Annotated in this window: 110 protein-coding genes (2 of these 110 only partly in view); 36 read left to right on the top strand and 74 right to left on the bottom strand. The window is 69.6% G+C overall.

Going from position 1 to position 111,682, the window contains the following annotated elements; all coding sequences use genetic code 11:
* Positions 1–1,042: the 5' portion of an acyl-CoA carboxylase subunit beta gene (locus P5G59_RS14585; RefSeq protein ID WP_301220144.1), read on the bottom strand. Its footprint begins 581 nt before the window's first position; the window shows 1,042 of its 1,623 coding nt (coding positions 1–1,042); the start codon lies at positions 1,040–1,042; the stop codon falls past the left edge of the window.
* A gap of 94 nt (positions 1,043–1,136) precedes the next feature.
* Between P5G59_RS14585 and P5G59_RS14590 the strand changes: the two genes are divergently transcribed.
* Both P5G59_RS14590 and P5G59_RS14595 read left to right on the top strand, forming a co-directional pair.
* The gene (locus tag P5G59_RS14590) at positions 1,137–1,898 is read left to right on the top strand and encodes a biotin--[acetyl-CoA-carboxylase] ligase (protein ID WP_301219722.1); all 762 of its coding nucleotides are present in this window, start codon (positions 1,137–1,139) and stop codon (positions 1,896–1,898) included.
* Between the two features lie 6 nt (positions 1,899–1,904).
* Positions 1,905–2,462 (top strand): PH domain-containing protein, encoded by a 558-nt coding sequence (locus tag P5G59_RS14595; RefSeq protein WP_301219723.1) that lies wholly within the window; start codon positions 1,905–1,907, stop codon positions 2,460–2,462.
* Here the strand turns inward: P5G59_RS14595 and P5G59_RS14600 are convergent.
* Entirely contained in the window at positions 2,424–2,990 is a 567-nt protein-coding gene (locus P5G59_RS14600) for a GtrA family protein (protein ID WP_301219724.1), read from the bottom strand. The two genes, P5G59_RS14595 and P5G59_RS14600, sit on opposite strands and share 39 nt — an antisense overlap.
* A 120-nt stretch (positions 2,991–3,110) precedes the next feature.
* On the opposite strand from P5G59_RS14600, the gene P5G59_RS14605 reads away from it, so the two are divergent.
* Positions 3,111–4,253, top strand: a complete 1,143-nt coding sequence (locus P5G59_RS14605) for a 5-(carboxyamino)imidazole ribonucleotide synthase (RefSeq protein WP_301219725.1) — start codon at positions 3,111–3,113, stop codon at positions 4,251–4,253.
* A 1-nt stretch (position 4,254) separates the two neighbouring features.
* Here P5G59_RS14605 and P5G59_RS14610 read toward each other — a convergent pair whose 3' ends face one another.
* Positions 4,255–5,613 carry an LCP family protein gene (locus tag P5G59_RS14610; RefSeq protein ID WP_301219726.1) on the bottom strand — a complete coding sequence of 453 codons (1,359 nt, stop codon included), beginning with the start codon at positions 5,611–5,613 and terminating at the stop codon, positions 4,255–4,257.
* Positions 5,614–5,623: 10 nt separating this feature from the next.
* The gene (gene purE / locus P5G59_RS14615) at positions 5,624–6,127 is read right to left on the bottom strand and encodes a 5-(carboxyamino)imidazole ribonucleotide mutase (RefSeq protein WP_301219727.1); all 504 of its coding nucleotides are present in this window, start codon (positions 6,125–6,127) and stop codon (positions 5,624–5,626) included.
* A gap of 138 nt (positions 6,128–6,265) precedes the next feature.
* Here purE and P5G59_RS14620 point away from each other — a divergent pair, with 138 nt between their 5' ends.
* Entirely contained in the window at positions 6,266–7,504 is a 1,239-nt protein-coding gene (locus P5G59_RS14620; RefSeq protein WP_301219728.1) for an acyltransferase family protein, read from the top strand.
* On the opposite strand, the gene P5G59_RS14625 is transcribed toward P5G59_RS14620, so the two are convergent.
* Genes P5G59_RS14625 through rfbB form a run of 3 tightly spaced genes read right to left on the bottom strand, consistent with a single transcriptional unit; the run spans position 7,489 to position 10,471 of the window.
* A complete protein-coding gene (locus tag P5G59_RS14625; protein ID WP_301219729.1) occupies positions 7,489–8,634 on the bottom strand; it encodes a glycosyltransferase family 4 protein in 1,146 nt (381 codons plus the stop codon). The genes P5G59_RS14620 and P5G59_RS14625 overlap by 16 nt on opposite strands.
* Entirely contained in the window at positions 8,631–9,482 is an 852-nt protein-coding gene (rfbD, locus tag P5G59_RS14630; protein WP_301219730.1) for a dTDP-4-dehydrorhamnose reductase, read from the bottom strand. The genes P5G59_RS14625 and rfbD overlap by 4 nt, the downstream gene beginning before the upstream one ends.
* Entirely contained in the window at positions 9,482–10,471 is a 990-nt protein-coding gene (gene rfbB, locus P5G59_RS14635; protein ID WP_301219731.1) for a dTDP-glucose 4,6-dehydratase, read from the bottom strand. The genes rfbD and rfbB overlap by 1 nt, the downstream gene beginning before the upstream one ends.
* A gap of 72 nt (positions 10,472–10,543) precedes the next feature.
* On the opposite strand from rfbB, the gene P5G59_RS14640 reads away from it, so the two are divergent.
* Together P5G59_RS14640 and rfbA are read left to right on the top strand one after the other, a co-directional pair.
* The gene (locus P5G59_RS14640; protein ID WP_301219732.1) at positions 10,544–11,149 is read left to right on the top strand and encodes a dTDP-4-dehydrorhamnose 3,5-epimerase family protein; all 606 of its coding nucleotides are present in this window, start codon (positions 10,544–10,546) and stop codon (positions 11,147–11,149) included.
* A 15-nt stretch (positions 11,150–11,164) separates the two neighbouring features.
* Complete coding sequence (gene rfbA, locus P5G59_RS14645; RefSeq protein ID WP_301219733.1) at positions 11,165–12,028, top strand: glucose-1-phosphate thymidylyltransferase RfbA; 864 nt, start codon at positions 11,165–11,167, stop codon at positions 12,026–12,028.
* On the opposite strand, the gene P5G59_RS14650 is transcribed toward rfbA, so the two are convergent.
* Both P5G59_RS14650 and P5G59_RS14655 read right to left on the bottom strand, forming a co-directional pair.
* The gene (locus tag P5G59_RS14650) at positions 12,001–12,891 is read right to left on the bottom strand and encodes a glycosyltransferase family 2 protein (protein ID WP_301219734.1); all 891 of its coding nucleotides are present in this window, start codon (positions 12,889–12,891) and stop codon (positions 12,001–12,003) included. The genes rfbA and P5G59_RS14650 overlap by 28 nt on opposite strands.
* Before the next feature lie 24 nt (positions 12,892–12,915).
* The gene (locus tag P5G59_RS14655; protein WP_301219735.1) at positions 12,916–13,770 is read right to left on the bottom strand and encodes a hypothetical protein; all 855 of its coding nucleotides are present in this window, start codon (positions 13,768–13,770) and stop codon (positions 12,916–12,918) included.
* Between the two features lie 107 nt (positions 13,771–13,877).
* Between P5G59_RS14655 and P5G59_RS14660 the strand changes: the two genes are divergently transcribed.
* Together P5G59_RS14660 and P5G59_RS14665 are read left to right on the top strand one after the other, a co-directional pair.
* A complete protein-coding gene (locus P5G59_RS14660; RefSeq protein WP_301219736.1) occupies positions 13,878–14,837 on the top strand; it encodes a glycosyltransferase domain-containing protein in 960 nt (319 codons plus the stop codon).
* Between the two features lie 4 nt (positions 14,838–14,841).
* Positions 14,842–15,771: an NAD-dependent epimerase/dehydratase family protein gene (locus P5G59_RS14665; protein ID WP_301220145.1), complete on the top strand. Its 930-nt coding sequence runs from the start codon at positions 14,842–14,844 to the stop codon at positions 15,769–15,771.
* A gap of 18 nt (positions 15,772–15,789) precedes the next feature.
* Here the strand turns inward: P5G59_RS14665 and P5G59_RS14670 are convergent, their stop codons facing one another.
* Both P5G59_RS14670 and P5G59_RS14675 read right to left on the bottom strand, forming a co-directional pair.
* Positions 15,790–17,034: an ABC transporter ATP-binding protein gene (locus tag P5G59_RS14670; protein WP_301219737.1), complete on the bottom strand. Its 1,245-nt coding sequence runs from the start codon at positions 17,032–17,034 to the stop codon at positions 15,790–15,792.
* 2 nt (positions 17,035–17,036) lie between these two features.
* Positions 17,037–17,963 (bottom strand): ABC transporter permease, encoded by a 927-nt coding sequence (locus P5G59_RS14675; protein ID WP_301219738.1) that lies wholly within the window; start codon positions 17,961–17,963, stop codon positions 17,037–17,039.
* A 178-nt stretch (positions 17,964–18,141) separates the two neighbouring features.
* Between P5G59_RS14675 and P5G59_RS14680 the strand changes: the two genes are divergently transcribed.
* On the top strand, positions 18,142–20,034 hold the full coding sequence (locus P5G59_RS14680; RefSeq protein WP_301219739.1) for a glycosyltransferase family 4 protein: 1,893 nt from the start codon (positions 18,142–18,144) through the stop codon (positions 20,032–20,034).
* On the opposite strand, the gene P5G59_RS14685 is transcribed toward P5G59_RS14680, so the two are convergent.
* Positions 20,016–21,431 carry a glycosyltransferase family protein gene (locus tag P5G59_RS14685; protein ID WP_301219740.1) on the bottom strand — a complete coding sequence of 472 codons (1,416 nt, stop codon included), beginning with the start codon at positions 21,429–21,431 and terminating at the stop codon, positions 20,016–20,018. The two genes, P5G59_RS14680 and P5G59_RS14685, sit on opposite strands and share 19 nt — an antisense overlap.
* A 41-nt stretch (positions 21,432–21,472) precedes the next feature.
* Between P5G59_RS14685 and P5G59_RS14690 the strand changes: the two genes are divergently transcribed.
* From P5G59_RS14690 to P5G59_RS14710, 5 genes are all read left to right on the top strand, one after another.
* The gene (locus P5G59_RS14690; RefSeq protein WP_301219741.1) at positions 21,473–23,302 is read left to right on the top strand and encodes a glycosyltransferase; all 1,830 of its coding nucleotides are present in this window, start codon (positions 21,473–21,475) and stop codon (positions 23,300–23,302) included.
* A 65-nt stretch (positions 23,303–23,367) separates the two neighbouring features.
* A complete protein-coding gene (locus P5G59_RS14695) occupies positions 23,368–25,857 on the top strand; it encodes a glycosyltransferase (RefSeq protein WP_301219742.1) in 2,490 nt (829 codons plus the stop codon).
* Positions 25,858–25,947: 90 nt separating this feature from the next.
* Complete coding sequence (locus tag P5G59_RS14700; RefSeq protein ID WP_301219743.1) at positions 25,948–28,386, top strand: hypothetical protein; 2,439 nt, start codon at positions 25,948–25,950, stop codon at positions 28,384–28,386.
* A 24-nt stretch (positions 28,387–28,410) separates the two neighbouring features.
* The gene (locus tag P5G59_RS14705) at positions 28,411–29,964 is read left to right on the top strand and encodes a DUF2142 domain-containing protein (protein WP_301219744.1); all 1,554 of its coding nucleotides are present in this window, start codon (positions 28,411–28,413) and stop codon (positions 29,962–29,964) included.
* Positions 29,965–29,975: 11 nt separating this feature from the next.
* Positions 29,976–30,944, top strand: a complete 969-nt coding sequence (locus tag P5G59_RS14710) for a glycosyltransferase family 2 protein (protein WP_301219745.1) — start codon at positions 29,976–29,978, stop codon at positions 30,942–30,944.
* A gap of 22 nt (positions 30,945–30,966) precedes the next feature.
* Here P5G59_RS14710 and P5G59_RS14715 read toward each other — a convergent pair whose 3' ends face one another.
* Genes P5G59_RS14715 through P5G59_RS14735 form a run of 5 tightly spaced genes read right to left on the bottom strand, consistent with a single transcriptional unit; the run spans position 30,967 to position 35,756 of the window.
* Entirely contained in the window at positions 30,967–32,190 is a 1,224-nt protein-coding gene (locus P5G59_RS14715; protein ID WP_301219746.1) for a hypothetical protein, read from the bottom strand.
* 60 nt (positions 32,191–32,250) lie between these two features.
* Positions 32,251–33,210 carry a glycosyltransferase family 2 protein gene (locus tag P5G59_RS14720; RefSeq protein WP_301219747.1) on the bottom strand — a complete coding sequence of 320 codons (960 nt, stop codon included), beginning with the start codon at positions 33,208–33,210 and terminating at the stop codon, positions 32,251–32,253.
* Between the two features lies 1 nt (position 33,211).
* A complete protein-coding gene (locus tag P5G59_RS14725) occupies positions 33,212–33,691 on the bottom strand; it encodes a GtrA family protein (protein ID WP_301219748.1) in 480 nt (159 codons plus the stop codon).
* The gene (locus tag P5G59_RS14730) at positions 33,688–34,659 is read right to left on the bottom strand and encodes a Gfo/Idh/MocA family protein (protein WP_301219749.1); all 972 of its coding nucleotides are present in this window, start codon (positions 34,657–34,659) and stop codon (positions 33,688–33,690) included. Before P5G59_RS14730 ends, P5G59_RS14725 begins: the two co-directional genes overlap by 4 nt.
* Positions 34,656–35,756 carry a DegT/DnrJ/EryC1/StrS family aminotransferase gene (locus P5G59_RS14735; RefSeq protein WP_301219750.1) on the bottom strand — a complete coding sequence of 367 codons (1,101 nt, stop codon included), beginning with the start codon at positions 35,754–35,756 and terminating at the stop codon, positions 34,656–34,658. The genes P5G59_RS14730 and P5G59_RS14735 overlap by 4 nt, the downstream gene beginning before the upstream one ends.
* Positions 35,757–35,843: 87 nt before the next feature.
* On the opposite strand from P5G59_RS14735, the gene P5G59_RS14740 reads away from it, so the two are divergent.
* Complete coding sequence (locus tag P5G59_RS14740; protein ID WP_301219751.1) at positions 35,844–36,551, top strand: LbetaH domain-containing protein; 708 nt, start codon at positions 35,844–35,846, stop codon at positions 36,549–36,551.
* Between the two features lie 17 nt (positions 36,552–36,568).
* Here P5G59_RS14740 and P5G59_RS14745 read toward each other — a convergent pair whose 3' ends face one another.
* Positions 36,569–38,941: a GH25 family lysozyme gene (locus P5G59_RS14745; RefSeq protein ID WP_301219752.1), complete on the bottom strand. Its 2,373-nt coding sequence runs from the start codon at positions 38,939–38,941 to the stop codon at positions 36,569–36,571.
* 976 nt (positions 38,942–39,917) lie between these two features.
* Between P5G59_RS14745 and P5G59_RS14750 the strand changes: the two genes are divergently transcribed.
* Positions 39,918–41,426 carry an FG-GAP-like repeat-containing protein gene (locus tag P5G59_RS14750; RefSeq protein ID WP_301219753.1) on the top strand — a complete coding sequence of 503 codons (1,509 nt, stop codon included), beginning with the start codon at positions 39,918–39,920 and terminating at the stop codon, positions 41,424–41,426.
* 1 nt (position 41,427) lies between these two features.
* On the opposite strand, the gene P5G59_RS14755 is transcribed toward P5G59_RS14750, so the two are convergent.
* The 3 genes from P5G59_RS14755 to manA are packed head-to-tail and all read right to left on the bottom strand — an operon-like array spanning position 41,428 to position 45,250.
* Positions 41,428–42,717, bottom strand: a complete 1,290-nt coding sequence (locus tag P5G59_RS14755; RefSeq protein ID WP_301219754.1) for an O-antigen ligase family protein — start codon at positions 42,715–42,717, stop codon at positions 41,428–41,430.
* A 20-nt stretch (positions 42,718–42,737) separates the two neighbouring features.
* A complete protein-coding gene (locus tag P5G59_RS14760) occupies positions 42,738–44,069 on the bottom strand; it encodes an O-antigen ligase family protein (RefSeq protein ID WP_301219755.1) in 1,332 nt (443 codons plus the stop codon).
* Positions 44,070–44,083: 14 nt separating this feature from the next.
* Positions 44,084–45,250, bottom strand: coding sequence for a mannose-6-phosphate isomerase, class I (gene manA, locus P5G59_RS14765; RefSeq protein ID WP_301219756.1), 1,167 nt, complete (start codon positions 45,248–45,250; stop codon positions 44,084–44,086).
* A 114-nt stretch (positions 45,251–45,364) separates the two neighbouring features.
* On the opposite strand from manA, the gene P5G59_RS14770 reads away from it, so the two are divergent.
* The 5 genes from P5G59_RS14770 (at position 45,365) to P5G59_RS14790 (ending at position 52,860) form a co-directional block, all read left to right on the top strand.
* Positions 45,365–46,543: an acyl-CoA dehydrogenase family protein gene (locus tag P5G59_RS14770; protein ID WP_301219757.1), complete on the top strand. Its 1,179-nt coding sequence runs from the start codon at positions 45,365–45,367 to the stop codon at positions 46,541–46,543.
* A gap of 56 nt (positions 46,544–46,599) precedes the next feature.
* Complete coding sequence (gene galE / locus P5G59_RS14775) at positions 46,600–47,562, top strand: UDP-glucose 4-epimerase GalE (RefSeq protein ID WP_301219758.1); 963 nt, start codon at positions 46,600–46,602, stop codon at positions 47,560–47,562.
* Between the two features lie 186 nt (positions 47,563–47,748).
* A complete protein-coding gene (locus P5G59_RS14780) occupies positions 47,749–48,072 on the top strand; it encodes a WhiB family transcriptional regulator (protein ID WP_301219759.1) in 324 nt (107 codons plus the stop codon).
* Between the two features lie 95 nt (positions 48,073–48,167).
* A complete protein-coding gene (locus tag P5G59_RS14785) occupies positions 48,168–51,434 on the top strand; it encodes a glycosyltransferase (RefSeq protein WP_301219760.1) in 3,267 nt (1,088 codons plus the stop codon).
* Positions 51,427–52,860, top strand: coding sequence for a DUF5719 family protein (locus tag P5G59_RS14790; protein ID WP_301219761.1), 1,434 nt, complete (start codon positions 51,427–51,429; stop codon positions 52,858–52,860). Before P5G59_RS14785 ends, P5G59_RS14790 begins: the two co-directional genes overlap by 8 nt.
* Before the next feature lie 33 nt (positions 52,861–52,893).
* On the opposite strand, the gene P5G59_RS14795 is transcribed toward P5G59_RS14790, so the two are convergent.
* Positions 52,894–53,337, bottom strand: coding sequence for a metallopeptidase family protein (locus P5G59_RS14795; RefSeq protein ID WP_301219762.1), 444 nt, complete (start codon positions 53,335–53,337; stop codon positions 52,894–52,896).
* A 42-nt stretch (positions 53,338–53,379) separates the two neighbouring features.
* Between P5G59_RS14795 and P5G59_RS14800 the strand changes: the two genes are divergently transcribed.
* The 4 genes from P5G59_RS14800 (at position 53,380) to P5G59_RS14815 (ending at position 57,187) form a co-directional block, all read left to right on the top strand.
* The gene (locus P5G59_RS14800) at positions 53,380–53,589 is read left to right on the top strand and encodes a DUF3499 family protein (RefSeq protein WP_301219763.1); all 210 of its coding nucleotides are present in this window, start codon (positions 53,380–53,382) and stop codon (positions 53,587–53,589) included.
* A 44-nt stretch (positions 53,590–53,633) separates the two neighbouring features.
* Entirely contained in the window at positions 53,634–55,055 is a 1,422-nt protein-coding gene (locus P5G59_RS14805; protein ID WP_301219764.1) for a phosphomannomutase/phosphoglucomutase, read from the top strand.
* Positions 55,056–55,157: 102 nt separating this feature from the next.
* Positions 55,158–56,636 carry an adenosylhomocysteinase gene (ahcY, locus tag P5G59_RS14810; protein ID WP_301219765.1) on the top strand — a complete coding sequence of 493 codons (1,479 nt, stop codon included), beginning with the start codon at positions 55,158–55,160 and terminating at the stop codon, positions 56,634–56,636.
* Positions 56,636–57,187: a GNAT family N-acetyltransferase gene (locus P5G59_RS14815; protein ID WP_175335481.1), complete on the top strand. Its 552-nt coding sequence runs from the start codon at positions 56,636–56,638 to the stop codon at positions 57,185–57,187. The genes ahcY and P5G59_RS14815 overlap by 1 nt, the downstream gene beginning before the upstream one ends.
* 3 nt (positions 57,188–57,190) lie before the next feature.
* On the opposite strand, the gene P5G59_RS14820 is transcribed toward P5G59_RS14815, so the two are convergent.
* On the bottom strand, positions 57,191–57,871 hold the full coding sequence (locus P5G59_RS14820; protein WP_301219766.1) for a cyclase family protein: 681 nt from the start codon (positions 57,869–57,871) through the stop codon (positions 57,191–57,193).
* 49 nt (positions 57,872–57,920) lie between these two features.
* Positions 57,921–58,760, bottom strand: a complete 840-nt coding sequence (locus P5G59_RS14825) for an RDD family protein (RefSeq protein WP_301219767.1) — start codon at positions 58,758–58,760, stop codon at positions 57,921–57,923.
* Positions 58,761–58,777: 17 nt separating this feature from the next.
* Between P5G59_RS14825 and P5G59_RS14830 the strand changes: the two genes are divergently transcribed.
* A complete protein-coding gene (locus tag P5G59_RS14830) occupies positions 58,778–59,773 on the top strand; it encodes a stage II sporulation protein M (protein ID WP_301219768.1) in 996 nt (331 codons plus the stop codon).
* A 4-nt stretch (positions 59,774–59,777) separates the two neighbouring features.
* Here the strand turns inward: P5G59_RS14830 and P5G59_RS14835 are convergent, their stop codons facing one another.
* The 5 genes from P5G59_RS14835 to P5G59_RS14855 are packed head-to-tail and all read right to left on the bottom strand — an operon-like array spanning position 59,778 to position 65,287.
* Positions 59,778–61,109, bottom strand: coding sequence for a DUF58 domain-containing protein (locus tag P5G59_RS14835; protein ID WP_301219769.1), 1,332 nt, complete (start codon positions 61,107–61,109; stop codon positions 59,778–59,780).
* Positions 61,110–61,117: 8 nt separating this feature from the next.
* On the bottom strand, positions 61,118–62,125 hold the full coding sequence (locus P5G59_RS14840) for an AAA family ATPase (RefSeq protein ID WP_301219770.1): 1,008 nt from the start codon (positions 62,123–62,125) through the stop codon (positions 61,118–61,120).
* Positions 62,122–63,387, bottom strand: coding sequence for a DUF4350 domain-containing protein (locus P5G59_RS14845; protein WP_301219771.1), 1,266 nt, complete (start codon positions 63,385–63,387; stop codon positions 62,122–62,124). The genes P5G59_RS14840 and P5G59_RS14845 overlap by 4 nt, the downstream gene beginning before the upstream one ends.
* Positions 63,384–64,022 (bottom strand): DUF4129 domain-containing protein, encoded by a 639-nt coding sequence (locus P5G59_RS14850; protein WP_301219772.1) that lies wholly within the window; start codon positions 64,020–64,022, stop codon positions 63,384–63,386. The genes P5G59_RS14845 and P5G59_RS14850 overlap by 4 nt, the downstream gene beginning before the upstream one ends.
* A 2-nt stretch (positions 64,023–64,024) precedes the next feature.
* Positions 64,025–65,287 carry a DUF7847 domain-containing protein gene (locus P5G59_RS14855; RefSeq protein ID WP_301219773.1) on the bottom strand — a complete coding sequence of 421 codons (1,263 nt, stop codon included), beginning with the start codon at positions 65,285–65,287 and terminating at the stop codon, positions 64,025–64,027.
* Positions 65,288–65,465: 178 nt separating this feature from the next.
* Here P5G59_RS14855 and mtrA point away from each other — a divergent pair, with 178 nt between their 5' ends.
* From mtrA to hpf, 5 genes are all read left to right on the top strand, one after another.
* On the top strand, positions 65,466–66,149 hold the full coding sequence (mtrA, locus tag P5G59_RS14860; RefSeq protein WP_301219774.1) for an MtrAB system response regulator MtrA: 684 nt from the start codon (positions 65,466–65,468) through the stop codon (positions 66,147–66,149).
* Positions 66,150–66,164: 15 nt separating this feature from the next.
* Complete coding sequence (gene mtrB, locus P5G59_RS14865) at positions 66,165–67,793, top strand: MtrAB system histidine kinase MtrB (protein WP_301219775.1); 1,629 nt, start codon at positions 66,165–66,167, stop codon at positions 67,791–67,793.
* Positions 67,790–69,499 carry an LpqB family beta-propeller domain-containing protein gene (locus tag P5G59_RS14870; RefSeq protein WP_301219776.1) on the top strand — a complete coding sequence of 570 codons (1,710 nt, stop codon included), beginning with the start codon at positions 67,790–67,792 and terminating at the stop codon, positions 69,497–69,499. The genes mtrB and P5G59_RS14870 overlap by 4 nt, the downstream gene beginning before the upstream one ends.
* Before the next feature lie 88 nt (positions 69,500–69,587).
* On the top strand, positions 69,588–70,283 hold the full coding sequence (locus tag P5G59_RS14875) for a ComF family protein (protein WP_301219777.1): 696 nt from the start codon (positions 69,588–69,590) through the stop codon (positions 70,281–70,283).
* Between the two features lie 128 nt (positions 70,284–70,411).
* Entirely contained in the window at positions 70,412–71,113 is a 702-nt protein-coding gene (gene hpf / locus P5G59_RS14880; RefSeq protein ID WP_301219778.1) for a ribosome hibernation-promoting factor, HPF/YfiA family, read from the top strand.
* Positions 71,114–71,233: 120 nt separating this feature from the next.
* Here hpf and bla read toward each other — a convergent pair whose 3' ends face one another.
* Positions 71,234–72,160, bottom strand: coding sequence for a class A beta-lactamase (bla, locus tag P5G59_RS14885; protein WP_301219779.1), 927 nt, complete (start codon positions 72,158–72,160; stop codon positions 71,234–71,236).
* A 269-nt stretch (positions 72,161–72,429) separates the two neighbouring features.
* On the opposite strand from bla, the gene secA reads away from it, so the two are divergent.
* Positions 72,430–75,237, top strand: a complete 2,808-nt coding sequence (gene secA, locus P5G59_RS14890) for a preprotein translocase subunit SecA (protein WP_301219780.1) — start codon at positions 72,430–72,432, stop codon at positions 75,235–75,237.
* A gap of 541 nt (positions 75,238–75,778) precedes the next feature.
* On the opposite strand, the gene P5G59_RS14895 is transcribed toward secA, so the two are convergent.
* A complete protein-coding gene (locus P5G59_RS14895) occupies positions 75,779–76,030 on the bottom strand; it encodes an Rv3235 family protein (RefSeq protein WP_301219781.1) in 252 nt (83 codons plus the stop codon).
* Between the two features lie 87 nt (positions 76,031–76,117).
* Between P5G59_RS14895 and P5G59_RS14900 the strand changes: the two genes are divergently transcribed.
* Positions 76,118–76,519 (top strand): hypothetical protein, encoded by a 402-nt coding sequence (locus tag P5G59_RS14900; protein ID WP_301219782.1) that lies wholly within the window; start codon positions 76,118–76,120, stop codon positions 76,517–76,519.
* Positions 76,520–76,525: 6 nt separating this feature from the next.
* On the opposite strand, the gene P5G59_RS14905 is transcribed toward P5G59_RS14900, so the two are convergent.
* Positions 76,526–76,771 (bottom strand): DUF3263 domain-containing protein, encoded by a 246-nt coding sequence (locus P5G59_RS14905; RefSeq protein WP_301219783.1) that lies wholly within the window; start codon positions 76,769–76,771, stop codon positions 76,526–76,528.
* Between the two features lie 182 nt (positions 76,772–76,953).
* On the opposite strand from P5G59_RS14905, the gene P5G59_RS14910 reads away from it, so the two are divergent.
* A complete protein-coding gene (locus P5G59_RS14910; protein WP_301219784.1) occupies positions 76,954–77,247 on the top strand; it encodes a hypothetical protein in 294 nt (97 codons plus the stop codon).
* A 24-nt stretch (positions 77,248–77,271) separates the two neighbouring features.
* Here the strand turns inward: P5G59_RS14910 and P5G59_RS14915 are convergent, their stop codons facing one another.
* Genes P5G59_RS14915 through P5G59_RS14930 form a run of 4 tightly spaced genes read right to left on the bottom strand, consistent with a single transcriptional unit; the run spans position 77,272 to position 80,961 of the window.
* The gene (locus P5G59_RS14915; RefSeq protein WP_301219785.1) at positions 77,272–79,089 is read right to left on the bottom strand and encodes a PKD domain-containing protein; all 1,818 of its coding nucleotides are present in this window, start codon (positions 79,087–79,089) and stop codon (positions 77,272–77,274) included.
* Positions 79,086–80,006, bottom strand: coding sequence for a collagen-like domain-containing protein (locus tag P5G59_RS14920; RefSeq protein ID WP_301219786.1), 921 nt, complete (start codon positions 80,004–80,006; stop codon positions 79,086–79,088). The genes P5G59_RS14915 and P5G59_RS14920 overlap by 4 nt, the downstream gene beginning before the upstream one ends.
* Positions 80,003–80,632 (bottom strand): collagen-like domain-containing protein, encoded by a 630-nt coding sequence (locus P5G59_RS14925; protein WP_301219787.1) that lies wholly within the window; start codon positions 80,630–80,632, stop codon positions 80,003–80,005. The genes P5G59_RS14920 and P5G59_RS14925 overlap by 4 nt, the downstream gene beginning before the upstream one ends.
* Positions 80,632–80,961 carry a hypothetical protein gene (locus P5G59_RS14930; protein ID WP_301219788.1) on the bottom strand — a complete coding sequence of 110 codons (330 nt, stop codon included), beginning with the start codon at positions 80,959–80,961 and terminating at the stop codon, positions 80,632–80,634. The genes P5G59_RS14925 and P5G59_RS14930 overlap by 1 nt, the downstream gene beginning before the upstream one ends.
* A 57-nt stretch (positions 80,962–81,018) precedes the next feature.
* Between P5G59_RS14930 and P5G59_RS14935 the strand changes: the two genes are divergently transcribed.
* Positions 81,019–81,561: a hypothetical protein gene (locus tag P5G59_RS14935; protein ID WP_301219789.1), complete on the top strand. Its 543-nt coding sequence runs from the start codon at positions 81,019–81,021 to the stop codon at positions 81,559–81,561.
* Here the strand turns inward: P5G59_RS14935 and P5G59_RS14940 are convergent.
* The 23 genes from P5G59_RS14940 to P5G59_RS15050 all read right to left on the bottom strand — a co-directional run bounded on the left by P5G59_RS14940 (position 81,558) and on the right by P5G59_RS15050 (position 100,908).
* Entirely contained in the window at positions 81,558–82,289 is a 732-nt protein-coding gene (locus P5G59_RS14940) for a tail fiber domain-containing protein (RefSeq protein WP_301219790.1), read from the bottom strand. The two genes, P5G59_RS14935 and P5G59_RS14940, sit on opposite strands and share 4 nt — an antisense overlap.
* Positions 82,289–83,488, bottom strand: coding sequence for a hypothetical protein (locus tag P5G59_RS14945; protein WP_301219791.1), 1,200 nt, complete (start codon positions 83,486–83,488; stop codon positions 82,289–82,291). Before P5G59_RS14945 ends, P5G59_RS14940 begins: the two co-directional genes overlap by 1 nt.
* Before the next feature lie 6 nt (positions 83,489–83,494).
* Complete coding sequence (locus P5G59_RS14950; RefSeq protein ID WP_301219792.1) at positions 83,495–84,019, bottom strand: hypothetical protein; 525 nt, start codon at positions 84,017–84,019, stop codon at positions 83,495–83,497.
* Positions 84,020–84,033: 14 nt separating this feature from the next.
* Entirely contained in the window at positions 84,034–84,882 is an 849-nt protein-coding gene (locus P5G59_RS14955) for a M15 family metallopeptidase (RefSeq protein ID WP_301219793.1), read from the bottom strand.
* Complete coding sequence (locus P5G59_RS14960) at positions 84,883–85,893, bottom strand: type 2 periplasmic-binding domain-containing protein (RefSeq protein ID WP_301219794.1); 1,011 nt, start codon at positions 85,891–85,893, stop codon at positions 84,883–84,885.
* 11 nt (positions 85,894–85,904) lie between these two features.
* On the bottom strand, positions 85,905–86,762 hold the full coding sequence (locus P5G59_RS14965; RefSeq protein WP_301219795.1) for a hypothetical protein: 858 nt from the start codon (positions 86,760–86,762) through the stop codon (positions 85,905–85,907).
* On the bottom strand, positions 86,759–89,692 hold the full coding sequence (locus P5G59_RS14970; RefSeq protein WP_301219796.1) for a phage tail tape measure protein: 2,934 nt from the start codon (positions 89,690–89,692) through the stop codon (positions 86,759–86,761). Before P5G59_RS14970 ends, P5G59_RS14965 begins: the two co-directional genes overlap by 4 nt.
* A 186-nt stretch (positions 89,693–89,878) precedes the next feature.
* Entirely contained in the window at positions 89,879–90,460 is a 582-nt protein-coding gene (locus P5G59_RS14975) for a hypothetical protein (RefSeq protein WP_301219797.1), read from the bottom strand.
* Positions 90,461–90,482: 22 nt separating this feature from the next.
* Positions 90,483–91,226, bottom strand: coding sequence for an IPT/TIG domain-containing protein (locus P5G59_RS14980; RefSeq protein ID WP_301219798.1), 744 nt, complete (start codon positions 91,224–91,226; stop codon positions 90,483–90,485).
* A gap of 60 nt (positions 91,227–91,286) precedes the next feature.
* The gene (locus P5G59_RS14985; protein ID WP_301219799.1) at positions 91,287–91,730 is read right to left on the bottom strand and encodes a hypothetical protein; all 444 of its coding nucleotides are present in this window, start codon (positions 91,728–91,730) and stop codon (positions 91,287–91,289) included.
* Positions 91,723–92,118: a hypothetical protein gene (locus tag P5G59_RS14990; RefSeq protein ID WP_301219800.1), complete on the bottom strand. Its 396-nt coding sequence runs from the start codon at positions 92,116–92,118 to the stop codon at positions 91,723–91,725. The genes P5G59_RS14985 and P5G59_RS14990 overlap by 8 nt, the downstream gene beginning before the upstream one ends.
* Positions 92,119–92,121: 3 nt before the next feature.
* On the bottom strand, positions 92,122–92,463 hold the full coding sequence (locus tag P5G59_RS14995; protein ID WP_301219801.1) for a hypothetical protein: 342 nt from the start codon (positions 92,461–92,463) through the stop codon (positions 92,122–92,124).
* On the bottom strand, positions 92,460–92,879 hold the full coding sequence (locus tag P5G59_RS15000) for a head-tail connector protein (protein WP_301219802.1): 420 nt from the start codon (positions 92,877–92,879) through the stop codon (positions 92,460–92,462). The genes P5G59_RS14995 and P5G59_RS15000 overlap by 4 nt, the downstream gene beginning before the upstream one ends.
* A gap of 2 nt (positions 92,880–92,881) precedes the next feature.
* Positions 92,882–93,256 (bottom strand): hypothetical protein, encoded by a 375-nt coding sequence (locus tag P5G59_RS15005; protein ID WP_301219803.1) that lies wholly within the window; start codon positions 93,254–93,256, stop codon positions 92,882–92,884.
* Between the two features lie 72 nt (positions 93,257–93,328).
* On the bottom strand, positions 93,329–93,736 hold the full coding sequence (locus tag P5G59_RS15010; RefSeq protein WP_301219804.1) for a hypothetical protein: 408 nt from the start codon (positions 93,734–93,736) through the stop codon (positions 93,329–93,331).
* A gap of 11 nt (positions 93,737–93,747) precedes the next feature.
* Complete coding sequence (locus tag P5G59_RS15015; protein ID WP_301219805.1) at positions 93,748–94,752, bottom strand: major capsid protein; 1,005 nt, start codon at positions 94,750–94,752, stop codon at positions 93,748–93,750.
* 19 nt (positions 94,753–94,771) lie between these two features.
* Positions 94,772–95,470, bottom strand: a complete 699-nt coding sequence (locus P5G59_RS15020; protein WP_301219806.1) for a hypothetical protein — start codon at positions 95,468–95,470, stop codon at positions 94,772–94,774.
* A gap of 115 nt (positions 95,471–95,585) precedes the next feature.
* Positions 95,586–95,897, bottom strand: coding sequence for a hypothetical protein (locus tag P5G59_RS15025; RefSeq protein ID WP_301219807.1), 312 nt, complete (start codon positions 95,895–95,897; stop codon positions 95,586–95,588).
* A 209-nt stretch (positions 95,898–96,106) separates the two neighbouring features.
* On the bottom strand, positions 96,107–97,294 hold the full coding sequence (locus tag P5G59_RS15030) for a phage minor capsid protein (protein ID WP_301219808.1): 1,188 nt from the start codon (positions 97,292–97,294) through the stop codon (positions 96,107–96,109).
* A gap of 16 nt (positions 97,295–97,310) precedes the next feature.
* Entirely contained in the window at positions 97,311–97,511 is a 201-nt protein-coding gene (locus P5G59_RS15035; protein ID WP_301219809.1) for a hypothetical protein, read from the bottom strand.
* Positions 97,498–99,093 (bottom strand): hypothetical protein, encoded by a 1,596-nt coding sequence (locus P5G59_RS15040; RefSeq protein WP_301219810.1) that lies wholly within the window; start codon positions 99,091–99,093, stop codon positions 97,498–97,500. Before P5G59_RS15040 ends, P5G59_RS15035 begins: the two co-directional genes overlap by 14 nt.
* Positions 99,094–99,104: 11 nt before the next feature.
* Complete coding sequence (locus tag P5G59_RS15045) at positions 99,105–100,385, bottom strand: PBSX family phage terminase large subunit (RefSeq protein ID WP_301219811.1); 1,281 nt, start codon at positions 100,383–100,385, stop codon at positions 99,105–99,107.
* Complete coding sequence (locus tag P5G59_RS15050) at positions 100,375–100,908, bottom strand: helix-turn-helix domain-containing protein (protein WP_301219812.1); 534 nt, start codon at positions 100,906–100,908, stop codon at positions 100,375–100,377. The genes P5G59_RS15045 and P5G59_RS15050 overlap by 11 nt, the downstream gene beginning before the upstream one ends.
* Before the next feature lie 113 nt (positions 100,909–101,021).
* Here P5G59_RS15050 and P5G59_RS20805 point away from each other — a divergent pair, with 113 nt between their 5' ends.
* A complete protein-coding gene (locus P5G59_RS20805; RefSeq protein WP_435871270.1) occupies positions 101,022–101,375 on the top strand; it encodes a 4-fold beta flower protein in 354 nt (117 codons plus the stop codon).
* 635 nt (positions 101,376–102,010) lie between these two features.
* Here P5G59_RS20805 and P5G59_RS15055 read toward each other — a convergent pair.
* The 15 genes from P5G59_RS15055 to P5G59_RS15125 form a co-directional block, all read right to left on the bottom strand.
* Positions 102,011–102,430 carry an HNH endonuclease signature motif containing protein gene (locus tag P5G59_RS15055; RefSeq protein ID WP_301219813.1) on the bottom strand — a complete coding sequence of 140 codons (420 nt, stop codon included), beginning with the start codon at positions 102,428–102,430 and terminating at the stop codon, positions 102,011–102,013.
* On the bottom strand, positions 102,427–103,194 hold the full coding sequence (locus tag P5G59_RS15060; RefSeq protein ID WP_301219814.1) for a hypothetical protein: 768 nt from the start codon (positions 103,192–103,194) through the stop codon (positions 102,427–102,429). The genes P5G59_RS15055 and P5G59_RS15060 overlap by 4 nt, the downstream gene beginning before the upstream one ends.
* Positions 103,195–103,494: 300 nt before the next feature.
* Positions 103,495–103,824, bottom strand: coding sequence for a hypothetical protein (locus P5G59_RS15065; RefSeq protein ID WP_301219815.1), 330 nt, complete (start codon positions 103,822–103,824; stop codon positions 103,495–103,497).
* Positions 103,821–104,171: a hypothetical protein gene (locus P5G59_RS15070; RefSeq protein WP_301219816.1), complete on the bottom strand. Its 351-nt coding sequence runs from the start codon at positions 104,169–104,171 to the stop codon at positions 103,821–103,823. The genes P5G59_RS15065 and P5G59_RS15070 overlap by 4 nt, the downstream gene beginning before the upstream one ends.
* 152 nt (positions 104,172–104,323) lie before the next feature.
* The gene (locus tag P5G59_RS15075) at positions 104,324–104,686 is read right to left on the bottom strand and encodes a hypothetical protein (RefSeq protein ID WP_301219817.1); all 363 of its coding nucleotides are present in this window, start codon (positions 104,684–104,686) and stop codon (positions 104,324–104,326) included.
* The gene (locus P5G59_RS15080) at positions 104,686–105,111 is read right to left on the bottom strand and encodes an HNH endonuclease (protein ID WP_301219818.1); all 426 of its coding nucleotides are present in this window, start codon (positions 105,109–105,111) and stop codon (positions 104,686–104,688) included. The genes P5G59_RS15075 and P5G59_RS15080 overlap by 1 nt, the downstream gene beginning before the upstream one ends.
* Positions 105,108–107,639: a DNA methyltransferase gene (locus P5G59_RS15085; protein WP_301219819.1), complete on the bottom strand. Its 2,532-nt coding sequence runs from the start codon at positions 107,637–107,639 to the stop codon at positions 105,108–105,110. The genes P5G59_RS15080 and P5G59_RS15085 overlap by 4 nt, the downstream gene beginning before the upstream one ends.
* A complete protein-coding gene (locus tag P5G59_RS15090) occupies positions 107,636–108,067 on the bottom strand; it encodes a hypothetical protein (protein WP_301219820.1) in 432 nt (143 codons plus the stop codon). The genes P5G59_RS15085 and P5G59_RS15090 overlap by 4 nt, the downstream gene beginning before the upstream one ends.
* Positions 108,068–108,144: 77 nt before the next feature.
* The gene (locus P5G59_RS15095) at positions 108,145–109,053 is read right to left on the bottom strand and encodes a DUF2303 family protein (RefSeq protein ID WP_301219821.1); all 909 of its coding nucleotides are present in this window, start codon (positions 109,051–109,053) and stop codon (positions 108,145–108,147) included.
* Positions 109,050–109,439, bottom strand: a complete 390-nt coding sequence (locus P5G59_RS15100; protein ID WP_301219822.1) for a hypothetical protein — start codon at positions 109,437–109,439, stop codon at positions 109,050–109,052. Before P5G59_RS15100 ends, P5G59_RS15095 begins: the two co-directional genes overlap by 4 nt.
* A 25-nt stretch (positions 109,440–109,464) precedes the next feature.
* Complete coding sequence (locus P5G59_RS15105) at positions 109,465–109,860, bottom strand: hypothetical protein (RefSeq protein WP_301219823.1); 396 nt, start codon at positions 109,858–109,860, stop codon at positions 109,465–109,467.
* Positions 109,857–110,912, bottom strand: coding sequence for a recombinase RecT (locus P5G59_RS15110; RefSeq protein WP_301219824.1), 1,056 nt, complete (start codon positions 110,910–110,912; stop codon positions 109,857–109,859). Before P5G59_RS15110 ends, P5G59_RS15105 begins: the two co-directional genes overlap by 4 nt.
* Positions 110,909–111,490, bottom strand: a complete 582-nt coding sequence (locus tag P5G59_RS15115; protein WP_301219825.1) for a recombinase — start codon at positions 111,488–111,490, stop codon at positions 110,909–110,911. Before P5G59_RS15115 ends, P5G59_RS15110 begins: the two co-directional genes overlap by 4 nt.
* Positions 111,487–111,621 (bottom strand): hypothetical protein, encoded by a 135-nt coding sequence (locus P5G59_RS15120; protein WP_301219826.1) that lies wholly within the window; start codon positions 111,619–111,621, stop codon positions 111,487–111,489. The genes P5G59_RS15115 and P5G59_RS15120 overlap by 4 nt, the downstream gene beginning before the upstream one ends.
* A protein-coding gene (locus P5G59_RS15125) for an AAA family ATPase (protein WP_301219827.1) crosses the window boundary here: on the bottom strand, positions 111,618–111,682 show its final stretch. The gene runs 1,174 nt beyond the window's last position; the window shows 65 of its 1,239 coding nt (coding positions 1,175–1,239); its start codon lies off the right edge, out of view — the gene reads right to left on this strand; its stop codon occupies positions 111,618–111,620. The genes P5G59_RS15120 and P5G59_RS15125 overlap by 4 nt, the downstream gene beginning before the upstream one ends.

Genomic DNA, 111,682 nt, shown 5'->3' on the forward strand with positions numbered 1-111,682 from the left:
GCTGGTTGGCGACGATACCGACCGAGCGGCCCTCGACGCGCGCGAAGCCGATGACGATGTTCGGCGCGAACAGCGGCTGGACCTCCAGGAACTCACCGTCATCGACGATGCCCTCGATGATCGTCTTCACGTCGTACGGCTGGTTCGGCGAGTCCGGGATGACCGTGTTGAGGCGTCGGTCGGCGTCCGTGATCTCCAGCTCCGGCTCCGCCTGGAAGGTGGGGAGCTCGGCCAGATTGTTCTGCGGCAGGTAGCTGAGCAGGGTGCGCGCGTAGTCGAGCGCGTCCTCCTCGTCGCTCGCCAGGTAGTGCGAGACGCCGGACACCTTGTTGTGGGTGAGCGCGCCGCCGAGCTCCTCGAAGCCGACGTCCTCGCCGGTGACGGTCTTGATCACGTCGGGGCCGGTGACGAACATGTGGCTCGACTTGTCGACCATGATCACGAAGTCGGTGAGGGCGGGGGAGTACACCGCGCCGCCGGCCGCCGGGCCCATGACGATGGATATCTGCGGGATGACGCCCGAGGCGGCGGTGTTGCGGCGGAAAATCTCGCCGTACTTGCCGAGCGCGACGACGCCCTCCTGGATGCGCGCGCCGCCGGAGTCGAGGATGCCGATCATCGGGACCCCGGTCTTGAGCGCGTGGTCCATCACCTTGATGATCTTCTCGCCGGCGACCTCGCCGAGCGAGCCGCCGAAGATCGTGAAGTCCTGGCTGAACACCGCGACGTTGCGGCCGTGGATGGTGCCGACGCCGGTGACGACCGCGTCGCCGTACGGACGCTTCGCCTCCATGCCGAAGGCGTGCGTGCGGTGGCGCACGAACTCGTCGAATTCGACGAAGGAGCCCTGGTCGAGGAGGAGGTCGATGCGCTCGCGCGCGGTCAGCTTGCCCTTGGCGTGCTGCTTCTCGATGGCCGCCTGCCCGCTCGCGGTCACGGCCTCGTGGAACCGTTCCTTCAGGTCGGCGAGCTTGCCGGCGGTGGTGGTCAGGTCGGGGAGCTGTTCGGTCTGACGGGGTTCGGTGTCGGTCACGCCGTTCACTCTACCGGCCAGTCGAATGGGCATGCCTTTGAGGAATTCCTACAAATCCACGCGCCTGCACTGGCGGAGAGGCCCAGTGCGGGAGACTGTGCGTGTGGAGTTCCGACGCAGCCGTGCCATCGTCCCCGTGCTCGAGGTCCTGCCCGAGGCGGGCTCGACCAACGACGTGCTGCGCGCGCGCGCGGGCGACCTGCCCGACCTGGCCGTGCTCGTCACGGGCAACCAGACCGGGGGCCGCGGCCGGCTGGGACGGGACTGGGTGACCCCGCCGGGGACGGCCCTCGCGATCTCCGTGCTGCTGAAGCCCGTGGGCCTCCCGCCGACGTCGTTCGGCTGGTTCCCGCTGCTGGCGGGGCTGGCCATGAGCCGCGCGCTCGGGCCGCTGGTGCCGGGCGGTGTCCAGGTGAAGTGGCCGAACGATGTGTTGATCGAGGGGGACAAGGTCTGCGGCATCCTGGCGGAGTTGCTGCCCGGGATGTCCGGCCTCGTCATCGGCGCGGGCGTGAACCTGGTGCAGACCCGGGAGCAGCTGCCGACGGCGACCTCGACCTCCCTCGCGCTCGCGGGCGCCGAGGTGGTCGACCCCGATGCGGTGCTGTCGGCCTACCTCATCCAGCTGTCGACGCTCTACCGCGACTTCCTGTCCGCGAGCGGCGACCCGAACCGCAGCGCGCTGCGCGACGAGGTGGTGGAGGCATGCCACACCATCGGGCGCCCGGTGCGCGTCCAGCTGCCGTCGGGGGACGACCTGCTCGGCACGGCGGTGGGCATCGACGACGACGGCCGGCTGATCGTGGAGTCGGATGCGGGCCGCACCGCGGTCGCAGCGGGCGACGTGACGCACCTGCGGTATTAATTGAGCATGACCAGCAGCATGGACGGGACCGCCGCGCAGCCCGCCCAGCCGCCCGAGCGCGTGATCGCCCGGCTGCGTTCGAACGCCCGCCGGCTGTTCTGGCCGAGCCTGGTGCTGATCGCGGCCGCCGGAGCCGTGGGCTACTTCGCGGGCCAGGTCGAGCAGGTCTGGGAGATCGTGCTGCTGTGGTCGGCCGCCGCCGCCGTCGTGCTGCTGTTGTTCCTGCTCCCGCTGGCCGCGTGGCTGAGCCGTCGCTACACGATCACCACGCGCCGGCTCATCATCCGGCATGGCTTCTTCGTGCGCGTGCGGCAGGAGCTGCTGCACAGCCGCGGCTACGACGTGCGCGTCCGCCGCACCTGGCTGCAGAGCGCGTTCCGCTCCGGCGACGTGCTCATCAACTCCGGTCTCGAGCACCCGGTGGTGCTGAAGGACGTGCCGAAGGCCGATCAGGTGCAGCGCGCGCTGAGCGAGCTGATGGACCACTCCCAGACCGTCGTCGCGGTCCGGCGGCAGCAGTCCGAGTCAGTCTCCGACGAGACGACCGTCTGGGGTGCGCGCTAGCGTCGACCCGGTCACGACGGGAACCTCGGCGCGAGCCGGACGAGCCGTGGTCGCCTTCGCCGGAGCTTTGCGGGCCGCGCGGTCGGGCGAGAACACCCACCAGCGGTAGAGCGCGAACCGCGCCAGCATCCCGATGGCGAGCCCCACGATGTTCGCCGAGATGTTGTCGGCGACAGGGTTCTGCATGCCGAGGAGGTAGTGCGACACCCACACGCAGACCAGCGGGATGCCCGTTCCGGTCGCGAGGCTGACCGCGAAGAACTCGATGCCCTCGCGTGCCGCGCTGTGCTGGCGCTGGCCGGAGAACGCCCAGTACCGGTTGCCGATCCAGTTGGTGAGGATGGCGATGACCGTCGCGATGATGGTCGAGTAGATCGTCGCGTGCGGGACACCCCGCAGCACGATCAGGAGCATCACGTTGAAGACGACGAGGTTCACGACGAAACCGACCGCCCCGACCGCGCCGAACTTGATCAGCTGCGGGAGGAGCCGCGCCTTTCGCGCCCCCGTCGGAGTTTCTCTCGTCATGCCCCCGCCTGAAGATAAGGAAAGATGGTCAGTGCGTTCGTCACAGTACGCGGAGCAGGTTTCGCATTCCTGTGAATCACCCCCGGCCAGCATGAAAAGTATCAGAGGAGCGAGTGGTCCATGGCTAGTCACAAGATCGGCGTGATCGGTGGAGGTCAGCTGGCCAGGATGATGATCCCCCCGGCGATCGAGCTGGGCGTGGAGATCCGCGTGCTCGAGGAGGCCGAGGGCATGAGCGCCGACATCGCGGCGACCGGCGTGGGCGACTACCGCGACCTGGACACCGTGCTGGCGTTCGCCGAGACGGTCGACGTGATCACGTTCGACCACGAGCACGTGCCCCAGGCGGTCCTGCGGGAGCTGGTCTCGCGCGGCGTCCCGGTGCACCCGGGGCCGGATGCCCTCCTCTATGCGCAGGACAAGCTGCAGATGCGCGCCAAGCTGACCGAGCTGGGACTCCCGGTGCCCGACTGGGCGCGGGTGGAGTCGGCCGACGAGCTGGGCGCCTTCCTCGCCGACCACGGCGGCCGCGCCGTCGTGAAGACCGCCCGGGGCGGCTACGACGGCAAAGGCGTCCGCGTGGTGTCCGACGCGAGCGGCGCGGACGACTGGTTCCTCGCGCTCGCCGAGGACGGCCGCGGCGGCGCGCTCCTGGTCGAGGAGCTGGTGCCGTTCCGGCGCGAGCTGGCGCAGCTCGTCGCCCGCCGGCCCTCCGGCGAGATCGCCGCGTGGCCGGTGGTGGAGACGGTGCAGCGCGACGGCGTCTGCGCCGAGGTGCTCGCGCCGGCGCCCGGTTCGGCCGGCCGCGTGGCCGAGGCCGCCGCGGACATCGCGCACCGCGTCGCCGAGGGGCTCGGCGTCACCGGCGTGCTCGCGGTCGAGCTGTTCGAGACCACCGACGGACGGGTCCTCATCAACGAGCTCGCCATGCGCCCGCACAACAGCGGCCACTGGTCGATCGAGGGCGCGGTGACGAGCCAGTTCGAGCAGCACCTGCGCGCCGTGCTCGACCTGCCGCTCGGCTCGACCGAGCCGCGGGCCGACTGGTCGGTGATGGTGAACATCCTGGGCGGCCCGAGCGAGGGGACGCTGCAGGACCGCTACCCGGCCGCGCTCGCCGCGCATCCCGAGGCGAAGTTCCACGGCTACGGCAAGGCGCCGCGCCCCGGCCGCAAGGTCGGTCACGTGACCGTCGTCGGCGGCGAGGACCTCGACGACGTCGTGTACCGCGCCCGCGCGGCCGCGGCCTACTTCGAGGGCTGAACTAGGAGCCCTTCGGCTTCGCGGTCGCCGGGGTGAGCGCCTGGCGCACGAGCTGGCGGATCTGCGTGTAGTCCGGGTTCTCCGGGTCGATCGTCGGCGGCACGAGCTCCAGCTGCTGCACGGGGAGCTTGCGGGTCTTCATCCCGAGGTCGACGAAGTAGCCGAGCATCGACTGCGGGATGTCGGTCTTCATCACCTGAGCGCCGGCGTGGGCGATGTCCTGGAACTTCGACACCACGTTGACCGGGTTCACCTGCTTGAGGATCGCGTCCTGCAGCTCGCGCTGGCGCGCCATGCGGTCGTAGTCGCTGGAACCGTGCCGGGCGCGGGCGTACCACTGGGCGTGGTAGCCGTCGAGGTGGCGCTTGCCGGGCTCGATCCACTCCACGACCCCGTTCAGGTTCTCGTCGCCGCCGATCGGGATGCGGTCCTTGACCGTGATGTCGACGCCGCCGAGGGCGTCCACCAGGTCCGCGAAGCCCTGCATGTCGATCAGCACGTAGTACTGGATGGTCAGGCCGGTCGCGCCCTCCAGCGCGTCTCGCATCGCCTCGATGCCGGGCTCGCTGCCGTTCTTCTTGGCGTTCGGGTACAGGTCGGGCTTGTAGAGCTCCACCTCGGTGTAGATCGAGTTCAGTTGGCAGACGTCGACGTCGCAGCGGTCGTTGTAGCCGTAGCCGTCCGGGTACAGCGCGTGAAGTGGGGACTTCGCCGGGAACGGGACGGGGTCGAGGTCGCGGGGGAGGCCGACGGTGACGGCCTGGCCGGTGTTCGCGTCGATGCTGACGATCGACATGCTGTCGGGGCGGAGGCCGTCGCGGTCGGGGCCGGCGTCGCCGCCGAGCAGCATGATGTTGTAGCGGCCGTTGACTGGAGGCTGCGACGGCCCGGCCGAGAAGATGTCGCCGAGGGCGCCGCGCGCCGAGCCGGCGACCATGGAGGCGTATCCGGCCGTCCCGGTGAGCCCGACGAGCACGAGCACGGAGAACGCGGCGATCCAGCCCCGGGAGTTGCGGCTGGTGCGCACGAGCCGGACCAGACGCAGGGTGTCGAGGGTCAGCACCACCCAGAGCACGGCGTACGCGATCAGCACGGTCTGCACCAGGGTCAGGCTCCCGGCCTGCGTGAACATCGTGTAGATGGACGACGGCGAGATCAGGTAGACAAGGAGCGTCACGATCCCCAGCAGCCAGAGCAGGAGCGTCGAGAGCACGCCGACGCGGCCCAGGATGCGGTTGCCCGCGAGCAGCTGTGCGGAGCCGGGCAGCAGCACGTTCATCGTGACCAGCCACCATCCGCGCTTCGTCATGGTGTGCGACGAGGTGGCGTCGGGGTGGCGCAGCGGCGTTGCGATGGTCATGGGATGCGGCTCACAGCTGGGCTTTGAGTGCCTGGTTCTTCTGCTCGACGCTCGCCTCGAGCTCCGCGGAGAACCGGGCGAGCGCCTCACTGAGGGCCGGGTCGGAGGTGGCGAGGATCTTGATGGCGAGCAGACCCGCGTTGCGCGCGCCGCCGATCGACACGGTCGCGACGGGCACGCCTGCCGGCATCTGCACGATGGAGAGCAGCGAGTCCAGGCCGTCGAGGCGGGCGAGCGGGACGGGCACGCCGACGACGGGGAGCGTCGTGACGGCGGCGAGCATCCCGGGCAGGTGCGCGGCCCCTCCGGCTCCGGCGATGACCACCCGGATGCCGCGGCCGGCGGCCTCCTTGCCGAAGCCGATCATCTTCTCGGGCGTCCGATGGGCCGAGACGACCTCGACCTCGTGGGCGACGCCGAACTCGGTGAGCACGCGCGACGCCTCCTGCATGACCGACCAGTCGGAGTCGGACCCCATGACGACGGAGACCAGCGGGGACGTGTTCTCGGGCATAGCGAACATGCTAGGTGGAGGCCGCCCGCGGGCCGCGCCGCCACGCGGGGCGTACCCAGCTGTCCCCTGAATAGGTCACAGGAACTGCCCAGCGCAAGCCCGTAGCGTCGCCCGCCTATGACGGGTACAGGTGGAAACGTGGGAGAGAAGACGAGACACGCCACGGGCGGCCGCTTGGCCGCGCTCGACGGTCTGCGCGGCATCGCCGCGGTGGTCGTCCTGCTGCACCATGCCATGTACACGAACGCCGACTTCCCCGGCGCCCCCGGAGGCGGGACCGCCCCGACCGGGTCGCCGATGTGGTGGATCAGCTACACGCCGCTGAAGCTGTTCACGGCGGGCGTCGAGTCGGTGATCGTGTTCTTCGTGCTCTCCGGGCTCGTGGTCACGCTTCCGGTCATCCGCAAGCGCGGCTTCGACTGGATCGCCTACTTCCCGCGCCGCGCGGTGCGGCTGCTGGTGCCGGTGATGGCCTCCGTGCTGCTCGCCGCGGTCTGGGTCATGGCGATCCCGCAGGTCTCCACCCAGCCCAAGGGCACCTGGTTGAGCAACTCCTCGACGCCGAACTTCGGCTGGGAGTACATCGTGAAGGCGTGGGACCTGCTCGGCGGCGACGGCCAGATCAACAACCCGCTGTGGTCGCTGCGCTGGGAGCTCGTCTTCTCGCTCGCGCTGCCGATCTTCGCCGTGCTCGCGCTCGCGGTGCGCAAGTGGTGGATCGGCGGACTGCTCGCGGCGTGCGCCCTCACCTACCTCGGCGTGCACGCCGGCTCCGGCGAGCTCCAGTACCTGCCGGCGTTCTTCGTCGGCGCGGTGCTGGCCGTCCGGCTCGACGCCGTGCGCAACGTCGCCGACCGCATCAACTCGCACTGGTACCGGCACCCGCTGTGGGCCGCCCTCACCATCGGCAGCCTCCTGCTCCTGATCGCCCCGTGGCTGGTCGGCCCGAACGTCGGCGACCTCACCGAGGTGGAGCCGATCCTGAAGGGGATGGTGCCGCTCGCCGCCGCGGGTCTGGTGGTGGTCGTGCTCGGCTGGAAGCCGCTGCGCGCCCTGTTCGAGACCCGACCGGTGCAGTTCTCCGGGACGATCTCATTCAGCCTGTACCTGGTGCACGTGCCGATCCTCATCTTCAGCACCTACCTCTTCGCCGACCAGCCCTGGTTCGTCGGCCCGTTCCTGTTCGGCATCCCGGTCGCCGTGCTCGTCGCGGTCGGCTTCACCTGGCTGATCGAGAAGCGCAGCCACCTGTGGTCGAAGTCGGTCGGCGCCTGGGCTTCGGAGCGCTACCGCACCTGGTTCGGGCGCGAGGAGGAGCAGACGGCGGAGGCCGGCCACGAGGACCGGACCCGGGAGGTCGCTCAGAGGTCGGCGTGAAGCTGCCAGACCCGCTCGGCCGAGTCGCGCCAGCTGAAGGCCTTCGCCCGATCTGACGCCAGCACTCCCAGTCGCGAGCGCAGCTCGTCGTCGGTGAGCACCCGGCCGATCGCGGCCGCCAGCCGCTCCGTGTACCCGGCGTCGTCGTCGGCCGTCTCGGGACGCTGCACGGCGATGCCCGCGCCGGCGGCGACCTCGATGAGCGCCGGGTCGTCGGAGTGGATGACGGGGAGACCGAACTTGAACGCCTCCACGATCGGCAGGCCGAAGCCCTCCGCCAGGCTCGGGTAGACGAAGAGGGTCGCGCGGGCGAGCGCCACCGCGAGGTCCGCGTCCTCCAGCCGGCCGAGGGGGAGGACCCTGTCCTCGGGGAGGCCCGCGGCGGCGGCCACCCCGGTGGCCGAGCGCTCGCCGACGCGGTCGGGCCCGGCGATCAGCAGTGGGATCTCCTGCGCCTCGGGCCGCGCCATGGCCCGAATGAGCGGCGCGAGCCCCTTGCGCGGCTCGACGGTGCCGAGGGTGAAGGCGTAGCGCTCGGGAAGGCCGAGGCGCTCCGCGCGCTCGTCGGCGTCCGCGGGAAGGCGCAACGTCGTGGCCGGCGCGCCGCCGATGACCCGGATGCGGTCGCCGAAGTCGATGAACTCTGCGAGCCGGTCGGCCACCGCGTGCGTCGGCACGACGACGGCGTCGGCGTGCTTGCGCGCCCGCTTCGCCATCGTCTTGGTCCAGAGCGTGGTGCCCGTGCCGAGCGACTCGGGGTGCGTCCAGGCCAGCGTGTCGTGGATGGTGACCGCGATCTGCTGGTGCTCGAGCCGGTCGTGCCTGCGCAGCGGGGCGAGCAGGGTGGGTGCGTGCAGCATCCCGGGGGCGCCGCCGACCGAGAGACCCGACTGCCACGCCAGGGAGAGCTCGCGCCGGGCGAGCGGCAGGCGGGTGAGGGTCGCGATGCCGGGGAGCCGCCTGCGCACGTGCTCGAGCTGCTCGTCCGAGACGCTGGAGAGGACCCCCTCGACCTCGCAGCCGCGCGGGGCGGTCGCGATCAGCTGCCGGGTCAGTTCCTCGGTGTACCGGCGCGCGCCGCCCGGCTCGTCGGAGACGAGCTCGTCCACGACGACGCGCAGGGTGATCATTCCGCGAAGAGCCCCTCCGCGGCCGCCGCCGCCAGGGCGTCCTGCCACGGCCGCATCGGGGCGAGGCCGGCACGCGTCCAGCCGTCGTGCCCCAGCACGGAGTAGGAGGGACGCGGCGCGGGCCGCACGAAGGTCGCGCTGTCGGTCGGCTTCACCCGCTCGGGATCGAGCCCCGCCTGGGCGAACACCGCTCGCGCGAAGCCGTACCAGGACGTCTCACCGGCGTTCGTGCCGTGATAGACGCCCGCGGGGGCGTCGGCGTCGAGCAGTGCGACGATCTGCGCGGCGAGGTCGCCCGTCCAGGTCGGCTGGCCCAGTTGGTCGTCGACGACGCTCACGGTCTCGTGGCTTCCGGCGAGCTTAACCATGGTCTTGGCGAAGTTCGCGCCGCCGGCGCCGTACAGCCAGGCGGTGCGCACGACGTACGTGCCGTCGGGATGCGCCGCGAGCGCGAGCTCCTCGCCCGCCGCCTTCGTGCGGCCGTAGGCGTTGATCGGGTCGCGCGGGGTGTCCTCGGCGTACGGCGTCGTCGCGTGGCCGTCGAAGACGTAGTCGGTCGACACCGTCACGAACCGGGCGCCGTGGCGGGCGGCCGCCACGGCGAGGTTCTCGGTGCCGAGAGCGTTGATCGCGTAGGCGTCGTCCTCGTGCGTCTCCGCGTCGTCCACCTTCGTGTAGGCGGAGGCGTTGATCACGGCATCGTGGCCGGCGACGGCGGCGAGCACCGCGTCCCGGTCGGTCACATCGAGGTCGGCCCGGGCCAGAGCGGTCACGTCGCGGCCGGCCAGGGCCTTCTGCAGATCCTGGCCGAGCATCCCCGCCGCACCGGCGATCAGGTAGCGGGTCATCAGTTGTCGAGCGCCGCGCGGGCCTTCAGCGGCTCCCACCAGGCGCGGTTGTCGCGGTACCACTGCACCACGTCGGCCAGACCCTGCTGGAACGGGACGAGCGGCTCGTAGCCGAGCTCCGACCGGATCTTGGAGATGTCGACGGAGTAGCGCAGGTCGTGCCCGAGACGGTCGGCGACGCGGTCGACGTACGACCAGTCCTTGCCGGTGGCGTCGAGCAGCAGCTGGGTGAGCTCCTTGTTGGTCAGCTCCGTGCCGCCGCCGATGTTGTAGATCTCGCCTGCGCGGCCGTTCACCAGCACCATGGCGATGCCGCGGGTGTGGTCGTCGACGTGCAGCCAGTCACGGATGTTGTTGCCCTCGCCGTACAGCGGCACGTGCTTGTCGTCGATCAGGTTCGTGACGAACAGCGGGATGACCTTCTCGGGGAAGTGGTACGGCCCGTAGTTGTTCGAGCAGCGCGTGATCGACAGGTTCAGGCCGTGCGTGCGGAAGTAGCTGCGCGCGAGCAGGTCGCTGCCGGCCTTCGACGCCGAGTAGGGGGAGTTCGGCTCGAGCGGGCGGTCCTCCGCCCAGGAGCCCTCGGCGATGGAGCCGTAGACCTCGTCGGTCGACACGTGGACGAAGCGCTTCAGGTCGTTGCGCAGCGCCGCGTCGAGCAGCTGCTGCGTGCCGAGCACGTTCGTCTCGGCGAAGATCGACGCGTCGCGCACGGAGCGGTCGACGTGCGACTCCGCCGCGAAGTGCACCACGGCGTCGACGCTGGGGAAGAGCTCGTCGAGCAGGCCGCCGTCGCGGATGTCGCCCTTGACGAACGAGTAGCGCGGCGAGTCGGCGACCGGGGCGAGGTTCGCCAGGTTGCCGGAGTAGGTCAGCGCGTCGAGCACGACGACCTCTGCGCCCTCGAGTCCGGGGTAGGCGTCCTGCAGGGTGCGGCGGACGAAGTTGGAGCCGATGAAACCGGCGCCACCAGTGACGAGAATCTTCATAGGGAGTCCAGGCTCTTTTCTGTCGGGAAACCGCCTGAGAGTCTACAGGTCGCCGCTTGGTAGACTCCCGTGGTGCAGATCCGCGAGCTCTCGATCCCCGACACCTATGAGATCACCCCTCGGCAGCACCCCGACGACCGGGGCCTGTTCTTCGAGTTCTACCGGTTCGACCGGCTTGAGGAGGCGGTCGGCCACCCGCTCGACCTGAAGCAGGGCAACACCTCGGTCTCCCGCCGTGGATCGGTGCGCGGCATCCACTTCGCCGATATCCCGCCGAGCCAGGCCAAGTACGTCACGGCCCCGCACGGGGCCGTGCTCGACTTCGTGATCGACATCCGGGTCGGCTCGCCCACGTACGGCCAGTGGGACTCGGTGCTGCTGGACGACAAGGACCGCCGGGCGATCTACGTCGCCGAGGGCGTGGGGCACTGCTTCGTGGCGCTCACCGACGACGCGACCGTCAGCTACCTCGTCACCGACGTCTACAACCCCACCCGCGAGCACGGCATCAACCCGCTCGACCGCGACATCGCCCTGGCGTTCCCGATCCCGGCGGAGGAGCTGCTGCTCTCCCCGAAGGACACCGACGCCCCGGGCCTCGCCGAGGCGGCCGAGAGCGGTCTGCTCCCCAGCTGGGACGCGGCGCGAGCCTTCTACGCGTCCCTCGACAACAAGTAAGGAACCGTTCCACACATGCGCGGAATCATCCTCGCCGGCGGATCCGGCACCCGGCTGTGGCCCATCACCAAGGGCATCTCGAAGCAGCTGATGCCGATCTACGACAAGCCGATGGTCTACTACCCGCTGTCCACGCTCATGATGGCCGGGATCAACGAGATCCTCATCATCACGACCCCGGAGTACAACGAGCAGTTCCGCGCACTCTTCGGCGACGGCTCGCAGCTTGGCATCCGGATCGAGTACGCGGTCCAGCCCTCTCCCGACGGTCTGGCGCAGGCGTTCATCATCGGCGAGGAGTTCATCGGCGACGAGTCGGTGGCGCTCGTGCTCGGCGACAACATCTTCCACGGCACGGGCCTCGGCTCGGCGCTGCGCAACCACACCGAGGTCGACGGCGCGGTCATCTTCGCGTACCAGGTCAGCGACCCGAAGGCGTACGGGGTCGTGGAGTTCGACGACGACTTCAAGGCGATCTCCATCGAGGAGAAGCCGGCCGAGCCGAAGAGCAAGTACGCCGTGCCCGGCCTCTACTTCTACGACAACTCGGTCGTGGAGATCGCCAAGACGATCGAGCCGAGCGCGCGCGGCGAGCTGGAGATCTCGACGGTGAACGAGCGCTACCTGCAGGCGGGCAAGCTGCAGGTGCAGGTGCTCGACCGCGGCACCGCGTGGCTCGACACCGGCACGTTCGAGTCGATGATGCAGGCCTCGGAGTACGTGCGCGTCATCGAGGACCGCCAGGGCTTCAAGGTCGGCTGCATCGAGGAGATCGCCTGGCGCGCCGGCTGGATCGACGACTCCGCGCTCGCCGAGCTTGCGGCTCCGCTGGTGAAGAGCGGCTACGGCCGCTACCTGCGCGGGCTGCTCGAGGGCTGACGTCCCCCGCGGGTCAGCAGCCAAGCTCGAACATCGAGGCCCACGCGAAGCGCCCAACGCAGCGGAGCGAGAACAGGGCCCGCATACTTCTTGCTGAGGTACCGGTACGCGCTGTCGTGGTGCGCCCGAACCATTCGCGACGACTCCGACGTCGTGGAGTGCGCCCCCGAGTGGATGATGCTGGTCGCCGGGACATAGAGGCGGTCCCATCCGCCCTTGGCGAGCCGGTATCCGAGGTCGACGTCCTCGAAGTACATGAAGTACCCCTCGTCGAACCCGCCGATCTCGTCGAATGCCGACCGCCGCACCATCAGACAGGACCCCGACAGCCAGTCCACCTGACGCATCTCCGAGGACTCTGTGCGGTGGGCGAGGTAGCGCCGACTCCAAGGGTTGCCCTTCCAGATCGGGTACAGCACGGCGTGCCCGATTCCGGTCCGGAGCGAAGGGAACGCGCGCGCGGACGGATACGGCGTACCGTCCTCGTTGAGCACCCGGGGACCGACCGCGCCTGCCTGCGGATGATCGATCAGCGCGCCTGCCAATTCAGAGACGGTGTCGTGGCCGAGCCGCACGTCCGGATTGGAGATGAGGACGAAGCGCACATCGGAGGGAAGGCTCCGGACCGCTGCATTGATCGCGCCGCCGTAGCCGCGGTTCTCTCCCAGAGGAAGGACACTCGCGTTCCGCGTCGCGGCGATCGCCGTGGTGTCGTCGATGTCGGCTGACGCGTTGTCTGCGATGAGGGTGCGGGGTGCCAGATCGCCCGACGCCACCGAGTCGAGGAACCCTGCCAGCTCGCCGCTGGAGTTGTAGCTGACCGTCACGACGGCGAGAGAGGAAGCGGAGAGAGTGGCTGGCATCGCCCTCCAGCATAGATCGGAAGGTCAGGCGATCGCTGCGGCCAGCTCACTCGCGATGCGCTCGGGGCTGGTGCGGGCGCGGATGCCCTCCATGACGGAGAGCGCCCGCAGCCAGCGCGGGCCGCCGAATTCGCTCTCCGCCCGCGCTAGCGCACTGAGGATCGTTTCTTCGTTCGTGTCGTCCAGAAGGTACGGATAATCGGCGCCGAGCCAGCGGACCGCCTCTTCCTGGTCACGCTGGATGAGCACCGGTGCCCCGCAGTGTGCCGCTGTGAACCCCTTGAGGAAGGGTTTGAAATGGTCGAGTGCGCGCTGCTGCCGGACGGCGTAGTGGAAGGAGTAGCGGCCGAGGCCGGACAGCCACGCATCGTCATGCCGTGAGGTGTCGATGGCGACCACATCGACTCGTTCCTCGATGCGCGGGGTGAGCACCGCGTTGACGCGTTCGCCGAAGTAGCCGGCTCGGAATCGGGAGGGCGGAGCCGGTGACGTGGGAAGCCGTGGATCGACGTGGTGGTCCACGAGGGCGACGCGCGTGGCGGGGAAGGCTCGGCTGTAGTGCTCGAAGGCCGTGTGAGAACTGGCGACGAGCACGTCAGCGAAACGGGCGGTCGTCCAGGGCGGGAGCTCGTCGACGGGGTCGAACAGCAGCCTATTGCCGGAGCGCACCAGAAGGTCCAACTGCTCCGGAGTCGCCATGTTGACTGCCCCCTTGGTCAGGAAGACGTCGCTGTTGCGCGCGGTGCTTCCGAGGGGTCGCACCGAGACGCGACGGCGTGGAAGGTGCTCGCGAGCGATGTCGGCGAGCTGGAATCCGCGCATCACCGTCGATCCGGCCTCTCTGAAGCGTTCCGCGTACAGAAAGACGAGCCGGCGCATGGGCCCATTTTAATGCACGCGTAGCAGGCAATTCAGGCATTCTGCGGGATGGTATCGTCGTCTGGATTGCTTACCCGAAGGAGTTGACGATGACCGGAAGTCGTGCTGTGTACACGGCTCTCCTGGGGGGATACGAAGAGCTGCTGGAGCAACCCGTCGCCAAGCGCACGGACATCCCCTTCATCTGCTTCACCGACGACCCCGACCTTCGCAGCGAGACGTGGCGTATCGTCCTCGTCGAGCCGATGCTCCCACTGGATCTGGTGCGCAGCCAGCGTGACTTCAAGATCCGGGGTCACCAGGCGCTCGAGCCGTTCACCGAGACCCTCTACATCGACAACTCCGTCCTGCTCAAGGTCCCGCCTGAGGAGATTCTGGACGAGTGGCTGCGCGATGCCGACTATGCGGTGTCGCTCCACAGTTACCGCGAGCGCGTCATCGACGAATTCGATGAGGTCGTCGCCCTCAACTACGACGATGCGGCCCGGGTCCAAGAGCAGCTGCTGCACTACGCCGACCTCTACCCGGAGCTCATCCATCAGCATCCTTACTGGAATGGGATGATCGCTCGCCGCATGACGCCTCAGGTGCAATCGGCGATGATGCGGTGGTTCGATCACGTCCTTCGATACTCCCGGCGCGATCAGCTCTCCGCCAACGTCGCCCTCGGGCTGTCGGGCATGCGGGTGAATGCGGTCGAGCTCGACAATTTCGCGTCAGAGCTCCACGCGTGGCCCGTCCAGGTCGCCCGCAAGATCCACCTCGGGAAGAACAACCGCCGGAATGCCGGTCCGATCCTCGCTGAGGTCGCCCGGCTCAAGCGCGAGGTGTCGGCGCTGTCCTCCGAGCTCGAAGCTTCGGCGGAGGCCCGGGAATCGCTCGCCGACGTGCAACGGGAGCTGGCGGAGACGCGGGAGGCCGCAGCTCGCGATCGCGCACGCATCGAAGGCGAGTTGCGTGCGCAGCTGCAGGACGTCCTGACGAGCACCTCCTGGAAGGCATCGGCGCCCATCCGCTGGGTGGCGGACTCCGCCCGCCGGGTGCGCGCGGGGAGGTCGGCACATTAGGGTCATCGTCACCGGGGGCGCAGGGTTCATCGGCTCCACGCTCGTCGCAGCGCTTCTGGAGCGGGGCGAAGATGTCGTCGTCGTCGACTCGTTCTCTCCGTACTACAATCCGGCCGCCAAGCGTGCCGCGCTGGCCGCGATGGCGGGTCCTCGGCTCTCGGTCGTCGAAGGAGACCTCAACGACCTGGAACTCGGCTCGGTCGTCCGCGGCGCCGACGCGATCGTTCATCTCGCCGGCCAGCCTGGCGTCCGCAAATCCTGGGGCGACGACTTCCTCACATACACACGGTCGAACGTGGACGCCACTCAGCGCCTCCTGGAGGCGGTGACGAAACATGCGGACGGAGCGCGCTTCCTCTACGCATCGTCGTCCTCTGTGTACGGGCAGGCCGAGACGTACCCGACGACCGAGGACATGCTCCCTCAGCCTGTGTCGCCCTATGGGGTGACGAAACTCGCGGGCGAGCATCTGACATCCCTGTACGCCGAGAGTTTCGGCGTCCGCGCGGCGGCCTTCCGGTTCTTCACGGTCTATGGCCCGAGGCAGCGCCCGGACATGGCGTTCACCCGCTTCCTCACCTCCGCCCGTGACGGGTCGCCGATCACCGTCTACGGCACCGGGGAGCAGATCCGAGACTTCACGTACGTAGGTGACATCGTCGCCGCGCTGCTCGCCGGAGTCGAGGCGGAAGGCGCTCTTCCACGAGTGATGAACCTCTCCGGCGGCTCGAGCGTCTCCGTCAACGAGGTGCTGGAGACCATCTCTGAGGTCACCGGGAGACCGCTCGACATCCGACGCCTCGACCCCGTCCGCGGCGACGTCTTCCGCACCGGTGGCGACAGCTCCCTGGCCCAGCGTGCGCTCGGGTGGACGCCGGTCGTGCCTCTGGCGGAGGGACTCGGTCGTCAGTGGGACTGGGTCGCGTCCTCCTGAGCCGGCCGAACCGGCTCGTCAGGACTGAAGCGAAGACTCGGCGCTGACGACGCGCGCACTCGCGTCCAGACGCACGATGCCGGATCCCACCTCATACGGCGCGATCTCGAACGTCGATGCGGGTGTCATCCTATCCAGCGACGCCCCGGTGACCTCTTCCAGGCTGCCCCGAACGGAGTACTGGCCCGCCCCGAGAGCATTCCGGTCGATTGCGAAGTCCACCTCATGCAGGCCGGGCTCGGCGGGGATCGTGGTCTGCAACATCTTCGTGTTGAGGCCGTAGACACCGAGGCCGGTCGCCGTCTCGATCGCGATACCCGCCGCGAGCGGCGCCTGGCCGGCGGTGAGACGATACCGGTAGCGGATGACGATGTCCGACGCCGGCTCCAGCAGCACTGATTGTGCCTTGTCGGCGGGCTCACGGGTGGTGTCCACGACGCCGTCGACGACCGGCAGCGCCACGATGCTGTCGATCGTCGCCGTCTTCGCCGCGGTCACATGGTGACTCGCGTCGTACTCGATACGCTCCTGCTCGAAACCGCGACGGAGGACCCGGAGACCCTCGGTCGGGCTTCCGTCGTGGATCAGTTCACCGTGGTTGAGAACGACCACCCGGTCGCACAGACGACCGACCTGCTCGGCCGAGTGGCTGACCAGGACGATCGTGCGACCCTCGCGCTGGAACTCCTCGATCTTGTCCATGCACTTGCGCTGGAACGGCTCGTCGCCCACGGCGAGGACTTCGTCGACCAGCAGCAGATCAGGGTCGACGTGGACCGCGACCGCGAAAGCGAGCCGCACGTACATGCCGGAGCTGTAGAACTTGACCTGGGTGTCGATGAAGTCCTCGATGCCGGAGAAGTCCACGATCGCATCGAAGTACTGATCGGTCTGCTTGCGGGTGAGGCCGAGGATGGCGGCGTTCAGATACACGTTCTCCCGCCCGGTGAGGTCGGGGTGGAAGCCTGCTCCGAGCTCGAGGAGGGCCGCCATGCGGCCGCGGCGCGCGACCGAGCCGGTCGTCGGCTCGATGATCCCACCGATCACCTTCAGAAGGGTGCTCTTGCCGGATCCGTTGTGGCCGACCAGGCCGACCGTGCTGCCCGTGTCGATCTCCAGGTCGATGTCCCGGAGCGCCCAGAAATCGTCGCGGTGCTTGCGCGAAGCGGAGAAGTTGAGGACACGTTCCTTGAGAGACTTCTCCTTGTGCATCACGAAGCGCTTGGAGACGTTCGACACCTGGATGAGAGGGGTTTCGGTCATGATCAGATCTCCTGTGCGAAGTTGCCCTGAAGGCGTGAGAACACTCGCTGCGAGATCCACAGCAGGATGGTGCTGATGACCAGCATGATGACCAGCCGGAGTGCGAGGTCGCTCGGCCAGACCTGGGCTGTGGCACCGGTGCCTTCCAAGCCGCCCGCCCAGAGCGCCTTCTGCATTCCGATGATGGCGATCGTCACGGGATTCGCGAGGTAGAGCTGCTCCAGCCAGTTGCCGTGGAGGGCCTGGTTGACGAACGTGAACGGGTAGACGATCGGGGACGCCCAGAAGAGGACCAGGAGTGCGATCTCCACGAAATGCTGCGTGTCCCGCAGATAGACGTTGATCGCAGACAGGACGAGACCCACTGCCGTCGCGAAGACGACCAACATGACGACGGAGAGGGGCGCGAGCAACAGGTTGACGCCGAACGGGAAGTGCGCGAGCACCACGATCGCGAGCAGGAGGACGACCAGCTGGACGAGGAAGTTGAACATGGCGCCGCCCACCGTGCTCAGCGGGAAGATCTCGCGGGGGAGGTAGACCTTCTTGACGAGGCCCCCATTTCCCAGGATCGAGCCCGTCGAACCCGAGACGATTTCGCTGAACAAGCCCCAGGTGGTGAGACCGGTGAAGACGAAGATGGCGAAGTCCGGCGTGTTCCGCGCGGCGCCCAGGATCTGCCCGATGGCGAAGTAGTAGATGAGGAGCTGGATCAGCGGCCGTGCGAGACTCCAGACGAGTCCGAGAGAGCTGTCTTTGTAGCGTGCCTTGATCTCGCGCTTGACGAGGAGCCACAGGAGTTCCCGGTGCGCCCACACATCGGCGAGCGATCGACCGCTTCCGCGGAAGAAGCCCTGCCGCTCGCTGACCGTCTGGAAGGGCTCCTGACTGATCGCGAGCGCGCGGGATCGGGCTTCGCTATTGCTCATACGGTGGGGTTCCGTCCTCCAGGGGAGACGCCCCGGTCGGGCGCGTCTGCGGGTGAAAACAGAAGGTCATTGTAGCCACAGCACTTGCGAGAACGGCTGAGCCCCCTCTGAAGGCCATCGGATATCCTCTGCCAGGAGGGCGGAAGCGGTGCCCGAAGTAAAGAGGGGGATCCGTGCTGTGAGTGTGCGCGTCAGGTCCAAGAAGATCGTCAAGCGGGCGCTCGAGCGGGCAGGAATCGACCCCGCCGCTTTGCGTGTCCGCCGCGAGCCGGAGGCGCCGGGACCGGCCTACGTGTATGCCAACGGTGTCTCGACCGAGTTACCCCTCTCGGCTGCGGAGCAGTGGCGACGCCGGAATGCGCCACCGCTCGTCGTCGCTCTGTTCGGCGAGCTGCGTCCGGAGCACGTCCTCTGGATGGTCGGCATCCGGGAGCGCTTTCCCGCGCACTTCCTGGTCGCCCCCGACGCCGCGGCCCAGGTGAGTGAGCTCGATCCGACCTTCTACACCCTGACCGGAGTCGTCGGACCCGCGGCGACTGCTCGTCTTGCGCCTGTGCTCCGCTGGGTGCAGCGGCTGTGGCGCCGGTGCGATCTCCTCCTCATCGACCTCGACGCCGACCCCGTGTCGGCGGAGCAGCTGCTGCAGCTCCAGTACGCATCGCGGACGTACGACCACGACGAGGAAGTCGGGGTGATCACGCCGGGTTACGTGGTCGACGACGTCGTCCAGCCGGGCTTCGACTTCGACCGGAGTCGTGAGCAGTTCGTCCCGACCGGCGCCCCGGAGGCGGATCATGGGCAGGATGTCATCCCGCGCTACCTCCTCACGGCACTTGCGCACGGCACGCTGATCCGGGCAGAGGCGGTGGACCATGTCCTGCTTCGTAGTGGCGACCTGGACCACTCGGCCGGCCTCGACGGCGACGTGTCACTCTTTGTCGCGCGGGGGTGGCAGCAGAACATCCGAACCCTCGGTTACCCCTCCATCCGCGTGCACCGGGGCGATCTGCCTGTCCCTGAGGTCACCCCGCTGCACCGCGAGTGGCTCCTCGAGCGACGGGTGACCGGTCGCGACGGCCGCCGACGGGTGATCTTCGTCCTCAATGCGACCTCTGTCTCCGGCGGTATCCGCGTCGTGTTCGAGGAGGCCGAGGGGCTCGCCGTCCGTGGATTCGACGTCGAGATCTGGGCATTGCAGGAGCATCCGGACTGGACCGACCTCGCCATCCCCGTGACCACGTTCCGTAACTACTTCGACCTCCTCATGGCTCTCCGCAAGGAAGAGGCGATCAAGGTCGCGACCTGGTGGGAGACCCAGCAGGTCGTCTGGCTCGCCAGCGTCGTAACAGGTGTGCCGGTCGCCTACTTCCAGGAGTTCGAGGCGTGGTTCTATCCGAGCCAGCGCCTCTCACGGGCCGCGGTCGCCGCGAGCGCACGCCACGAGTTCCACTCGCTGACCACGGGTTCCTACCAAGCCAGCGAGCTGAAATCCGTGGGGCTCGACCCGGCGATCATTCCCGTCGGCTACGACCCGCGGCTGTTCTTCCCCTCGACTCGCGTCGAGCGGAGGGACGACACTCTCCTCGCCGTCGGTCGGTCCTTCTTCCAGAAGAACTTCGCTCTGACCGCCGCAGCGTGGAGCCGACTCGGGGACCAGCGTCCCCGCATGCTCCTCTTCGGCTATGAGCCGGACATCCTGAAGGACGAGCGCGTCGATTACGTCGTTCGACCCTCGCACAGGCGCGTCAACGAGCTCTACAACGAAGCCACCCTGTTCGTCTCGACATCGCTGCACGAGGGCTTCGGGCTGCCGATCATCGAAGCGATGGCGGCCGGGTGCCCGGTGATCACGACCGACGCGCATGGAAACCGTGACTTCTGCGTGGACGGGGAGAATTGCATTCTCGTCCCACAGGGCGACCCGGCAGCACTCGCCGCCGCGATCGCCGGCCTCATCGACGACCCGAAGCGCAGGCAGCAGCTCAGCGAGGCCGGACTGGCCACGGCCGCGCGGTATGCGTGGCCGAACGTCCTCGACGAGCTGGCCGAGTACTACGCGCGGATTCTCTGAGTTCTCCCCGTCCAGCGGCGAACGCGCCGCCTGACCTTCGACGCGAGACGGCCGACGCGGGTGCGGGAGACGGCTGCCCGAAGGCCGCTCGCAGGCGCAGAAGCGATGGAGGGCAGGCCTTCGCCGTCGACGTTCGCGAGCAGAGTGGGCTCAGGCGCATCGCGCAGGGGCCCCACGATACGGTCGCGCAGCTGAGCAGTGGTCGCCGACCAGCGCCAGTCCTCCCGGATCCCGTCGATACGGGAACGCACCGCTTCGCGCGCCTCGACGTCGTCGCCGAGCCTTCGGATGGCCGCTTTGGTCGCATCCACATCTCCGATCGGCGTGACTGAGCCGAGCCCCTCGCGGGCGATGTAGTCCGCAAACCAGTCGCCCTCCGAGACGATGCTGGGAAGTCGTGCCCAGAAGTGGTCGAGGATGCGTGTGCGGAACGAGTAGTGCGTCTCCAGAGATGACTTGTGGGCGGACACCGCGAGGTCGGCATCGAGCAGGAAGTCGGCGCGCTCGTCGGCAGGGACCCATTCGTCGAGGAAGACGACCGCCGTTCCCAGGACACCGAGTTCCTTGGCCACGGTCCGCGCGCGCTCGACGGCTGGAGGACGGCCGATCGTGGAGTTCGGGTGCACGGTCCCGTAGAACACCAGTTTGTAACGCGGGTCTTCCTGGGCCAGCGCCGCGATCGCACGGATCGGCGTCTCCGCGTCGAACCAATCCCAGATCCCCCCAGCCCAGAGCACCACGATGTCGTCCTCACGGATGCCATGGCGGCCGCGGAGCCCGTGACGGTTCTGGACAGGATCCGACTCCTCCATCCCGAACGGCGCCAGCCCGATCAGATCGTCGGCAGAGCGGTGGTCGAGTGTGCTCGGGAGGATTCCGCCCGAGGCCATGATGTAGCCGAGCCAATAGTCCCGCTGGCGCTCATTCGAGGCCACGAAGTAGGAACCGGCCTGCGCGCAGAACCGGAAGTAGCGGAGGAGTTCGGAGAACTCGCGGTCCTTGCCCGCGGGATCGCGAACGCCGCTGATCACCTCCGCACCGACGGTTTCCACCGGGAGCGCGTTGTACAGGTCGAAGACCAGACGGACGTTCCGCTGCACCGCGATCCGGGCGACGTTCGTGTCGATGAACTGGCAGAACACGACATCGCTTCCCGCTACGAGCAATTCCAGCTCGTCCCGCGAGCGGTACTCCGTCACCACCACTCCGTCGGCCTCCAAGCCGATCGGCTCGCTCCCGGCGACGCCGAGGGCCAGCGTCACCGACATGGACGGTGCGAGGGCCTTTGCCACGGCCACTGCCCGCATCCCGGGGCCTGCCATCCGCTTGCCGACCACGTCCCCGGCGACGACCAGGAGACGGGGAACGCCGGGACGTGAAAGGGCAGTCTGTACCATGAAAACTTCGACTCTCTTACTCAGCCCGAGGACGATTACCTATGAGCACGACGTTCCGCTCCGCAGCGAAGGCCCTGGCTCGCGCACTTCCCGACGGAGTCAAGGAGCGGCTCCGCGGCCCGTTGGCGCAGCGCGCGTTCCAGCTTAATACGCAGGGCCTGGCCGTCGACGACGCAGTGCTCGCTCGGGTCTCCGCGCACCGCCGACCTGTCAGCATCGTGATCCCCAGCTACAACGACGAACCGCTGCTGCGAGCGTGCCTGAGCAGCATCGCGGACACCTGCTCGGAGTTCGACTACGAGATCATCGTGGTGGATGACTACTGTCAGCCGGCGAACACGGAACGCCTCCGCGCCGTCGAGTCGGAGTTCGACCGCGCCAGGATGGTTTTCAAGGAACGACGCCAGGGGTTCGCGGTCTCCGTGAACGTCGGGATGGCCCAGGCGAAGCACGACATCGTGCTGCTGAACTCCGACATCGTGGCGCAGCCGGGCTGGCTTGATGCCCTGCAGTTCGCTGCGTACGAGCGTGACCCGGCCATAGGTCTGGTGAGCCCGAAGCTGGTCTACCCGGACGGCCGCATCCAGTACGGCGGCACGTACTATGCGCGTGTGCTCGCACCGCAGTGGTTCGGCCATCTCTATGTCGGCAGCCCGGCCTCACGGCCACTGGCGAACGTGCCCGGGTACAACCGGTCCATCTCCGGTGCCTGCGTCTACATCCGTCGCGAAGCGTACGAGCGGCTGGGCGGGCTCGACGAGGGGTACTGGCTCGGCTTCGAGGACGTGGACTACGGCCTGCAGGCGTGGCGCGAGGGCATCCGCTGCTGGTACGAACCCCAGTCGCTCCTGATCCACCACGAGTCGGCCTCCCGTGGCTACAGCCAGGGAAAGCGGGAGCTGGCGTCGATGCGACGGTTCTGGGACCGTTGGCGCTCCTCCTTCCTCGAGCGCGAGGTGGCAGACGCGGTGCGCGTGGACTTCGTCATCAGCCCCGCGGCTGCTCCAGTCTGGCGGCGGTATGTTCTCGAGCTGGTGAGCGCGCTCGGTGCTGAAGGGCTCGCGGCCAGTGTTCACGAGCAGGAAGCGACCGGCCGTGACGAGAACCTCGTCGCCGAGCTCGCCGACGATCCGGCGCTTGTCGTGTGCGCGGACTGGGGCGCCGCTGAGACCGTCTGGCTCGCGACGCTCCACGCCGGGAAGCCCGTCTACCTCCTCCCCACGGTGGAGAGCGGCGATCACCCGCACGACCCGGCACTGCAGACGCGCATCGTGGCCGGTTACCGGCCGGAGTTCGAGTACATTGCGGCGAACCGTTGGGGTGCAGACCAGCTCCGCGCCGAAACGGCGTGGGAGGTCCGCCATCGCCTGGTGCCTGCCCTGAAGCCGCCGGAGGCGGGTGCCCAGGCGGCGGCGGCGGTGCCGCTGGTCGTGACGGTCGGGCTCGACGCCTCAGCACGGCTGGAGCTCGATCGAGCGGTGCACCAGCGGGATGCCCGGGTTCAGCACCTCGCCGACGCGCAAGCCGCGGATCTGTCCGAGCGCGTACGCGAATTACGGCCGTCCGTCGTCGTGACGTTCGAGGAGTTCCCCAACAGCCTCGTCCCGCTCTCGCTCATGGCGACGGGGGCGGCGTACGTCGGTCGCCCCAACCCGCGGACCTCCTGGGAAGTGCTGGACGGATACAACGCGCTGCTCGTGGACCCGGCGGACGGCGCGGCGCTCGGGCGTGCTCTCGACGACCTCCTCGGGGACGACGATGTGCGATCCGAGTTGGCGGCCAACGGCCGGCGCAGCGCCGAGCGGGCCGCCGCTCTGACCGGTGAGGAGCTGGCCGCGTCCCTGCGGAGCATCGCCAGGGTGTCCGTTTGACAGCGGGCTAGACTCTTCGGCGGACCGGCGTCGGTGGTCCCAGCGTAACGAGCGAGGTCGAGGGTATGAAGAAGCGCCGTGCCGGAGTCGTCTCCGTCATCCTGGTCAATTTCCGCGGAGCGGACGACACCATCGAGAGCGTCCGCGGCCTGCGCGAGCTCGACTGGCCCAGCGACGCGCTCGAGATCGTCGTCGTCGAGAACGGTTCCGGCGATGACAGCCTCGACAGACTTCGGTCTCTGGACGACATCGTGCTCATCGACTCCGGCGCCAATCTCGGCTTCACCGGAGGCTGCAATCTGGGGGTCGAGAAGTCGTCCGGCGAGTTCATCGCCTTCCTGAACAACGATGCGCGCCCCGACCCCCAGTGGATCCGCGCGGCCGTCGACACTTTCGCGACCGGACGCGACATCGGCGCAGTCGCCAGCAAGGTCCTCGATTGGGAGGGCGAGGAGGTGGACTTCGTCGACGGAGCGATCACCTGGTACGGCATGGGGTACAAGCCGCATGCCGGCGAGCGCGATCGCGGTTCCTGGGACCAGGAGAAGGACGTGCTCTTCGGCACCGGTGCTGCAATGTTCATCCGCGCCGAGGTGTTCGAAGAACTCGGTGGCTTCGACGACGACTACTTCATGTTCTATGACGACGTGGATCTGGGGTGGCGTCTCAATCTGCTCGGCTACCGTTTCCGCTTCCAGCCGGCGTCTCTGGCATTTCACAAGCATCACGCGTCCATGAACAAATTCGGCGCTTTCCGCGAGGAGTACCTGCTCGAACGGAACGCCCTCTACACGCTTTACAAGAACCTGGGCGACGAGCTCCTCGACGACACCTTCTCCGCCGCTCTGCTGCTCGCGGTCCGGCGTGCGGTCGCCCGAGGTCGGCTGGACTCCTCGGTGCTGGACCTTCGCAACCCCGGGGACGATGCCGACTCCGCCATGCCGGTGGCGAAATCCACCATGGCGGGGGTGTTCGCCATCGACCGTTTCGTCGAGCTGCTGCCGGAGATGACAGACAAGCGGCGAGAGATCCAGGCAGGCAGGGTGCGGAGCGACCGCGCGCTCATGAAGCTCTTCGGCAACCTGGACGAACCGGCCTACCCGATGCCGTCCTACCAGGAGGGGTACGACAAGATCGTCGGAAGCCTGGATGTGCTGGCGGGAACCGACCGTCGTCGGGTGCTCGTGATCACCGGCGACCCGGTGGGGCCGCGGATGGCCGGTCCCGCGATTCGCGCCTGGCACATCGCGGAGGAGCTCGCCGCCGAACATGAAGTACGCCTGGTCAGCCTCACCTCGGTGGCTGAGATGGACGCGCCCTTCGAGCTGGCGACCGCGAGTCATCATCGTCCCGGCACGATGACACCCCATGAGCGCTGGGCCGACGTCATCGTCTTCCAGGGCAATGCGCTCGCGCTCTTCCCCGCCCTGGCACAGTCCACCAAGATCCTTGTGGCCGACGTCTATGACCCGATGCATCTCGAGCAGCTGGAGCAAGGGCGCGGGCTGACTCTCCGGCAGTGGGACAGTCAGATCGGCGACGCGACGGGGACTCTGAACCAGCAGCTGGAACGCGGCGATTTCTTCCTCTGCGCGAGCGAGCGTCAGCGCCACTTCTGGCTCGGGCAGTTGGCCGCCCTCGGCCGTATCAACGCCTATACGTACTCCCGAGACACGGAACTCGACTCCCTGATCGCCATCGCTCCGTTCGGGATCCCGTCGGAGGATCCGGAGCAGGGGCGCCACGCCATTCGCGGGCAGGTTCCCGGCATCGGAGAGCGCGACAAGGTCATCGTGTGGGGCGGTGGCATCTACAACTGGTTCGACCCGCAGACGCTGATCCGCGCTGTGGGCAGACTCGCCGAGAGGCACGATGACGTCCGCCTGTTCTTCATGGGGGTCAAGCACCCGAACCCGGACGTTCCCGAGATGGAGGCGGTCTCCAAGGCCCGGGGGCTGGCGAAGGAGCTCGGGCTCGCCGGGCGGAACGTCTTCTTCAACGAGAGCTGGGTTCCGTACGAGCAACGGCAGGACTACCTGCTCGATGCCGACCTCGGCGTGTCGACGCATTTCCAGCACATCGAGACGACCTTCTCGTTCCGCACCCGGATCCTCGACTATCTTTGGGCGGGCCTGCCGATCGTGACGACGGAGGGTGACTCCTTCGGCGACCTGGTGGCCTCCGCGAACCTCGGAGCGGCCGTCCCCGAGCAGGACGTCGAAGCGCTCGAGGACGCCCTGGAGCTCATGCTCTACGACGACGACGCGCTCGCCGCGGCCCGGGCCGGAGTCGCACGAGTGCGTGAGCAGTTCCGGTGGAGCAGGACGCTTGCGCCTCTGATCGAGTTCTGCCGCGCCCCCGTCCCCGCCGCCGACCGGACGCCGGGGACGGTGTCCCGGCCCTCGCTCGGCCGCGTGAAGATCCAGACCCGCACCGGGCTCCGTCGAGACCTGGATCGTGCCGCCTACTACTTGCGCGAGGGCGGTCCGCGCGCGGTGCTCGAGCGCTACCAGGCGCGTCGCGACCGTGCGAAGAGAGATCGCAGCGGGATATGATCCGCGACACGTCGGTGACATCTGTGGCTTCTTTGCCCTAGCCGTCTAGGCTGGGGGAGCCATTCATGTCCACGGGCGAGGAGAGCCGGGATGACTCCGAGGAAGCTGCTCACGGGCGTGCTCGCTTTCGCCCTGCTCGTGAGCGCCGCCCTGGTGGGTACGCTCACGGCGCCGGAGCGCGCCGCGGCGCTCGACGGGTCGCAATTCAATCCCGCTGAGATCATCTCGGACGCCAACTTCTACGACCGCGCGGCGATGAGTCAGGCGGACATCCAATCCTTCCTCTCGTCGAAGGTCTCGTGCAGTAACAGCCGATGCCTTGCGACCGGACAGTTCCCGACCTCCAGCAAGCCCGCCGACGTGATCTGCTCGCCCTACTCCGGCGGAGGATCGGAGGGCGCGGCCGCCATCATCTTCAAGGTCCAGCAGGCCTGCGGGGTCAGCGCCAAAGTCATCCTGGTGACCCTGCAGAAGGAGCAGGGCCTGATCACCGACGGGGCGCCGGACTCGAACCAGATCTACAAAGCCATGGGTTACGCCTGCCCGGACACATCGGGCTGCGACACCGCCTACTACGGCTTCTTCAATCAGGTCTACAGCGCCGCTCGCCAACTCGTGCGATACGGGAACCCGCCCGGAACCTCCCAGTACTTCACCTGGTTCCCCGTCGGGGCACCCTCGGCCGTGCGGTACAGCCCCATTCCACCGGGGCCGAACGGCTGCGACGCCCCGGTGATCACCATCAAGAACAAGGCGACTGCCGCGCTGTACTACTACACGCCGTACCAGCCCAACCCCGCGGCGCTCGCCAATCTGTACGGCACCGGCGACACGTGCTCGAGCTATGGCAACCGTAACTTCTGGGTGTACTACAGCCAGTGGTTCGGCGACCCGGTCGGCGCAGGCAACCCGATCGGCAACGTGGAACTCGTGCAAGGGAGTCCCGGCAAGCTGCATGTCTCCGGATGGGCTCTCGACCCCGACACGGCGTCGCCGATCGCGGTGCACGTCTACGTCGGAGACGTCGGAACCCCGACGATGGCGGATCGTTCCCGGCCCGACGTCGGGGCCGTCTACCCGGCCCTCGGCGCGAACCACGGATTCGACGTCACCGTTCCGGTCACCCGGTCGGGCGCGCAACAGGTCTGCATCTACGCCATCAATGTCGGCGCCGGCGGGAACGTCGCTCTCGACTGCCGGACGGTCACGCTCTACGGCGGTTCCCCGTTCGGGTCGCTCGCCCCCGTCACTCTCGGCGGGGACGGCAGGGCGACCGTGACCGGGTGGGCGATCGATCCTGACCAGACCGCCCCGATCACCGTCCACGTGTACGTGGACGACGCGGGAGCGGCCTACACGGCCGACGTCTCACGTCCGGATGTCGCGACCGCCTACCCCGGATACGGTGACAAGCACGGCTTCAGCGTGACAACGTCGGTGCTCAGTCCTGGACCGCACACGGTCTGCGCCTACGCGATCAACACCGGCGCCGGCTCCAACGCTGCCCTCGGCTGCGCCGGCGTCGTACGCCCGGGCGCCATCGTCGACCAGGGCAGAGCGCCGATCGGCGCGCTCGAGTCGGTCAGTACGAGCGGTGCCAAGGTGTCCGTGACCGGCTGGGCGCTCGATCCGGACACGGCCGCTCCCATTCCGGTCCATGTCTACGTCGACGGCACGGGGACACCGTTCACGGCATCCGGCGACCGCGCCGACGTGGCGCGTCTGTATCCGGACTACGGTCCTGCTCACGGATACACGGCGACAGTGCCCAGTGCGATCGGCGTGCACCAGGTCTGCGTCTATGCCATCAACAACGGCGCGGGCGGGAACGCCCTGCTCGGCTGCCGGCAGGTGATCGTGCAGGGGACGGTCGTCGAGCAGTCCCGGGCGCCGTTCGGCAATCTCGAAAGCCTCACGGTCGCCGGCGACGGAACGATCACGGCCACCGGATGGGCGATCGATCCCGATACGGTCGCGTCCATTCCCGTTCACGTCTACGTCGATGCGACGGGGACCGCGTTCACCGCGGATCGGACACGTCAGGACGTCGGCCGGTTCTATCCCGACTACGGTGACTGGCACGGCTTCTCCGCCTCGGTCAAGGCGGCCGCTGGTACGCATACGGTCTGCGTGTACGGCATCAACAACGGAGCCGGAGGGAACGTCGTACTCGGGTGCCGGCAGGTGACGGTGACGGCGGTGATCCTCGAGCTGGGGCGCGTTCCCATCGGGAACCTCGACTCGGTGCAGGTCGCCTCCGGCGGCGTGCGCGTGACCGGCTGGGCGATCGATCCCGACACGGCGGCTCCGATCACCGTCCACGTCTACGTCGACGCCGTCGGTACCGCGTATACGGCCAACAAGCAGCGCACGGACGTTGGGGCCGTGTATCCTGCCTACGGCTCCTCGCACGGGATCGACCAGACGATCGCGGCGGCCCCGGGAAAGCACACCGTGTGCGTCTACGCCATCAACACGGGGCCAGGGGGCAACGCCTCTCTCGGCTGCCGCACGGTTACCGTCGGCTGAGCCCGACCGCACAGAAAGCCCTCCATGTCTCGTTTCCTGTCCGCTGTTGGTGGCCGCCAATGGCTCACTGGTCTCCTCGTATTCCTCGGGCTTGCCGCCGCTTCCGCGGCCTGGGCGGTTTCGACGCCACTCGGCGCGAGCCCGGACGAGCCGTCGCACATCATCAAGGCGGCATCCGTGGTCCGTGGCCAGTTCCTCGGTGATCCCACCGATCAGCCCGCCACTACGCGGGTCACGGTGCCCGGGGACCTGGCAAGCGCCCGCAACTGGCCGTGCTACGCGTTCCAGCCGAACAGCCCGGCGACCTGCCAGGCGCCCTTCACGACGGGGCCGGACCGCAAGGCCGAGACCTCTGCCGGACTCTACAACCCGACGTACTACCTTGCCGTCGGCTGGCCGAGCCTGCTCACCGACAATGCCAAGGCGACCGTGTTCGGCATGCGTGTCGTCAGCGGTGTCCTGTGCTCCGCCTTCCTCGCCATCGGGTTCGTCGCCCTCCGGCGGCTCGGCATCCCGTTCTTCGCCGGGCTCGTCACCTTCGCGGTCACCACGCCGATGGTGCTCTTCTTGAATGCCTCTGTGAACCCCAACGGCCTCGAGGTGGCATCGGGCGTCGCTCTGTTGTGCCTCTTCCTCGCGCTCGTTCGCGGCGAAGGGGTTCGAGGGCGCGGGTGGATGCTGTCCCTGCTGTTCGTGAGCGCTGCGGTCCTTGCCAACATGCGCGGGCTCTCTCCGCTCTGGGTCGCGGTGATCGGCCTCATCGCTCTGGTGGGCGCGCGGAAGGGTCGGCTGGGGGAGCTGTTCCGCGCCCGCGCCACCTGGGTCACACTGGTCGGGATCGTGCTCGCATGCGGATTCGCGCTGGCATGGATTCTGCGTACCAACACGCTCAATGCGATGGGCACGTATCCCGGAGCGGGCACCACGCCTCCCGCCTACGCGTTCGTGACCATGCTGCTCAACCGCACCATCGACCCCGGTTTCGTGGGGGTTTTCGGCTGGCTCGACACTTTCCCGCCGGGCTACGTCGTCGCGGTCTGGGGGGCTCTGGCCGGAGGGCTGGTGCTTGTGGCTCTCATCCTGGCGCGCGGCCGGCTGCTGGGAGCCTTCATCGTGGCTCTCGCCAGTCTCGCGCTCGTTCCCGCCGTTACCCAGGCCGGTTCGGTGATGCACTCCGGATACATCTGGCAGGGGCGTTACGCCCTTGTCGCCTATGCCTGCGTCGTGATCGTCGGCGGGCTGGTGATGGCGGAGCGCGCGGAGGGCCTCGTTTCGTCCGCCGGCATCTCGCGCAGAGGCGTGTGGACCATCACCGTCGTCGTCGCGAGCGCCCAGCTGCTCGCCCTCGCGTTCTCGATCAAGCGGTACTCGCGCGGGGCGGATGTCGAATGGCTGACCTTCGTGCGTCACCCCGGCTGGCTGCCGCCCGGCGGCGCCGTGATCTGGCTCCTTGCGCTGCTCATCGGCATCGCCTTCGTGGCGATGGCGTGGCGTTCGGCGACCGTGACGGACCGCGCGGCGGCCGTGGAACACGGCCATGAGCCGGTGACCGCCCGCGAGCCGGAACCGGTGGGGTGACGGAGCTTCCCGTGTCCTTCACGGTCGGAATCGCTCTCTGCACCTTCAACGGGGAGCGTTTCATCGAGCGTCAATTGGAGAGCATTCTCGCGCAGCGCCCTGCTCCCGATGAGGTGGTCGTGTCCGACGACGGCTCGATCGACAGCACGCTTGAGCGCGTCGAGGCGGTCGCAGCACGGGCACCCGTGCCGCTGACCGTGCTCAGGGGGTCCAAGCCGCTGGGGGTCACTGCGAACTTCGAACGCGCGGTGCGCGCAACCAGCAGTGATCTGATCGCACTGAGCGATCAGGACGACGTCTGGCACGAGGGTCGGCTGGCGCGGCTCGTCCGCGAGTTCGACGATCCTGCCGTGCTGCTCGTGCACACGGATGCCCGACTCGTGGACTCCGAGGGCGAGTCGCTCGGTCGTAGCCTGTTCGAATCGCTGGAGGTCACCCGAGAAGAGCTCGGTCGAGAGCAGGCCGGAGACGCGTACACCGTCTTTCTGCGACGCAATCTGGCCACAGGCGCCACGGTGATCCTTCGCAGGTCGCTCCTCGACGACGCACTTCCCTTCCCACCGGGATGGGTGCACGACGAATGGCTCGCCGCGGTCGCGGCTGCCCGTGGAGGAGTGAGGGTGCTGACGGAGGCGACCATCGACTACCGGCAGCACGGAGCAAATCAGATCGGCGTCGCGGCCCCGACTCTCGCGCGCAAGGTGAGGAGGGTTCTCGAACCCCGCGGGGAGCGGAACGTGATCCTCGCGAGCCGATTCGCCACGCTCGCCGATCGTCTGGACGGGCTCGACGGTATCGCGGAGGAGCGTCTCGCCTCGGCGCGAGAGAAGGCCGCCTTCGAAGCCGAGCGCGCGGCGATGCCGGCTTCCCGACTCCCGAGGGCCCGCCACGTCCTTAGGCTGGCACGCACGGGCGCCTACGAGCGGTTCGCGAGTCGCGGGCGAGCGGACATCCTCCGCGACCTCATCCAGCCTGCCTGAGGGTCTGCAGCCTGCCTGAGGGTCAGGCGCGGCTGCTTCTGCGGCGACGCACGGCGACGAGGAGCAGGAGCAGTCCACCGCCGAGGGCGCCCAAGCCGAGCGCGCTGACGGTGCTGACGTCCGATCCGCTGGCGGCCAGTTCTGCCTGACCGGCGCCGGAGGACGTGCTGCCGGCGGTCGTCGTCGACGCCACCCCCGGGTCGATCGTGAAGAGGACCGGTCCATCGGACTCCACATCCGGGTCGACCCCCTCACGGAACACCAGCGACCCGGACGGGAACCCTGTCGTAACGGTGGGAAGTGCGTAGGAGAACGAGACCGTGCCGTCGGCTGCGACGGTCTGCGGCGCGGTGACGCCGACCTGCCAGATGCGCGCCTGAACGCTCAGGCCAGGCGCGAAGTTGCTGCAGGAGATGTCGACAGTGTCGCCTCCCTTGTAGCGAGGAGCCGATGTGGTGCAGTATCCACCGCCCATCCACTGCAGCGAGCCGGCGGTGGCGCCTTCGTCTCCCATGGGGCCCGTCCACTGGAAGCCCCAGGAGTTGCCGCGGCGGGTGATGTCGAAGATGCAGGACAGGATCTGGTCGCCCGGCTGGACGACCTTCGGGAGGGTGCCGAAGCACTCATCGCTCGCGTTCGCCAGAGCTCCCGTGGCGCGCTTGATGGTCACGGGAGTGTTCCCGTCCCAGCTCTGGGTGAGACGGATCTGCGGCCGGAACAAACCCGGGTACGAGAGGAGCTGCGGGTCGATCGGAACGGTCGACCAGCCCGTCGCGGGCGGCGGCGCGGTGTACGCGAAGTCGTCACTCACGACCTGATAGTGCACCCCGAAAACCGGGAACGATGCGACCGTCGTGTCGGCACCGCTCACGGCGAAGGTGCCGGTGACGGTGAAGTCGAGGGTGCCGGAGCCTTCGGCGACCGTGGCCCTGGTGGAGCAGGCGAGGGAGCCGCCCGGAGCGATGGTCCCCGCGCACGAGTCTCCGGGACCGGCCGGTGCCAGAGCGGTCACCGTGTACGCCTCCGCGCTGTTGTTCTTGATCGTCAGATTGAAGGTGCTGTCACCGCTGTAGATGTCTGTCTCGTTAGCCGGGTCCAGCGGCACGTCCAGGTAGCCATGATTGGTGTACAGGTGCGCGACCGCCGAGACCTCGATGGTCGACGCCGCTGACGCCGGAGCGCTCACGATCAGACTCGACCCCAGCCCGGCGATCGCGACCGCTACGGCACCGATGAGTTTGCGCACATTTCCCCCTGAAGACCGACACGAACGTGAGAGATCCTACAGGGAAAGCGGGCGCCCGGTCTATTTCTCGAACGGAAGGTAGGTCGGTGTGGACGGGCTCGCCTGGATATCGAGCTGCAACGCGGATATGAGCATCTGAGTGCCGAGGATGAATGGGAGCGCGGCGAGCATCACCGTCGCGGCGGTCGCGACGACCGACGCGGCGATCTGGAAGCACACCCAGATCGCGACGCCCAGTCCGAAGATCGAGAGGATGAGTCCCAGTACCAGGAGGAGCGCTATGGGGGAGAACGACCAGAGCACGTAGCGATACCAGATGCGCCGCCAGAAACCCCGGGTCAGCAGGCTGAGCAACTCCGGTACCACGCGCCCGAGCCGGATGCTCGAGACCTCATTGCCGTACACGGCGGGAATCGGGACGTCCGTCGCCGGCACCTGCAAGATGTTGAGGTGGATGAGGAAGTCGTTCTCGAAGCTGTAGCGACGCGCCACGTTGTCGAGCGGGATTCGTCGAAGCACCTCTGTGCGGACCGCGGTATAGCCGTTCTGCGGGTCGAACAGGTGCCAGTACCCGCTCGCCAGCTTCGTCATGAACGACAGAGTGATGTTGCCGAAGATGCGGTAGCGAGGCATTCCGGCGAAGGACTCGGGGGAGAAGAACCGGTTCGCCTTGGCGAATCCGTACCCTTCGGTGGTCACCCGGTCGAGGAGGTCCGGGAGGTAGGCGGGGTCCATCTGGGCGTCGCCGGCCATGATGACGTTGATGTCGGAGCCGAGCTCCATCGCCGCGCGGTGACCGGTGATGATGGCGCCCCCGACGCCCTGGTTCACCTCGTGGCGGATGAGGGTGACGCGGTCGTCGCCGCTGGCGCGGACGACCTCGCTCGTGTTGTCGGGGCTGTGGTCATCGACGATGACGATGTGGTCCACGAACTCCGGCATCGTGTCGATCACTTGCGTGATCATCTTCTCTTCCTTGTAGGCAGGAACCACTGCGGCGATTCTGGCGCCGTTGTACATCTCAGTCCTCTCGAGCTGGTTTGCGAACCGCACGCGACCGTCCGGGATGGGCGAAGACCCAGTAGCGGTAGGCGAAGTAGTTCCAGACCGTTGTGACGACCGTCGCGACCACCTTGCCTCCGGCCCAACCGAGGGCGGTGTGGTCGAAAAGTGCGACGATGCCCGCAGTCGCGACCGTGTTGGCGGCGACCAGGAGAGTGTACTTGATCAGCGCGGGGCCGTGCGGTGCCGCCGAACCGAAAGAGAACACGCGCTGGATCGTGTAGGTGAAGAAAAAGCTGAGGAGGAACGAGATCGCCGCAGCGAGCCACGTCGGGAGCCCGAGTGCGACATGGAACAGCCACAGCAGTCCGAAGTCGACCAGGAACGCCACGCCTCCGGCGATCAGGTAGCGCACCGCCGAATGGTCGAGCAGAGCGAGGACGCCGGTTCGGCGTCCTCGCTCCGGGGTCCCTGCCGGACGGTCCTCCGTCACGCTCACGCCTGGGGAACCGCCTGGCGCGCCGAGATCACCTGGTCGATGACCCGGTGCGGCGGCAGGATCGTCTCGCGCTCGGCCGACGCGTCGGCGGTGCCGTCGACCAGCTTGAGGAAGCGGCCGAACTGCGTGGTCAACGGCTCCTGCGAACTCACGAGCTCAGGGATCTCGATCACCGTCTGCTGGCGGTAGCCACGACCTTCGTCGACGGAGTTCTCGGAGACGTGGTGGTACACCGTGACGTCGCGGCGGAGCAGGTCGACCTCGATCAGCCGCTCACGCTCGTAGATCGACAGCTGGCGGATCTTCCGCTGGCCCACGCGGCTGGCGGAGACATGCGCGATGGCACCGCCGGGGAAGTCGAGCAGGGTCTCCGCAACGTCCTCGGCGTCCTGCAGGGAATCCGGGTGGAAGTGCCCCAGGCGGGATTCGACGCTGTTGGGTGCCGTTCCGATGATCCCGATCGCCAGATCGACGTCATGGACGAGCAGATCCCAGGACACGCCCGTACGGATGCGCGGAGCGTACGGCGAGTGCCGGACCGCGGTGACGTGCACGGGCTCTCCGAGCAACTCACGTGCGGTCATCACGGCGGGGTTGTATCGCTCGAGAAGCCCGCACATGAACGGGAGGTCTCGTACGTTCGCCAGGTCGAGGATCTCCTCGGTGCGCAGCAGACTGTCGGCTACGGGCTTCTCGACCAGGAGGGCGGTGTCCTGACTCAGCACCTGCATCGCCAGGTCGTAGTGCGCCTCCGTAGCCGCAGCTACCACCACGCCGTCGATGTCGGAGAGGTCGGGGAGCTCCGGTCGCCATGTGGTGCCGAAGCGCTCGGCGACAGCGCGCCCGACGGATTCCCTCGGATCGATGAGGACCGCGAGCTCGGCATCCGCGGACTGGGCGATCACGCGAGCATGATGGCTGCCCATCGTGCCCGCGCCGACGAGCGCGATGCGTGCCGGGGCGCTCACGCGCCGGCCACCTTGGAGACGGCGGCGACGATGGCCGACAGGTCGTCGTCGCTCAGGGCGTTGTGGACGGGCAGGGAGATGACCTGTGCGGCCACCTGCTCCGCCACCGGAGCTTCGCGACGGAGGACGCGCGGGTGGTCACGGTATGCGTCGTAGTCCCAGAGCAGGCGCGGGTAGTAGACGCCCGCGCCGATGCCCTCTGCCGACAGCGCCTCGACGAACGCATCGCGGCTCACTCGGGCTTCCTCGGTGACACGGATCGTGTACTGGTGCCAGACGTGCGAGCGGCCGGGCAGCTCCTGCGGGACCACCACGCCGGGGACGTCGGAGAGGCCTTCGGACAACCGGGCGGCGTTGCGCTTGCGCGCGGCCACGATCGACTCGTACCGGGCGAGCTGGGGAAGGCCCAGAGCAGCTTGCAGGTCGGTGAGGCGATAGTTGTGCCCGGCCATCTCGTATACGTAGCGCGCACGCATACCCTGGTTGCGCATGACGCGCAGCTTGTCGGCGATCGCATCGTCGTTCGTGGTGATGATGCCGCCTTCGCCCGTGGTGAGGTTCTTGGTGGCGTAGAGCGAGAATGTGCCAAGGCCGTAGCTGCCGGCGGACCGCCCGTCGTACGTCGCGCCGTGCGACTGCGCGGCGTCCTCGAGGATTCGCAGACCGTTCTGCTCGGCCAAAGCGGAGATCGCGCCCATGTCGGCCATCTGCCCGTACAGATGCACTGGCAGGAGCACCTTCGTCTTCGGTCCGATCGCCGCGGCGAGTGATTCCGGGTCGACGTTGAAGTCGTCGAAGCGGATGTCGGCGAAGGTCGCGGTCGCGCCCGCCTCGAGGATGGCGTTGAGCGTCGCCACGAAGGTGAACGGCGATGTCACCACCTCATCGCCCGGCTGCAGGTCGAGCGCCTGGAGGGCCGCGACGAGCGCCGTCGTACCGTTGTTGACGGCGATCGCGTGGGGGACGCCGTGCATGCGAGCGAATTCGGCTTCGAGCTGAGCGACCTTCGGCCCTTGAGCGATGGAGCCGGAGCGGAGGACCTCCAGGACCTCGCGCTCCTCCTCCGGGCCGAACTTCACCGTCGTAATGGGAATCATTGAGCCTCGTGGGTATGTTTGCAGTGTGCTGAACGCAGTGTGCGCGCCCTTACCTTACCTCGTTACTCCGACCGGAAGGTGCCAGTCGTGACCCCCGGAGAGAACTCCATCCACCCCACGGCGATCGTCGGAGACGACGTCGTCCTGGGCGCCGGGAACACGGTCGGACCGTTCGCAGTCCTCACCGGGCCGCTGGAGATCGGCGACGGGAATTGGTTCGGTGCGGGGGTGGTGATCGGCGCCCCTCCGGAGGTGCGCAGCTGGCCGCATCCGCCCTCGGCCACCGAGAGGAGCAGCGGCAACGGGATCGTCATCGGCAATCGCAATGTGGTGCGCGAGTACGCCCAGATCCATCAGGGCTGGCACGACCGGACGGTGCTTGGCGACGACTGCTTCGTCATGAATCAGGTGTACATCGCGCACGACTGCACGATCGGGGACGGCGTCACTCTCGCCTCCAGCGTTCTGCTCGCTGGGCACGTCCGGCTGGGCGACGGCGCCAACCTGGGGCTCGGCGCGTCGGTGCACCAAAGGCGCGTCGTCGGTAACGGTGCGATGGTCGGGATGGGGTCCGTCGTCGTGGCCGACGTGCCGCCGTGGGCGAAGGCGTTCGGCAACCCTGCCCGCGTCCGCGGGGCGAACGCGATCGGGATGGAGCGTGCGGGAGTGGAGCCGGCGCTCGTGGAGCGGGTGACGGAGCTCTACGAGGGCCCCTTCAGCCGGGACGACCTTCTGGCGCTCGCCTCCACGGAGGTCGGCGTGGCGTTCAGCGACTGGGACGTCGCGACACGCTGAGCCCGCGCGGCGCGGGCTCAGCCGAAGATGTTCCAGCCCGAGCCGGCGACCACGGTCGTCGCGTACCCTGGCACGTTCGCGACAGCAGCGACGTTCGTACTCGGGTAGTAGAGCAGAGCGCCGTCGGTGCGGACCCCCAGGAGGTCGCCCGTCCGTCCTGTGCTCCTGTCGCCCGTCCCGGTGACCGAGCTGAAGATGTTCCAGCCGGATCCGATGACCGCGCCGGCCGAGAACAGCGGGCCGGAGCTCGCTCCCGTACCCGCCAGTATCCACAGGGTGCCGTCGGGTCGCGTCGCGATCACGTCGGGGCGTCCGTCGCCGTTCGAGTCGCCCGTCGAGACGATCGCCGAGTACACGTTCCATCCGGGCCCCACCGACACCGGTGCTCCGAGCCACGATGTCGATGACGGGGTCTGTCGGACGCCGGGATACAACACCGCGGTACCGTCCGCCCGGGTGGCGAGGACGTCGGGCATGCCGTCGCCGTTGAAGTCAGCGGCAGCAAGCATCGTGAAGTCCGTCCAGCCCGTCGTCCCGATCCGGATGCCGCTCGAATAGGTGGACGGTGTCGTCGGGTTCACGACGCCGGTGCTGGGGTACAACCACAGGCTGCCGTCGGTTCGGACGGCGAGCAGGTCCGGGCGTCCGTCCCCGGTGAAGTCGCCGGCGTTGAGAACTCTGGTGAAACCCGTCCAACCCCAGCCGATGCGGATGCCGGCCCGGTAGCTCTTGTTGACGCCACCCGTCGAGCCGTTGCCGGAGTAGAGATACAGATTGCCGTCGGTGGTGGTGGCCACGATGTCCGGCGCGCCGTCGCCGGTGACGTCACCGGCTCCGATGACGCGGTTGAAGACGCCCCAGCCCGAACCGACGGTCTGGGCCGACCCGAACGCCGGCTGGGTCAGCATCGCCCCGGCGGAGAACTTGAGAGCCCCGGACGAACTCCGGGTGAGGAGGTCGGGCCGACCGTCGCCGTTCGCGTCACCGGCCGCGATCAGCAGATCGCCTGCCACCACCCCGTTCGCACTCGCACGAGCCCCCGGCTGGTACCCGGAGGCGGACCCGCGGTAGTACCACACCGACCCGTCGAGGCGGATACCGAGGAGATCGTCCCAGCCATCCTTGTCCAGGTCGCCGATGCCGATGACCTGGGTGAAGATGTTCCACGAGGTGCCGATCTGCCTGCCCGCCTGGAAGCCGGTGCTCGAGCCGTCGACCTTGCCGGTCCCGGCGTACAGCCACAGCGTTCCGTCGGGCCTGCGGCCGAGGACGTCGGGGAGCCTGTCTCCGTTGACATCGCCCGCGGCGATGACGTCCGTGAACGCATCCCAGCCGGAGCTGAGCACGAGGGAGCTCCCGATCGAGATACCCCCGTCGCCCGTCGGTGAGATCGGGTAGACCAGGATCGTCCCGTTGGTCTTCCTCGCCAGCAGGTCGGGCACCCCGTCGCCGGTGATGTCGCCGGGCATCAGGAGGTCGTCGAAGACGCCCCACTGCGTGCCCACCTGCACCCCCGCGGCGTAGCCGACGGATCCGCCCGCCGCCCCCTGTCCCGCGTAGAACCAGAGAGTTCCGTCCGGCCGCCGCGCCAGGAGGTCGGGCTTGCCGTCCCCGTTGAGGTCGCCGGTCCCGATCACCGGCTGCGCGAGCGCGCGACCGGTGAAGGCGAACTGCTGGAGAGTGGCAAGGCTGCCGTTGAAGACGTCTTGGTCTCCGGGGAAGATTCCGGAACTGGCGTACTGCCACATGGTGTAGCTGTTCCACCCGCCCGGGAGAGTGCCTGGGCCGTTCGCGATGTTGCTGGGGTAGCGGGCGATGAACAGCGGATTGGTTCCGAACGCCGCGCTGTTGCCGGTGCACTGGGTCCACCAGCCCGTGGTCGAGTAGATGGCGGGGAGTCGCCCGGTCCGCTGGTAGATCGTGTTGGAGAAGTCGGCGATCCAGGACACCATCTGCCCCGGGTCGAGCCCGTAGCAGGTGTCGGTGTCGTCGGTCGCCGTGTACGGGTTGTACTCGATGTCGAGTAGAGGCGGCAGAGTCCGCCCGTCCTGCGTCCAACCTCCCCCGTTGTTCATGAAGAAGTTGGCTTGCACCGCGCCGGAACTCTTGTTCGGGACGGCGAAGTGGTAGGCGCCGCGGATCAGGCCGGCGTTGTACGCCCCGTTGTACTGACTGGGAAAGCGGCTGCTGGTGTAATCGATGCTCTCCGTCGCCTTGACATACGCGAACTTGGCTCCGTTCGCAGCGACCTGTGCCCAATCGACGTTCGTCTGCCAGCCCGAGACATCGAGCCCGGGGACCCCGGGCGGGGAGACACTCGGGGTGGCGACGAGCGATCGCGGCGCCACAGTCCGCGATGCTTGGTCGTAGGCCTCGATGGTGGAGCCCATCGAGTGATTCCCCGCACGCGTCTGCGTGGCCAGGTCCGGGTCGTCCCCGGTGATGGCCGGTGTCCCCGTCGGAGACGGAGAGGGTTTCGGAGACGCCGTCGGGGAGGGTGACGCGGGGTCGGCGACAGGGGTCGTCGCGCCCGGAGTGGGAGCGGGCGACGGAGAGTTCACGGCCGCGGGCCTCTCGGCGGCGCCGGCAGGGATCGCCCCGAGGCAGGCGAACGTAGTCGCGATCGCGACCGCGATCGCGAAGGGACTGACGATTCTGTTCTGCGGCACGGAGGCCTCCCGCTTCAGCTGCAGCGCGGCCACCTCGGGCCGGGATGAGGCCGCCGTCGCTCGTCTGATGTTATCTGCCGAGGGTCGACAGCTCGTTCCGCCACACCTGGCGATGTTCGCCGGGCGTCGCACCGGTTACGGCTTCAGCAACTGATACGGTGACGCCGAAACGAGGAGGTGGCCTGTGCCGAAGGGTGCGGCGGTGTCGACAGCGGTGCTGGTTGTCGTGGCGATGTTGTCCGTAACGGCGGGGTCCGTCCCTGCGGATGCGTCCGCCCCGGTCCGGGCCGTGAAGCAGGACGCAGGGCCGAGCGCCGATCCGCGTATCGCAGGGCACCCGCATCGTCGCACCTGCTCGACGCCGAGGCCTGACCACGCGGCCTGCTTCGCAGAAGTCGTGGAGGGTGTTGCGACGCCGATGGCCGGGCAACTCCCAGCGGGTTACTCACCGGCGCAGTTGCAGCAGGCTTACGCCCTTCCTGCCGCAGCGAGCCAGGGCGCAACGGTCGCGGTGATCGACGCCTACGATCTACCGACCGCCGAAACGGACCTCGCCGCCTACCGGTCCCGATTCGGCCTGCCGGCCTGTACCAGCGCCAGCGGCTGCTTCCGCAAGGTCGACCAGCGCGGAGGAACTTCCTATCCCTCGGTCGATCCCCAGCACTCATGGGGACCTGAGACGGCCATCGACATCGAGATGGTGAGCGCGGCCTGTCCCGCTTGCCGGATCCTGCTCGTGGAGGCCGAAGACGCTTCCGCGACGAACCTCGGCGCGGCCGCGAATACCGCGGTGCAGCTGGGTGCACGATACGTCTCGAACTCGTACGGCATCCTCGACGCGGGCTGGGATTTCAGTCCGTACGACGCTTACTACGACCACCCGGGCGTCGTGATCACGGCGGCGAGCGGCGACTCCGGATACGGGGCGCAGTTCCCGGCCAGCTCTCGTTTCGTCACAGCGGTCGGGGGGACCACGTTGTCCCCGGCCGCTACAGGGCGAGGCTGGACGGAGACCGCGTGGAGCGGCTCGGGGAGCGGGTGCAGCTCGTACAGCGTCAAGCCGACGTGGCAGACGGACACGGGGTGTGTCGGGAAGACCGTGGCCGACATCGCAGCGGTCGCGGACCCGGCCACCGGAGTCGCCGGCTACGGGCCGACGACGAGCGCTCCTTATTCCTCCGCCTGGCAGGTCTTCGGCGGCACGAGCGTCGCCGCCCCGCTTGTAGCAGCCATGTACGCCCTGGCGGGAACTCCGGCGGCCGGCACGTACCCGGCGGCGTACCCCTACGAGCATCCGGAAGCCCTGAACGATGTCGTACAGGGCAGCAATGGCACTGGATGCCCCGCGGCCTACCTCTGCACCGCCGCGCCGGGTTATGACGGACCGACCGGGCTCGGAACGCCGAATGGTGTGCGGGCGCTCGGAGGGCCGGCGGTGCCGGCCGCCGCCCCCGTGCAGAACGACTTCAACTCCGACAGCAAGAGCGACGTCCTCGCCCGGTCGACGAGTGGGGCGCTGTTCCTGTACCGAGGGGACGGCAGCGGCGGCTGGCTCTCGCCCCCGTCGAGCCAGGTCGGCAGCGGGTGGGGGACCATGACCGTGCTGTCGCCAGGCGATTTCGACGGCGACGGACGCAACGACGTCCTCGCGAGGGACGCTTCCGGCCTTCTGTGGCTGTACCCGGGCGATGGTGCGAGTGGATGGTTGCCGCGCCGCCAGGTCGGCTCCGGATGGGGCGGAATGCGGTCGATCGTCGCGGCACGCGATTTCTCCGGCGACGGCGCGATGGATGTCCTCGCGACCGACGCCGCCGGCACCCTCTGGCTGTACCCGGGTGACGGCCGTGGCGGCTGGCTGGCCCGGTCGGCCATCGGCTCGGGCTGGGGCGGCATGACGGCCATTGTCGGGATCGCCGATTTCGACGGCGACGGCAAGCCCGACCTGCTGGCCCGCGACGGTTCCGGACGGCTCTGGCTCTACGCCCACACGCCGTCCGGGTGGAAGCCGCCGGCCGTGGTCGGCACCGGGTGGAACGCGATCACGGCGATCGTGTCGCCGGGGGACGTCGACGGCGACGGGCACGACGATGTCCTCGGCCGCACCTCGACCGGTGCGCTAGTGCTCTACCCCGGCAACGGGCGGTCGGGATGGGGCACTCCTCGCCAGATCGGTTCGGGGTGGAACATCATGACCTGGATCGGCTGAGTCAGCTCGCGTCGCGATGCGGCAGCCGCAGCCGCCAGCTCATGCCCTGGGACGCCTTGACCGTGCAGATCACCAGCAGCATCCAGCCTGCCTCCACGAGGATCGAGCTCTCGAAGACGCTGGTCACCAGCAGGGCGACGAGCACCAGCGGCGCCCAGGCGTAGACGACGCTGCGGCGGTTGGAGGCGAGCAGCCAGGAGCGGCTGAACGCCAGCGCGATGAGGGCGACGAAGAGCAGCAGGCCGATCACGCCGACCTGCAGGTAGACGTCGAGGTAGGCGTTCAGGCCGTCCGCGTGGTAGACCCCGGTCGCATCCTGGATGGCGGTGAACGGGTACAGGTCGGTGGGCCAGGATCCCACCCAGCCCCAGCCGACCGTCTGCTGCACCGGGATGAGCTCCCAGATCTGGATCCACAGCTGGTAGCGGACCTGGAAGTCGGCCCGGGCGTTCAGCAGGTCGATCACGCGCGTCCGGTAGATGTACGCGGTCACCAGCACCGCGACCGTGAAGATCGCGAGCCCCCACTGGAAGTACGGCCGCTGGTTCGCCGGCACCTTGCGCAGCAGGTACAGCGCGAGGGTGGCGAGGCCGACCACGACCGAGACGGCCGCGATGACGGGGGAGTGCGCGAGCAGGATGCAGAGCACGGCGAGCGTGATCGAGTACGCGGCGATCGGGGGCCGCACCGACCGTGTCCGCAGCTCGACCAGGAAGGTGACGAACGCGATCAGCGCGACGATGCTCAGCTGGTTGCGGGTGCCGAACAGGCCCTGGATGGGGCCGCCGAGCGCGATGTTGCCCTGGATGCCGAGGAACTTGATCGGTGCGTCCAGCAGCAGGCCGCTGAGCACCTCGAGCGAGAGCGACAGGGTGAGCAGGAAGCGCAGGGCGTCGCCCACCACCCGGACGATCTGGATGGCGTCCCGCACCAGGGCGATGTACACCGCGAGGAAGGCGAAGATCAGCTGGTAAATCACCCCGGCCAGCGTCGCCCACTGGTACTGGCTCCAGAGCAGTGAGAGGGCGCACCACCCGACGAACAGCAGCGCCGAGACGGGAAGCAGCCCGTGCCACTCGATGAGCCGCCACTGCGCCGCGAACGACAGCGCGGCCAGGACGACGAGCACGCCGAGGGCGCCGATCAGCCCCGGCCACCCGATGAGGGCGCGGATCGCGTGGGTGGAGAACCCGACCACGACCGCGAGCAGCGCGAGGGTGGACGTGAAGCGGGCGGACCCCAGGAACTCGGTGACCGCGGGCGGCACCAGGGTCCGAGGGGGCGTTGCCATGCTGACAGCCTACGGGTCGGTCAGGGGGCCGTCTGCTTGGTCGCGACGCAGAGCGCGACGAGCAGCGCCCACCCGCCCTCGATGAGGATGCGGCTCTCGGCGAAGCTCTGCGCGATCAGGGCGGCCATGAGCAGCAGGGGGAGCAGGGCGATCGCCCGGTACGGCTGCACGTCGTTCACGCCCCTGCGCACGCGGTCGACGGCGAGGAACCAGGACCGGCCGAAGGTCGTCAGCACCACGAGGATGAACACCACGAGCCCGGCGATGCCCAGCTGCAGCCACACGTCGAGCCAGGCGTTGTGCGCCTGCAGGTACTCGACGCCGTTGCGGGTCGCCAGTCCGTCGAAGGGCTTCACCCACGGCGCCCAGTAGCTGACCCAGCCCCAGCCGAACGCCGGCCGCTGCTCGGCGAGCCCGGTGACGGCCTTCCAGATGTCGAGGCGGCCGGTCAGGTCCTCGCTCTTGCCGAAGAGGGCGGGGATGCGGGAGGCGAACACCGACACCAGCACGATCACGGCAGCGACGGCGGCGAGCCCGACGACGTAGACGGGCGTGCGGCTGTGCAGGCCGGCCCGGCGTGCCCACAGGGCGAAACCGAGTACGACCGCGGTGACGATCGCTGCGGCGATCACGGTCGCCGAGCGGGTGAGCGCGAGGGTCAGGGCGGCGACGACGAGCCATGAGAAAGCGGACCCGCGGCGCACCGTGCGGTCGGCGAGCTGGATGCCGAAGACGACGAGCGACAGCAGCGCGATCATCGCAAGCAGGTTGCTGTTGCCGACGATGCCCTGGATCGGGCCGCCGTGGAAGAGCAGGTCCCGGCTCCAGAAGAACGCCTGGGGGAGCTTGCCGCTCGGCACCGGCTGAGCGGGGGTCAGCGGGAGAACCGGCCGCCGGACGAACACGGCGACGACGAGCTCGAACAGCAGCGAGAGGCCGAGGATCCAGCGGAAGGCGTTCCCGAGCGCGCTGAGCAGGCCCGACCAGCCGAGGCGCAGGCCGAGGAAGAGGCCGCCGATGGTCGTCGCGAGCGTCGCGAGCACGCCGAGCGCGCTGGCGCCGGGGTAGGCGGACCAGGCGATGGAGACGATCGCCAGCGCCAGGAACAGCACGAGCGTCTTCGGGGTGCTGCGCCATCGGAACGACGGACGCGAGCGGACCACCAGCACGGCGCTCACAACGGCGAGCACGCCGGCCAGCGCGAAGTAGCCCGGCCAGCTGATCAGGTTGCGCCAGAAGTCCCCGGCGAAGAGCGTGAACAGGATGAACGCCGCCAGCACGGCCTCGCCCGTCCCCGTGGCGGTCCGCGCGGCGCGCACGCGGTCGTTCAGCACGGGGCTCGGGCTCGTCACCCCCGAAGGATAGCTCACCGGTTGGGCGTCGCCACGAACAGCGTGCCGGTGCCGGAGGCCACCTCGAGCGGGCCCTCGTCCGGTGTGACCAGCACCGACTCGCCGCGGTGCACGGTGAACGATCCCGTGCGGCCGCGCAGCTCCAGCGTCCCCTCGGTGCACAGCACGATCGCCGGACCGTCGAGCGGCAGTCCGGCCGACGCCGCTTCGCCGCCGACCTCGACGCGCGTGAGGCGGAAGTCGGGGACGTCGGGCCGGAACACCTCGACGCCGGGCGCGGGGTGCTCCGGTGCGAGTGGAGTCGCCTGGATCGGGGTGAAGTCGAGGACGGAGACGAGCTCCGGCACGTCGATGCGCTTACGGGTGAGCCCGCCGCGGAGCACGTTGTCGGAGGCCGCCATCAGCTCGATGCCGAGGCCGCGCAGGTAGGCGTGGATGTTGCCCGCAGGCAGGTAGAGTACCTGACCCGGTCGCAGGGTCGCGCGGTTGAGCAGCAGCGCGAGGACGATTCCGGGGTCGCCGGGGAACGCGGCGTGCAGCATCCGGACCGTGTCGGCGTCGCGGTCGTCCGGGAGCTTCTGCGCCGCGGCGACCACTTCGGTCACCAGCAGGTCGACCTCGGTGTCGTCGCCGAGGATCCACTCTGTCGCCCGGCGGAGCACCTCGCCCGGCTCGCCCTCCAGCGTGCGGGCGAAGCCCGACAGCACCGCTCCGCCCGGGGCGGCTGCGGCCAGGCGCAGCAGAGCGTCCCGGCTCTCGGCGGGATCGCGGAAGCCGCACAGCGCCTCGAACGGGTCGCTCAGCGCGAAGATCAGCTCCGGCTTGTGGAACGGGTCCTTGTAGTTGCGGTCGGGGGAGTCGGCGGCGAGCCCCGCCGCGTTCTCGCGCTCGAACCCGGCCCGCGCCTGCTCCGGCGACGGGTGCGCCTGCAGGGAGAGGGGACCGTCCGCGGCGAGCACCTTGAGCAGGTAGGGGAGGTCGTGCGTGGGCTGCCACGCGGCCAGGTCGGGGGCGCCGCCGGTCAGAGCGGGGTCGAGGACGCGCGCGGGCGAGCCGGGATGGGCGCCCAGCCACAGCTCCGCCTCCGGTCCGCCGCTCGGCTCGGTGCCGAGGAGTCCGGCGATCGCGGTGGTGGACCCCCAGGCGTAGTCGCGCGGGGTGTTGCCGATGGGCACAAACATGCGTCCTCATCCCTTTCGTTCCGTTGGACCAAACTACCAATCGCTTTTGCGCGGCAGCGCCGCATCCCTAGGCTGGCGGGGCCAGACCAACACTGTGGACGCACGGGAGCGCACATGCCCTTCGAGACCATCGCCGGCGACTTCTACGGCTTCGAGAACCTGCTGACCGATCGCGAGAAGGAGTTCATCGCGACTCTTCGCGCGCGGCTCGAGTCGGAGGTCAAGCCGATCGTCAACGAGTTCTGGGAGAAGGCGGAGTTCCCGCACCAGATCATCGACGTGCTGCACAGCAGCGGCGCCGTAGGCCTCGGGTTCGCGGAGACCGCACCGTTCGAGAACTCGGCCGTGTTCCGCGGCTGGGTCGCCCTCGAGCTCGCGCGCATCGACGCCTCCGTCAGCACCTACGTGGGAGTGCAGAACGGCCTCGCCCTCGGCGCCATCGGCGTCTGCGGGTCGGAGGAGCAGCGTGCGGAGTGGCTGCCGAAGCTGGCGAGCGGCGAGGTGCTCGGCGCCTTCGGCCTGACCGAGCCGACTTCCGGCTCCGACTCGGCGCAGGGCCTGAAGACCGTAGCGACACGCGACGGCGACAACTGGATCCTGAACGGCTCGAAGCGCTGGATCGGGAACGCGACCTTCAGCGACATCACCGTCATCTGGGCCAAGAGCGCGGAGGACGGCCAGGTGAAGGGCTTCATCGTCCCCACCTCCACGCCCGGCTACACGGCCACGAAGATCGAGGGCAAGCAGTCGCTGCGGATCGTCCAGAACGCCGACATCACGCTCGAGAACGTGGTGGTGCCGGAGGCGTTGCGGCTGCAGAACGCGAACAGCTTCAAGGACACGGCCCGCGTCCTCCGCCTCACCCGCGCAGAGGTCGCCTGGGCGGCCGTCGGCGTCGCGGTCGGCGCGTACGAGGCGGCGCTGCGCTACACGAACGAGCGCGTCCAGTTCGGCAAGCCGATCGCCGGCCACCAGCTGATCCAGGACCTGCTGGTGAAGTCGCTCGGCAACATCACCGCCTCCATCGGCCTGTGCACGCGCGTCTCCGAGATGCTGGACGCCGGTGAGCAGCGCGACGAGCACTCGGCGCTGGCGAAGGCGTTCGCGACCGCGAAGATGCGCGAGACCGTCGCCTGGTGCCGGGAGGCGCTCGGCGGCAACGGCATCGTGCTCGACTACGACGTCGCCCGCTTCTTCGCCGACGCCGAGGCGCTCTACTCCTATGAGGGCACGCGCGAGATGAACACGCTCATCGTCGGCCGGGCGATCACCGGCCAGGCGGCGTTCGTCTGACGTCCTCCGCCGCCCGCTAGGGTGGGAAGCTCCATCGAGCAGCAGGAGGACCGCCCGTGGCGTGGTTGGTGACCGGAGGAGCAGGCTACATCGGGGCGCACGTGGTGCGCGCGTTCCGGGAGCAGGGGATTGACGTCGTCGTCGTGGACGACCTGTCGAGCGGCCACGCGGAGTTCGTGCCGGCGGGGGTCCCGTTCTACCGCGGCACCATCCTCGACGGCGAGCTGCTGGCCACGATCTTCGCCGAGAACACGATCAGCGGCGTCGTGCACGTCGCCGGGTTCAAGTACGCGGGCGTCTCGGTTCAGCGGCCGCTGCACACGTACGAGCAGAACGTCACGGCGACCGCCGTGCTGCTCGCGGCGATGCAGGACGCCGGTGTCGACGCGATCGTGTTCAGCTCGTCGGCGGCCGTGTACGGCACGCCGGATGTCGACATCGTCACCGAGGCGACGGCGAAGAACCCGGAGTCCCCGTACGGCGAGTCGAAGCTCATAGGGGAGTGGCTGCTCCGCGACCAGGGCGTGGCGGCCGGACTCCGCCACACCTCCCTCCGCTACTTCAACGTCGTCGGCTCCGGCGACCCGGGTCTGCGCGATACCAGCCCGCACAACCTCTTCCCGCTCGTCTTCGACGCGCTCGTCGAGGGGCGGACCCCGCGTGTCAACGGCGACGACTACCCGACGCCCGACGGCACCTGCGTGCGCGACTACATCCACGTGGCCGACCTCGCGGTGTCGCACGTGGCGGCGGCGAAGCGGCTGGATGCGGGCGAACCGATCGAGCCCGTCTACAACCTGGGCAGCGGCGACGGCGTCTCGGTGGGTCAGATCATGTCGACCGTGGCCGAGGTGACCGGAATCGCCTTCACCCCAGAAGTGGGGCCTCGACGGCCCGGGGACCCGGCGAGGATCGTGGCATCGGGAGAGCTCGCAGCCCGCGATCTCGACTGGAAGATGCGTCACACGCTCGACGAGATGGTGCGCAGCGCCTGGGAAGCCCGCCAGGCGGCGTCCTGACACCCTCCCGACTCGCCCGTCCGACCCGGGCGTGTCGGGATTGTTGTCGTTCTCCGGCGCGTCGTGAACTCTCGACCTGCGGTCAAGGCTTTACGATTCGCGGCTTGACGTGAGCGAATGACAACGGTGTAATTAGAGCTACACGGGAATCTCGTGTTTCAGCAGTTGATGGGTGGGGAGACCGATATGCCAGTTCCTGAATATCGTTCTGGGGTACCCGACGACTGGTTCATCGACCCGGTCAAGCTCGGGGTTCCCGGCGTGCGGGCGGCGGAGGTCGACGACGACAACCCGCTGTCGTGGCAGACGGATGCGCTCTGCGCCCAGACGGACCCGGAGGCCTTCTTCCCGGAGAAGGGCGGGTCGACCCGCGACGCGAAGCGCATCTGCACCTCGTGCGAGGTGCGGGCTCAGTGCCTCGAGTACGCCCTCGCGAACGACGAGCGCTTCGGCATCTGGGGCGGCCTCTCCGAGCGCGAGCGCCGCAAGCTCCGCAAGCGCGCCGGCTGACGCGGGCTGAGCAGACCCGCAGCCCCCTCCCAGGATCCGCGCCGCGCCCGGCACAAAGACGGAAACGGCGCGCCCCCAACCTAGGCTGACTCCCGATGTATCCGAGAGTCACCGCCATCGTCGTCGCCCACAGCGGCGGCCCCCGCCTGCAGCGCACTCTCGACGCCCTCGCGGACCAGACCCGTCGACCGGACGCCGTGATCGCCGTCGACTGTGCGACAGCCGACGACGCCACCCGGCTGCTGTCCGAGGCGCAGCCCACCCAGCTGATCTCCGTCTCCGAGAAGCTGCCGTTCGGGCAGGCCGTCGCCACGGCCGTCCGTGTGCTGCCGACCGCGGCAGGTCCCGACCAGCTGCTGTGGCTGCTCGCGCACGACACCGCCCCGGAGCCGCAGGCGCTCGAGGCGCTGCTCGCCGCCCTCGAGGTTTCCCCGTCCGTCGCCGTCGTCGGACCGAAGCTGGTGGATGCGGAGGACCCGGCCTTCATCCGCGAGTTCGGCGAGGCGATGACGCCGTTCGGCGCCTCCGTGCCGCTGGTCGAGAACGAGCTCGACCAGGCTCAGCACGACGGCCTCAGCGACGTGCTCGCGGTCTCCAGTGCCGGGATGCTCGTCCGACAGGCGCTCTGGGAGCGGCTCGACGGCTTCGATCCGGCTCTCCCGACGGTGGACGACGGACTCGACTTCTGCACGCGCGCCCGGCTCGCCGGCTTCCGTGTGACCCTGGTCGCCCAGGCTCGCGTCGCGCTCGGCGGAGACGGCGTCGCCGGACCCAACCTGTCGACCAAGTGGACGGTGCGCCGCCGGCTCTCGGGGGAGAGACGCCGCGCGCAGCTGCACCGACGCATGGTCTACGCGCCCGGCTGGGCGGTGCCGCTGCACTGGCTGACCCTTGTGCCGCTGGCGATCCTCCGCGGCCTCGTCCGGCTGCTGCGCAAGGAGCCGGGCTCGATCGGCGGCGAACTGGGAGCGGCGTTCCGTGTCGCCTTCTCCGGCATGGCCGTCGGGAACGCCCGCCGGAGGCTCGCGTCCGCGCGGGAGGTCGGCTGGGCGGCGGTCGCACCGCTGCGCATCCCGTTCTCCGAGGTGCGGCGCGCCCGCGCGCTGAAACGCGAGGCCGCGCTCGTGCGGCAGCAGGGCGAGAAGCAGGACCTCGACTTCTTCGGCAGCGGCGGCGGCTGGGTGGTGCTCGCCGCCCTACTGATCGGCGTCGCGCTGTTCTTCCCGCTCGTCGGCTCCGGTGCACTGACAGGCGGCGGCCTCCTCCCGCTCGACTCGTCCGTCGGCCAGCTCTGGGCCGGCCTCGGCTACGGCTGGCGGGATGTCGGGCTCGGCTTCACCGGCGCGGCCGACCCCTTCTCGGCGGTGCTCGCCGTTCTCGGGACCGTCACCTTCTGGCAGCCGTCGCTGTCGCTCGTGCTCCTCTGGGTGCTCGCCGTGCCTCTCGCCGCCCTCGGCGCCTGGCTCGCGGCCGCCCGGCTGACCACCCGTGCCACGCTCCGCGCGTTCGGTGCTCTCGCGTACGCGCTGGCGCCGACGCTGCTGGTCGCGCTGCAGGGCGGTCGCCCCTCGGCGGTCCTCGCGCACATCCTGCTTCCCTGGCTGTTCTTCGCGGGGCTCGCGGCACGGCGCTCCTGGGCCGCCAGCGCCACCACGGCACTGCTCGCGGCCGCCACGGTCGCGTGCGCGCCCATCCTCATCCCCGCGCTCGTCATCGCCTGGATCGCCGCGATCGTCTTCGCCGGTCGCCGAGCGGCCCGGATCGTCCTCATCCCGCTTCCCGCGGTCGTGCTCTTCGCGCCGCAGGTGTGGCAGCAGGCGACGCGCGGCGCCTGGCTCTCGGTACTGGCGGATCCGGGCGTCCCGGTGGATGCGCGGCAGACCCCGGCCTGGCAGCTCGCGCTCGGCTTCCCCGACGGCGTGCTCGGCGGCTGGCACCAGCTCGCCACCAGCCTGGCTCTGCCGACCACCGCCGCCAACATCGTCGTGCCGATCCTGCTCGCGCCGCTCGGGGTGCTCGCCATCCTCGCGCTGTTCCTGCGCGGCACCGTCCGGGCGATCGTCGCGCTCCTGGTGGCGCTGACCGGGTTCCTGACGGCCGTGGCGGCGCTGCACCTGCAGCTCGCCGTCACCGGCGGGACCGATGTGCCGATCTGGCCGGGGAGCGCGCTCAGCCTGTACTGGATCGGCCTGGTCGGCGCGGCGGTGCTCGCGCTCTCCGCGCTCGGCCGCGCCGCGGTCTACCCCGCGTGGGCCGCGATCGTGACCCTCGCCGTCATCGCGGTGCCGGTCGGCATCGCCTCGCTGAACGGCACGTCCGCGGTGGCGGAGAGCGACGGCCGCACGATGCCGGCCGTTGTCACGGCGAAGGCGGCGACGCAGCCGCGCGTCGGGACGCTGCGCATCGTCCCGCAACCGGACGGCGGCATCCGCGCCGAGCTGGTCCGCGGCAGCGGCAGCACGCTGAACGGGCAGTCGACCCTGGCCGACACCGAGCGCAGCCTCACGCAGGGGCAGCGGGACCTCGCCCAGCTCGCCGGCAACCTGGCCTCGCGCAGCGGCTACGATGCGACCACGCAGCTGAAGAAGCTCGGCATCGACTTCGTCCTCCTCGCCCCGTCGGCGGCAGCCCTCGGCGACACCGACGCGTCCGCGGCGGAGGCCACCCGTGCGCGTGCCGCCGTCGCGATGGATGCGAACCCCGTCCTCAGCTCGGTCGGCGCCACCGCCAACGGCCGGCTGTGGGCTTTCGACAGCGGAACCTCCGAGGTCGCGGCCGCGGCGCGGATCCCGGCGGACGCGGGCGGCATCTGGCGCGTCATCGTGCTCATCGTCCAGGGCGTGGTGATCGGCGTGACGCTGCTCATCGCGATCCCCACCAGCCGGTCGGCCGACCGCGTCTCCGAACTGTCCGCGCGCCGCCCGCACCGCAGGAAGGACGACGAGCTCGCGGTCGAGCCCGACGACGAGCCCGACGAGCCGGACGTGGTCGCCGACGGCGTCGCCGCCGAGAGCATCGACGAGTACGAGGCCGAACCGGAGGACGAAGCGGCCGTCGAGTCCGCCGAGCTGCCCGAGCCGGCAGCCGAGCCTCTGCCGGAGCCGGCCCCGGAGACCTACCCGGATTCCGCGACCCACTTGGAGGCGGAGACCCACCCGGAGGCGGAGACGCAGGCGGAGCCCGAGACGTACACCGCTGCGGAGCAGCCTCCCGAGCCGACCGCCGAGCCGCACGACGACCGCCCCTTCGAGCCGGAGGCGGAGCGCGTGACCACCCCGCCCGCCCCCACGACGCTCGAAGACGGGCTGGAGGAGACCATCATCCGACCCCGACGCACCTTCGAGGGAGGCGACCGTGGCTGACCGCAGAGGCCTGGCCCGCATCGGCTTCCGCACCGCGGGAGGCCTCGTCGGGGTCGCCGTCGCCGTGGTCGCCGTCGCCGGCGCCACGCTGCTCCCGCTGCCCGACTTCGCGATCGGTGCGCCCTCGCAGACCGTGACGCCGGTCCCGGCCGACCAGCAGCGGGTCTGCCCCGGGCCGCTGCTCGAGCTCGCCGCCGACGCGGGAGCCGCGACGCGGCCGAGCGCCGTGGGGGAGCCGTCGTTCTCCACCGACGCGATCGGCGCCGACGTGCGCACGCGCTCGCTCAAGCCCGACGCCGACACCACGTCGCCGGATGAGGCGCCGCTGCTCGCCTCCGTGACCACGCCGCAGGGCGCCAAGACGCCGCCGCTCTTCGCCGGCGCGCAGAGCCAGAACGCGGCCACCCAGGACCTCGCCGGCCTCACCGCCGCGGCCTGCGCCGAGCCGAGCGCCGACACCTGGCTCGCCGCCGGGTCCACGTCCCTCGGCCAGACCAGTCTCGTGCTGCTGTCCAACCCGAGCGAGGTGGATGCGACCGTCGACCTGTCCATCTACACCGAGACCGGCGCGGTGAGCGCGCCCGGCGCCGCCAGCATCCTGGTACCCGCCGGGTCGCAGAAGGTCGTCCCGCTCGCCGGGCTCGCACCGTCGGCCGCCGCTCCCGTCGTCCGGGTGCGCACGACCGGAGGCGAGGTGGTCGCTTCGATGCAGCAGAGCTACGAGGTCGGCATCCAGCCGCGCGGAGCGGAGATCGCCGGCGCGACGGGCGCCCCGTCGCGTCAGCAGGTCATCCCCGGCGTCACTCTCGGCTCGATGGCCGCGATCGAGGCGGCCCAGTCCGCCGAGGGGGTCGGCGTCGATTACCCGGTCGTGCGGCTCCTCGTGCCCGGCGACACGGACGCGCAGGTCACCATCGGCGCGGTCGGGGAGGCCGGGACCGCCGCAGGCGACTCGTACGCCACCACGGTCAAAGCCGGGACGGTCGCCGAGGTCCCGCTGCAGCGCCTCAAAGACGGCAGCTACACGATCACCGTCAACTCCAGCGTCCCGGTGGTCGCGGCGGTGCGGACGTCGGTCATCGGGGCGAAGCTCCGCGACTTCGCGTGGTTCTCCTCGGCCCAGGCGCTGCAGAAGGACACGCTCGCGGTCATGCCGACCGGCGGCACCGCGGCGCTCCACATCGCCAACGCAGGGGATTCCGACCGCACGGTCTCGCTCGAGCCGCTCGCCGGCGGCGCCACGGTGACGCTCGCGGTCCCGGCCGAGGGCGGGGCGCACGTCCGGCTCCCGGCGGGAAGCTACCGCGTCACCGGGGCGGACGGCCTCCGCGGCAGCGTCAGCCTCACCGGCGACGGGATGACGAGCTCGTTCGCGCTCACGCCTCCCGGGCCGCTCGCGGCACCGATCACCGTCTACCCGAACTGACGGGGGCGGCCGTGGCCGCATCCCGGCCGCTGGTCAGAAGTGGCGGTAACGGTCGGGGGCGAGATCCCACGGGTCCTTGCCGAGCAGCTCGGCGACCGCGCGGAACACGCAGCCCTCGATGTACATGCGGCGGTGGCTCTCGTCGTCGCGGTGCAGCTTGGTGAGCCTCTGGATGGGAACCCGGTACAGCACGATGCGACGGTTCGACGCGTCGACGCGCCAACGGTCGACGCCGTCGCCGCCGGAGTTCCCGATCGGCGTGGCCGCGACCTCGAAGTGGACGTCGGCCAGCTCCTCCGGCCAGACGCCCTTCAGGTAGTCGGCGGTGGACGCGACGGTCATGTCGAAGAAGTCGATCCGGTTCTGCAGCATCGGCAGGTGCGGACCGGTCACCGGGCCGCGGGCGCCACGGCCGTGCCGGCTCCGCCAGCGGCTCGTCGCCGGGGTCTGGCGGCTGGTGCGGCGGTTGCGGGGCATGTCGCCATCCTACGTCCGCGGCGCTCGGGTATTCTGAGCCGGATGTTGAGCCGTCCCTGTTCCCGTGTCGCGTGTCCGCGCGACGCCGTCCAGACGCTCACGTACGTCTACGCGGACTCCATGGCGGTTCTCGGGCCGCTCAGCCTGAAGCACGAACCGCACGCCTACGACCTGTGCGCGATCCACGCGGAGCGGCTCTCTGCGCCGCAGGGCTGGCAGATCGTCCGACACGTGGGCGTCACGGAAGGCTGACGCGCCGCACCCGCGGCCGGTGACCCGCGCGATAGGTTAGGGGCATGAGCGCCGCCGACAACCGCCTGCAGTCCGTCGTGAAGACCTACGACATCCGGGGTCTGGTCGGGAGCGACCTCACCGAGGACGTCGTCGAGGCCATCGCGGCCGCCTTCGTCGACGAGGTGGAGGCGGCGGGGCGCGACGTCGTCGTCGGTCACGACATGCGCGACTCGTCGCCGTCGTTCGCCGCCGCGTTCGCACGCGGAGCCCAGGCCCGCGGCGCCGACGTCGTCTCGATCGGGCTGTGCTCGACCGACGAGTCGTACTTCGCCTCGGGCTACCTGCAGGCGCCTGCCGCCATGTTCACCGCCAGCCACAACCCGGCCACCTACAACGGCATCAAGCTGTCGCGTGCCGGCGCCCAGGGCCTCAGCATGGACACCGGGCTGCGCGCGGTGCGCGACCGCGCCGGCGCCTACCTGCGCGACGGCATCCCGGCGGTCGAGCGGCCCGGCGGCTTCCGCGAGGAGGACGTGCTGGAGCGCTACGCCGCCTACCTGCGCTCGCTCGTCGACCTGTCCGGCATCCGGCCCATCACGGTCGTCGTGGACGCGGGCAACGGGATGGGCGGCCTCACCGTCCCGGCGGTGCTCGGCGAGGCGGCCGGGCTGCCCGCGCTGCCGATCACCATCGTCCCGCTGTACTTCGAGCTCGACGGCACCTTCCCCAACCACGAGGCGAACCCGCTGGAGCCGAAGAACCTGGTCGACCTGCAGCGCGCGGTCGTGGAGCACGGCGCCGACCTCGGGCTGGCCTTCGATGGCGACGCCGACCGGTGCTTCGTGGTGGACGAGCGCGGCTCCGCTGTGACGCCGTCCGCGGTCGCGGCGATCGTGGCGCTCCGGGAGATCGCCCGCGCGCGAGCCGAGGATCCGGAGGCGGAGATCACCGTCATCCACAACCTGATCACCTCGAACATCGTCCCCGAGACGATCGAGGCGGCGGGAGCCGTGCCGCTGCGCACGCGCGTCGGGCACTCGCTCATCAAAGACGCGATGCGCAAGTCCGGCGCGGTCTTCGGCGGCGAGCACTCCGCGCACTACTACTTCCGCGACTTCTGGAGCGCCGACAACGGGATGCTGGCGGCCATGCACCTGCTCGCCGAATTCGGCGCGCAGGACCGCCCGCTGTCGGAGCTGTCGGCCCGCTTCACCCCGTACGCGATGTCGGGGGAGATCAACTCGACGGTCGACGACGTCCCCGCCGCGTTCACCCGGGTGGTGGAGGCGTTCCGCGGCCGGGCCGACTTCGACGAGCTCGACGGGCTGACCGTGACCGGCCAGGTCGCCCAGGACGACCCGTTCTGGTGGTTCTCGGTGCGGCCGTCGAACACGGAGCCGCTGCTGCGCCTGAACGTGGAGGCGGCCGACCAGCCCACGATGGCCCGCATCCGCGACGAGGTGCTCGCGCTCATCCGCGGCTGAGCCCTCGGCGACTGCGCCCTCCCGTAACGTCTGCGGCTGCGCGCGCACCCGCTCACGTTACGAACCGGCGCAGTCGCAGCGGGGCGTGAGAGGATAGGGGCCATGCCAAGCTCGACCGCCACGTCCCTCCCGTTCAAGGTCGCCGACCTCTCCCTCGCGGAGGCGGGGCGGCACCAGATCCGGCTCGCCGAGAACGAGATGCCCGGCCTGATGGCCCTCCGCGCCGAGTTCGGCGACAGCAAGCCGCTCGCCGGCGCGCGCATCGCCGGGTCGCTGCACATGACCGTGCAGACCGCGGTGCTCATCGAGACCCTGGTCGCACTCGGCGCACAGGTGCGCTGGGCCAGCTGCAACATCTTCTCCACGCAGGACGAAGCCGCCGCCGCCATCGCCGTCGGACCGGACGGCACCCCGGAGTCCCCCGAGGGCGTCCCGGTGTTCGCCTGGAAGGGCGAGACGCTGGAGGAGTACTGGTGGTGCACCCGGCAGATCTTCGACTGGTCGGCCGAGGCCGCCAAGGCGGGCGCCGAGTGGACCGGCCCGAACCTGATCCTCGACGACGGCGGCGACGCCACGCTGCTCGTCCACAAGGGACGCGAGTTCGAGCAGACAGGAGCGGTGCCGGACGACGCGGAGGGCGACAGCCACGAGTACCGCGTCATCCTGGCCGCCCTGCGCGAGTCGCTCGCCACGTCGAAGGACCGCTGGACGCGCATCGCCGCCGACATCCTCGGCGTTACGGAGGAGACCACCACGGGCGTCCACCGCCTGTACGAGCTGGCCAAGGCGGGCGAGCTGCTCTTCCCGGCGATCAACGTCAACGACTCGGTCACCAAGAGCAAGTTCGACAACAAGTACGGCATCCGCCACTCGCTGCCGGACGGCCTCAACCGTGCCACCGACGTGCTCATCGGCGGCAAAGTCGCGTTCGTCGCAGGCTACGGCGATGTGGGCAAGGGCGCGGCGGAGGCGCTCCGCGGCCAGGGCGCCCGCGTGATCGTCAGCGAGGTCGACCCGATCAACGCGCTGCAGGCGGCGATGGACGGCTACCAGGTGGCCAGGCTCGAATCGGTCATCGACCAGGTCGACATCCTGATCACCGGGACGGGCAACGTCAACGTCGTCACGCTCGAGCACCTCCTCGGCCTCAAGCACCTCGCGATCGTCGCGAACGTCGGCCACTTCGACAACGAGATCGACATGGCCTCGCTGGAGGCGCTGCCCGGCGCGGAGAAGGTGGAGATCAAGCCGCAGGTGCACGAGTGGCGCCTGCCGACGGGTCGGAGCATCCTCGTGCTCTCCGAGGGCCGCCTGATGAACCTGGGCAACGCCACCGGTCACCCCAGCTTCGTGATGAGCAACTCGTTCACCAACCAGGTGCTCGCCCAGCTCGAGCTCTACGTCTCGCCAGAGAAGTACCCGATCGGCGTCTACGTGCTCCCGAAGCACCTCGACGAGAAGGTCGCCCGCCTGCACCTCGACGCGCTCGGGGTGGAGTTGACCACCCTCACCGACGAGCAGGCGGCATACATCGGCGTACCCGTGGACGGCCCTTACAAGGTCGACCACTACCGCTACTGATGGTGCTCGAATTCGCCGACCGGGAACTGCCCGGCGGCATCGTCCTCCGGGTGCGGACGGAGCAGGACTCCGCCGCCCTCGCCGCGGCGTATCAGCGCAACCGCGGGCACCTCGCGCCGTGGGACCCCACCCGCACCGAGGACTTCTTCACCGAAGACGGCCAGCGCGCGCAGACTCGCGAGCTGCTCGCCCTCCGCGAGATGGACGCCGGCCTTCCGCTCGTCCTGGCCGACGGCGACGACATCGCGGGCGGGATGACGCTGAGCGGCATCGTGCGCGGTGCGTTCCAGTCGGCGACGGTGGGCTACTGGCTCGACCGCGCCCACACCGGCCGCGGGCTCGCCTCCGAGGCGCTCGCGGCCGTCATCGAGGCCGCGCGCGACCAGTACGGGCTGCACCGCATCCAGGCGGCGACGCTGCTGGCCAACCACGCCTCGCAGTCGGTGCTCACCCGCGCCGGGTTCGAGCGCATCGGCGTCGCGCCGAAGTACCTGCAGATCGCGGGGCGCTGGCAGGACCACGTGCTGTTCCAGCGCATCCTGCACGACTGAGCGTCAGTCCTCCGGAAGCTCCGCGTACGCGCGCACAGGGAAGGTGCCGAAGCCTTCGATCGCCGGCGGCGCGGCCGTGAACAGTGCGCCGTGCTCCGGCAGCCGCTCGAGCCGGGTCAGGTGCTCGACGACGTGGATGCCCGCCGCGAGCAGGATGCTGTGCGCCGGCCGGCTGCCGCCGGACTCGGTGTCGTCGATGTTCAGCGAGTCGATGCCGACGAGGGCCACCCCGGCGTCGGCCAGGGCGTGGGCGCCCTCCTCGGTCAGGTACGGCGCGCCGCCGGCGTAGGCGGGCGTTCCGAAGTGCACGTCCCAGCCGGTGTGCAGCAGGACCGCTTCGCCCTCCCGCGCACGGCCGGCGACGGCCGAGGCGGGGATGCCGCGCCCGGAGCCGCCGTCCACGTGCACGACCTCTGCGGGGAGGCCGACGAGGGTGTCGAGCTCGAGGCCGGCGAGGTCCGGGCCGTCGGCGTAGCGGTGGTAGGGGCTGTCGAGGTAGGTGCCGGTGTTGCCGATCATCGTGATGACATCCATCGCGAACTCGGTGCCGGGCGCGTACACCGAGCGCGACGCCTCCCGGGTCAGGTGCGGCTCGATGCTCGGAGCGGGGAGTCCGGGGTAGGTCACCAGCCCCGCGCGGATGCGGTGGCTGAGGTCGACGATGCGGCGGCGGGGTGTGGTCACGGGGTCTCCGATCGGTGACGGGAAGGGCGTGGCGGAGGGGTGCGGCGGGTCAGCGCTCGGGGAAGCCGTGCGGCAGCGCGTCGAGCACCGGTTCGAGCCGCTCCAGGCGGCCGCGCTCGAGCGCCAGTCCGCGGGCGTCGCGCTCGCGCCGCAGGATCGCGACGGCGACGAGGAAGGTCTCCGCGTCGACCGGGGGCAGGGGCGAGACGTACGCCGCCGCCTCGCGGGCGAGTTCCGTGCTGAGCCCGGCCCGGGCCGCGGGCGTGAGACCCGGCGCCTGCCGCACGAACTGCGCGATGCGCCGGGAGAGACGGTCGGGCAGGCGTGCCACGTCCGCGGTCTGCGCCCAGCCGGTCAGGTGCGGCGCCAGGTAGAGGGTGAGCGGCTGCGGGGTCGGCACGCGCACCAGCTGGCTGTACGTGCCGGCGAGCAGGTCGCCGAGGCGCTTGGAGCGCGAGTTGAGGAGGCCGGTGAGCGCGGCGATCCCGCCGAAGGTGAGGAAGATCTCGATCACGCCGACCAGGGCGCGGATCAGCGAGTGCCGGAACCCGATCGCTCCGCCGTCGTCGCGGACGATGCGAGCCCCGACGGCCAGCTTGCCGAGCGAGCGGCCCCGGGTCGCCAGCTCGACCGTCGTCGGCAGCACGACCATCCCGAACACAGGGATGACGATCAGCAGGATGCGGGACTGCGCATCGTCGAGACCTGCTCCCGTGTAGGTGACCAGCAGCAGGCAGCCGATCATCACGAGAACGTAGACGATGAAGTCGATGATGGTCCCTGCGGCGCGGAGCACGTAGCTGGCCGGTTTCACGTCGAGGGCGACGGCCTCCCCGGTGAGCACATCCTCCTCGGCGTGCGCGGTGCTTCCCGGCCCGGCCTGCATCATAGATATCATCTAAGCAGATGGACCTCGACGCCTACACCGCCGCACGGAGCGCCGACTGGGAGGAGCTCTCCCGGCTGGCCAAGAAGCGACGCCTCGACGGCGCCGAGGCCGACCGGCTGATCGACCTGTACCAGTCGAGCGCGGCCGATCTCTCCGCCATCCAGACGAGCGCGGGCTCGACCGCGGTGGGCGACCGGCTGTCGCTCGCGCTGTCGTCCGCGCGGCTGCGCTTCACCGGCGCCGGCGCGAATCTCTTCGCCCAGCTGCCGCGGTTCTTCGTGCTCCAGCTGCCCGCCGCCCTCTACCGCCTCCGCTGGATCGTGCTCGCCGTCGCCGCCGTCACCATCGTGGTGGCGACGCTGTACGCGCTCTGGATCACCGGCAACCCGGAGGTGCTGCGCAACCTCGGCTCCGACGCCAACCTCCGCCGCTATGTCGAGCACGAGTTCATCGACTACTACTCGAACAACCCCGCCGCCTCGTTCGCCGGGCAGGTGTGGACCAACAACGCCTGGATCGCCGCGCAGTGCATCGCGTTCGGCATCACCGGTCTGTACGTGCCCTACGTGCTGCTCCAGAACGCCATCGGCGTCGGCACCGCCGCCGGCGTGATGTTCGCGTACGGGCGCGGAGACGTCATGTTCTCCTACATCCTCCCGCACGGCCTCCTGGAGCTCACCAGCGTCTTCGTCGCCGCCGCGGCGGGCCTGCGCATCTTCTGGGCCTGGATCGCCCCGGGCGCGCGCACGCGCGGGCAGGCGCTCGCCGAGGACGGCCGGGCGCTCTTCACGGTCGCGGTCGGCTGCGCCATCTCGCTGTTCGTCTCCGGCCTGATCGAGGGCTTCGTCACGCCGTCGCCGCTGCCGGTCTGGGCGAAGATCGGGATCGGCGCGCTCGCCCTCGCGGCCTTCCTCGCCTACATGCTCGTGCTCGGCCGCCGCGCTGTGCGCTCGGGCGAGACCGGCGACCTGACCGAGTTCGAGGCGGGCGCCCGGCGGATCGTCGCGGGCTGAGCCGTCAGAGCCGGCCGGCGGCCTTCAGGGCCAGGTAGCGGTCGGCCAGGGCAGGCGGGAGATCGGCCGGGGAGCCGGTGACCACGTCGCCACCGAGCCGGCGCACCGCCGCGGAGACCCGGCTGACGTCGAGCAGCGCCCGCTCCGCGGCTGCGGCTCGGTAGACCTCGTCGCGATCGTTCCTTTCTTGGGTGGCCGCAAGGGTGTCCGGATCCGTGACGCTCGCGACGACCACGAGGTGCTTCTCGGTGAGCTGGGGGAGCACCGACAGCAGCCCACGTGAGGCGCCGGGCGACTCGATCGAGGTCAGCAGCACCACCAGCGACCGCTGCGAGGTCACCGCGGAGACCTGGGCGGGGATCGCACTCCAGTCCATCTCGATGATGGCCGGTTCGATCCCGGCCATCGCGTCCACCATGCGGGCGAGCAGCTCCGGCCCGCTCGCGCCCTGCACCCTCGCGCGCCGCACGCGGTCGTAGGCGACGAGGTCGACGCGGTCGCCGGCGCGGGTGGCGAGCGCGGCGAGCAGCAGCGCCGACTCGAACGCCGTGTCGAGCCGCGGCTCGTCCGAGACCCGGCCCGCCGACGTCCTGGCCGAGTCGATCACGATCACGACCCGGCGATCGCGCTCCGGACGCCACGTGCGCACCATCACGCGGGCGCCGCTCCCGCCCGTCGGGTCGTGACGCCTCGCGGTCGCCCGCCAGTCGATCGAGCGCACGTCGTCGCCGCGCACGTACTCGCGGAGGGAGTCGAACTCGGTGCCCTGCCCGCGGAGCAGGACCGTCGTGCTGCCTTCCAGCTCACGCAGCCGCGCCAGCCGCGACGGCAGGTGCTTGCGCGCGGTGAACGGCGGGAGCACGCGGATGCGGCCCGGCGCCTCCAGGGTCGCCTGCCGCGCCCACAGGTGCAGCGGGCCCCAGGCGCGGACGGTGACGTTGCGCACCCGTCGCTCGCCGCGCCGCCAGGGGCGGAGCGAGGTCTCCACGACGCGGCGCTCGCCCGCGGGGATGGCCACGCGCGTCCGGGACGGCTGGGCCGCCGCCGACGGCTCCCACGCGTCGCGCACGGTGCCGCGCAGCATCCGGCGGCCGGCGTTGGTCACGTACAGCTCCGACAGCGCCTCGGTGCCGAGCCGGACGCGCGCGGGCAGTGTCCGCTGCAGAGCAACCGCTCGCGGGGAGGCGGCCAGCAGGAGGTCGACCACGCCGAGCGCGACGCACAGCGCGACCCACCCGCCGAGCGCGAGGTACGCCGTCGCCGAGCTCGCGCCGAGCAGCACGACGGGCGCGATGCCGAAGGCGAGCAGCGCGACGAAACGTCCGGATACGGTCACAGCGGCGCCTAGATCGGGACCTGGACCTGCTGCACGATCGACTGCAGGATCGCGTCGGCGCCGACGCCTTCGAGCTCCGCCTCCGGCCGCAGCTGGATGCGGTGCCGCCAGACCGGGACCAGCATGGCCTGCACGTGGTCCGGCGTGATCGAGTCGTAGCCGGAGAGCCAGGCCCACGCCTTCGCCGCGGCGAGCAGCGCGGTCGTGCCGCGCGGGCTGACGCCGAGCTTCACCGACGGGCTGCGACGCGTCGCCCGGGCGAGGTCGACGATGTATGCGAGGACGTCGGCGTTCGCCCCGACGGACGCGGCGGATTCGCGGGCGGCGGCGAGCTCGGCGGCGCCGAGCACCGGCGTCACCCCGGCCGCGGTGAGGTCGCGCGGGTTGAAGCCCGCCGCGTGGCGTCGCAGCACCTCCACCTCTGTGTCGCGCTCCGGCACGTCGAGCGTCAGCTTGAGCAGGAAGCGGTCGAGCTGGGCCTCCGGCAGCGCATACGTGCCCTCGTACTCGATCGGGTTCTGCGTCGCGGCCACGATGAACGGGTCGGGCAGGCGGCGGCTGACGCCGTCGACGCTGACCTGGCGCTCCTCCATTGCCTCCAGAAGTGCCGACTGCGTCTTCGGCGGCGTCCGGTTGATCTCGTCGGCCAGCAGGATGTTGGTGAACACCGGTCCCTCGCGGAACACGAAGCCGCCGGTCTGCGCGTCGTAGACGAGCGAGCCGGTCACGTCGCCCGGCATCAGGTCGGGCGTGAACTGCACGCGCTTGGTGTCGAGGTTGAGCGCCTGGCTGAGCGACCGGACCAGCAGCGTCTTCGCGACGCCGGGCACGCCCTCGAGCAGCACGTGGCCGCGCGCCAGCAGCGCGATGATCAGCCCGGTGACCGCGCCGTCCTGGCCGACCACCGCCTTCCCCACCTCGGCGCGGACGGCGCCGAGCGCGCCGCGCAGTCGGGCGGCATCCGCGGGGGAGCCGGGGGAGGAGGGGGCCGTGGTCCCCGTCGTCACATCGGTCATTCGTCCATTCTTCCGGTCGGGCCCGAGGTGGGCGTAACGGCGGCGCGGGCGGCGCGTTCGAGCTCCGCCAGGTCGTCGGAGAGCGCGATCAGGTCGCGGTCGGTGCGGGGGATGCGGTCGAGCAGCAGGTCGTGGATGGCGCCGCGGTCCCGGCGGGTGAGCGCGGCGACGGCGTCGGCGACCTCCGGCGTGCCGGCGGCGGACGGCAGTCCTGCCGTGGCGGCGAGCCGGCCGATCGAGCCGATCCGCAGCGCGTCGGCCGCCCGGAGGCGGGCGCTGGAGCGCTGGTAGAGCCGGGCCCGGCCCTCCCGGGTCTCGCCCGCTCGCACCACCACAGGGAGGTTCTCGACGACGAGCGGACCGAACCGGCGGCCACGCCAGACCGCTGCGGCCACGAAGACGACGCCGAGCAGCAGCATGACCGGGGTGACCCAGCCCGGGGTGAGCGCGCCGATGTCCGGGGGTCCTGTGACCGGCCGGTCGTCGATCGACGGCAGGTACCAGACCAGCGTCCGGTGGCTCCCGAGCAGGTTGAGGGCGAGCGCCGCGTTGCCGAGCCGGTCGATGCCCTCGTTCGTGAGGACGCTGGAGGAGCCGAGCAGGTACACCGTGGCGTCGTCGTACGTGGTCCGCACCAGCGAGGCCCTGCCGTCGCGGTCGGCGAAGCAGGCGGCGTCGTCGTCGCCGGAGACCCGGAAGGTGCCGGGATATCCGGCGCTCTCGTCCGAGACCGCCCGAGGGTCGATGCGCTCCGCCCGCTGGGCCGCCGGCACGTCGCAGCCGGCCCGGACGGGTCCGCCGGGCGAGCCTGCGGCGGCGACTTCGGGCGCGACGAGCCGGAGCGCCCGGAAGTCGGGCTCGACCAGCACCAGGGTGAGCCCGTCGGTGGCCAGTGCCCGGTAGTGGTCCTCTGTGAGGTTGCCGTCGGGGTCGTAGACGAGCACGGTGGCGTCGTCGGCGGCAGCGTCCTGCGCCGCCTTCAGCGTGCTCGCCGTCCGCACATCCACGCCGTGGGAGCGGAGCACCTGCGCGACCGCCTTCGCGCCTCCCGGGGCCGGGTTCTTCGCGTCCAGCGGCGTGCCCTGGTCGACGCGGCCGCCGGTCAGCAGGATGCCGAACACGGCCACCGCCACGGCGATCGCGGCGAGGATCAGCCACGGGACGGCGCGGCGGGTGGTCTGGCGGACGGTCGCGGAGACGGCGGTCGCCGTCTCCGGCGCAGCCGTGTCCGGGCGCTCGCGCTCTGGCGCTGCAGCGGTCATACCGGCACCGCCGGCAGGGTGACAAGGGCGGCCTCCAGCCGCTGATCGAGGGCGACGGCCTGCTGGTAGGCGGACTCCGTGCCGGGCCGATCGAGGTAGCGGACCTCGTCGAAGGAGCGTGCCGCCGCTCGCAGGGCCTCCGTCTCGACCCCGAACACCTCGGCCGCGCGATGGGAGAACTCGGTGGCGGTCGTCCCGGGGGAGACGCGCACCAGTGTCCGTTCGTGGAGGGCTGCTGCGATGGCGCGGAACCGCTCCTCGATCGCCGTCGCCCAGTCGCCGGAGCGGGCCGCGCTCTCGGACGAGGCGCGGAGCTCCGCGGCGGTGCGCAGCTCGGACCCGAACAGGGACCGCCGCTCGACGGCCGCCCGCCGGTTCAAGCGCGGCCGTCCGTAGATCAGGAAAGCGGCCACGATGAGGCCGGCCAGCACGAGGAGGATCGCCACCACGATCACCGAGGAGGCGTTCCCGGCCGGCCCGGTGAACAGCGAGCCGATCCAGTCGAGCACCGCCTTGGAGGCGAGATCGAACCAGGTCGGCTTCGCCGCCTGGTATTCCGGGCGCGCCAGCTCCTCGCGCAGCCACTCCTGCGCCTCCGGCGAGCTGGGGTCGACCGGGATGTCGAAGGGAACCACGATCAGCCGGCGGGCCACCCGGCGCCGGGCGCGGCGGCGGGCCGTGCGGGCGGGAGGTACGGGTCGGGGAGGTCCTGACCGGTCTGGCGGCCCTCGACGAAGCGGACGAGCTCCAGGTCGAGGCCCTCCTTGCGCATCCTCAGGTCGATGTAGAGCAGCGCGACGGCGGCGGTCTGGATGACGCTCCCGATCGCGCCGACGATGGCGCCGACGATGCTCGCCAGCACGTTGACGCTCAGCTGGGCGACGAGCACCTCGGTCAGCGGGTCGGCCGAGGTGGCGGAGGTCGGGGCGACCACGCCGCCGATCAGGATGCCGAGGAAGCCGAACGGCGTCGTCACGGCTTGCGTGATGGCCCAGACGATGACGCCGACGAGCAGGATGATGCCCAGCGTCCGCCAGAAGTATCCCGTGGTGAGGCGCCACGACCGCGCGACCGCGGCGGTGAGCGGCAGCCGCTCCAGCACGATCGCGCTCGGCACCATCGCGAGCTTCGTGTTGACCCAGAAGGCCAGCACGATGAGGGCGAGGCCGCCGAAGATGCCGACGAGCACCGTGCCGATGATGCCTGCGGTCCCGCCGATCGTGGCGAGCGCGAACGCGACGGCGACGACGAGGGCGACCGCGACGATCCAGGCGAGGGCGAAGAGCAGCGTCCAGCCGATCAGGGCGCCGAGCCGGCCGCGGACGAGCCGCCAGACCGCACCGAAGGTGAGCTTCTCGCCGAGGGACTCGCGCGCCACCTCGCCGACGATGACGCCCTGCAGGAGCCCGCTGAAGACGGTGGAGACGACGAGCGCGAGCGCGCCCAGCACGATCCCGCCGCCGACCAGCCCGGCCTGGAGCGCCGGCTGGTCCTGCGCCTCGCCGGAGGCGGCGCGGCTGACGAGGAACGCCGCAGCGCCTGCGATGACGACGGTCACCACGATCTGCGGGATGCCCTGCAGCAGCAGGGCCGCGCCGACGGTGATCCGCGGGTTGCGGCGCAGCGCCTGGAACGGCGCGGCCAGGATGGGCCCGAGCGTCAGCGGGCGCAGCGGGATGAGGCCGGGCTTCGGCGGCGGCGTCCACGCGGGCTGCGCGCCGGGAGGCGGGTAGCCCTGCTGCCAGCCGGGCTGCTGCTGCCACTGCTGCTGACCGTACGGCGGCTGCTGCTGTCCGTACTGCGGCTGCTGCGGCTGCCCCCACTGGCCCTGCGGCCGGCCGTCCTGTGCGGGGTCGCCCCCACCGGATCCCGGCGCCTGCCACGTCTGATCGTCACTCACCCCGTGCCCTTCCGTCCCCGCGCGTTGCTCCCATGCTGGCACATCGGCTCACGGCACGATGCCCCATCCACAGGGCACACAGGGCTTTCATTCAAGCCCGTGCCAGCCCGGTGCCATTACGCTGGTCATGTCGTACCGCGGCCGAGGCCGCTCGAGAGGGGTTCGGGGAACATCCGACATGACTAGTCGCATCCTGGTGGTCGACGACGACACCGCGCTTGCGGAGATGATCGGCATCGTCCTGCGCACCGAGGGCTTCGACCCCGTGTTCTGCGAAGACGGGGCGCTCGCAGTCGACATCTTCCGGTCGGCGAAGCCCGACCTCGTCCTCCTCGACCTCATGCTCCCCGGACTCGACGGCATCGAGGTGTGCAGCCGCATCCGGGCCGAATCCGGCACGCCGATCATCATGCTCACCGCGAAGTCCGACACCGCCGACGTGGTGAAGGGCCTGGAGTCCGGCGCCGACGACTACATGGTGAAGCCCTTCAACCCGAAGGAGCTCGTCGCCCGCATCCGCACCCGGCTCCGTCCCGCCCCCGCGGCGCCGCCCTCCGACGAGCTGACGGTCGGCGACCTCGTCGTCGACGTCGCCGGTCACGAGGTCCGCAGAGGCGACGCCCGCATCGCGCTGACGCCCCTGGAGTTCGACCTGCTGCTCGCCCTCGCCTCCAAGCCGCAGCAGGTCTTCACGCGCGAGATGCTGCTCGAGCAGGTGTGGGGGTACCACTACAAGGCGGACACGCGCCTGGTGAACGTGCACGTCCAGCGGCTCCGCGCCAAGGTGGAGCAGGACCCGGACAACCCGAAGATCGTCATGACCGTGCGCGGCGTCGGCTACCGCGCCGGCGCGGCTGCGTAGCCGACGGAGACCGGGATGCGCTGGTGGCCGACGCGGGACGGGTGGCGCCAGGCGCCGGCCCGGATCGCCCACCTGTGGCGCAGCTCCCTGCAGCTGCGCACGGTGGCGATCACGCTGCTGCTCACCGGGGTCGCCATCCTCGCCACCGGCGTCTACATGGCGCTCAGCATCAGCAACGACCTCTACCAGTCGCGCCTCGACCAGGCGCTGCGCGACTCCAGCCGTGCGACGACCACGGCACAGTCGACCCTGAACGCCTCGGACGTGTCCTCCGGAGACGCCGGCAAGAACCTGCTCAACACCGTGCTGCAGAGCGTCCAGGCCTCCACTTCGAGCCGCCTGGTCGCGGCCTACCGCGTGCCGGGTCAGGACACCGGCGTGCTCGCACCGCCGGATCGCGGCAGCCCCGCCATCAACTCGGTGATCTCGCCCGAGCTGCGCGAGAAGGTGCAGAAGGGCGGGACCAAGCAGTACTACCAGTCGGTGGCGCTGCCCGCGGCGAGCGGCAACACGGACCCCGGGATCGTCGTCGGGTCGCAGCTGACCCTTCCGTCGTACGGCAAGTACGAGCTCTACATCGGCTACAACCTTCGTGACTCCGAGAACACGCTGCTGTTCGTCCAGAGCACGCTGCTGCTCGCGGGCCTCGCGCTGGTGCTGCTGATCGGGGCGATCACCTGGGTGATCGTGCGCTTCGTCGTCGAGCCGATCCGGGTGGCCGCGCAGACCAGTGAACGGCTCGCCGCGGGCGACCTCGCCGTCCGCATCCCGGAGAAGGGCGAAGACGTCTTCGCATCGCTTGCCCGCTCCTTCAACGGAATGGCCGACAGCCTGCAGAGCCAGATCAACCAGCTGGCGACGCTGTCGCAGCTCCAGCAGCGCTTCGTGTCGGACGTCTCGCACGAGCTGCGGACGCCGCTCACCACCATTCGCCTGGCCGGTGACGTCATCTACGACCAGCGGGAGGGCTTCGCACCGGCGACCGCTCGCACCGCCGAGCTGCTGCACACCCAGGTCGAGCGCTTCGACCGGCTGCTCTCCGACCTGCTCGAGATCAGCCGCTACGACGCCGGCTCCGTGGTGCTCGACGCCGAGCCGACGAACCTGGTGCGGCTGGCCGAGGACTGCGTCGACGAGCTGCGGACGCTGGCGGAGCAGAACGGATCGGAGCTGACCCTGGACGCGCCGGGCGGCTACTTCGACGTTCCGATGGACCCCCGCCGCATCCGCCGGGTGGTGCGCAACCTGATCGGCAACGCCATCGAGCACGGCGAGGGCCGGCCGGTCGTCGTCACGGTCGACAGCAACGAGAGCGCCGTCGCGCTCGCCGTGCGCGACTACGGCATCGGCATGAACCCGCAGGACACCGGCCACGTCTTCGACCGCTTCTGGCGTGCCGACCCCTCGCGCAAGCGCACTCTCGGCGGCACCGGCCTCGGACTCGCCATCTCTCTCGAAGACGCCACCCTCCACTCCGGCTGGCTGCAGGTGTGGTCGGCCCCAGGCGCGGGATCGTGCTTCCGGCTGACCCTTCCGCGCGTCATCGGGCGCGAGATCACGGCGTCGCCGCTCCCGCTGCCGCCGGCCGACGCCGGCGCGACGATGCCGCAGGGCGCGGGTTCCGGAAGCGAGGCGCGCGCATGAGCCGGGTCGGGCCGAAGCGGGCGATACGGGCAGCGGTCTCCTCGCTCGCGGTGCTGCTCGTCGCCGCGCTCGCCGCGTGCGCCAGCATCCCGGACTCCGGCCCCGTCCGGCAGGGCGCGCCCGTCGCCCAGGTGAACGATCCGCTCGACCTGGACTTCAACCCGTCGCCGCCCGAGAAGGGCGCCAGCCAGCAGCGGATCGTGCAGGGCTTCATCGACGCCGCATCCAGCCCGAAGAACAATTTCGCGATCGCGCGCGAGTACCTGAGCCGGTCGATGGCAGCGAGCTGGAACCCCGACGAGTCGGTCACGGTCGACGACGGCCGCAACCGCTCGTACGACGACGAGGGCACGCTCTGGCGCGTCGAGGTCACCCCGGTGGCCAACGTGGACGCCGTCGGCGCCTTCCACCCGGTCGCCAGCACCGCGCCGGTGGGGCTGAACTACCAGCTGGTCCGGGAGAACGGCGAGTGGCGCATCTCGGTGGCCCCCGACGGCGTCGTGATCGACGACCCCACCTTCCGCGCCGTCTACGCGCAGCAGACGCTGTACTTCTACAGCCCGGGATGGGCGTACCTGGTGCCGGACGCCCGCTGGTTCCCGGCGCGCGTGGCCTCCGCGGCGACCCGGGTGGCGAGCGCCCTGCTCGCCGGTCCCGCGCCGTGGCTGACCGGGGCGGTCGCCACCTCGTTCCCCAAGGGTACGCAGCTCGCGGTGCCGTCGGTGACGACCGCGGGCGGGGTGGCGCAAGTCGACCTGAGCTCGGAGGCCGGGCAGGCGGACCCGGTGCAGCTGCAGCGGATGCAGTACCAGCTGGAGCAGTCGCTCGGCAGCCTCGCGCAGAGCGTCCAGCTCTCCATCGAGGGGAACGTCCAGCAGGTGCCGTCGCTCGGTGCGTCGGCCCTCCCGCTGCGGAACCCGCCGGTGGACTCGCACCCGTTCGTCTACCGCGGCGACATCTTCGGCTCCCTGAACGGCGACACGGTCAGCGCGCTCAGCGGGCTGAGCGACAAGATCGTCGCCCTGCAGCCGACGGCGGTCGCCCTCACCGCGGCGCGCGATCAGGCGGCGGTGCTGTCGGCAGGAAGCGTGTTCTCGGTCCGGAAGAGCGGGGAGCCGGTGCGGGTGGACGCGCGGCCCGGCCTGACCGGCCCGTCGGTCGACCCGGACGGCTGGGTGTGGTCGGTTCCCGTGGAATCGCCGAGCGCCATCCAGGTCACGACTCCGACCGGCGGGGACCCGCATTCCGTCGCTGCGGACTGGCCGGGGGCGACGGCGATCCTCTCGCTCGCGGTCTCCCGGGACGGGACGCGCGTCGCCGCGCTGCTGCGCACGGCGACGGGCTACTCGCTGATGGCGGCCGGCATCGTCCGCAACGGCAACGGCTCGCCGACGTCGCTCACGGATCCGATCGAGCTGGCGGTGCCGGACGGCACCCCGCGGTCGGCGGCGTGGACGAGCGACATCACGGTGGCCGTGCTGAGCACGACCAGCGGCGAGGCGACGACCATCACCCAGCAGACCGTCGGCGGGGAGCAGACGACGACCGCAGGGCCGGCGAGCGGCCGGACCATCGTCGGCGCGTCGGGGCTGGCCCCGTACGTCGTCCTGAGCGCGGACGGGACACTGCTGGCGCCCACCGGTACGGGGTGGCAGGCGCAGACCGACAAGGTGGGTGCGGTCGCGGTGCAGCACGGGCAGCCGTAACCCCGTCCACAACCCGGGGACCCGGGACGTTCTCCACAGTTTCCGGGCTCCGGCTCCACCCGCGGCCGCAACCCGCGAGGCTCGGACCATGACAGCTCACACCCTGATCCGCGAATCCCTTCTCGACGCCGCTGCGGTGGTCCTCCCGGTGCGGTGCGCCGGCTGCGGTCGGCCGGACCGCTCGTTGTGCGACGCCTGCCTGGAGGCCGTGCGCCCGGCCGCCCGGGTCCACGACGCGCGCGGCGTCCCGGTGTGCTCTGCGCTGCCGTACGAGGGCGTGGCGCGGCGGGTGCTCCTCGCGTACAAAGACGGCGGCAGGGTCGACGTGGCTCGGGCACTCGGGCGGGCGCTCCGCGGCGCGATCGCCGAGGCCCAGCGGCAGGCGCCGGCGGTGGGGGAGCGGTCAGCGCTCCTGCCGGTGCTGATCCCGTCGACCCGGGCGGCGTGGCGGCGGCGGGGGTACCACCCCACGCGTTCGGTGCTGGCGCGGGCGCACATCCTCGTCCCTCCGCTGTGGCGCGCGCTGCGGCTCTCCCGGCAGACGGCGGACCAGGCGGGCCTTTCGGCGGACGAGCGGTCGGGCAACCGCGACGGCAGCATGGTCGCCTCCCGGCGGCTGGCCGGCCGCGAGTGCCTGATCGTCGACGACATCGTCACCTCGGGCGCGACGGTCGCCGAGGCGGCCCGCGCGATCCGCGTCGCCGGGGGAAGAGTGGTGGGTGCGGCGGCCATCGCACGGACGCCTCGCCGCTCCTCGGCAGGCGCAGAGGCGACGCTCAGGTGACCCCGGGGAAATGCCGTGTGTTTTCCGGTTTCCTAATGGGGGAGACCGCACTACGGTAGTCGGAAAGGCGAGAGCGATCCGCCCTTCTTGATCCCGGGCGGACATCGCGCCAGATCAGGGAGGTCTTCATGGACATCAACATCATCGGACGCAACCTGGACATCACTGATCGCTTCCGGGAGTACGCCACCGAGAAATCGGAGAAGGTGTCGCACCTGGCCGAACGAGCGATCTCGTTCGAGATCAAGGTCAGCCGGCACAACGAGAAGCTCGGTGGGCAGAACGGCGACGACCGGGTCGAGCTGACGCTCGTCGGGCCGAAGGCCGTCGTGCGATCGGAAGCGACGGGAACGGACAAGTACGCCGCCTTCGACATCGCGCTCGGCAAGCTCCTGGAACGCGTGCGGCGTGCGAAGGACCGGAGGAAGGTCCATCGCGGTCAGCACAGGCCGACCTCGTTGCGCGAGGCGAGCACCGGCGGCTTCAGCGCCGTCGGCCTCGAGGCCGCGCCGGTCGCCGTGCTCGACCAGGTCCGCACCGGCAGCCTGCCTGCCGTGTCCGATGAGACGGAGGAGAAGTCGGAGGCCGAGGAGGACTACAGCCCTGTGGTCATCCGCAAGAAGGTCTTCGCCTCCGTGCCCATGACCGTCGACGACGCCCTCTACTACATGGAGCTCGTCGGCCACGACTTCTACCTGTTCGTCGATCAGGAGACCCAGCGTCCGAGCGTGGTCTACCGGCGCAAAGGCTGGGACTACGGCGTGATCACCCTCGACGACGACGCCGAAGAGCTGCAGGAGGCGGCCACCGCCGCCCGCAAGCTCGGCTGACGTCCGGGCCCGATCGCGTGACAGCGCCGATGGCGGCCGCCCGGGCGGCGGTCGCCATCGACGCCCGGGCGCGGGTCAGCCGGGCGCGGGTCAGCCGGACGCGCGTCAGCCGGGCGCGCGTCAGCCGAACGCGGTGGCCAGCGCCCGTGCGGCGTCCGCGATGAGCGCGTTGTCGTAGGCGGCGTCCTGTGCCTGCTTGCGCGAGAGGACGACCATGACCACGGGTGCCCGGCCCGGCTGCACCACCACCGCGATGTCGTTGCGCGTTCCGTAAGCGGCGGCACCGGACTTGTCGGCGACCGTCCACTCCGCCGGGATGCCGGCCCGGATCAGAGGAGCCCCCGTCGCGTTGCCCGTCAGGTCGTCGAGCAGCACGCGTCTGCGTTCGGGAGTGAGGGTGTCGCCCACCGCGTACGACCGCAGGTCGTCCGCGAGTGCACGCGGGGTACTCGTATCGCGTTCGTCGCCCGGGGCGGCCTCGTTCAGATCCGGCTCACGGCGGGCCACCACAGTGGTCGTGTCCCCGAGCCCGCGGAGCGCCTTCTGCAGCTCACCCGGGCCACCCAGCTCCCGGAACATCAGGTTGGCGGCCGTGTTGTCGCTCGACCGGAGGGCGGCGGCGATCACGTCGCGCAGCGGCATCCCATCCGCGACATGCGCCTCCGTGACCGGAGAGTAGGTCACCAGGTCGTCGCTCGTGTAGTGCACGGTCGCGTCCAGGGCCCCGTCGTCCACCGACGCGAGCAGCGCCCCGGCGAGCAGCGCCTTCGAGGTCGACGCGTACGCGAACCGCTCGTCTGCCCGATAGGCGACGGAACGGCCGCTGCCGGTGTCGACCGCGTACACGCCGAGCGTCGCGTCGTACTGCTTCTCCAGATCCGCCAGCGCCCGCGACGCGGCGCGCTCTCCCGCGTCCGCGGTGGACGTCGGCTCGGAGCCGAGAGGGCGGCTGTGGTCCGCGACCGGTCGGGCTGTCGCGCAGCCGGTGAGCAGCGCCAGAACGGCGACGCTGAGAAGAGTGGTGGCGCGGAGACGGCCGAGAGACATGCGGGTCCTTTCCTCGAGGGCCACCAGACAAGCGCGGCGTCGATCGGCACGCCAAACACATCCTGTCCGCTTTCCTCCCGGGACACCGTGCGGGCGGCACGGGACCACGATCGTTCGGAGGCGACGTTGAGGTCCCTCTCAGGACGCACGGGTCGAACGCGGGGGCTGAACAAGTAGCATGTCCATAGCGTCGGCGGAGTCTGCCGTCCGGCGTGCGTCCGCCGGGGCGCCGGGCCGCGTGCCCGACCGATCATAAGTGGAGTGCATCAGTGGCCTCAGTTCTGGAAAAGGTCCTCCGTGTCGGCGAGGGTCGCACCCTCCGTCGGCTGGAGGCGTACGCGAAGGCGGTCAACGCCCTCGAAGACGACTTCAGCGAACTCACCGACGAGGAACTCGCGCACGAGACGGTCGAACTGCGGGAGCGGTACGGCAACGGCGAGTCCCTCGACGACCTGCTGCCGGAGGCGTTCGCCGCGGTCCGCGAGGCCGCGAAGCGCACCCTGGGCATGCGTCACTTCGACGTGCAGATCATGGGAGGCGCCGCCCTCCACCTCGGGAACATCGCCGAGATGAAGACCGGTGAGGGCAAGACGCTCGTCGCCACGACCGCGGCGTACCTGAACGCGATCGCGAGCCGCGGCGTCCACGTCGTCACCGTCAACGACTACCTGGCCAGTTATCAGTCGGAGCTGATGGGGCGCGTCTTCCGCGCCCTGGGCATGTCGACCGGCGTGATCCTCGCGGGGCAGACCCCCGAGGAGCGCCGTGAGATGTACGCGGCCGACATCACCTACGGCACGAACAACGAGTTCGGCTTCGACTACCTGCGCGACAACATGGCGTGGCAGGCGAGCGACATGGTGCAGCGCGGCCACTTCTTCGCGATCGTGGACGAGGTCGACTCCATCCTCATCGACGAGGCGCGGACGCCGCTCATCATCTCCGGACCGTCGTCCGGCGAGGCCAACCGCTGGTTCAACGAGTTCGCGAACCTCGCGAAGCGCCTCACCCCCGAGGTCGACTACGAGGTCGACGAGAAGAAGCGCACCGTCGGCGTGCTCGAGCCCGGCATCGAGAAGGTCGAGGACTACCTCGGCATCGACAACCTGTACGAGTCGGCGAACACCCCGCTGATCTCCTTCCTGAACAACGCCATCAAGGCCAACGCCCTGTTCAAGCGCGACAAGGACTACGTCGTGATGAACGGCGAGGTGCTCATCGTCGACGAGCACACCGGCCGCATCCTGGTCGGCCGCCGCTACAACGAGGGCATCCACCAGGCGATCGAGGCGAAGGAGGGCGTGGAGGTCAAGGCCGAGAACCAGACCCTCGCCACCGTCACGCTGCAGAACTACTTCCGCCTCTACAAGAAGCTCTCCGGCATGACCGGTACCGCCGAGACCGAGGCGGCCGAGTTCATGAGCACCTACAAGCTCGGCGTGGTCCCCATCCCCACGAACAAGCCGATGCAGCGCATCGACCAGTCCGACCTCGTCTACAAGAACGAGAAGGCGAAGTTCGACCAGGTCGTCGAGGACATCGCGAAGCGCCACGAGAAGGGCCAGCCGGTCCTCGTCGGCACCACCTCGGTGGAGAAGAGCGAGTACCTGTCGCGCCTCCTCGCCAAGAAGGGCGTGCGCCACGAGGTGCTGAACGCGAAGAACCACGCTCGCGAGGCGGCGATCGTCGCCCAGGCCGGCCGCCTCGGCGCCGTCACCGTCGCGACGAACATGGCCGGTCGAGGCACCGACATCATGCTCGGCGGCAACTCGGAGTTCATCGCGGTCGCCGAGATGAACGCCCGCGGCCTGTCGCCGGTCGAGACGCCGGACGAGTACGAGGCCGCCTGGGAAGAGGTCTTCACGAAGGTCAAGGAGCAGGTCGCCGAGGAGGCCGAGAAGGTCATCGAGGCCGGCGGTCTGTACGTGCTCGGCACCGAGCGCCACGAGTCCCGCCGCATCGACAACCAGCTGCGCGGTCGCTCCGGCCGTCAGGGCGACCCCGGCGAGAGCCGCTTCTACCTGTCGCTCACCGACGACCTGATGCGCCTGTTCAACTCCGGCGCGGCCGAGAGTTTGATGGGTCGCAGCAGCGTCCCGGACGACATGGCGATCGAGTCCAAGGTCGTCAGCCGTGCCATCCGCAGCGCCCAGTCGCAGGTGGAGGCGCGGAACGCCGAGATCCGCAAGAACGTCCTCAAGTACGACGACGTCCTCAACCGCCAGCGCGAGGCGATCTACAGCGACCGCCGTCACATCCTCGAGGGCGACGACCTGCACGAGCGCGTGCAGCAGTTCCTGACCGACGTGATCGACGACATCCTCGACCAGCACACGGGCGAGGGCAGCGGCGACGACTGGGACTTCGACGCGCTGTGGGCCGAGCTGAAGACGCTCTACCCGGTGGGCGTCACCATCGACGAGGTCATCGCCGAGGCCGGCAACAAGGGCAAGATCAACCGCGAGTTCATGCGCCGCGAGATCCTCTCCGACGCCCGCATCGCGTACCAGAAGCGCGAGGAGTCGCTCGGCGCCCCGGCGATGCGCGAGCTGGAGCGCCGTGTGGTGCTGTCGGTGATCGACCGCCGCTGGCGCGACCACCTGTACGAGATGGACTACCTGAAGGACGGCATCGGCCTGCGCGCCATGGCGCAGCGCGACCCGCTGGTGGAGTACCAGCGCGAGGGCTTCGCGATGTTCCAGCAGATGATGGGCGCGATCCGCGAGGAGACCATCGGCTTCCTGTTCAACCTGGAGGTCGAGGTCAACCAGGCTCCGGGCGAGGTCGAGTCTCCGGCCGTCGCCGCGAAGGGGCTCACGCGGGGCGAGGGCGAGGCCAGGCTCAGCTACTCCGCCCCGGGCGAGCAGGGTGGCGTCGAGGTCCGCAACCAGCGGGGCCAGCTGGAGCAGGCGGCCACCGCCCGCGCCCAGCGCGCCCAGCAGCAGGAGGCCGCCCCGGCGGAGCCGCCCGCGCAGGGCGCCACCCAGCGCGGCGCCTTCGGCCAGCGCGTCCCCGCCGACGACCAGGCGCCCGCGGCCAACCGCGCCGAGCGCCGGGCCCAGGCCAAGAAGCGCTGAGCTCCCACGCCTAGCTACGAAGGGCGGTCCCGAACGGGACCGCCCTTCGTGCTAGACGTGCGTCTGCGGCCGCGGTGTCTCCGCGACTGCGGCCTGCCGTCACGTCTGCGGGTGCGCGCGCACCCGCAGACGTGACGGGAAGCCGCCCTAGCCGCTTGCGCCCGGCACGGCGCGCCAGGGCGCCGGTTTTGGCCGCCCCGGTCAACCTCGGCGGGTGCGCGCACCGGCAGCCATGACGGATGCCCGCAGTCACCGCCTGCGCGTCTACCGGCGCGCCGAGGCTGCCGGCGACTGCGGCCTCCGGGAACGATGGCGGGTGCGCGCGCACCCGCAGACGTGACGGCAGGCCGCAGACGTCAGCCACCGGGGCGGTGGACCGTGTGCTGGTGCGACGGCGTCGCCGGGTGACTGGCAGGGCGGCAGCGGCCAGCTTGCGGTCGCTGGCCATCCGGCCCGACCGCGGCGTGGTCCCCGTCGCATGGGCGACGGCGCGGGCGGCTGCGCCGGCCTTGCGGGCCGAATGGGGCCGCCCGCCGGGCGCTCACAGCACGTTGATGGCGCTGGCGCGCCAGCGCGACCGGTGCCGTTCGAGCCGGATCGCCACCGCGCGCGAGCGGGCCGGCTGGTGCACCATGACGACTGCCTCGATGACGTCCTTCGTCGGCGAGCTGAGCTTCGGATCCCCGATGTGGACCCTCGGCCGCGGGGCGCTGTCGGAGGCGTCCTGGCGGGCCCGTTGAGCGAGCAGGTTGCGGCGGAGCAGGTGCACGTACACGGCGTCGGTCGTTATCAAGAAGGGGGTAATCGCCCGGACGTCGGCCGCCCGCATGACCCGAACGCGGGGCGGCAGCCCGACCGGATGTCCGGTACGCTCGCCACCATGAAGAACCGTCTCCTGCTTGCCGGAGTCGCCGCGCTCGCTCTCGCGCTGGCCGGATGCTCGGCGCCCGCGGGCAAGCCGACGCCGATCAACGAGCCGCGCACCGTCATGCAGAAGGCGATGAGCGAGTGCCAGTTGATCAGCGTCTCGACCGGCCTGAAGCTCGGAGACGAGAACCACACGTTGATCCTCGACGGCAAAGGTGAAGAGGATGCCGCCGGGATGAGCTTTGACTCGGAGCTATGCGTGTTGAAGGCGCTGAAAGTCACCGACGCCGTGCTGAACGAGATCGAGACGACGCGCGCCCTCGACGGTCGCCAGGAGGCCAGCTGGGGCAAGATCGATGCGTCGTGGACCTACCACCCCGACAACGGGCTCGACATCACCCTCACCGAGAAGTAGCCCGCCTCAGGCAGCACGACCGCGACGCAGCGCCTGCCGCTCGAGCGTCAGCCGCCGGAGCCGATGCACGAGCTGCGGGAACTCCTCCTCTGCGTCCTGCCGGTCCAGCATGCCGAGGAGGAGCTGCTGGTAGCGAGTGGCCGAGAACCCGAACGTCTGGCGGATCCGCTCTTCCTTGTGGCCGCCAGCGGCCGGGTTCGCTTCTTCGAAAATCAGGATGAGTCGTTCTCTGGAAGACAGCACGACCCCCATCCTCCGTCCGACCACCGACATTCGCCGGTGGGCTTGAGCGCGCCTCTCCGATGTTGCACAATTCGAACAAAGCTTCGAAAGTCGGGAGGTGGCGGTTGGCGGTCCCCTGGTCCCCGGCGGCCCACGCCCGCCCCGCCGAGTGGCTTCTCCGCGTCACGGAGTCCCAGCCGCCGTACGCCGTCGTGCGCCGCTTCCTTCTCGGCGATCCGAACCGTCCCGACGAGTGGTTCCGCGTGGTCACGTGGGCGCCGACATCAGAAGCCCGCGAACTCATCGGATGGGTGCGCTCCCTCGACGCCGCCTGCGCTCTCGGCTGGGATCACTACTGCGCGTTCCAGTCCTGGCGATCTCATATGGCGGCACGACGCACCGATTCGACGGCGATGAACCAGCTCAAGCCATCGCCCGCGGAGCTCGTGAAGTTCTGGCGTGCGCACGCGGACAACGAGAAAACGCCCCGGCCCACCCGAAGGTGAGCCGGGGCCGTTGCTTGGATCTGGTCAGGCGTAGCCGCGGACCTCGCGGACGCCGCTGGCCATGATGCCGCTCGCTCCCTTCGACATGCCGGAGTCGTACATCGCCTTGCTCGAGGCGATGTGGCCGATGACGGGCTTCCCGTACGCGAGCGCGGTGTTCCACTGAGCCTGCGTCGCGGCGACGTCGAGGCCGAGCCAGTCCCACCCGGGGGCCAGCGTCGCCCAGTCCTCGGTCGTGCCCTGGTTCGCGCCGTAGCCGTAGCCCCAGGTGAGGTAGCCGCGCGCCTTCGCGGCAGCTCGCCAGGTGGTGCCGGTGATGTAGTTCTTCGCGATGAAGCGAGCAGGCCCGCCGTTGGCATCCATGACGTCGAGGATCGCCGAGAAGTAGGTCGAGGGGATCGTCTTCGGGTCGACCATGATCGGGGAGAGACTCGGGTATGCGGCCAGCAGTGCGGCGAAGTTGAGATACGGCCGGCGCGGCGAGGACGTCGCACGCTTCGTCCAGTAGGAGCCCTGGTCGTAGCCCTGCACCTGGGCCCAGGTCATCGTCCGTGGGTCGAGCGTCGTGCCGCCGGAGACGCCGAGCGTCATGCGGTCCAGGTATGCCTCGTCGTTGAGCACGAAGAAAACCCCGTCGCTCGTGCGCTGCAGGCTGACCATGATGCCGTCGGCGCCGTGCATGAGCGCCCGGGTGACGCCCTCCAATGAGCCCTCGACCTCGTCGTAGCTCTCGCCCATGTGCCCGAACACGAACCCGGTCTTCGCGAGCAGTTGCGTCGGCGTTCCCGCGCCGTCGCCGACCGTGAACACGTCGACCGGCTGCTTCCCGCCGGCGCCGTCTGCGAGCCAGACGTACGCCTGCGCGCCGCCAAGCTGCGCCACTGCGGTCGGGTGCTTCACGGTCACAGGCGTCTGCGTGCTCGCCGTCGCGCCGCCATTGTCGGTCACCGTCAGCTTGACCGTGTAAGTCCCGGGGGCCGCGTAGGTGTGCGCCGCCTCGACGCCACTGCCGTGTGCTGACGCGTCGCCCCAGTCCCAGTCGTAGCTCGCGATCGTGCCATCCTGATCAGCGCTCCCCGAGGCGTTGACCGTGGTCCCGAGGCCAGCCTCGGAGTGCGTGAAGCTGGGGACCGGAGGCTGGTTCGTGGCCGCGGCCGGGCGCAGCGCGACCGACATGATGCTCGCGCCAGTCGCCGCCGGCCACGTCACGGTAGGCGTCGGTGCAGCTCCAGCGACGCCGAGCTGCTTGCCGTACAGGGCGAGCATGGTGCGGGTGACGGTGGTGTTGTCGGCCCCGGCCAGCGAACTGACCAGCGCGAGCTGCGTCATCCCCGAATCGGCCGACGCTGCCTCAGCGTTCGGGCTGACGAGCTGGTCGTTCGCGAGCACGACGAGGTAGGCGTTGTCGGCCACCACCGAGAAGCCGGGCAACGTGCGCGTCGCGCCGGAGAGCGAGGCGGGGTTGCCGACCGAATGACCCGCATCCGGGTTCGCCGTGTCGACGCCGGAGAAGCGCCGCGCCCACCCAGGAAGCCGGCCCGAGCCCGAGGGGTAGGTGAACGTCCAGGAGAGCGTCCCAGCAGCCTGCGCGGCGACGTCAGCGCTCGTGACGACGTGGTACGCGAGCATGTTGCCGCGCTGGTTGGCGTCGTTCTGAATCCAGGGTGTGCCGAAGCGCACCCACCCGCCGGGGAGAGTCCAGTCCGCGGAGGCGGCCTGGTTTTGGTGGGTGAGGGCGAGCAGGATGATCTCGCCCACGGCGATGCCCGCCGGTGCGACGACGACCGCGGAGGCTGCCGAGGTCTGGACGAGGGTGGGCGAACCCTGGGGGAGGACGGTCACGAGCCGGTCGCCTGGATGATGATGGACCCGGCGGGGAGGCCCGCGGCTGACTCTCCCGCGGCGAGCGTGTAGACGTTGAGGGCGGCGCGCGCCGCGGTGACGGTCGCGGACTTCACCACCGCCTGGCCGACCGCGCCGGAGTCGCCAATGTTCGCAGCGTTGACCGTTCCCGATGCGCCTGTCGGGCCCTGATCGCCCGTCGGTCCTTTGTCACCGGTCGACCCCTTGTCACCGGTCGGGCCTTTGTCGCCCGTCGGGCCCTTCGCCCCCGCATCCCCGGTCGGTCCCTTGTCGCCAGTCGATCCAGGATCTCCGGTGGGGCCTTTGTCTCCGGCGGGACCGGCCGCACCGGCGTTGCCGGTCGGACCCTTGTCGCCGACTGGCCCCTGGTCGCCGACGGGGCCCTTGTCGCCAGTGGGCCCCTTCGCTCCGACGTCTCCCGCTGGCCCCTTGTCTCCCGTTGGGCCCTTGTCACCGGTGGGGCCTTTCTCTCCGATCGGTCCCTGCTCGCCGACGCCGCCCGCCGACGGGTCGATCGCGTCGACCTGGTCCTGCAGCGCACCGAGCGCCGCCCACCACGCCGGCGGAGCTGGGGGCATCGGCTCGAGAGTCCCCGGCTCGACGACGTGCGACCGAAGGAGCTCCGTGAGCGTCACCGTGTCGGGATACGAGGCGACCGTCACGGGCTGCCACTTCTCCACGCTGGCCGTGATCTCGACACCGCGCCCAGCGGCAGCCGCCGGCAGCTCCGTCGCGCCGTTCCCATCGGCGTCGAGCGTCACCGACCAGGGCTTGCCGGTGAGCAGGCGCGCGCCGTCGGCGTTGAGCTGCACCGGGCGGAACGTGAGCTGTCGCCCGGCGGCGGGCCGCGCTCCGGCAGCCGTCCAGTCGTCGACACCGATGGTCAGAGCTGTCACTGGATACCTCCGGTGCTGGTCGGAGCGCACGAGTACGTCGGCGCCGCGGGATCGAACGGGTCAGTGCGCGTGCACGTGTAGGAGAAGCCGAGCGGATCGGAGTAGGTCCACGAGAGCGGCGGCTGGCCGTCGGCGCCGGCCGGTCCGGCAGGCCCGGTCGCTCCTGCGGGTCCGGTGGCCCCGGCTGGGCCTTGCGCCCCGGCGGGTCCGGGGTCTCCCTGGGCTCCGGATGCGCCTGCCTCTCCCGCGTCACCAGCCGGGCCCTGTGGCCCGGTCTGGCCTGGAACGCCCATGTCCCCCTTCTCGCCGCGTTCACCTGTCGGACCGCTCGGCCCAGCCGCTCCGGCAGAGCCCTGGGGCCCCGGAATCGCCTCCGGAGCGGGCGCCGTCGGCTCACACGCGACCGCCTCGGTGCAGTCCCCGTAGAGTCGCGAGTACTGGGTGAACAGGCGGTCGTACTTGGAGCTGAGGGAGTCGTAGCGGCTCACTCCGACGTCGATGCGGCCCTGCTGGACCCAGAGGATCCCGCCGATAGCCAGCAGCGCGACCACGATCGCGCTGACGGTGGCCGCGTTGTAGTAGCGGGCGCCTCGGGGCTTGGGAACTCGCAGTCTCTGGTCCGGCATCATCCGATTCCGATCGTTCGCTGGATCACGGGGGTGAGAATCGTTGCCACGACGGCGATGATCGAGAGGGCCAGCGCAAAGCGGTTGCGGGCTTTGTCCTTCTCGCCGTCAGCGATCTGCTGCCGCAGCGTGCCGATCTCGGCCTTCATCTCGGTCTCGACCTTGGCGGCGGCCGCGCGGTCCTCGGCGCGGTCTTCCTGCACTTGCTGTTGGAACAGTTGGAACACCCCGACCGGGACGAACCCCGCGGACTGCTCGCGGATGCTTCGCTCGATGCGCTCGATCGCGGTCATCAGCTCCCAGCCGTTCGGTTCGGGGCGGTCGGGCATGGGCTCTCCTCGATCGGGGGATATTAATTCGGGAACGCGTCGATTAATCTGGGGCGCATGAGCGATTCCGTGGGGGATAAGCCGGTCAGCACGCTTTACCGGATCATCGTTGGGGGCATCCTGGTCGTCGCCGTGGCCGCGCTGGCGATCGGCATCGGGACCGCGGCGCATGCCGCCCAGGTGCGAGCAGACGCGCAGAAGGCGATGGTCGCCGCCGCGCCGGCGTACGACGGTGCGATCACGCTGGGCGGCAACCTCGACCAGCTCGCCGCCCAGTCAGTGCAGGCGAAGGCCGCCTACGACGCAGAGCAGGAGCGCCTCGCCGCCGAGAAAGCGGCTCAGGAGGCGGCCGCCGCGCAGGCCGCGGCGGCGGCGGCGAAGGCTGCGGCAGACGAGGCCGCGCGCCAGGCCCAGCAACAGGCCGCAGCAGACGACGAGACCTCCGAAGCGCCGGCTCAGCCGTCGTCCGGGAAGCTCCCCGCCGGGTCGCCGGTGCCCTGGATCGCGAATCCGGACCCGCAGGACACCGCCGGTGGTCGCTGGGACACGAGTGCGTGTGCGAGCGGCTCCGCGTCCGGCAACCCCGCGATCTGCGACTAGGCGCCCTCCTCGAGCTTCTTCAGCCTGTCGAGCACTTCCGACTGGAACTCGGCGAGTGCCTCTTCCGCAGCGAGCCTCTCGCGCCGCTCGCGGGCGACTGCGAGAAGGAGCGGAACGACGAGCTCCTCGTATCGGACGCCCTCGACCTGGCCGTCCTCGTTGTGCCAGACGTTCAGCGGGGCGACCGGCTCGACTTCCTCGGCCATGAAGCCGGACTGCCACGGGGCGGCCTCGCCCATCTCCAAGACGTCGAGGATGCGCTGGAAGCGGTAGCCGCCGAGCGCGAGGAGCGCGTCGAGGTCGACGTCGAGCGGTTCGATGTTGGTCTTCGAGCGACGTGTGGAGGTGTTCCCGCCCATGTTGCCGGCGGAGTCGATGTAGACCGCCGAGTAGCCGACCGTGACCGTGTTGGCCTTCGTGCCCGGTGAGCCGATGATGCCCTGGCTGACCACGCGTCCGCTCGCGGTGACGTTGCCCGGTGTGATGTCACCCGGGCTCGCGATCTTCGAATCGACCTGCGACCTCGTGTAGGCGTTCGCCGCCATCCAGTTCGTTGCGATCGAGTTGACCTGGGCGACGATGTCCGCGAGGGTCTGGTCGATTCGCTTCACCAGGGAGCCGACGGACGTTCCCGTGGGCCGCAGCGCTGTGCGGAGTGCCTGCTCGACCTCTTCGAGCCGCTTGATGAGTTGGTCGAACCCGTTCCCGGGCGGCGGACTGTACGGCATCAGTTCTCCTCGAGGGCGGGCGCGAACTGCAGCTTGACGACGTCGCCCTTGTGGGTGCCGGAGCGGCCGACGAGGCGGCGGCGGAAGTCGCCGCCCTGGGGGAACCAGGGGTCGCCGATACGGGCCTTGCGGTTGTACTTCGCGATCCGGATGGTGTGGAAGTCGCCGACGGCGTACTCGGCGATCGAGGGCTTGCCGTGCATCTGCGCGTCGAACGACCACGTCTCCAGCGGGCGGCGCTGCAGGTCCGCGGCGGCCCAGCCGTCGAGGGTGGCCTGCTTCGACACGTCGGTGTGGGAGGAGTCGAACGACTCGAGCAGCGGGAACCCGGCGTCGGTGAGGAACGAGTCGGTCTGCCGGGAGGTGAGCACGGTGTCGGTGGAGCGGCCGCCGACCTGCCAGGCGACGGAGGCGAGGCCGGTGGCGTCCTCGTCCACCTGGAAGTTCGAGATGGGCGACTTCGGCGCGGTGAGGTTCCAGACGACGTCCGAGGTCGAGGTGATGAGCGGTTGCGCTCCGGTGCCGGTCTGGAAGAGGAACTCGATGCCCTTCCGGTCGGCGCGCAGCCGGCCCTGGAAGTTCACCTCGGGGCCGCCGATCACGCGCGTGGTGTCACGGATGAAGTCGCCGATCTTGCGGAACTCGGTGCCTTCGATGGTGCGGTCGTGGTCCGTGTTCGTGGACGTCTCGTCGGGCTGGAAGATGATCGGCAGGGCGCCGCCTGTCCACGCTATCGCCTGCTGCAGCACCCGCTTGAGGATCGTGCCGAGCCAGAGTCCGGTATAGGCCGTCTGGAGCTGCGGGTTGGGGATCGTCTTCTTCGTGTCGGTCGGGTCCGGGATGATGAACTGGTTCACGCCGAGGGTCTGCGCGATCACGGGCAGGATGAGCCGGTGGTCCCCGATCGACTGCATGCCGGCGGCGCCGAGGGTCACGGTGCCCTTGTCGCGGTCGTACCGGCGGGCCCAGATCGGCCCGCCAGCGAGGAAGGTGTCGCCGTCCAGCGCGGCGAGGATGGTCTTGGCGGGGGTGGTCGCCGAGCGCGGCGCGAGCTTCTGCACCTGGGGGTCGCGGACGCTGATCGTCGCCGACAGGCTCTCGGCCGTGTTCAGCGGGTCATCCCACGTCCCGGAGACGACGGGGATGTCCATCAGCCGGTCTCCCGTGCGCAGGTCAGCGACCACCCACCGCGTTGCCATGTGGCGTTACTCGCCCGCGGCCGGGAGCGACTGCGGGTCCGGCACGCCGGCCGAGGCGATGTCGTAGACGCCGTTCGGGTCGGCGATCACCTTCTGCGTGAACTGGGCCGCGTTCGGGATCAGCACCGTCCAGATGGCGCCAGCGGCGGCGAGGCCCACGTTCGACCAGTCGGTCGGTGTGAGGTCCGCGAGCCGGCCGTCGGCGCCGACGATCGCGAGCACCGCCTGGGCGGCGGTCGCGAGGACGCCCACCCAGAACTTCAGCGAGGCGTACCACTTCTCGTTCGCTGCGAGGCCCCAGGTCGCGATGGCGGCGGAGACGGCGATGGCGATCGACAGCATCACGAAGAGGCTGTTGCCGTGACCGTAGGACGCCTTGAACGCGATGAGCGCGGCGACGATGATCGGTCCGAACAGCTTGGCGTAGTGCATGACGTTCTGCTCGAGCACCTCGACGTAGCCGGGCACGGCGGGGCGGACGGCGATGGCGCCGCGGACCGTGGTGCTGGTGGTGGCTTCGTGGTCTCCCATGATGGTCTTCCTCCTCAGTTCGCGAGTCGCTTCGCGAGTTCGTTCGCCACGGCCGGCGCGAGCGCCGCCGCGATCTGTTCGGCGCTGGGTGCGCTCGTCACGCCGGCCGCCTTGAGCGCCTGCGTGAGCTTCGTGTAGTCGATCGCCGGAGTGCCCGCGGCGGCGAGCTTGTTCACGGCGTTCTCGATCCGCTCGACGATGGTCCGCGTGTCCGCGTTGTCCTGGATCTGCGCGATCGGGACGACCTTCCCGTTGACAGTGCGCATGACCGGCTGCTTGAGCATCTGGTAGATGGTGCCGGGCACGCCTAGATAGGTCGGGTCGCCAGCGGACTTGCCGCCTGCGTAGGTGAAGCCTGCGAGGTTGCGAAGCAGGGACAGCATTTCGGCCTGCTCGGCGTCGGAAAGTGCCATGAGGAAGCCTCCTATGATCGTCGCGCCGCCTCCGGCGACGCTGGTTTCGGCCACGTTGACCTTGTGCCACGGCTCCCCGTCCGCGACGCCCTGCGCCGACGAGATACCGAACCGTGCTTCGTTCGCCCGCCACGCCGCCTGCTGCGACGTCGCCCAGGACGTGAACGGCCAGTCGAGGTCCCACGCCTCGCCGGTGCCGTGCTTCGAGTTGCCGGGGTACGCGGCCGGGTTGCCCTGCCCGGACTGGTAGAGGTTCCAGTAGAAGACCTGCGTCGCGAGCGGCCTGTACCCCTCGTTGAAGGTGACGGTCAGGCCGTACGTGAGCTGGAACCACGCCTTGATCGCCCACCACGCGCGAGCGGCGCGGGCCGTCAGCCAGCCCTTCGGCCAGCCCAGCCGCGGCTCGGCGAGGACGAGGTCGGCCTGCGTGTACTGCCCGTTCGCGGGCACTCAGACCAGCCCCTTCACCCGCCACGATGCGCCGGCGAGCGAGAGGTTCAGCGCGCCGGTGAAGCTGGTGTTGAGCACGATCGTGACGGTCCCGCCCGATGTGACAGTGAGCAGCGCGACGGCGGTCAGGTTGCTGGTGAGCGGGATGCCGACGTCGGCGGGCGGGGCGAATGCGGCCGGGATGCTTCCGATGGTGTAGGTCGTACCGGCGGTGAAGCTGGCGCTGCTGCTTCCCACCTTGCCCTCGAGGAAGACGCGACCCGCCGACATGGCGGCCTGGGGCGTCGGAGTTCCGGCGGTGTAGAGGCCGGTGGGGGAGAACGCAGCGAACTGCGGCTTGCCGCCGACGTGGTACCAGTCCGGGGTCGTCGCGCTGGCGATGTACTCCCAGAGGTTGCCGGTGTCGAGCGCGTACGCGAGCTGCCCGTCTACTGCGGTCGACCACGCCTTCAGGTCGGCAAGCAGTCGGAACACGACCACCCCGCCTGCGGTGGCCGTGAATGGTGCGATGTCCTTCAGGACGACGCCACCCGACGACGTGGTGACGGCGCTCGACGGCACGAGCGCGGAGACAAGCGCGAGACCACCGGTCGGGATGCGACTGATCGCCTGGTTCACGTCCGGTGTCGCGCCCTGGTCGCTGGACGCGATCCCGAGCAGAGGACCGTCGACTCCTGCGTCGCTGTACGGTGCTGCCGTCTCGACCTGCTTCAGGTAGATGACGTGGTAGATCGAGTTGGACGACGGGATCGGCAGGGCCGGCGACTGGATGACGCCGTCGTTCTGAGTGAAGAGCGGGCCGCCGCCGCGCACGAGCGCGGCGTTGACGAGGCCGATATCGACCTTCATGTCGCCGGTACGCGGCGTGCCGATGGGCGCCGAGCCACGATAGAACACACCGGCGCGCGGGCTGCCGTCGGTGCTCTTGACCAGGATGCCGGCGAGATCCTTGCGGAGCTCGGACGAGTCGACCTTCCCGGACGGGCCGGGGAACGAGTCATTCAGGGCCATGCCGGGATCTCCTATCGGTACGCGGGGCGCATGGTGGGGGCGGTGAGGGTGGGGGTGCCCGTCGCGACGCCGATGGCGTTGAACTGGACGGTCACGAACGACTTCGGGGGCACCACGATCGGCTCGTCGTACGTGAGGTCTCGGGTCACGTCGTTGTCGCCGTCGATGAACGCGCGGCCGATCGACTGCTGCAGCGTCACGACAGAGTCGACGGGGATGAGTCGCTCGAACCGCTTGTGCGCGCTCGTCTCCCGCACGACGAGGTCGAACCCGCCGGAGAGCCCGCCTGTGACCTGGAAGTCCGGGATGACCGCCGAGTTGCCAGCGTTCGCGAGCACGAGCGTCCCCGGATTCCCGGCCACGCCGTAGTCGATCGGGTACGCGACCGGGTAGGGGATGCCGGTGCCCCCAGTCGGAAGGCCAGTCGAAGGGACCGGCGCCACGAGTGGGCCGTAGCGCTTCGGGTCTGTCGCCTTCATCGGGATCGTGACCGAGGCGACGCCGTCCTCGTCCTCGATCGGGAAGGTCACCTTGCCGGCGACGCGCACGCCGACCGAGGAGAGTGGTCCCCGCGCGGGGTCGGTGAACGTGACGTCGAAGGGGTCGACGAGCTCGGTGAGCGACATTGCGACGTCGTGCAGCGCCCACACTGCGGACCCATCGCCCGGGTCGACCAGGTCGATCACGACGTCGAAGTAGCGCGGGCGGATCTGGGGAATGTCGACGTCGAAGGAGCCCTCGCCGTACGGCCGGTCGTCGGCGTCGATCACCACCTCGGCCCCGTCGTACCAGTTCGTGTCGGAGAGGTACGGGACGGTCTGGCCCGGCTCGTTCGTGATGGTGAGCCCGGGCAGGTCGCACTGGATCATCGGCGCAATCTCCGCTCCAACTCGTCTGCTGCCTTGCCGGCGAGGTCGCGCTCGTTCATGCCCTCGGACGGGTAGATGTGCTGGGTGACCTGCGGTGCTGACCGGTCGTCAGCTCGGCGGCGGGCGCGCGGCGCGCTGCCGTCGGCGAAACTCTGAGCCTCGGCCGGGACGAGCTGGTATCCGAACTGCGTCGCGACGGTCTGCAGGATCGCCGTCGAGCGGTCGCGCTTCGACGGCGACAGGGGGATGTACGCCTCGCCGCCGGTCTCCGCCTCGGCCCAGACGCGCATCGTGCCTGCGCGGGCGATCTGCGCCACGTGGTGCTCGCGAATCCCGCCGCCGGCGAAGTGCTCGACAGTCGGGTAGATCGCTCCCTGGGCGTTGAATCGCACGTTCGTACCCGGGATCTGGTAGGCCGTTCCGCCGTACGCGTCCACGTACATCCGCAGCCTGCGGCCGTCGTTGGTCGTGATGAAGGTGTTGATCTGCGACTGGGCCGACGCCGTGTCGGCGAGAATCTTGAACTCCTTGGCGGACGGGATGCGGTAGATCGCGTCGGCGAGCTTGACCGCCTCATCGTGGTTGCCGGTCAGCGCCGTCATGTTGTCGATGAGCGTCTGGCGGCCGGCCTCGAGGTTGGCCCGGTAGGCGTCCGTGTTGTGGTCGAGGTCGTACTGCGCCTTGGCGGCGTCCTGGGACTTCGCGGCGAGGTCGGCGAACATCTGCGCGTTCTTCGACCCGGCGACCGTCGCCTGGTCGAGCGACGTGGAGTAGCCGTCCTGGCCCTCGTGCGCCTTCTCGATCGTGTCCTGCACGGAGGCGAGCGACTGCTGATAGGCGGCGTTGGCCGAGACAGCGTCCTGTCCGACGCCGTTGGCCTTGTTCACGGACTCGATGAGCTGGTCGATCTGGTCGTGGAGGTCGCTCGCCTGCTTCGCGGCTTCCGCATACGCGGCCGCGGCGGTGTCGGCGCTCTTCCCGTTCTCATCGAGCGCGGACGTCGACTCCTTCGACGCGCCCACGCCGCTCTCCTGCGCCTCGGCGAGGTTCTCGTGCGCGGTCTTGGCGTCCTCGATGTCCTTGCGGGCGACGTTGACGCCGTCGGCCAGCGCCGACGCCTCGCCGCTGAAGGATCGCAGGATGTTGCCGCCGACTCCGACCGAGGCGTAGTAGTCCGCGCTCTTCTTGTTGTAGCTGTCGAGCGCGTCGCCACCCTCGAACACCGCGGCGTTGACTTCCTTGATGCTGATCCCGGCCTTCTTGGCGGCGTCGTACACGCCCTGGTCCTGGAGCTGCTTCTGGATGGTCGCGCGGCCGTTGTTCGTGAGCGCGCCCGTCTGCTCGTCGATCTGATCGGTGAGCTCCTGGACGTTCGTGCCCGACTTCACCTGAGCGCTCGACCACACACCGAGGAGTGCGACAGCGGCTGTGAGCGCGATGCCCCACGGCCCGGCGAGGAACGCGGCCGCCCCCTTCAGCCCGGCCGTCGTGCGCGGCATCTCCTCCGACAGCGTCGCGACCGCGGCCTTGAACTGGACGACCTTCGGGACCGTCACGAGGAGCGTGCCGCCGAAGAGCGCGACCGCGGCCGTGCCGACGCCGATCGACAGCGCCGCGGCCTGCACCGGCTCAGGGAGCCCGCCGTACCACTGGACGACCTGGGTCAGGGTCTGCACCATCTCGCGGAGGACGTCGTTCCCGGCCGACCCGGAACGAATGAGAGCGGTGTCGAACGCGGCGCCGAGCTTCGTGACATCACCCTCGAGGCTGTCGAGCTTGCCCTGTGCCTGCTCGGCCGCGAACCCGCTGTCGTCGACCTTGTTGACCCACTCACCGATGCCCGCCGCGCCCTCCTTGTAGAGGACGTTCGCAGCGCGGATCGCGTCGGTGCCGAAGATGATCGAGAGCGCCTGGTCGCGCTGCGCCTGGGTCGCCCCGCGCAGCCCGTTCTCAAGCTGACCGGCGAGCGCGGTGATGCCGACGAAGTTGCCTTGGGCGTCGTACGCCTCGATGTTCCACTTCTTCATCTCCTCCTTCGCCTGCGCGGACGGCGAGGCGAGGGAGAGCAGCATCGTCTTGAACGAGGTTCCGGCGTCGGAACCGAGGAGGCCCGCGTTGGCGAACGCCGAGAGGGTGCCGACGGTGTCCTCGATGGAGAGACCGAACTGCGAGGCGACCAGGCCCGACTGGTTGAGCGCCATGCCGAGGTCGTCCACGCCGCCCAGCGCCTTGTCGGCGCCCGCCGCGAGGAGGTCGGCGAGATGCGGGACGTCCTTGCCGGCCAGCTTGAACTGCGTCATCGCCACGGCGGCGATCTGGGTCGACTTCGCGACGTCGATCTGGCCCGCGGCCGCGAGGTTCAGCGCGCCCGGGAGCGCGCCGCCGAGCTGTTCCTGGACGCCGACGCCCGCCTTGACGAGCTCGGTCTCGGCCTGGGCGACCTCGTTCGCCGAGAGCCCGATGTTCTGTCCGCTGGTGAGCGCCGCCTCGGAGAGGTCGTGCATCTGCTCGGTGCTGGCGTGAGCGAGGGTGCGGACCTGCGCGAGCTCGCCGCTGAACGACGAGAACTTGGCCACGGCGGTGCCGACCATGACCGACACCGCGGCGCCGACGCCGAGGAACCCAGCGCCGACCTCCTTCGACGCGGTCTGGCCCTTCTCGGACATGGAGGTGAACTCCTGGCCGAGCGCCTTCGTCGTGGTGGTGGTCCGCTGCTGGGAGCCGCCGAGCGCGTCCGTGTCAGACTTCGCCTGGCGCTGCTTCTTCGAGGTGTCGTCGGTCTTCTTGCCGAGATCCTCGGTGGCTGTGCTGGTCTGCTTAGCAGTCTTGGACGCGCTACTGAGCGCCCGGTCCTGATCCTTGATCGCGCGGTTCGCCGCCTCGGCTCCGATGACCTGGATCCGGTAGATCAGTGCGCCGGCGTCGAACATCCGCTACCGCCTTCCATAGCCACGTCTCGGGACGGTCGAGGAGCTGCTCGACGGCGGATCGGATGAAGTGCCAGGGGCGGTCACGCATGGCGGCGTCGAGGTCGGTGATCAGGCCTGCACGGAGCAGGTCGAACTCGACCTCCTGATAGAGGTGGGGGAGCGCGGTGGACCAGAGCTCGACGGCGGTTACGCCCGCCGTCGTGGCTTCTTGCCGTTCTGACCGACGCTCCGCTTCCAACGCGGCAGCCGCTCGAGCGCGCTTCCATCCGGCGGGGAAGACGTAGTGGTCGTATCGGCCTGTGACGGGGTCGGGGTCGCCAACACCGAACTCTGCGATGTCACCAACGGTGAGATCCCCAAAGTCATGGTCAGCGACCCCAGCGCTTTTACCCCGCCGGCCATCCCGCCTCCGGCGGCGAAGTACTCCTGCACCCCCTTGATGCCGAGCACGGACGACCAGTAGAACGCCGGGAGGAGCACGTCCTCGCCCTCGGAGAGGGTCAGCTGGTTGAACACCCTGCGGGAGTTCTCGCCGTCGGTGATCCAGTCGCCGTTCTCGTCGACACCGTTGACCGCCCAGTTCAGCACGGTGGCCATGTCGGGCGGGGCGTCGGGCAGCCCGTCGAGGGGCTGCTGCGCGGCGATGCGGAGGAAGTACTCGGTGAGTTCCTGGCCGCGGCGGCCGGGAACGGGGCGGATGACGAACGGGTCATCCACCCCGTCGATCGTGATGTGGAGGTCACGCCCCTGCTGCGTGAACGATGCCATCGGAGATCGGTGCCCTTCTGGCCTACGCGGCCGTGTAGTTGAACGCGGCGGACGCGCCGGCCGGGTTCGTGAGGACGATCGGGGCCGCGCCGGTGACGGTGGCCGGGATGACGAAGACGAGCGTGTTCTCGTCGATCGGGGTGATCTTGGTGATCGCCTGGCCGTCGATGGTGCCGCTCGTCACGGTGTCGAGGTTGTAACCACGGATGACCAGCTGGTCGCCCGTCGTCTTGCCGTTCGCCGTCGGGATCGACTCGATGGTGGGCTTGCCGTCACCCGCGACCGGGGACGGGACGTCGCGCACGACGCCGTCGCTGGTCAGCGTGAACTTGTAGCCGCCCTTGTCGGCGTAGCCGGTGTTCAGCGGGACGAACGCGACGGAGTAGGAGCCCTCGGTCGCGTCGAGCGAGCCGTCGAGAGCGTCGAACACCTGCGCGTCGAGCTTGTTCGCGGCGCCCTTCGACTTGCCGGCCTTGATGAGCGCCTTGAGCCACGGCTGGGCGATCGCTCCGGTGGCGTCCCGGACGGCCTCGACGTCGAACGTGACGACGTGGCTGTAGCCGATGATGTCGGAGGAGTCGGTGCCCTTGGTGCCGTACACCTCCCGCTTCACCGTGACGGGCGTCGGGGTGTCGAGGAGGTTGTTCACGTCACCGGTGATGTTCTCGAACGTGCCGAGCCGCTTGACGCGGATGATCTGCTGGTGCGCGAGTGCGACGGAACCCTCGGTGGGCACCGTTGCGTCGTAGATCGAGGGGTCAGACATGCGTCTCTCCTTCGTGGTGGTTGTGGTTGGTGCCGCTGGTGCGACGGTCCCGGGTGGGGTCTATGAGTGGCGGCGGCCGCGGAAGTAGAGCGTCACGGTGCCGCCGGGCCGGCCGCTGCTGTCCGCCGTGAAGGGGAGGCTGTTGCGGTACTCGACGAAGCTGATCCGCACGTCGCCGAAGACGACGCGCTCGAGGTGCTCGTAGGTCTCGCGGATGCGCCATCCGAAGCCGAGCGCGTCGGTCGGTGTCGCGCCCGGTGCGAGGCGGTAGCGGAACTGGATCGGAGTGATCAGGTTCTCGCGGCCCTCCGGCGTCGGGTCGAGCACGGTGAGCACGATGCAGCGGTCGATCGTCGTGGGGAGCTCGGGCCCGTTGGTGAAGATCCCGACCTCGGGGTCGGTGTACTTCGGGCCGTCGAGACGGAACACGCCCAGGCCGGCGTCGGCGGCGTGCTGCGCGACACCGCGGGCGAGGCGGACCGGGTAGGCGATCGGGTCAGCCACCGGCTTTCGCCTCCTTGCGGATGATCGCGGCGATCTGTCGGCGGTTCTCGCGCGCCGGGTTCTCGACGTAGTGCGACTCGCGGCCGTTCTGGAAGTTGGAGCCGCCCTTGTAGTGACGGCCGAGGGAGTCGATGAGTTCGCCGTCTTCGTGCCAGCGGGCGGCGTACGGGGCGTCGAACACGACGTCGGCCTCGATTCCTGCGGCGTCGTCGGCGCGCTCCACGGTGCCGGATGCGCTGAGGTCTCCGTCGCGGAACGGGACGCGGTCCTTCGCCAGGCCGAGGAGGAACTCGGCGGCGAGGTTCACTCCGCGCTCGGAGCCCTGCAGCATGGCCTCGATGACCTCCGCGCCGTTCTGCTTGCTTGTGACGTCGATGCGGTATGACATGCGCTACTCCAGGTACAGCTCGACGTGGTTCGGGGTGCCGCGGTAGTCGAAGAGCGCAGAGTCGATCACCTGGGTGCGGCGGTGGCGGGAGGTGCCGGGGAAGACGGTCACGTACGAGCCGGGCGCGGTGTCGTCCTCGGGGAGGGCGACGACGAACGTGGTCGCCGTGATCTCCTGGCCTGCGGTCTCGGACGTGGAGCGGCGATCGACGACGAGGCGGCTCTTCTGCTCGACGTACGCCGGCCGGTCCTTGACGGGTGCGGCGTACGCGGGGCCCTCGGCCGATTCGCCGTCGAGCCGCTCGATGTCGATGCGGTGCGGGAGGTGCTTCTTCCGGAGCCTCATCGTGAGCCGACGATCTGGGCGACGATCCCCTCGTTGGCGAGGATCTCGACGGCCTCCGGCGAGATGCGGGAGTCGCTGGCGCTGCGCGTGTTCTGGGCGCCGCCACCTACGCCGGATCCGCCGAGCGAGACGGAGCCGATGCGGACTGGGCCCATCGTGGACTCAGCGCCGGTCGGGTCGTCGGTCGTCTCCCAGTACTCGACCTGGGCGCAGGTCGCCTCGGTGAACGCTCTGGAGACGTCAGGGTCGGTCGGGAAGCCGTCGTCGTCCATCTCGAAGCGCGCCAGCCGCGTGAGCCCGTCGATGACACCGGACGCGCGGCGCAGCCGCTTGGCCAGCTTGGCCTCGTCGCCGTCGAACGGCTCCTCGGCGTAGCTGTCGTAGTCCGCGGCGGTGGCGTAGACGCGCTGGGCCATGCTCAGTCCTGCAGCTCGGTCTCGGCGTCGCCCGAGCCGATGACGCTCTCGAGGTGGCTGGCGAGGGCCTCCACGTAGTCCGCCTTCGTCCACTTCGCCTTGGCCTCGATTCCGGCCTCGTCAGCGAGGGCCTTCAGCTCGGCGACGGTGAGCGCGTCGAGGCTCTCGTCGCCGTCGTGCTCGTCGACCGCGGTGTCGCTGATCACGGCCGTCTCGGCGACCTCCGGCTCGACCTCATAGCCGTGCATCGCGTACGCCGCGACGAGGTTCGGCTTGTCGGACAGGTCGACGTCGGCGTAGCCGTCGATGAACTCGATCCCGCCGATGCGGTCGCGGATACGGCCGAGCTGCGGCTGCGGGTGCTTGATGCGTGCCATCGTGGTGGCCTCCGATCTGGTGTCTGTGGGGCGGCCCCGGAGATCGTGTCTCCGGGGCCGCCAGGGGTGGTGCTATCGGGCGTTCTCCGGGAGGGACTGCTGGTCCTTCACGGTGTCGTCCTTCGGGTCGGCGCTGTCGTTGACGAGCGCCTTCCCGTCCGGCGTGGTCTGGCCCTTGTAGGGGGTGCCACCCGGCTGGATGGCGTTCCAGATCTCGTCCTTGGACTTGGCCTTGCCGAGGTCGACGTCGTGCGCCTTCGCGTACGCGACGAGCTGCTCCTTCGTCCACTTGTCGGACGGGTCGCCCTCGGGGTACGGGCGCTCCTGCTCCTTGTCGGAGCCGGACACGTCGTAGCCCTGCCGCTCGAAGTACGCGATCGCGTTCTCGTCGTCGGTGTGGCCGACGCCGTTCTCGAAGCGCACGCCGGCCACGGTCCCGTCGAAGGTCTCGACGGGTGCCTTGATGGTCTTCTTCGCCATGACAGCTCTCCTTAGCTGACGCGGACGTTGCGGAGGACCGCAGCGGCCTTGGTCTTCTTGAGGGCGACGGCGACTGGGCCCATCTCGACCTCGCCCTTCTTCACCGCGCCGGCGGTGGAGAAGTCGGGCAGCCACGTCTGCACGAGCTGGCCGCCGACGGTGGAGACACCGTGGAAGCCGTCGATGCCGACGCGGACCGCGTAGAGGTCGGTCAGGCCCGTGGTGGACGTGCCGCCGACGGTGCGGGTGACGATCGGGATGATCGGGTTGTTGGTGCCGGGCTTGTTGCCCGGGTCCGCGAACACGATGTCGCCGTACTGCTCGCGCACGACGGGCCGACCGTTCGGGCCGAGGAGGCCCTCGACCGGGTTCTTCGTGTACATGCCGGCGCGGCGAGCGGCGGCACGGACACGGGAGAGCGCGCGGGCGTTGCCGAGGATGAGCGTCGGCGCACCGTCCAGGTAGGACAGGAAGTCGTCGATCGCGTCCAGGGCCTTGTGCTCGGCGCGGGCGTCGGTGTCGAAGTCGCGCCAGTCGGTCACCGAGCCGGTCCCGACCTCGGTCGAGGAGCCGACGAGGGCCTTGTCGAGACCGTCGAACCCGTTCGCGTCGACCGCGGTGTCGCCGTTGATCACGGCGTCCTGGAACTTCGTGACCGTGCTCTTGATGGTCTGCGCGAGGTTCAGCGCGACGCCGCCGGATGCGGCCGGGCCGAGCTTGGCCAGGACGCGGTCGACCTCGAACGAACCACCGAGCGGGGCGAGCGTGACGTTCACCTTCACGGTGGTCACGGCCTCGGGCGTGTACTCGGTGTTGTACGCGCGGAAGGCGGCGTTGCGCTGGGTCGCGAGACGGCGGTAGCCGTAGTCGAGGGTGGCGCCACCGCCGACCGGGTTGACAGCGTCGTCCCAGATCAGCGCGTCCGAGATCGCGGATTCCTTGCGGAACTCGTCGATCACCGCGACGTCGAGATCCGCGACCGCGTTGTTCTTCGACTCGTTCAGTGTGATGGGCATTTCATCTCCTTAGGTGGAGTCAGCCTCCGAGCGCCTTGCTGACGGCGCCCTCGAGGGTGGTGGGTGCTGCGGGTGGTTGACCGCCCTGGTGTCCGCCTCCGCTCGACGGGGGCAGCGTGGGGCCGGTCTTGAAGGCGGGGTTGCTCTCCATCGCCTCTGTGATGAAGGTCTTCACCGCCTCCGGGTCGCTGGGATCGACCGCAGCGAGCTTGGTGTCGAGCGACTTGGCGTCGAGGATCGCCGCGGCGTTCGCTCCGAGACCGGCGGCGGCCAGGATGACCGCGTTCGCTCGGGCGAGCTGCGCGTTCTGGGCCGTCAGGGTCTCGTTGGTCTGGGTGAGCTCGCCGACCTGGGTCGTGAGCTGCTCGTTCGCCTGGCGGCGGGTCTTGTTCTCGTCGCGCAGGTCGCGGATGTACTCGTTCGGGTCGCCGCGGAAGTCGATCGGCGGCTGAGGCGTCGGCGCGGGCGGCTGAGGCGTCGGCGCGGGCGGCTGCGGTGCCGGAGGCGCGGGCGGGGTCGGCTGCGCCGGCGGCTGCGGCGTGGGAGCCGGGGGAGCGGGCGGCGGGGTCGGGTCGCCGCCGGCGGGCGGTGCGGGCGGCGTGTTGCCGCCCTCGTCCCCTTCATAGCGGATGCCCATGAGGTCGTGGCGGGTGCGGCCGATGATCGCGAGGCCGTCGCGGTCCCTGAGGACGGGGTGCAGCGTGCTGCGGGTGGTCATGTGAGCCTCCAGCTCGGTTGTGCCGACCTCTCGTCGGCGGAGTGCGCCCACCCCTGCGGTGGACGAGGCCGTGCCGCCTGCGTGCAGGGCCGCAGACGGCACGGGGTCTTTGGCGTTAGCGCCGCCCGAACGCCTTGCGCTTTGCGCGCTTCAGCGTGGCGATGAGCTTGTCGATCTCGTCCGGAGTGAGCACGTCAGTCCACACGAGCGTCCGGCCGGGCGTTGAGCCGTTCGGCGAGGCGATCGCGAAGCGCGCGTAGCTGATGTCCAGCTCGAGGCCGAGCTGCACCCACGAACCGGGCTGCCACCCGACGTGAATCGCGGGATCCATCCACGGCGCGAAATCGAAGCCTGCCGGTACGCCTGCGCCGCAGAGAGGGACGCGAAGGGATGGCGTCGGCGGGTGATTGATCTGTTCTCTGGGCATCACGCCCTCCTTCGATGAAGCCGCATCACGCGGCCTACCCCGCATCGCGCGGGGAAGTCAGAAGCACCCGGCCGGGGTGGTGAAGGCATAGCCGATGCGTGAGAGCACACCCGGCGACCTACGGGCGGCACAGAGTCCCCGTGACCGCTTCCCAATTCGTGACGTCCCTGCTCGTCGTCGGTGCCTGGCTCCACAAGAGCCGTACCGCCCTACCGGCCGTCGGAGAACCCGAGCTTTTCCCGGTAGTTCGCGCGCTTGCGCCCTGTCTCGGCGAGGTGTGCCCGGAGCTCCTTCTGCGCGTCCTTGACCTCCCGGAGGGCCTTCTGGCGCTCGAGGTCATTCGGGGCTATCGACGCATCCCGCTTCGCCGCGCGTATCTCTCGTTCGAGAGCCCGCTGCCGCTCCCGGTCGGCCTCAGCCTTCGGGTCGAACGTCGTCGCGTTCTGCGGTACCGTCAGCCCCGGTAGGTAGGCGACGAGCTGGCAGCGGCAGTTCGGGTGCCCCCAGCCAGCGTTCCGCGCATCCTGCACGGTGCCGTCGACCTTCACGGCGACCATGCGGTCGTCAGTGGCGTGCGGGAGGAGCACGTTCGACGCGTCGCCGTTCGTGGAGAGGATCTTGCCCGACCAGCCCGCGCACTTCTTGCACGAGTCGAGGCCGCGGACGACGGTGACGAGGTTCAGGCCCGACTGCTGCATCCGCCACACGCCGGCGTCCTGGTAGGCGCGCTGCGTCGCGGTGCGTCCGGCCATCTCCGCGTACGTGCCGATGCGCCAGCGGCGGTCGGCACGGTCGGTGAAGCCGTCGATGCCGTCGGCGAGGAACCGCTGCACCGCGAGCTGCTGCACGCGGAGCCGTGTCTCGCCGCCTAGGAGGTTGATCGGTGCGGTCTCGGAGATGACCTGCTGGTAGGCGTCCTGCGGGTACCGGAGGATGCGAGCGTTCAGCGTCTCGAGGCGTGAGCTGAGGTCCAGCGTCAGCTGCGCGACCGCGGAGGACGCCGTCGCGGTGACCGGGGCGGGAGCCGGGAGCCGGCGGGCGAGCTTCAGGCGCGTGGCCGCCGCGGCCTCACCGTACCGGGCGGCCTCAGCGATCAGGTGCTCGGCGAGCTTCTCCTCACGGATGCGTGCGACCTCGCGCGCGGCGATCTGCTGCAGCTCCCGGAGTGCTGTCGTGCGCTCCATCGCGAGGCGCTGCAGCCGGAGCTGCGCGGCGAGCAGGTCGCGGGCCTCCGGCTCGGTGGACGCCTGCAAGGCCAGGATGACGTACGCGCGCTTCGCGATCGCCTCGGTGAGGAGCTGCTCGGCGGCGGTGTAGCGGGCAGCGAGCTGGGCGCCGAACGATTCGATCAGCTCCGCGGGGTCCGGGCCCTCGGGGTCGGGGAGGTAGAGGGCCACTGCCTACCTCCGATCGTCAGTGGAAGACGACGAGCGCGCCGTCGGGGTCGCGCTGCACGCGCATCCCGGCGGCCACCTTGAACTCGAACCCGTCGTCGAAGCGGATGAGCAGAGCGTTCCCGGACGGCAGCCATGACTCGAAGTTCTCGCCGAGCGCCTCTTCGAGCTCCGGGTCCGGCTCGCCGGTGAACGTGATGTTGAAATCACTGGCCGCCATCGGGGTTACCTCCCTGGTTGTCCGGGTTGTTGGGGTCCTGTGTCGGGTCGCCGCCGTCGAACGTCGCCGGGTCCGGGACCATCGCCGCGGCCGCGCGCTTCTCAGCGAGGATGCGGTTCACCTCGGCGCCGACGGCCGTGTCGTCCCAGTCCGGGTTGAACATCTTCACCGACTGCCACACCGAGATCGCGCCGGCCGCTGAGAGGTACTGGATCGTGCGCGCCTGCTTCTCCGGGTCGACCTGGGCGCTGTCGGGGAAGCGGACCTCGGGCGGTGCGAACTGGCCGCCGCCCTTGCCGGCGAACAGCTTCCCATCGAGCTCCAGCGCGACCGCGAGCTGCTCGGCGATCGCCCGCTTGTCGTACAGGATCTTCTTCCCGCGGGTGGCTTCCTTGTCGTCGTCCTGCAGCAGCTCACCGGTAGCGGTGAGCTGGCGGCCGGTGTCCTTGTCGACGCTGCGGGTGCCGAGGCCGGCGGTGCGGTAGATCATGCGCCACAGCTCGGTGGTGGTGGCCTCGTGCTCCTCGGTGCGGATCTCGAACTGGACCTGCTCGATCTTGTCGCCGTCGGGGTTGCCCGGAGTGTTCAGGCCGACGAACAGCTCCCGGTCGATGTCGAACGAGGCACCGCGGCCCCGGCCGAGCGTCTCCAGGAATGCCTGCGGGACGACGGCCTTCGCCGCGCCGAGCTTCAGGTCACGCATCCAGGACGAGTACGCCTCGTCGAGGGCGTCGAAGAGCGGGTAGAGCTGGGCGAAGTCGGAGCGGCCAGCGTTCGCCAGCGCGCCCTTCTTCCGCCACGCCCACGTCGGGAGGTTCATGTTGTACGACGCGGTGAGCCGGTCGATGCCGGTGAGGATGACGCTGTTCTCGTTCACCAGCGTGGCGAGGTAGGCGGTCTCGTCGCGGTCCTGCAGCGGGATGCGCTGGCCGATCTTGTCGGCGGTGCCGAGGTAGAGGGCGTGCTCGATCGCGCCGACCGCGTGCCGCTCGAGGTGCCGGTAGTACTCGTTCCCGTCGCGGTACTCGGTCCACAGCGTCACCGCGACCAGCTTGCCCTTGCGGAACTCGGGGAGCGCGACGTCGGCGCCGTACGCGGACAGCCACACGTGGTCAGCGATCTCGGTGTCCCACTCGGAGACCAGGACCGACGCACCGAACACGGACTTGAGTTCGCCCATCGTGTTGAACGTCGAGTGCGCCTGGTCAGAGTTGCCGATCAGCTCGAGCCGGTCGATCGTGTTCTTCGACTGCTTGTCGGTGAAGCGCAGCTCCGGCGGGTTCGAGAACACGGACGCCGACGCCAGCGACGCGACATCGGCCGGCGCGGGGACGTGGAGGCGGGTGCGGTTCTGCCCGGGAGGCACGGGGCGGCCCCAGAACTTCGACGACACCCACCCGACGACGCCGCCCTCGTACAGCTCGCCGTCGCGCCGGTGCGTCGCAGCCGGCCGCTCGCCGCGGTAGAACTCGTGGATCGCGTCCGCGTCGCCCACCCGCCACGTCTCGGACTCCGCGTACACCTTGTACGCCTCGTCCCACGGCTTCGGCGGCCAGGAGGTGTTGGGGTCGGGAAGCGCCACGGGTGCCTCCTCTACGCTGCGATCCGGTCGAGTTCCGGGGTCCAGATGTGCTTGGTCGAATGGGCGACGTAGCGGCCACCGTCGAGCCAGTGGTCGTTCTCCTTCAGCGGCTTGTCCTCGCCGTCGTCGGTGGCTTTCTCGTCCCACCGGTACTCGGTGACCTCGGCCAGCCAGTTCTCGCACCGGTCGGTGACGATGAGCTTGCGGCGGTCGAGGAGGTTCGAGATGGTCGCGATGCCGGGGAGGACGTCGTTGTTCGCCGGCCAGGTGGTGACACCGTCGTCGAGGAGCTGCCGGGCGAACGATGCGGCCGACGGGTCGCGGAAGATGAAGCGCGGCTCCATGTCGGACGGGTACGGGGTGTGCTCCTGGGGCAGCCACTTCCGGAACCGCTTCGAGAGCTCGACGTCGGAGAGTGTGTAGCCCTCCTCGCGGGAGTTCCAGCCCCACTCGTCCATGAACACCAGCCGCGGGTCGCGCTCGTCGGTGAGGCCGAGCATCATCGCGGTCGTGGCGTTCGTAGTGCCGTAGTCCATGCCGACGCCGATGATCGCCTGCAAGCGTGGCATCTGCGCGAACGGGATCTGGTGCACGTGCGGATCCCACATCGGGAAGATCGCGCCGGCCGCGTTCGTCCACAGGCCGCGGATCATCCGGTCGTAGAAGACTCCGGAGTACGAGCGGACCATGTCGGCCTTGTACTCGTCGTCGAGGGCCGGGTTGTCGTCCATCGTGAAGTGGAAGCTGACGAGGTTCTTGTCGGCCGCTTGCAGGATCCACTTCTTCCGGATCCAGTGGTTCGCGCTGGCCGGGTTCATCGTGGCGAGAAGACGGGCGCCGGGCACACGAAGCCGGGAGATCAGCATGTTCCAGAACTCCTCAGGGAGGAGCGCCGCCTCATCCACGTAGGCGAGACCGATCGTGGCGCCCTGGATGCGGCCGACGGCCTTGGCGTCGTTCGCGCCGACGAGCATGACCTCACGGCCGAGGATCCACGCCGACGTCGAGCCGGGCGTGTAGACGACCTGCGACGAGATGCGGGAGCCGAAGATTTCCGTGTTCGCGAGCAGGGTGAAGACGTTCTGGTAGATCGTCTGCAGCGACTTCCCGATGATCACGATCAGGCCGCCACGCGGGGCCACGCGCACGGCCAGTAGGAACGCCCACAGAGAGATCACCGTCTTGCCCGACGACACCGCGCCGTACCAGAGCGCCAGCTTCCGCGTCTGCGCATCCACGAGCGAGAGGATCTGCGCCCGGGAAACGCGCCGCTCCAGCTCGTCAAGCCTCATCGGGCTCGCCCTCAACCGGTGCCGCCTCGCGGGCCCGGATCTCCTCGGCCGCCGCCTTGAACCCAGCAGCGAGAACATCCAGCGTGCCGACGGCCTCCTCGAGCCCGTGGTCCGACTTCTCGATCACCCTGGTCGCCTTGTCGAACGCGATCCCCGCGGTCACGACAGCGTTGCGCCGCACCTCAGCCGGCGCCGAGTCGAGCACCTCCGACGTGAACGTGTTGTCCTTCCCGCCGAAGTTGAACACCTCGTACGGGGCGTCGAGCTGGTCGAGCATGTCCGACGCCACGGCGAGCATCTTCTGGGCGACGAGGAGACGCTCCTCCGCCAGGTCGATCGTGCGGGCCCGCACCGCCAGCTCCGTCGCCGACCGGTCGAAGCTGACACCAGCGTCCGTGCAGATGCGAGTGACCGTTCCGCCCGCGACCTCGAACTCCCGTGCGATCGCGTTCCGGGTCTTCCCTGCACGAGCGGCCGCCACGATCTGTTCGCGCGTTTCGTCGCTGACTGGTCTACCCGGCATGGTCGATCACCTCGGTTGGGCCTCTTGCCCGTTCGGAGTGAGGCGTCGCGCCTCGGAAGGTCGGGGGTGGCCGCTACGCTGGGCCCACTTGCTCGAAGACGAGAGGAAATGCAGTGAGGCCGATATTCGACAGAAGTGGAAGAGTCTGTGCCTGGTTCGCGGAAGACCGGGTGGTCGACATGAGCGGGCGCACCATTGGCTGGGTGCGGGACGGTCACTTCTTCTCGACCCGTGGCAGAACGATCGGCTCATACACAACCGGGTACTTCCGAGACCGGCGGGGTGGTGCGGTCGCCTTTACGGAGGGAGCCATCGACGGGCCGATGGTCCCGTTGACGGCTCTTCCCCCGTTGCCGCCGCTGGCAGCGCTTCCGCCTCTTCCCCCGATTCCCCCCATTCCGCCGATTCCGCCGATTCCGTCGCTGAGTTGGTCGTCTGAGACGTGGGCGGATTACGTAGCCGTTTGAGGTCCGGTCACGCCGCGCAGGTCTACCTCGCTGCGAAAGGTGGACAGCGTCGTGAGCAGCCTTCGCGGCCCTGTGCAATACCGCGTTGACGCGGCGCGACCGCACTCATGGGGGAGGCCCCGCCAGGGCTTGGGGGGATGCCTGGCGGGGCCTTCTTGGGTGGAGTTCTCCATCCGACAGTGTCTATGCTCCGGGTTTTCCGGAATTGATTCCAGCTTGACGGCGGCGGCGTGTCGCTACGAGCGGCTGGCCGATCCGCGAGGGCGGCCTCGCCGCTTCTGTCCGGCTACCCGCATGAGGTCGACGGATCGGATGATGCGGCCCTCGCTGCTTTCCTCGTACGGCAAGGAGCCCTCCGCCATCCACTCGTAGACAGCCGACTTGCCGCGCCCAGATGCAGCGATCGCCTCAGCGACAGTGAGTTCAGCCTTCATCGCTTTCCCTCCGGTCGTGTCGCAGGCTGAGCCCCTCTGCCGCGAACACGGCCTTGAGTTCCGCCATCGTCATGTCGCTCAGATCGATCACCGGGCAATCGCAGGGGCGAAGGGCGCGGCTGTCGAACCGGCGCCCGCACCCGGGGCAGGGGAGGCCGTGTAGGGGATTCGGCGGGAGTAGTGGGGCCACCTTGTCGATGCTCAAGCGGGCATCTCCTTCCTGCGCTCGTCGCGCCGACGTACGTTCTCGGCCGGGGTCACCGGCTCGAGATGGGCTGGGTTCACGCACACCGGCCGTCCGCAGAGATGGTCGATCTCGAGCCCTTCCGGGATCTCGCCGACGAAGAGCTCGTACGACGCCCGATGCGCAGAGACGGTCCGGTCCTGGATCGAGGTGAGGCCGTAGCCACTCGCCGCCACGTGGCCCTTCCAGATCCAGCAGCCGTCACGCTCCTGCGTCATGGCTCGGAACTGCTGCTCGCGTGTCAGGAGGGCGTAGCGGTCGAGGTTGCCGGCGTTCCGCTCGCGGGCGTAGTGCTTCGCGCACAGCCCGCGGGCGCCGTGATTGTCCAGCTCGCGGTCGCAGCCGTCGTAGACGCAGTGCGTTCTCACGTACCTCATGCCGCAGCCTTCCCGGCCATCTCGGCCTCGATCTCCTGCCGCAGGACGCGCATGTCGAAGTCGACTAGCTGCGGATCCCAGAGCGCGCCGCAGCCCGGGTTCGAGCACTGGATGACGATCGGGTCGAGGTGCTCGAGCGGCGGTCGCCACTGCAGCGATTCGTGCTGGCAGGTGCGGCAGCGGATGTGGCGGATGCGGCGTGGCTTCTCTTCGAGCGGGAACGCGTGCAGCGCCGTCTGGACGGCGTGCACGTATCGGACCGCCTCCGCGGCTCCGTGGTGCTTCGTTCGGAGCCGGTCGACGCTGTCGCTGACGTAGCGCACGAGGATCTCGGTGACCCACCAGACGGCCTCGATGGGAGCCTCGGGGTGGAAGCCGTTGTGGTGTGACGCGGTGACGTCCCACTCGGGCTCCTCGACTCGCCAGTCGACGGAGTAGGCGACGGCGACGGCGGCCAGCGCCCGGTAGAGCGTGTCGGCCTGCACCCATGACGTCGGCAGGATGACGCGGGATCCGGGAGCCGTGCGCACGCCGCTCGTGTCGCGCGGACCCGACTCGATAGACCGGCAGTGCGAGATCAGGTCGACGCTGAGCGCGAGCGCCTCGTCGAATTTGGTCGCGCACGAGTAGCAGAGAAGCCCCTGCTCGGCCGGCCGCGGGAGACACCCGGTGCAGGCGTCGTTCTCGCACGTCGAAAGGTGCTCGTTGCGGATGGTGCACGAGCGGAGGTCATCGACGTCGTTCGTGATGCAGAGCAGTGTCATCGGGTCTCCTTGGTCTGGTGGCACGGGCAGTCGAAGTTCTTCGCGCAGCCGAGTCCGGGGGTCTTGCAGCAGGCGTGGCACGGACGCGGGTCACGCGCCGGCGGTCGAGGCTCAGGCTCGAACCACGCCGCGATGGGCTTCTCGTTCAGCAGCGCCGTCGTCGAACGCGCTCGCCGCAGCTTCACGAGCGCGCCGCTTCGTCGGCCTCGGCGAAGGAGTCAGCGGCGTGCTCGAACTCGACCACCGTGAGGAACTGCTGCCGGCTGAGGTGCGGCGCCGGCGGCCGGGGAACGCCGCTCATCAAATCCCCATCCGGCGGAGGATGCGCGCCCACAACGCCTGTCGAGCGTCCTGAGCCCGCTGCGACGGGCTGGGTATCGTCCAGAGTGCCGCGAACATGGCCACGTCGGCCTCGACCGTCGTCTTCTCTGGCCGAGACACCTCCACGCGCTCGTACAGGTCAGCCTCGCGCAGCGCGGCGACCAGGTCGGCCTGCGGCAGGGTGATCTGACGTACCCGCCTCACCCGGCCCCAGCGCCCGCCGTCGCGCTCCCGAAGAGTGATCCGCACGCGCTTGTACGGGCTGACGCCCGAGTCGTAGCGCTCGATCTCGATGTCCTGGTGCTTCATGCTGCCCGTCCTCCCGTGAGTGGCCGCTGCTCCGCCTCGTAGCGCGCGAAATAGCTCCTCGCCGTCCGCTCGTTGATCTGCTCCTCCGCAGCGATGTCCTTCCACGAGCGGTGCATCCAGCGGCCGTCCCAGATGCGCTCACCGAGCTCGACGGAGTAGTACGACGGTCGGCCCGTCGGCTTCGGCGTCAGCGCACGTCGAGTCAGCTCGCCGATCAGCGCGCCGACCGTGGTGTCGTGGAGCTGCGCGAGCTGGTGGAGGCGCTTGTAGTGCTCGACCGAGATCGGCGTGCGCACCTCGACGAAGCCGAGAGCCGTCGCTGACCTTGGCCGCGGAGACTTATCCACAGCCCCACTCGCACGCTCAGGAACAGAAGATGATCCGCTCTGGTCTTGGCCACGTACGTTAGTTGCGTCTGTTGCGTTCGTTGCGTGCATTGCTCCGGACGCCGTCGAGTACTGCTCAGCGGCGATGCTTGGAGCATTGCTTGTAGCACTGCTCATGCTGCCTTTCCTCTCTGCTTGGCCCACCGCGCTGCGGCGGCCTTCTTCGCCTTCTCGGTCCGTGCCTGCGACTCCTCATCGGAGGGCTGGAACGCCGCCCAGTCGTGGATGAGCCAGCCGCCCTCGATTGGTTCCCACATGCCGACCTCGACGAGGAGATCGGCGTCTCGCTTTTTCCCGTGCATGAGGCCGAGGGCGGCCGCGGGCACGAATCCGGAGTTGCCCTGGCCGCCGCAGTAGCCGAGGCTGAACACCCACACGCACAGCGCGTGGTCGCCGCCGCGCTGCCCCAGCAGCTCGAGCGTCTTGTGGTTGCTGTGGAGGTTCACGTCCACTCGCACCCAGTTGAGGTTGGCCATCAGGCCGCTCCCTTCCAGCCCATCGAGACCATGCGCTCGCGCGCCTCGGTCTCGTCGATCTCCTGCCAGCTGCCCTCGTCGTCGTAGAGCACCCACACCTTCCGCAGGGTTCCGCGCTCAGTGCGGACCCATCGGGCGGCCGGCCACTCACGCCAGTCGGCGCGCGTCCATCCGGGGACGGCCCAGCCCTCGGCGACGGCCTGCTCTGGGTGCTCGGTCTTCCAGGTGTGGCAGTCGAGCCCGAGGCACTGCAGGTTGGACGGAACAGTCCAGCCGCCCTGCCCGCGGTTCTTGCGGTGGTCACGAGCGATCGGGCCGCACGGGCGGCGGCAGCGCTGGCACGTGTCGCTGTCGCGGTTCGTCGCGACCTCGTAGGCGTCCGCCTCTTCAGCGGGCGTCGGTTGCGCGAGTTTCGGCGCTATCACGCTGCACCCTCCATGTCCAGCAGGTCGAACAGCGATGGCGTGTGGCCCGATCGGTCCATCTCGCGCTGGTAGTTCACGGCGTCGCGGAACGACGTCGGGTTCAGCTCGACCGCCCGCCCGCGACGGCCCAGCTTCCGGGCGCGGAGCGGAACGGTGCCAAGGCCGCCGAACGGATCGAACACCAGGTCACCTCGGTTGGAGTACCGCTCGATGAGCCGGTCGACGATGTCGAACTGCAGCGGACAGATGTGGAACTCCAGGTTGCGGCGCGCCTGCTCCCCGTTGAGGGTGAGCATCCTGTTCACGTCCGACCAGACGAACGGGTGCCAGGACCCCGGGTCGAGGGACTTGAACGTCGACGGGAGCGCCTTCCGCGCCTGGAGCGCCTCGCCGAGCTTCACGTGGGCGTCGAAGTCGTACACCTCGCGGAGCGACTGCTCGCTGAACAGCCGCGACCGGTCCTCCGGCTTCAGCTGTGCGAGCTCGTCGACGGTGAGCGCGCGGTTCCCGGAGGAGCGCCAGTCCGCGGCCGCGTCGATCTGCCAGCGGGCGAGGGAGTAGTCCGCGATGCCCTTTACGATCCGCTCGTCTGCGTACCCCTTGGAGCGGTCGGTCTGCGGCTTGTGGAACAGCAGCACGTACTCCGGGGAGCCGACGCCCATCTTCGAGCCGTCCTTCCGCATCTCGGTGTACCCGAGGCGGTAGGTCTGGTTGTTCTCCCGGACGACGTCGGTCGTGACCGTGATCATCCCCATGTAGTCGAAGCCGTGCTTCATCCCGTGGAACAGCGCCTCCGCGTGGAACGGGGACACGGTGGGGATGCCGGCGCCGGTGACGTTGCCGAACAGGATGCGGTCCTTCACGTGGCAGGCGTAGATCCGGCCAGGCTTCAGGATGCGGTGCAGCTCCGGGGTGAGGAAGTCCATCTGCGCCCAGAAGTGCGAGTTGTCGTCCGTGTGCCCGAAGTCGTTGTAGCTCGGCGTGTACTCGTAGTGGTTTGAGAATGGGATCGATGTGACGATGAGGTCGACTGAGTTCTCGTCCATCGACATCGTTTCGGGCACGCAGTCGTTGTGCGCGATCAGCCAGTCCTCACCGGACGCCTCGACCCGCTTCACCCCCATCGAGCGGGTCAGCTCGGCAGTGATCCGGCCCGGGTTCAGCCCGTACTCGCGGATCACGTCGGACATGGTGTCGGCAAGGCGCTCGTGCTCGTCCCACTTCTGCTCGAGGGTGTTCTTTACCTCGCCCTCGGTGTCGGCGTGGATCAGGTAGACGTGGCACTCGCGGTCCTGCCCGTACCGGTGGATGCGGTGCACGGCCTGGATGGTGTCGTTGAACTTGAACGTCACCCCGGCGAAGATCGCCGTCGACGCCTGCTGCAGGTTCATGCCCTGGCCGAGCATCACCGGTTTGCCGATCAACGCGACCGTCTCGCCGGCGCGCCACTCGTCGAGTCGACGCTCGGCCTCTTCATCGGAGAGCGACCCGTGCACAGACGAGTAGCTGATGCCGGCAGCGGCAAGCGACTTCTCCAGGAGGTCCTGCTCGTCGTTGAGGTCGCACCAGATCACGAGCTGGTCATCGAGCCAGAACGACGGGTGAGCGTTGACGATCGACATCACCCGGGCGACGCGCGCCTGGATCGTCTCGCGCTTTTCGCGTGCGGCATCGACCATCGACATCTTCGCCCCGCGGACGAGGACCCCCTGGCCGTCACGGTCCATCTGCTCGCTGCCGAGGTCGACCGCTACCTCCTCCCAGTGCTTCACCAGCGGGGGCAGGTCGTAGCCCTCATCCGAGTAGCCGAGGTCCGACGGTCGCTGGAGGAAGCACGCCCAGGTGTTCAGCCAGAGCCAGAACTCGCGCTCCTTGTGCGGGTACAGGGTGAGATTCCCGGCCGAGGTCGAGTCGCGCTGGAAGAACCGCGTCAGCGCCTGCCCAGTGTCCATCACGCCGAGGAAGCCGGCGTAGTGGATCAGCTCCTTGTACCGGTTCGGCGACGGCGTCGCGGTCGCCACGAACCGGTACCGGACGGCATCGAACAGGCCCAGGAACTCCTGGTAGGTCTTCGACCCGAAGGACCTCAGCACTGACGCCTCGTCGAGGCTCACGGCGATGAACAGGTCGACGTCGAGCTTCCCGTCGCGCACCGACTCGTAGTTGGTGACGTAGATGCCAGGCCCGTCCACCTGCTCGGTGCGGCGGACGAATGTCACGTCGACGCCAAGGAGCTCGCGCCCGTCGCGGATGAACTCGCCCCGGACGCCGAGCGGAGCCACGATCAGCGCCCGGCCACCGTCGCGCTTCAGGATCTGGCGCAGGATCTCTAACTGCATCACGGACTTGCCGAGACCGAACCGAGCGAAGATCGCGCGTCGGCCGCCGGCGATCGCCCACTGCACGATGTCGCGCTGGTGCGGCTTCAGCACCGAGTGCAGCTCGAACGGGTTCACGTGGAAGCCGAACGACTTCTCGAACGCGACCTTCTCGCCGAGGAACTCTTCGTACTCCGCGAGTGTGCTCACAGGGCCTCACCACCCTGGAGCAGGTGCGCGAACGTCTCGAGCGACATGGTGACGAACTGCTCGTCGGGGCGCGCGCTGCCGTGGCGCTTGTGCACGACGACGCCGATCGCTGCGTCGTCGTTGCCGCGCTCGACCTCGGCCTCGCGAAGCCAGGCGGGCAGTGCGGTCGAGGTGACGTTCTTGCACTCGATGACGACACGACCGCCCCGGACGGTCAGAACTCCGGCAATGTCGCCACGGTCCTTCGCACCGTTGCGGGCGCGGCGCTCGATCCGCTCGTCGCCGAGGCGGATCGCGAGGAACCCGGCGACGAGGGTCTCGAAGGATGAGCCGGCCTTCTTCGCCGAGCGGTGGTTGCGGCGCGGCTTCTTCACCGCGCTGGGGAGGGTGGGTGCGGCGCCCGTGGGCGTGGCAAGGTTGTCGGACACACTGATTCCTTCTGAGTGGGGGAGCGGTTGTGGAGGGCGGCCAGGACGCCGGAATCGTCCTGGCCGCCCGGCTTGGGTTACGGCCGGCCGTAGAAGATCGGCACGTCGCCGATCCCCTCGTGCACGACGATCGGGTCGGAGTCGGCGGCCTTGTCAGTGCGGCCGTCGCGGATCTCGGTCACGATGTCGGCGAACGCGGCCTCGAGGATGTTCTCCGGCCGCTGCAGCGCGTAGCCGAGCCGCAGCCCGTCCTCGCCGATGCGGTACCGGAGCGACGCGAACACGAAGTAGATCGGGCCGCCGATGTACGGCCGGAGCGCGAGCTTCAGCTCCTTCGGGAACTCGATCGAGTCCTTCGTGCCCTTCTTGGCGCCGACGGTCTCCGTGTACTGGAACTGCACCTCGCCGTTGTCGAGGCGCGTCGCCTGGCCGAACTCGACCTTCTTCGTCGCCTCGAACTTCGTCGCGAGCTCGATGAGCCGGGCGTGGTCCGGCTCCTGCACGTCGAGAGCGCGGTCCTCGATGAACTCGGCGAACTCCTGCTGGCCGAACCAGCCGCGGGGGTTCTGCCCGAGGTCGTGCGCCGTCCACGCGAGCCATGCCTTCGTGTGCTCGAGGGCGAGGGTCAGCTTGTGCTTCTCCCAGCCCGCGGGCCCGTCGGTGCCCTGGTGGGCGTCGATGACCGCGATCACGCTCGACGAGGAGGTGTGTGCGTAGACCTCGGTGCCGGCCGTGCGGTGGCGGTTCACGTAGGCGACGAACGAGGCAGCGTCGGTGACCGTGCGGGCCGCCTTCGTGCGCCGCGGGGCGTCCGCGTAGTCGTCGGTGTCGATCACCTTCACACCGCCGCGACCGTCGGCGACGGCGTAGAGCTTGCCCGCCTCGATCGGATGCGGTTCGATGCCGGTCACGGCCAAGGCGGCGATGGTCGCGGCCTCGGACGCGCTCTCGATGACGCCCAGCTCGGCGTCCTTGTAGTCGGTCATGCGTTCGGGATCTCCTTGATCTCCCCGGTGCGGGGGTCTGCGTAGTCGGGCGTGGAGCGAATGTCCTCATCGGCGAAGAGGGGCATCGCGGTCGGGTCGGTGCGCTGGAGCTTGTTGCCGTCGCCGATGTAGGCGATGGAGCCCTCACGGTTCTTCTCCGGGAGCTTCATCGCGATGCGGTCGTTCACGATGACCGCCGTGCCGCCGCCGTCGACGAGCTTCACGTCGAAGCGCACGGAGAGCGACCCGGGCTTGCCGGTCGTCTTCACCGCCTCGATGAGCTTCGTCAGGCCGTCGGCCAGCTCGATGTCGGTCTTCGGTCGGATGGAGGCGAGTACGGCCGCGAAGCTGTCGCGCGTCCCCTCCGACCCCTTGGTGTCCACCATTCGATTTCCTTTCTGTGGGTGGCTTTCAGCGGCCTACGCCGCCGACGCCATAGGCGGCGCCGTTGACCTTGTTGATGTTCTGGTAGCCCATGAGCTTCGCCTTCAGGGCGTCCTGCAGGTGCTCCGCGTGGTGGAGCTGAGCCTTCGCTTCGTTCAGCTCGCGGAGCAGCGGCAGACAGGAGAGTCGCGCCTCGGCGATGCGGTCGTTGTAGAGGTGCCGCTTGGACTCCAACTTGGCCATCTCGAACGCCTTGGAGTACGCCTCCTCGGCGTCGTAGCGGGCACGCTGCAGGCTGTCGATGACGACGACGGCGCGCTCCAACCGGTCGCCGATCTCGCGGATGATGAACTCGATCTCCATCGGCGAGACGGGCTGGTAGTCGATCAGCTCGCCCGTGGTCGAGTGCACGAGCTCGGTCACGGCTGCACCTCACCCCGGGCGACAGCGGCCGCGTACTCGTCCGCCTCGTAGCGGAGGTACTCCTCCTCGGACGGCTCGCCGGCCTCCGGCTCTCGGCCGACCGCCGCTGCCGCCAGCTCAGCGTCCGAAGGGCGGTCAGCGCGGGAGTCGACCGTCAGCGTCGCGCCGTGCGCGGCGACCAGCGGCCGGAACTCCTCGATCACCTCACGCGACTGCGACCCGACCAGACGCTTCCACTCCCGCTCCAGGTCCGCCTTGTCTTTCGTCGCCTCGATGATCGACTTCCAGTCCTCGGTCGGCGGCTCCGTGCGGTCGACCTTCAGCTCGCCGAGCTCGTCGAGGTTGACGACGGCCTGGTCGGCTTCTAGCGCGAGCGCGAACTTCCACGAGTTCCGCGACTTGGCGGTGTACTTCGAGACGCGGCGGATGCCGGTCTTCTTCACCATCGCGGCCTCGTCGGTCTTCCACGGGGTGCGCTCCCAGTTCGCCGGGCGCATGCGGTCGCGGATGGTCTCGATGTCCAACCACTCGACCAGGGACCGGTCGGCGCCCTTGACGAGCGCACGACCGATCACGCCGCGCAGTTCGCCGCGCGCGCCCTCCGGCGCCGGCCGCAGCTTGAAGTGCGTCCCGGTCTCGTCGTCCCAGGGCAGATCGACGTCGTCGTTCTCGTAGACGAGCTTGCCCTCGATGGCGTCGTACTCGCCGGAGTTCATGGCGAGGGTGATCAGGCCGTTGTAGCCGACGACGGGGACGACCTGCCACTCCTTCGCGCGGATGTCTGCGTTCCAGTTCTGCCGAGGGGTGAGGTGGAACTGCTGCATCGGGCCGCCGACCGGGAGGTCAATCTGCGCGGCGAAGTAGAGCGCGCCGAACAGCGACGACGCGGTGCAGCGCCGCAGCATCGGGTTGGCGTTCACCGCGGCGAACGCCTCCTGGATGAAGCGCTCGGCCTGCTGCTCCCCGCCGAGGAAGCGGACGAAGTCCTCGCGGCGCTCGAACAGCGCCTGCCCTGCCGGGTCGTCTTCGATTCGTGCGAGTGCCGTGGTCATGCGGCCAGGCTCCTTTCGAACTCTCGCGCTGCGCGGACGCCGGCCAGGACAGGCCGGGCGATGCGCAGCAGCTTGGCGAGCGCGGCGTCGTCGAGCTCGATGATCTGGATGTGCGGCTCGAGGCGTCGCGGCACGCCGTCGACGAGTTCGCGCCACAGGTACTTGGTGCGGCGGGCACCGAGGACGTACTGGGCCCACCAGATTTGACGGAGGTGCGCGGGAGTCGGGCCGGTGTGCACGCGGCCGTGGATGACCTTCACCTCGGCGAGCATCAGCTCACCGGACGGGAGCACCTCGATGCCGTCCGGCGTGGCCGCGAACCCGCGCTCGTCCTGGGCGTGGAAGGTGAGCGTGTTGTGCGGCACGCCGAACCAGTCGAGGATCTCGGGCTCCCACCGGTGGCCGGCCTCGGTGTAGGCGTTGCCCTGGAACCTGCCGTCCTTCAGCTTCGCGAGGATGTACTTCTGGATCGACTCCTCGCGGGCGTAGTTGGCGGCGTCGGACGCGCCGATGAAGCTGTCGCGGCCCCAGTTGGCGCGGTCTGCAGAGTCAGCGAGCACACGGTCGAGGTAGCTCATGCTGGGTCCTCCGGTGTCCAGTCGCCGTCGCCGAGCGCCGCGGCCTCATCCGACGGGAAAGCCGAGGTGAGGATCGGGCGGGCGACCGGCATGCCGAGGATGTCGCGGATGGTCTCGATCGGGTCGCTCATCGGGCCACCTGCCCGTCTTCGATGACGACGCCGACCTTGCCGGACTCGTCCACGACCTCGA

The organism is Leifsonia virtsii, assembly GCF_030433675.1.
Lineage (GTDB): Bacteria > Actinomycetota > Actinomycetes > Actinomycetales > Microbacteriaceae > Leifsonia > Leifsonia virtsii.

What these genes read in the sequence shown, in the direction of transcription:
- P5G59_RS14595 (WP_301219723.1), top strand. Translation starts at nt 1,905, where the DNA reads ATGACCAGCAGCATGGACGGGACCGCCGCGCAGCCCGCCCAGCCGCCC.
- P5G59_RS14600 (WP_301219724.1), bottom strand. Translation starts at nt 2,990, where the DNA reads ATGACGAGAGAAACTCCGACGGGGGCGCGAAAGGCGCGGCTCCTCCCG.
- P5G59_RS14605 (WP_301219725.1), top strand. Translation starts at nt 3,111, where the DNA reads ATGGCTAGTCACAAGATCGGCGTGATCGGTGGAGGTCAGCTGGCCAGG.
- P5G59_RS14610 (WP_301219726.1), bottom strand. Translation starts at nt 5,613, where the DNA reads ATGACCATCGCAACGCCGCTGCGCCACCCCGACGCCACCTCGTCGCAC.
- purE (WP_301219727.1), bottom strand. Translation starts at nt 6,127, where the DNA reads ATGCCCGAGAACACGTCCCCGCTGGTCTCCGTCGTCATGGGGTCCGAC.
- P5G59_RS14625 (WP_301219729.1), bottom strand. Translation starts at nt 8,634, where the DNA reads ATGATCACCCTGCGCGTCGTCGTGGACGAGCTCGTCTCCGACGAGCCG.
- rfbD (WP_301219730.1), bottom strand. Translation starts at nt 9,482, where the DNA reads ATGACCCGCTACCTGATCGCCGGTGCGGCGGGGATGCTCGGCCAGGAT.
- rfbB (WP_301219731.1), bottom strand. Translation starts at nt 10,471, where the DNA reads ATGAAGATTCTCGTCACTGGTGGCGCCGGTTTCATCGGCTCCAACTTC.
- rfbA (WP_301219733.1), top strand. Translation starts at nt 11,165, where the DNA reads ATGCGCGGAATCATCCTCGCCGGCGGATCCGGCACCCGGCTGTGGCCC.
- P5G59_RS14650 (WP_301219734.1), bottom strand. Translation starts at nt 12,891, where the DNA reads ATGCCAGCCACTCTCTCCGCTTCCTCTCTCGCCGTCGTGACGGTCAGC.
- P5G59_RS14655 (WP_301219735.1), bottom strand. Translation starts at nt 13,770, where the DNA reads ATGCGCCGGCTCGTCTTTCTGTACGCGGAACGCTTCAGAGAGGCCGGA.
- P5G59_RS14670 (WP_301219737.1), bottom strand. Translation starts at nt 17,034, where the DNA reads ATGACCGAAACCCCTCTCATCCAGGTGTCGAACGTCTCCAAGCGCTTC.
- P5G59_RS14675 (WP_301219738.1), bottom strand. Translation starts at nt 17,963, where the DNA reads ATGAGCAATAGCGAAGCCCGATCCCGCGCGCTCGCGATCAGTCAGGAG.
- P5G59_RS14685 (WP_301219740.1), bottom strand. Translation starts at nt 21,431, where the DNA reads ATGGTACAGACTGCCCTTTCACGTCCCGGCGTTCCCCGTCTCCTGGTC.
- P5G59_RS14690 (WP_301219741.1), top strand. Translation starts at nt 21,473, where the DNA reads ATGAGCACGACGTTCCGCTCCGCAGCGAAGGCCCTGGCTCGCGCACTT.
- P5G59_RS14695 (WP_301219742.1), top strand. Translation starts at nt 23,368, where the DNA reads ATGAAGAAGCGCCGTGCCGGAGTCGTCTCCGTCATCCTGGTCAATTTC.
- P5G59_RS14700 (WP_301219743.1), top strand. Translation starts at nt 25,948, where the DNA reads ATGACTCCGAGGAAGCTGCTCACGGGCGTGCTCGCTTTCGCCCTGCTC.
- P5G59_RS14705 (WP_301219744.1), top strand. Translation starts at nt 28,411, where the DNA reads ATGTCTCGTTTCCTGTCCGCTGTTGGTGGCCGCCAATGGCTCACTGGT.
- P5G59_RS14720 (WP_301219747.1), bottom strand. Translation starts at nt 33,210, where the DNA reads ATGTACAACGGCGCCAGAATCGCCGCAGTGGTTCCTGCCTACAAGGAA.
- P5G59_RS14735 (WP_301219750.1), bottom strand. Translation starts at nt 35,756, where the DNA reads ATGATTCCCATTACGACGGTGAAGTTCGGCCCGGAGGAGGAGCGCGAG.
- P5G59_RS14745 (WP_301219752.1), bottom strand. Translation starts at nt 38,941, where the DNA reads ATGGGCTCCACCATCGAGGCCTACGACCAAGCATCGCGGACTGTGGCG.
- P5G59_RS14750 (WP_301219753.1), top strand. Translation starts at nt 39,918, where the DNA reads ATGGTGAGCGCGGCCTGTCCCGCTTGCCGGATCCTGCTCGTGGAGGCC.
- P5G59_RS14755 (WP_301219754.1), bottom strand. Translation starts at nt 42,717, where the DNA reads ATGGCAACGCCCCCTCGGACCCTGGTGCCGCCCGCGGTCACCGAGTTC.
- manA (WP_301219756.1), bottom strand. Translation starts at nt 45,250, where the DNA reads ATGTTTGTGCCCATCGGCAACACCCCGCGCGACTACGCCTGGGGGTCC.
- P5G59_RS14770 (WP_301219757.1), top strand. Translation starts at nt 45,365, where the DNA reads ATGCCCTTCGAGACCATCGCCGGCGACTTCTACGGCTTCGAGAACCTG.
- P5G59_RS14780 (WP_301219759.1), top strand. Translation starts at nt 47,749, where the DNA reads ATGCCAGTTCCTGAATATCGTTCTGGGGTACCCGACGACTGGTTCATC.
- P5G59_RS14785 (WP_301219760.1), top strand. Translation starts at nt 48,168, where the DNA reads ATGTATCCGAGAGTCACCGCCATCGTCGTCGCCCACAGCGGCGGCCCC.
- P5G59_RS14795 (WP_301219762.1), bottom strand. Translation starts at nt 53,337, where the DNA reads ATGCCCCGCAACCGCCGCACCAGCCGCCAGACCCCGGCGACGAGCCGC.
- P5G59_RS14800 (WP_301219763.1), top strand. Translation starts at nt 53,380, where the DNA reads ATGTTGAGCCGTCCCTGTTCCCGTGTCGCGTGTCCGCGCGACGCCGTC.
- P5G59_RS14805 (WP_301219764.1), top strand. Translation starts at nt 53,634, where the DNA reads ATGAGCGCCGCCGACAACCGCCTGCAGTCCGTCGTGAAGACCTACGAC.
- ahcY (WP_301219765.1), top strand. Translation starts at nt 55,158, where the DNA reads ATGCCAAGCTCGACCGCCACGTCCCTCCCGTTCAAGGTCGCCGACCTC.
- P5G59_RS14815 (WP_175335481.1), top strand. Translation starts at nt 56,636, where the DNA reads ATGGTGCTCGAATTCGCCGACCGGGAACTGCCCGGCGGCATCGTCCTC.
- P5G59_RS14825 (WP_301219767.1), bottom strand. Translation starts at nt 58,760, where the DNA reads ATGATGCAGGCCGGGCCGGGAAGCACCGCGCACGCCGAGGAGGATGTG.
- P5G59_RS14830 (WP_301219768.1), top strand. Translation starts at nt 58,778, where the DNA reads ATGGACCTCGACGCCTACACCGCCGCACGGAGCGCCGACTGGGAGGAG.
- P5G59_RS14840 (WP_301219770.1), bottom strand. Translation starts at nt 62,125, where the DNA reads ATGACCGATGTGACGACGGGGACCACGGCCCCCTCCTCCCCCGGCTCC.
- P5G59_RS14845 (WP_301219771.1), bottom strand. Translation starts at nt 63,387, where the DNA reads ATGACCGCTGCAGCGCCAGAGCGCGAGCGCCCGGACACGGCTGCGCCG.
- mtrA (WP_301219774.1), top strand. Translation starts at nt 65,466, where the DNA reads ATGACTAGTCGCATCCTGGTGGTCGACGACGACACCGCGCTTGCGGAG.
- mtrB (WP_301219775.1), top strand. Translation starts at nt 66,165, where the DNA reads ATGCGCTGGTGGCCGACGCGGGACGGGTGGCGCCAGGCGCCGGCCCGG.
- P5G59_RS14870 (WP_301219776.1), top strand. Translation starts at nt 67,790, where the DNA reads ATGAGCCGGGTCGGGCCGAAGCGGGCGATACGGGCAGCGGTCTCCTCG.
- P5G59_RS14875 (WP_301219777.1), top strand. Translation starts at nt 69,588, where the DNA reads ATGACAGCTCACACCCTGATCCGCGAATCCCTTCTCGACGCCGCTGCG.
- hpf (WP_301219778.1), top strand. Translation starts at nt 70,412, where the DNA reads ATGGACATCAACATCATCGGACGCAACCTGGACATCACTGATCGCTTC.
- bla (WP_301219779.1), bottom strand. Translation starts at nt 72,160, where the DNA reads ATGTCTCTCGGCCGTCTCCGCGCCACCACTCTTCTCAGCGTCGCCGTT.
- P5G59_RS14900 (WP_301219782.1), top strand. Translation starts at nt 76,118, where the DNA reads ATGAAGAACCGTCTCCTGCTTGCCGGAGTCGCCGCGCTCGCTCTCGCG.
- P5G59_RS14905 (WP_301219783.1), bottom strand. Translation starts at nt 76,771, where the DNA reads ATGGGGGTCGTGCTGTCTTCCAGAGAACGACTCATCCTGATTTTCGAA.
- P5G59_RS14925 (WP_301219787.1), bottom strand. Translation starts at nt 80,632, where the DNA reads ATGCCGGACCAGAGACTGCGAGTTCCCAAGCCCCGAGGCGCCCGCTAC.
- P5G59_RS14930 (WP_301219788.1), bottom strand. Translation starts at nt 80,961, where the DNA reads ATGCCCGACCGCCCCGAACCGAACGGCTGGGAGCTGATGACCGCGATC.
- P5G59_RS14935 (WP_301219789.1), top strand. Translation starts at nt 81,019, where the DNA reads ATGAGCGATTCCGTGGGGGATAAGCCGGTCAGCACGCTTTACCGGATC.
- P5G59_RS14940 (WP_301219790.1), bottom strand. Translation starts at nt 82,289, where the DNA reads ATGCCGTACAGTCCGCCGCCCGGGAACGGGTTCGACCAACTCATCAAG.
- P5G59_RS14945 (WP_301219791.1), bottom strand. Translation starts at nt 83,488, where the DNA reads ATGGCAACGCGGTGGGTGGTCGCTGACCTGCGCACGGGAGACCGGCTG.
- P5G59_RS14950 (WP_301219792.1), bottom strand. Translation starts at nt 84,019, where the DNA reads ATGGGAGACCACGAAGCCACCACCAGCACCACGGTCCGCGGCGCCATC.
- P5G59_RS14960 (WP_301219794.1), bottom strand. Translation starts at nt 85,893, where the DNA reads ATGGCCCTGAATGACTCGTTCCCCGGCCCGTCCGGGAAGGTCGACTCG.
- P5G59_RS14965 (WP_301219795.1), bottom strand. Translation starts at nt 86,762, where the DNA reads ATGATCCAGTGCGACCTGCCCGGGCTCACCATCACGAACGAGCCGGGC.
- P5G59_RS14970 (WP_301219796.1), bottom strand. Translation starts at nt 89,692, where the DNA reads ATGTTCGACGCCGGCGCACTGATCTACCGGATCCAGGTCATCGGAGCC.
- P5G59_RS14975 (WP_301219797.1), bottom strand. Translation starts at nt 90,460, where the DNA reads ATGGCATCGTTCACGCAGCAGGGGCGTGACCTCCACATCACGATCGAC.
- P5G59_RS14980 (WP_301219798.1), bottom strand. Translation starts at nt 91,226, where the DNA reads ATGTCTGACCCCTCGATCTACGACGCAACGGTGCCCACCGAGGGTTCC.
- P5G59_RS14990 (WP_301219800.1), bottom strand. Translation starts at nt 92,118, where the DNA reads ATGTCATACCGCATCGACGTCACAAGCAAGCAGAACGGCGCGGAGGTC.
- P5G59_RS14995 (WP_301219801.1), bottom strand. Translation starts at nt 92,463, where the DNA reads ATGAGGCTCCGGAAGAAGCACCTCCCGCACCGCATCGACATCGAGCGG.
- P5G59_RS15000 (WP_301219802.1), bottom strand. Translation starts at nt 92,879, where the DNA reads ATGGCCCAGCGCGTCTACGCCACCGCCGCGGACTACGACAGCTACGCC.
- P5G59_RS15005 (WP_301219803.1), bottom strand. Translation starts at nt 93,256, where the DNA reads ATGGCACGCATCAAGCACCCGCAGCCGCAGCTCGGCCGTATCCGCGAC.
- P5G59_RS15010 (WP_301219804.1), bottom strand. Translation starts at nt 93,736, where the DNA reads ATGGCGAAGAAGACCATCAAGGCACCCGTCGAGACCTTCGACGGGACC.
- P5G59_RS15015 (WP_301219805.1), bottom strand. Translation starts at nt 94,752, where the DNA reads ATGCCCATCACACTGAACGAGTCGAAGAACAACGCGGTCGCGGATCTC.
- P5G59_RS15020 (WP_301219806.1), bottom strand. Translation starts at nt 95,470, where the DNA reads ATGACCACCCGCAGCACGCTGCACCCCGTCCTCAGGGACCGCGACGGC.
- P5G59_RS15025 (WP_301219807.1), bottom strand. Translation starts at nt 95,897, where the DNA reads ATGCCCAGAGAACAGATCAATCACCCGCCGACGCCATCCCTTCGCGTC.
- P5G59_RS15035 (WP_301219809.1), bottom strand. Translation starts at nt 97,511, where the DNA reads ATGGCGGCCAGTGATTTCAACATCACGTTCACCGGCGAGCCGGACCCG.
- P5G59_RS15045 (WP_301219811.1), bottom strand. Translation starts at nt 100,385, where the DNA reads ATGAGGCTTGACGAGCTGGAGCGGCGCGTTTCCCGGGCGCAGATCCTC.
- P5G59_RS15050 (WP_301219812.1), bottom strand. Translation starts at nt 100,908, where the DNA reads ATGCCGGGTAGACCAGTCAGCGACGAAACGCGCGAACAGATCGTGGCG.
- P5G59_RS15055 (WP_301219813.1), bottom strand. Translation starts at nt 102,430, where the DNA reads ATGAGGTACGTGAGAACGCACTGCGTCTACGACGGCTGCGACCGCGAG.
- P5G59_RS15060 (WP_301219814.1), bottom strand. Translation starts at nt 103,194, where the DNA reads ATGACACTGCTCTGCATCACGAACGACGTCGATGACCTCCGCTCGTGC.
- P5G59_RS15065 (WP_301219815.1), bottom strand. Translation starts at nt 103,824, where the DNA reads ATGAAGCACCAGGACATCGAGATCGAGCGCTACGACTCGGGCGTCAGC.
- P5G59_RS15075 (WP_301219817.1), bottom strand. Translation starts at nt 104,686, where the DNA reads ATGGCCAACCTCAACTGGGTGCGAGTGGACGTGAACCTCCACAGCAAC.
- P5G59_RS15095 (WP_301219821.1), bottom strand. Translation starts at nt 109,053, where the DNA reads ATGACCGACTACAAGGACGCCGAGCTGGGCGTCATCGAGAGCGCGTCC.
- P5G59_RS15100 (WP_301219822.1), bottom strand. Translation starts at nt 109,439, where the DNA reads ATGGTGGACACCAAGGGGTCGGAGGGGACGCGCGACAGCTTCGCGGCC.
- P5G59_RS15110 (WP_301219824.1), bottom strand. Translation starts at nt 110,912, where the DNA reads ATGACCACGGCACTCGCACGAATCGAAGACGACCCGGCAGGGCAGGCG.
- P5G59_RS15115 (WP_301219825.1), bottom strand. Translation starts at nt 111,490, where the DNA reads ATGAGCTACCTCGACCGTGTGCTCGCTGACTCTGCAGACCGCGCCAAC.
- P5G59_RS15120 (WP_301219826.1), bottom strand. Translation starts at nt 111,621, where the DNA reads ATGAGCGACCCGATCGAGACCATCCGCGACATCCTCGGCATGCCGGTC.